Here is a 115,343-nt window from a genome sequence, read left to right as displayed (position 1 = left end):
TTAGAGAATCAGACTTCTTATAAAGCAGTCCAAAAAACAATTGAAGAGCTAAAAGATTATACCATTCAGGTAAATCCTCGTGAGATTAATTTATTTTATATTGAAGATAATCTTCGGGAAAGAATCATTTTTGAGAATGATAAATACATCGTTAACAATACTAAGATTTCATTTTCTAAAGAAGAAATTTTAAAACTACTGAATAATAATCCGGAGAAATTTAGTCCAAATGTAATTATGCGTCCTTTATATCAGGAAATTATACTTCCCAATTTATGTTATATTGGCGGAGGCGGAGAAATTGCATATTGGCTGGAATTGAAATCCTTCTTTGATGCCGTAAACATTACTTTCCCTATACTTTTAGTTCGTAATTCTGTTTTGTTAAGCACAGAAAAACAAGCTCAAAAAGCAGATAAATTAGGATTAAGCTGGCAGGATTTATTTACTAAACCCGCCAATTTAGTGAATGCTATTACACATAAATTATCCCCTTTCCCTATTGATTTAACACCGCAAAAAGAGATATTGGAAAAACAATTTGAATATCTTTACGAACTGGCGAATCAAACCGATAAATCATTTTCGGGAGCTGTAAAAGCGCAGGAAATAAAACAGAAAAAGGGTTTAGAAAATCTTGAAAAGCGATTACTAAAAGCTCAAAAAAGAAAACTAAGTGATCTGTTACAACGTGTAACAGATTTACAATGTGAATTGTTTCCGAACAATAGCTTACAAGAGCGTCAAAGCAATTTTTCTGAGTTTTATCTAGAGAAAGGCGATCAACTGGTTCCGCTTTTATTACAAAAGCTAAAACCTTTAGAAATGAATTTTAACATTATAACCATTTAAAAAAAATAAAAAATCAGCCACCAAATAGGTGGTAAAAAAAACGTAATAATTCTGAGAAACAAATAACCACCTTCTTCTCTCGATTTTTACAGATTAAACCAAATAGCGATTTTTATATTATTAACTAACCAATTTACCCAAAATCAATGGTAAAAGAACGCTTAATTTCGCTAGATGTCTTTCGTGGACTAACAATTTTATTAATGACTATTGTAAACAATCCGGGAGACTGGGGACATGTTTACGCACCTTTACTGCATTCCGAATGGCATGGCTGTACGCCAACCGATTTAGTTTTTCCATTTTTCATATTTATTATGGGTGTTGCAGTTCCACTCGCAATGCCGGATAAATTTTATGATGGCACTACTTTTAACAAAATTCTGGTACGTTCCTTACGAATGCTTTGTTTGGGGATTTTCTTCAACTTTTTCGGAAAAATTCAGTTATTTGGACTTGAAGGTATTCCACTTTTAATTGGTCGTTTAGCCATTACAATAATGGTTGGCTACGCATTAATGGGAAGTTTCAGTTCAAAAATCAAAAACATTCTGGCTTTTTCTATTTTACTTGTCTATCTCATTTTAGCTTATAGTGGCATCGAAGCTTATCATGATGTACGATTACCAGGCGTTTTACAACGAATCGCAGTTGTTTATTTTGTTGTTTCCCTACTTTATTTAAAGACCAGCCAAAGAACACAAATTCTTACCGGAATCTTTTTATTATTAGGATATTGGGCGATCATGACTTTAATTCCTGTTCCGGGATTTGGAGAGGCGAATCTGGACAAAGGAACCAATTTAGCTTCCTGGGTTGACAGCATTTTACTTAAAGGTCATATGTACCGCGAAACTCTAACATGGGACCCGGAAGGAATTTTAAGTACAATTCCATCAATAATAAATGGTATTATTGGTCTTTTAATTGGACAATTACTACAACTTAATACAACAAAAATTCAAAAAGCACAAAAAATGGGTATCGCAGGAACTCTACTAATCTTTTTTGGCTTAATGTGGGATATCGTTTTCCCAATAAACAAATCACTATGGACAAGTAGTTATGTATTGTATACGACAGGATTAGCAACAGTATTTTTAACGATATTATATTTCGTAATCGACATTGCAGATTACAAAAAAGGCTTCAAACCATTTTTAATCTGGGGAGTCAACCCAATGATTGTTTTCTTTAGTTCACAAATCATTCCGCAGGCCTTGGTAATGATACAATTTCAGAATCCACAAAATCCGGAAGAACAAACCAATCTTTTAGATTACTTATATCGTTTTTGGATTGCGCCATTTTTTACCAATCCAATGACAGCCTCACTTGCTGGCGCTTTAGTTTATGTGGGGATCTGGACATTTATTTTATGGATATTCTATAGAAATAAATTAATATTTAAAGTTTAATTGGTTTCATTATATATGGAGAGACGCACAACTGTGCGTCTTTTTTTTGTCATTATCATTTTCACTTTAATAACCTCTCTTTTATTACTAATACGGTATAATGACAAAATTTAATCAAAAACATTATTCCATTGTGTTTTAATTATGAATTTATTAAAATCAATTCATAAAAAAAGTATACTTTTGCACAAAATTAAAAATAAGCAATAAAATGGCAACAAATAGAACTTTTACAATGATTAAACCGGATGCAGTTGCAAACGGACACATCGGGAATATCCTAGCAATGATTACTAATGGAGGTTTCAAAATCGTTTCATTAAAATTAACTCAATTAACTGTAGCAGATGCTCAGGCATTTTATGCAGTACACGCTGAAAGACCTTTCTACGGAGAATTAGTTGAATTTATGTCTCGCGGACCAATTGTTGCTGCAATTTTAGAAAAAGACAACGCAGTAGAAGATTTCAGAACTTTAATTGGAGCTACAAACCCAGCTGAAGCTGCTGAAGGAACTATTCGTAAAGCATACGCAACTTCTATTGGAGAAAATGCAGTTCACGGATCTGACAGCGACGAAAACGCTGCAATCGAAGGTGCATTCCACTTTGCTGGAAGAGAGCAATTCTAATTTAAGACTTTCTTTAGATTGTTAGACTTTTTAGACTAACTTGGATTTCTTAGAATTACATAATAATAAAACCCGCTTCACATTATGAAGCGGGTTTTGTTTTTTATGAATATCCAGCAATCTAAAAATCTAAGTCAGTCTAAAAGTCTATCGTAAAACCACATCTGTAACCACTTCACGACCTAGTTCCTCATTAATCATTTTAACAATTTTAGATTTACCATGAGTTAATTCTTCTCTAAGAACCGAAGATCCGAGTTCTACATAAAGCGTACTTCCTTTCAAAACTACATTTTTGGTATAAGTATTCACACCGTTCCCCATCAATTGTCTCCACGCTTCTTTTACATCAATCTGATCCATTCCGGGTTGCAGTTTATTTACCTGAATAATCTGCTGCAAAACAGCGCCAATTGTACTTTGGTTATTTAGTCTCTTTGCCATCGTTTAAAATATTAACTGGTCCTGTTTTTTTATAATGATACTCTTTATTCTGGTCATTTTTTACCACAAATTCTTTATCCGAAATCGAAATCAACTCTTCACTCCACTTTGCATAATCCGTTTTATAATCCAGAAAAGCCTTTTCTCCGGCAAATCGAACCGAAACATTCTCAAAAGTATTTGTTGTCAAAAAAGTACCATCAAGTTGTGCCATTACTTTTGTTCTGGTTCCTTTAGTCCCTTTCATTTCAAAAAAATCAAAGTTCTCATTCATTCCATACGCCTTATCTTCCCCTTTATCAAAAACAACTTTTTCAATCTCCCAATAACCATTTAGTTTTGCAATATCTGCGGGCTTTATTTCTTGTTTGCAACCCACAAACAAAAGTGATAAAACCAAAATCATAAAAGTGTTCTTCATAATATATGTATTAAAGTCTATTAACTTCTCTCTAAATAAAGTTGAATAATAAGAAGCTATTCCTGCTGTCCGCTGTATCTTTTATGATCTCGTTAAAGAAACGAGACCATAAAAGGATGCCGCTCCCATCAGGGCTAGGGCTCCCGGTTTCAACAGAAATTTTAGCGAACTACAAAGTTAAACTTATAAATTTCAAAAGAAATAAAAAACTACAAATTGTATTAGAAAAGCAAGAAAATGATTGTAACCAGAATAGAAAATACCAGTGATACTACCAAACTTATCTTATCTGATTTTGATGTTTCTTTTTACCAAAGAAAACAAATGCTTTATACCAATAAAAGAAAAGCTTTTAAATAAAATGGTTTAAATCATTTCATTTAAAAGCTTTATAATTTTTTTTATATTTATTCAGATCAACTATCGTTTCGTTTTCATTCTTTTAAGTATTCCTGCAAAAAAGAAACCAATTCCAAGAACTAATAAAACATAGTAAAAAGAAAGACTATTATCTCGTAAAACATTGGCTAAAACAAAACAAACCACACTTGCAAAATAGAATGCTAATGGAGAAATATTTTTTAAAGAAGACAAACTCATTATAAAATTATTTAAAAAAACTATCAACGAATTCATATTTATTGAAGACTTGCAAATCTTCAATTCCTTCACCAACTCCAATATATTTTACCGGAATTTGAAATTGATCCGAAATACCAATAACAACTCCGCCTTTAGCAGTTCCGTCCAGTTTAGTTACAGCAAGCGAAGTTACTTCTGTTGCTGCAGTAAATTGTTTAGCCTGCTCAAAAGCATTCTGACCAGTTGAACCATCCAAAACCAAAAGTACATCGTGAGGAGCATCGGCAACAACCTTCTGCATTACACGTTTTACTTTTGTAAGTTCGTTCATTAAATTGATTTTATTATGTAAACGCCCTGCTGTATCAATAATAACAACATCGGCATTTTGAGCAACTGCAGATTGCAAAGTATCAAAAGCTACAGAAGCAGGATCACTTCCCATATTTTGTCTCACAATCGGCACACCTACTCTGTCAGCCCAAACTTGTAATTGGTCAATTGCTGCCGCGCGAAAAGTATCTGCAGCTCCAAGAACAACATTGTGACCCGCTTTTTTAAATTGATAAGCCAATTTACCAATTGTTGTTGTTTTTCCAACTCCGTTTACTCCAACAACCATTAAAACGTAAGGCTTTTTATCTTTCGGAATCTCAAATTCAGTAGCTTCACCTGTATTTGTTTCAGACAATAAAGCTCCAATTTCTTCGCGAAGAATTAAGTTCAATTCTTCAGTTCCTAAATATTTATCTTCGGCAACTCGCTTTTCTATTCTTGAAATTACTTTTAATGTTGTATTTACTCCAACATCTGAAGCTACAAGAATTTCTTCCAGATTATCTAAAACATCATCATCGACTTTAGATTTTCCGGCAACGGCTTTGCTTAACTTTGAGAAAAAAGTAGTTTTTGATTTTTCAAGACCTTTGTCTAAAGTCTCTTTTTTATCAGTAGAGAATAATTTTTTAAAAAAACTCATTTTTTTTATGTATTATTTGATTATCAGACTTCTAACTTCAGATTGTCAGAAATCCAAATCTTTAAAAAAGGCCAACTGCTTTAAATCTAGCCCCGATTGCAGCGAAAATCCTTTTATTTTGGTTTTCAAAATAAAAGATTGCAGCGAAAAGCGGGAATCCATATTTAAAAAAAGCGAATTGTGATGCTTCTTTAAAATTTTAGACAAATATAGGTAATAAAAAAGCTACTTCCGAATGAAAGTAGCTTTTCTATATAATGTAATTGTAATTATTTCTTTTTCAAGAATTCATCAACTTCTTCAGGAGCCATAATAGATTCTACGAATGTATATGCACCAGTTTTAGGAGATTTCACCATTTTGATGGCTTTTGATAATCTCTTAGAAGATGTTTGTAACGATGCTACGGTTTTCTTTGCCATGATTCAAATGTTATTGAACTTTTTATAAAACTCGAATGGCCAAACCATTTGAGATTTACAAAAATCTCTAATTATTACTTAATTTCTTTATGAACAGTTACACGTTTCAAGATTGGATTAAATTTTTTAATCTCTAATCTATCCGGAGTATTTTTTTTGTTCTTTGTTGTAATATATCTAGAAGTTCCTGCTACACCAGAAGTCTTGTGCTCAGTACATTCTAAAATTACTTGGATTCTATTACCTTTCTTTGCCATCTTGCTATATATTTATTTAGGAAAAGATTATTTGATAAATCCTTCTGACTGTGCTTTTTTCAAAACAGCAGTGATTCCATTTTTATTAATTGTTTTTATCGTAGATGCTGCTACTCTAAGAGTAATCCATCTATCTTCTTCTGGAAGATAAAAACGCTTTTTAACTAAGTTTACAGAAAACTTTCTCTTAGTTTTGTTCATAGCGTGAGAAACGTTATTTCCTACCATCGCTCTTTTACCTGTAAGGTCACAAACTCTTGACATTATACTTATCTTTTATCGTTATTCAAAATCAGGGTGCAAAGAAAAGAAAAATAAACCATTGTAGCAAAAAATTATCGCACAATTTTTAAAATTTCTTTCTGTAATATTTCTAAACTCTTAATAGTTGCTCTATCTATCACTTTTTCACGTGGTTGGCCAAAGTTAAATTCTTCAACAATTATATCATCCGGAGTAGCCAAAGCAATAAAAACTGTTCCAATTTCAGCATCTGAATCACCTTTTGAAGGACCTGCGTTACCAGTCGTCGCAATTGCATAGTCAGTTTTAAGCAGTTTTTTAACACTTAGCGCCATAGCCGATGCAACTTGCGCACTTACAACTGTATACTGATCTATTAAATCCTGCGAAACTCCCAAAACATTGACTTTAGCTTCGGTCGCATAAGAAACAATACTACCATTAAAATACTTTGAAGAACCTTGTACGGACGATATCAGTGACGCAATTTTTCCTCCGGTACAACTTTCGGCTGTCGAAATCGTTTTATTTTGCTTTGTGAGCAATTTTCCAATTACTGTTTCGATCGTTTCATTTTCGTCGTAACCAACTATTATATCATGAATTATAGCGTCTAAAGACGCAACATTATCTTCAATTGCTTTTTCCAACTCTTCTTTATTTGTTCCGCGGGCGGTTAAGCGCAAACGTACACGTCCGGGATTTGGCAAATAAGCAAGTTTAATAAAATCGGGCAAATTATTTTCCCAATCTTCTATACGCTCTGCAACTAAACTCTCGCCCTGCCCATAGGTAAGAATGGTTTTATGAATAATATAGGGGCGTTTATACTCGCGAACTATTTTTGGAATTATTTCTTCTTCTACCAAATATTTCATTTCGTACGGAACTCCCGGAAGCGAAACAAATACGGTATTCTCTTTTTTCATCCACATTCCAGGCGCAGTACCAACCTGATTATGCAATACTGTACAAGTTGAAGGCACCAAAGCCTGATCTTTATTTAATTGGGAAATGGGTCTTTTATAAAAACCCTCTATCAATTGCGTAACATGAGCCAAAACTTCGGGATTAACGACTAACTCATCATCAAAATACTCGCAAAACGTTTTTTTGGTTACATCGTCTTTTGTTGGCCCTAAACCTCCGGTTACAATTACGACATCAACTTTATTTTGTAATTGAGCAAAAGTATCTAAAATGTGTTTTTTATCATCACTTATCGAGATCATTTCTACAACCTCAACTCCAATTCGATCTAATGATTTAGCGATAAAGCCAGAATTTGTATCTACAATTTGACCTATTAAAATTTCATCGCCAATAGTTATGATAGTTGCTTTCATGCAAATGTATTTTTTCACTTACAATATTGTAAGTCATTATTAGAAAGTGTTATTTGTTTTTTCCGATTTAGCAAGATGCCGAAATTGAATAGTTTTGCAGTAAATAACTAATTCGTTTTTAAATCTTCCGGAACGAAGATTAGATTTATTTTGATTAAAAAAACGGATTGAATTCCTGCTTTGTAATAACACAACAAGAATTCAAACAGTTTTGGGTTTTACAAATCAAAATCTTTTTTGATTTCTTTTATCGCCTCTTTTACCTGTATCTTAATACTTTTAAAAGTTTCGATAATATCCTTTTTCTTGCCTTCTGCTTTTGTCCATGCTTCAACCTGAAGAATTTCTTCAAAAGCGACATTCAACCCCATTAAATCTAATGTTGGTTTTATTTTGTGCGCATACGAATAGGCATATTTATGATCCTTTTTCTTTATTCCTTCTTTGATTTGTTTCAAATCTTCAGGAACTTCAGTAACGAATAAATTTAAAATTTCGTTTACAAATTCAGGATCATTATCTGAAAGTGCATATACTTTCGAAAGGTTGTACTTTAAAGCCATTATTTTACTTGTATTCTGAATAATTTTTTATCTTCTAAAAAGCCTTCTAAAATGTCATTTGGTTTTACAGCCGCAACTCCTTCCGGTGTTCCTGTAAAAATAATATCGCCAATTTTTAATGTAAAATATTGCGATACATGAGAAATCAGTTCATCGATTTTCCAAAGCATCATACTTGAATTTCCTTTCTGAACTGTCTCTGAATTGTTCTTTAATTCAAAATTAAGATTTTCTACAGAAACAAAATCTGTTTTTGGTAAAAAATCACCAATCACAGCCGAACCGTCAAATGCTTTGGCTTTTTCCCAAGGAAGACCTTTTTCTTTTAATTTACTTTGCAAATCCCGCGCAGTAAAATCGATTCCCACACTTATTTCATCATAATATTTATGAGCAAATTTTGGCTCAATATATTTTCCGACTTTATTAATCTTTACGATTATTTCAATTTCGTGATGAACATCTACAGAAAACTCAGGAATTACAAACGGATGCTGTTTTAACAAAACCGCTGAATCCGGCTTCATAAAAACCACAGGTTCTGTTGGACGCTCGTTTTTTAATTCCTCTATATGATTGGCATAATTCCTGCCGACACAAATAATTTTCATTTTTTATATAGGTTCTAAGATTCTAAGCTACTAAGATTCTAAGAAAATTACGCCAGAAAAACTTAACATCTCAGAATCTTAGTATCTCAACACCTTACTTAGTATTTAATTTTCTTAATTTAATTGCTGTCAGGACTTTTTTCGTGTATAATGGAAAATCAGCGTTTTGAATCCAGCTGAAATAACCAGGTTCAGTTTCCAGAACCTTGTCAACCTTTGCTCCTTTGTGTTTTCCGAAAGTAAAGATTTCTTCATTATCCTTGTCAAATGCAATCATTCCTGCAAAATCAGCTATTTTTTTTCGGGTTGTGAATTCAGATAATGATTTCATATCATTTTCCAATTCAGGATAACGATCCAGCTGTGCTTTTAAAATCTCATAAGTTGCCATTGTATCTGCTTCTGCTGAATGCGCATTTTCAAGACTTTTTCCGCAATAGAACTTTAAAGCTGCACTTAAAGTACGCTCTTCCATTTTGTGAAAAATGGTCTGAACATCTACAGAAACTTTATTTTTCATGTCAAAATCAACTCCGGCACGAAGTAATTCTTCTGCCAAAAGCGGAATATCAAATCGATCTGAATTAAAACCACCCAAATCACTATCCTTAATCATATTATACACCTGTGGCGCAAGTTCTGTAAAGGTTGGCTCATTAGCTACTTTTTCATCAGTGATTCCGTGAACAGCCGTAGTTTGTGGAGGAATTGGAATTGTTGGATTAACCAACCAGGTTTTACTTTCTTTATTTCCGTTTGGAAAAACTTTGAATATCGAAATTTCTACAATTCGATCTTTACCAATATCAATTCCGGTAGTTTCAAGATCAAAAAAGCAAATTGGTTTGTTTAGTTTTAATTCCATTTTAATTTTTATAAGATTACAAATGTAAATTTTAAAGCCGAATTTCCCGCTCCTATTTGTATTTTTTTTGACCAAAATTTAGCTAAATTCTCGATTTTAACGCTCAAACAAGACTATTAGAAATTCATCTTAACCTTTTCTTACAAATAAAAAAACCCGAAAAACGATATTGTTTTTCGGGTTTTTGCTTTATTTATGTTTTAACTAGAAATCTCTGTCTACATCAAAAGCTTCCAGGTATTCTGCTACTCTTTTTACAAAACTTCCTCCTAATGCACCATCTACAACTCTGTGGTCGTAAGAGTGCGATAAGAACATTTTTTGACGAATTCCGATAAAATCTCCTTCAGGAGTTTCAATAACAGCCGGAACTTTACGAATTGCACCAAGTGCAAGAATTCCTACTTGAGGCTGATTAATAATTGGCGTTCCAAAAACACTACCAAAAGTTCCCACATTTGTAACTGTATAAGTTCCGCCTTGTGTATCGTCTGGTTTTAATTTTCCTGCTTTTGCACGATTTCCTAAATCGTTAACTGCTTTTGCCATTCCAACAAGATTTAACTGATCTGCATTTTTAATTACAGGAACAATTAAATTTCCGTTTGGTAAAGCCGCTGCCATTCCTAAATTAATATTTTTCTTTTTAATGATATAATCACCATCAACAGAAATATTCATTCCTGGGAAATCTTTCAACGCTTTTGCTACAGCTTCCATCATAATTGGAGTAAATGTCAGTTTTTCACCTTCTCTTTTCTCAAAAGCGGTTTTAACTTTATCTCTCCATTTTACAATATTTGTTACATCAACTTCAATAAACGATTGAACGTGAGCTGAAGTCTGAACAGATGCTACCATGTATCCTGAAATCAGTTTACGCATTCTGTCCATTTCTATAATTTCGTCACCTCCATTAACTGAAACAGGAACTGCTTGCTGACTTTTCTGAACAACTGGTTCCGCAACTTTCTGTGGTTGTACAACAGCTTTTGGAGCTTCTTCAACTACTTTTGGTGCTTGTACTATTCCAGATTTACGATCTTCAATATATTTTAAAATATCTTCTTTTGTTACGCGTCCGTCTTTTCCTGAACCCTGAATATTTTCAAGTTCAGCAACAGAAACACCTTCTTCTTTTGCAATATTTTTAACTAGCGGAGAAAAGAATTTTTCAGATCCGGAGAAATCTTGTGGCGCAGCTACAACATCTTTTACTGTTTCAATTGTTTTTTCAATTTCTACAGCTTCAACCGGAACCACAACCTCTGCCGCCGGACTTGCCTGAGGTGCATCGCCTTCTGTCTCGATAATTGCAATAGTCTGCCCTACCTGAACTAAATCATCTTTGCCAAATAATTGTTCAACCAAAACTCCTGACACTTCACTTGGCACTTCGCTGTCAACTTTATCAGTTGCAATTTCAAGCACAGCTTCATCAGCTTCAATTTTGTCTCCAACCTCTTTCAACCAGTTTGTAATAGTTGCTTCAGCGACACTTTCTCCCATTTTAGGAAGCTTTAATTCAAATCTTGCCATATTGTTAATCTAAAAGGTGATTTTGATTTTCATATTGCGAAATTACTGAAAAATTTAAATATAAATTACACTTAATATAATTTTTACTTGATTTTTATAATTTGCCCCCTGTCATTTCGTGAATTACTTCCAATTATATAATTGGTATTTTTGGGGAAAATCTTAAAAGTAATGTTCTTATCTTTAAGAGTTTCTATGATTTTGATACATTTTTTGAATGAAACATACTGATTATCCAAAATAATCTCTGTCTTTTTACCCTTTAAAATCAGGCACGAATTTACCATTTTTTCTTTTTTGAAATCTAAAAAGGCTACTTTATTTTTTAAAATTGCAGGTAGTTTTTCAGACAAAAACTTATTTTCCGAATAAAAAATATAACTTTCCGGTTGCATTTTTTGCTTCGTTTTACCCTGAAACATTTTTATAAATGAAAAAAATAAGCTCCCAATTTGGATAAAAAAACTAAAAAACAATGATTTCCTAAAATGCTTTTGATAGAAAAAATTCATAGCATCCTGAAAGCGTTTCATATACAGTTCATCTTTAATGGTGCTTTCGCCTTTATAATGTAGAACTGTCGTTTCATGAAAGTAATAATTATCTTTTTTTAATTGCAACGCACGATACGATAAATCAATATCATCAGCATACATAAAACAATCTTCATCAAAACCATTTAACTCAAGATATAAATCCTTTTTCATAAACATAAAAGCTCCTACCAAAATCTCTGCTTTTCCTGTTTGATTCTCGTTTAAATGCTGCGCATAATATTGATTAAATAATTTCGACTTTGGAAATACTTTATACAACCCAAAAATCTTTGTAAAAGCAACCCAGGGAGTTGGAATTCCACGTTTGCTTTCTGGAAGAAAACTCCCAGTACCGTCAATTAATTTGCAACCAATAATTCCAAGATCTTTTTTTTCTTCTGCGAAAGCTAAAATTTTCACGAAAGTATCTTCGGCGACAACTGCATCAGGATTTAAAATACAGATATATTTCCCTTTTGCTTCTGTTACTCCAATATTATTCCCTTTTGGAAATCCAAAATTCTCTTTGTTTTGAATGAGTTTCACAGAAGGAAACTTCTCTTTCATCATCAAACAGGAATCATCTGATGAATTATTATCAATCACAATAATTTCTGCATCAATCGCAGCAATTGCTTCCTGAACACTTAAAACACATTGTTCCAGAAAGTATCTTACATTATAATTGAGAATTATTACCGATAATTGCATGCAAATTTTGGGCTGATGATTTTTGGGGAAGTTAGAAATTTTCTGTTAATCCCAATCGTAAAGACCAATCGTTTTTACTTATTCCGTAATCCAGTGCCAAATTGCTGTTGTTTTTTTTGTTCCATTTAATTCGTATTCCGGTTCCAACTGCGGGATGCCATTTATCAAATTTATAAGTATCTAACTTTGAAACAGATGAAACATTGGTAAAAAAAACGGCTCCAAAAAAACCATTTCGCGTAATATCGGTACGATATTCCGTTTCAAAATAAATCAATGCATTACTTCTATATCTGTTTTTGGTAAAACCTCTTCCCGTTTTTCCGTCACGATCCCAGCCAATACTTGGCAAATCAAGATAATGGGGTTTACCGCCAAAAGTAGACCAATAAAAAGCCCTTGATGCCCAAACCCGATGTTTATATTTACTAAAAGAATGATATTTTCGGGCATCAAAATATAAAGACTGCCATTTATCGCCATTTACGCCGCTTGTGTTTATTCTTAAATCGGCTTCGACATATAATCCTTCCTCTGGATTTACAATATTTTTTCTGGAATCATACAAACCCTGCAAAGCAAACCCAAATGAAGTTTCATCTGAAAAATCTCCATTCATGTATTTTACGTAATCGGTTTCTTCATCAATATATGATTCTTCAGAAATATTGGTGTAATTATCAAAAAGAAAACCAACTCCCAATCGGTAATTGCCAACGACTTTCCGAGTAATAAATTGATAAAAACGCCATTGTTTATAATCTAAAGTCGACATTTCTTCTTTTGAATTATGATCTCCCAAACCATAAGTAAGCTGTGGATAAATTAAATAACGATAATCTCCAATAAAATTCCATTTATTATCTTTTGTATAAATATAAGACTGAATTGGAAATACATACTGATTACTAAAACTAAAATAAGGAGAAAAAGAAACCTGCGACATATTTGTTGTTTCGTGATCTTCGCCCAGATAAAAGGTGGTTAGAAATGAAACGACAAGTCCATTTGAATTATTTGCACCAACTGGGACTGGTAGTAAAGAGAAAGCTAGTTTTCTATCCTTTCGCTCATTAATGGTATCATTCTTTTTAAAGATTTTATGAATGACATCTAAAATATCCTTGCTTTCCACAGAAATACTATCATTTTGCGAATGACAAAATGGTGAAATAAAAAGTACAATTAAGATAAATTTTATTTTTAAACTATTCATTAAAAAGACTTTAAGAATGTATTCTCACAAATTTAAAATTTTATTGAGACAATAGCATCTTTTTAAAAAGAATTACAGAAAGAAAATTTAATACTGAGAAAAAGTATCTTTGAGAGAAATACTATTGATTTATTAAACCTATATTTAATTATGATTCGGCTGTTTTTTCTATCTATTGCAACTATCTTTTTAACTTCCAATCATAGTAACAAGCTTCCTTTAGAATCAATTGATCTTGTTAAATCAAATACTTGGTTTATTGCAGGACCAGTCAGAGAAAATCAGGAAACAATAAATACTGTTCGGCAAAAAGAAGGAATTGTTCGCGTGACTTCCAAGGATTTTCCAACGGGAGAAATTGAATTAAATGTTACTATAATCCCGTCAGAAACAAATGAAGGAATTCCGAAAAATTTATCTGATAATTCTGGTTTTGTGACTATTATTTACAAATCTACTCAGCTTATAAAATTACAAGCACGCGAAGGAAATGCAGAAGGAACGGGCTGCGTGCATGGAGGCTCTCACCCTATGGCAGATTTACCAGCATCTCCTAAAAGATTTATTACTTTAAAAATTCCATGGAAAAACTTCAGACAAGACGGATTATCAGACGTAAAACTTCTGAACATACATAATTTATGCAAATTCAATTTTGTGAACTACAAACCAATTTCGGGATCAATATTAGAAATCAAATCTGTTAAAATTCAAAATTAACTAATATGAAAACAAGACTTTTTCTTTTACTTTTTATTACTGCATCATTTTTCAATTTCGGCTATAGCCAAAATAAATCAACCTCTCAAAAAATTGATATTAATGGGGTTTGGGAAGATATTAATTCTGGTGTTCAAAATGCTGTTGCAATTATTTCAGAACATAATGGAAAAATAATTTTCTCTCATTATCTGGAATGGAAAGGCCAAAAATTTGTGGAAAGCGGAACGGGAAAAAGAACCGCAAATACGATTACTTATTCTGTAAACGTCACTTTACCTATTGAAGGCTGGGCAACTGCCGGAACACATACTTTGGTTTTATCTGAAGACGGAAATACGCTTGAAGGAACTTTTAAAGATAATAAAGGCAGAAATGGCCCGATAGCTTTTAGAAGGATTCGATAAGTTATTTGTTTCAGATTTCAAGTTTCAAGTTTTCTGCTAAGTGAACTTGAAACCTGAAACCTGAAACTTTTTTTTATAAATGCAATTGAATTTTATACTTATTGCAAATTTTCATTACTAACAACATTATGGTCGAAAAAACTAACGACCAAATAATTCCCGGAGTTCCTTCTCGGAAATAATCTGGAATAATATGAATATTAAAAGCCAAATTGAAGTAATAGATAACGCCCGGTAAAATATAAATCAATAACGGGTTTGCAGCTGCCGGCATAAAAAACTCACTCCATTTTGTTTGCTTTTTAATTTCCATTAACCAATACAAAAAGTAAAATAATACGGTACAAATAGCAGCAGAAAACATAGTCCAGGATGGTGTTCCTTTTATTTTTGAAATTCCGAAGTAAGGTCGAAGTATACAACCTACAGCAAAAAACAAAACTGCAAATCCAATTACAGGCCAATTAATCTTAGTTGCTGTTTTTCGGTCAAAAAATAATAATGAAATAATTACTCCTGCACTTACTAATGCAGCATGTGTTAAATGTCCGGCAATAAAATTGAATGCTGGAAGTTCATGAAGTACATTCCCTTCAATCAGGTTAATTGAATTTGCGGCAACACAAAAAACCAGAAAAGCAATCATTGCCCACAATTTTCCCGAAACCAACCAATAATATACCACTGTAAAAAAATAGGCCCAACCGATTAAGCCCAAAATGCCCCACCATTTTGGTGTCATTCCCCTTTCGCCGGTATCCTGAATATATACAAAATAAAGCAGTATCAAAACTAAAATAGCGCCGTACTGAAGTATCCATTTTAACCAAACCGGAAAATCTTTCGGATATTTATTCCAGATTGGTATTGGCATTGCATAAGCTAAAAGTCCCCAGAATGCAGGCGCAATCAGCATTTTTGAAGCATCATAACCATATTCTGCATTCACCATAAAAACTCCAATTATTACTAATGCTAATGCTCTTTTTAAAGTATGAGTCCAAATCGTTTTTGGACTATCTCCCTTTAACAATCTTGCATTAAAAGCAAATGGAATTGACATTCCAACGATAAATAAAAAAGAAGGAAAAACTAAATCTACAAAAGTCATCGCATCGGCATCAGCTGGCATATGTTTCATCCATTGCGGGACATTTTTAACACTAGCCAGTTCATTTACAAATATCATTACAAAAATGGTAATCCCGCGCAAAGCGTCAATCGAAATAATTCTTTTACTATATAAATTCTCTTTTATTTTCATAAATAATTGGATAAATGATAGCAACAAATATAAAATAATAGTTGAAACTCCATTTTTATTTCTAAAATAAATTTGACATTGACACGTTTGACTCTAAAACTTTTACAATCTATTCGTTATTTTTGCAAAATGTTATCATTTTTAAAATCAAAGCCATTCTTAAAAGATCTTCTGGGAGGAAATTATGTTGATATTCATTCACATTTAATCCCCGGAATAGATGACGGGGCACGAAATTTTTCTGACACCTTGAAACTTGTAAAGTCTTTAGAAAAAATAGGAGTTTCACAAATTACGACTACTCCACATATTAGTCATTATATATGGAATAATTCTCCTGAAATTATTATCGAAAAACAAAAAGAAACAAAACTTTTAATGGAAGATAATAATTGTAAAATTCCTTTTAGGGCAGCTGCTGAATATTTTATGGATGATTGGTTTGAAAATCATTTTAAAGATGAAAAATTACTAGCTCTAAAAGATAATTATGTGCTAGTTGAAATGTCTTATATGAATGCACCAATTCAACTATATAAAATTCTTTTTGAATTGCAGGTTGCAGGATATATTCCTGTTCTGGCACATCCTGAACGATATTTGTTTTATCACAAAAACTTTAATGAATATGACAAATTGAAAAAAGCAGGCTGTCTGTTTCAACTCAATCTGCTTGCTACAGTAGGATATTATGGTACCGAAATCACTAAAGTTGCAGAACAACTTCTAAAAAAAGGAATGTATAATTTTGTTGGAACAGATGTACATCATAATAATCACATTAATTCACTTCATCAAAAAGTAAAAATTGATAATGCAACTACTATAGTCTTAAAAGAAACTATATCAAATAATCAATTCTTTAAATTTTAATCTGTTAGAAGTTTCAGAAATAAAAAAACGGCTCAAATTGAACCGTTTTTCACTTAAATCAAACTCATTTATTTTGAGATAATCTTTTTATACCAAGGCTTTTCTGGTTCTTTTACACCATAACCATAGCCATGTCCTTTTGTACAATCAGTATCATTGAGAACGATACACATATTAGGTAATCTCTTCTCTTTATAATAAGTATTTGCAATAGACAGCATACGTTTTTCTAATACGTTTGCACGCATTACATATACAAAAGTATCAGCATTTTTAGCGATTATTAAAGTATCTGTAACCAAACTAATTGGTGATGTATCAACTATAATATAATCATATTCTTTTTTAAGATCTGTAAACAGTTCTTCGACTTTATTGCTCATTAATAGTTCTGCAGGATTTGGCGGAATTATACCTGATGGCAAAATATAGAAATTCTTGTACTCTTCATGCTTGATGATATAGTCTTGTATATTTTTATCTGTTGATGACAGATAATTAGTTAAACCTAAACTTGGCACATTGATATACTCGTCAAACTTTGGGTTTCTGATATCAGCACCTATTAACAATACTCTTTTTCCTGATAAGGCAAAAGTGGCGGCAAGATTTGTTGATACAAAAGTCTTTCCTTCTGAAGGAAAAGTTGATGTTATAAAAATAGTTTTGGCAATACCATCAGGAACTTTATTTAGCATAAATTCGAGATTGGTTCTAACAATGCGAATTGCTTCGGCAGAACTAGTTCGGCTTTCAGACTTAATTAATTCATTAATATTATTAGAAGTTGGCACATCACCAATAAAAGGAATTTGTGTTTTTCCTTCTAAATCTAATTTACTCTTAATCTTCGTATCGAGTAAATCATCTAAATATATAATTCCAAAAGGGACTAATAACCCCAATAACATTCCCGCTAAATAAATAATTTTCCCTTTTGGAGTAATTGGATTTTTTTCTGCTTTAGCAGTATCAATAACTCGGGCATTAGGTTCTGTTGCCGATAATGAAATAGCCGTTTCTTCTCTTTTTTGTAATAAATAAAGATATAATTCTTCTTTAACCTTTTGCTGTCTTGCAATCACTCTAAACTGGCGCTCCTGAACCGGAATTTTACCGATTTTATTACTCAAAACACGCTCCTGGCTTTTAATGTCACGACTCTGAATCTCCAAATTAGCCTGCATACGACTCAAACTTGCTCCAACATTTGATTTTAATGCCCCTATTTGCTGATCTAATTTTAATACAGCCGGATTTTCTTCTGTTGCCGATTTCAAAATCCTGTTGCGATCTAAAACTAACTGATTATAAGACGAAATTAATCCACCTGTATCTCCTTTATCCGCTATCATATTTGTAGGCAATAAATCAGAGTTGGTGCTTTTTTTTATAAAATCCAGTAGTGAATTAACTACATTCAACTGAATTTCTGTTTCTACTCCTTTTTTATCATATTCTGTTGAACCTTGTGTAAAAAGCTTAGCATCAGAATCAATATCTGTAAGTTGATTTGTTTTTTTAAAGCTTTCAGCATTTTGTTCTACACCATCAAGTTCCTGAGTAATTAATGATAATCGATTTGCAATAAATTTAGAAGTAGTTTCAGAAATAGAGTTTTTATCTTCTACAGCATTTTCATTGTAGATTTCAACCATATTATCTAAAAAAACTTCCGCTTTTTTAGCTACCGGATTTGATATTGAAATATTGACCACACTACTTGTTTTGTTTATGGGTTCTACTTTCATTCTTTTTCGAAAAGCGTCCGTAACATCATCTAATGGAGATATTTCGATAAGTATTGATTCAAATCGATCTGTATGATTTTTTTCATAAAATGCCGTTTTTTCAATAACTAATGTTCCAATCTTAGTTGGGATTCGCTCACCATATTTAAAATCTTTTTGCGAAGACAAAACAAAATTTTCTTTTTCTTCTCCTTCAATTTCTAATGAAAACGTAAGTGGAGTCAAAAGTTTGCAGTTTAAAGCAATTTTAGATTCTTTAAACAAAACCGATTTGTTTATAAAGGTCACTTTTATTGGACTCACTTCGTAAACATCATTATCTACAACATTTCCTTTAACAAATAAAGAAACATTAAAATTTAATTTTTCAATCGTACTCTCTGCTAAAGTTCTCGACTTTAATATTTCGATTTCATTATCAACATTTGTACTTATTCCTGCACCAAACCCTAAATCGGTAAAAGCAGATAATTCAGAAAGCATTCCTCCTTTTTTCTCATCCTTAACTAAAATAGATGTTGAGGCTTCATAGCTCGGTGTCGTACAATGTAAATACAAAAATGCCAAACCAATACCTATTGTCATAGCTATTAAAAACCAACGCCAATGAACTATATATTTATCTAATTGTTCTCTAATAGTAATCTCTTCGATTTCATCATCAATAACATCATTATAAAAATCTTGTTTTTTCATTTTTATTTTATTTAAAGATTAGAACAGAAAGCGACACTAAAATAGAAACCGCAGATATAATTACTGAAGTATTTGGCCCAACCGCCGAAGAATTTACTCTTGTTTTATTGGGTTCAACATAAACTACATCGTTTTGAGCTAAATAATAGAATGGTGAATTAATAAAATCTGATTTGGTGATATCTACTCTATTAAATGATTTCTCTCCATTGACTTCTCTAATAATCAAAATATTATTTCGTTTGCCATAAATCGTTAAATCTTTTGCCATACTTAAAGCTTCAACAAGTGTCACTCTTTCAGAATTAATTGAATAAGTCCCGGGCAAGTTAACTTCTCCTTGTAATGAAATTTTGAAATTTGTTATGCGAAGATTAATAATGGGACTTTTGACATAAACACCAATTTTAGTCTGCAATAATTGTAAAGCATTAGTACGGGTTAATCCTCCAATCTTTATTTTTCCCAATACTGGGAAATCAATCTCTCCATTTTGATCTACAAGATAAGACTGAACTGTTTCCTGACCGCGAGCAGCGTCTAATTTACTATTTGTCGAGGGACTATAAGTCTTGAGATTAAAAGGAGATGCAGCTTCTTGATCTTCTGCCGAAACAATAATCATTAACAAATCATCGGGCTGAATTTTAACTTCATAAGAATTTGTATTTTGACTATTTTTTAAAGTATCAATGTTTTGATAATAAACTACATTTTTTTTTGAAGCACAAGAAAAAAACATAAACATAAAAGCTAAAAAACATGATGCTTTTACATAAAAAGTAAAGTGGTATTTCATTGGAATTAAATTTTAAAGTTGAATGTATCCGTAAAAACAAAACGTTGTTTTACAGAATATTGAAAAATTGTAAAAGATTTTGATTACGAAAAAAGAAGAAAACTAGTAAGCATTTTTTTCTCCCTGAAAAATATTAAAGACTGTTTTAAAGATTATTTTGATATCTAATAGTAAACTCCAGTTTTCTATATACCAAATATCAAATTCTACCCTGTTCTCCATATCCATAAGTTTTTTGGTTTCGCCGCGATAACCATTAACCTGCGCCCAACCCGTAATACCTGGTTTTGCATAATGACGAACTAAATAACTATTGATTAGTTCTGTATATTCTTTGGTGTGGTATAACATATGCGGGCGTGGCCCTACTACCGACATGTTACCTAAAAACACATTAAAAAACTGTGGTAATTCGTCAATACTGGTTTTTCGCATAAAAGCACCAAATCTCGTTATACGGCTATCTCCTTTTTGCGCCTGAATACGATCTGAAGAATTATTTACATACATGCTTCTGAATTTATAACATGCGAATGCTTTATTATCTCTTCCCGATCTTTCTTGTTTAAAAAATACTGGTCCGGGTGATTCTATTTTTATAATTGCAATAATGATAGGAAATAGCCATGGGAATATTAAAAAGATAACCATTATAGAAAAACAAACATCAAAGAACTTTTTCAATAATCGATTTGCAGTATTCTCCAAAGGCTCTCTTATAGACATTAATACCGGTGTATTCTCATAAAAAGAAATCTCAACCTTGTTGGACTTTGTGTACAAATGAAAATCAGGAATAAACTTTATTCGAACCATATGATGTTCACATATGCGAATAAGCTTATTTATAATATCAACATTATCAATATGTAGGGCAACATACATTTCATCTACATGTTGAGTGCTGATAAAATTTTGAATATCATCAAATCCACCTAAAATATTTACGGAAACTGAATCTGATACATCTTGTTTCTCATCAAAGAAGCCTAAAAACCGATAACCGTATGTTAAGTTTTTAGCCAGTGTTTTACGCATACTTTTGCCTGTATCATTGGCTCCGACAATTATAATATTCCTAAAATTATATCCTTTAGTTCTGATATATTTTAAAGCAATCATCGAAAAAGAACGTGAGATCATCAGTAGTAAAAAGAAAAACAGATAAAAGTAAAATAACTGAAGTCTGGAAATATCTGAATACTTTAAAAAAACCACAAAAATTGCTACAATAGCTGCGTGAATGACAAATTTCTCCATCGTTCTTTTTAGAATCGATTCGATAGTCTCCACTCTTATGATCCTGTAAGAATCCTTATACAAAAGAAGACCTAGCCAGACTAAATTTGCTAATAAAGAAATCGTCTGTGTTTCTTTTAAAAAAAGTCTGTTAAGACTTTCAAACTTGAACAACACTGAGATAAGTATCGCTGTGTTTAGCAAAATCATATCCAGAAGAATAAATAGAATCTGGAAATATCGGGAAAAACTATAATCCGATAGTTTTTGTAAAATTTTCATAACAATTTTTAACTATTTTTTTATGTCATTAAAATGTCTTGCATATTGATCAATTATAATCTCCCAATCAAACACATTCAAAATTTTCTTTTTATTTTCAAATAACATCGACTGAAATTTACTATCCTCATAATTTAAAGAAACCAAGTGTTTTGCTACTTCGCTGTTGTCATTGAAATAAATAGCATCATTTTCTAAAACAGATCGATTGAAATCATTGTCGTTTGCACAAATCAAACTATTAGATGCCATAGCTTCAAGCAGTGACGGATTAGTACCTCCAACTGTATGTCCATGAAAATAAATATTAGAATAGTATCGTAGATTATTCAGAATATTAATATCGTAAATACTTCCCACAAACTGAATTTGTTTGCATTCCTTATATTTTTCGATTAAATAATTCCCGTAAGGTGTTTCACAATTTCCTATTACTAAAAATGGACGAGGAAGATTTGCTATCAGTACGCCATCTAAAATAATTTCTATACTATTTTCCGGTTCTAATCGTGCTATAAGCATATCGTACTTTTGAGATTCTAGCTTAAAGTCTTTCAATACACTGCTATCATGATTTTCAAAAACTGTTGCTCCATAAGCAATGTAAGTAGAGTCAACTTCATATTTATTTTTCAAATATTTCTGAATGCCTATGGAATCTGAAATAAGATAATCACTATATTTTACTCCAAGTGACTCTGCATAGCGAAGAAATTTTTTAACCCAGTTTGAATACTTTGTCCTTTTCCATTCCAATCCATCCATATTGGTTGTTACTATGGCTTTTTTAGGCATCAACCATCCCCAAACTGAGCTACTGGTATAACCTAATTGCAAAATGATATCACAATTACGTTTTCTAACATCTACAATACAATTTAGATCGTAAATAAACTGACCTACGGTTCCTAACTTATCTTCAGGATCATAACAGTGCACAATTTGAACACCGTTCCATTCTTTTTCTTTATAAGGATGATTATGAGAATTATAAACAATAACTTCAAAACCTCTTTTTACCAACCCTGCGGCAAGATATTCAGCACATTGTTCAAAACCTCCATAATTGTTAGGAATACCTCTTGTTCCTATAATTGCGATTTTCATTTTCATTTTCATTTTTTATTTTCTTCCAGAATCTTGAAGTAATCTTCGGATATCTTTTTCCAATTATACGCTAGTTGCACTTGTTCTTTTATAGTTTCAAATGGGTAATACTCATCATTCAGCGCCCTCATTAATTGCTCTTCCATTTCACCGTCTTCATGGGGATTAAAGAGGTATTTGAAAAACGAAAAATCAGACATTGACGTTAGGTTGGAACAAAGAACCTTGCAACCAGCCAGTGCTGCTTCTATTGGAGGTATCCCAAATCCTTCAGCGAAAGAGGGGAACACGAAACAAGTTGCTTCTTTATAAAAAGAGCTAAGTGTATTATGATCTAATCCTTCATAAAAGTGAATAAAACCTTTAACTTCTTGCGGAATCATTTCTATTACTTCATAGTAAGCTTCAATTTCAATCTGTTCTTTTTTACTGCCGATAAATACCAAGTCGAGTCCTTGTTCATACAGCTTTAAAGAAAGATAACAATTAAGTAAGCCTATATGATTTTTCCGCGGCTCAAAACGGCTTACAAAAAGAAGATAAGGTCTAATACCAAACTTGGTCTTAATCTCACTTGTAGTGATAGGTAAAGAATTTACGGCATTAGGTGTTACATGAATTAATGTTTCTTTAATTTTAAAATCATGTGCAATGTGTTTGCGAGAGTAATTGGACACAGTAAGAATGACATCAGACCGTTTGGCTGAAAACCGAAAAAAAATACCTCTAGACACGCGGTAACTCCACGGAAAAAAATCTTTAAACTTCAGAAACAGGACGTCGTGTATGGTATTAATAAAACGTGTATGTTTAAAAAAAGGAACTACATATTGAAAATGTGCATAATCATACTTTCCTTCCTTAATAAGTTTTGGATACTCAAATAAAAGACGTTTGTAAGATGAGCTCGATTTCAGCGAAACGAATTTAAAACGAGAATCCGTAAATATAGTCCGTAAATGGTTAATATTGTGTGCTGCCAACGTAATTTCAACATGTTCATTCTCAACAAGTGTGGTATAGAGCCCATGTATATAAGTTGCGGTACCCTGAAAGGAATGATCAAATATGTGTGCGTCTACTATGATTCTTATTTTCATGTTTTTTTAAAGTAATTGGGATAAAAATATTTACAGATATCAGGTTAGAATTATTTATTAATAGTTTCATTCAATGTAGTGATCTCAAATTCTTGTCTCGTTTTAACTTTTGAGACAAAAAAGCGAGAAAGAACTTCAACTTGTTTGCATTTTAATTACCCAAAATGAGATTAAAAAAAAGAAGCTATAATGATAAGATTTGGAATGTAGTCTGATACTTCAAAGTTTTAAAATAAATCCTTTCGATTGAAGTTGAGGATGTGAAATATAAATTAAATCATGTATTGCATATAAGTATTTTTGCTGCCAAAACATGAAACTGATCTTTGGGAAAAACAACATCCATAAATTACCCTTGGGTATTAATTCCGATTGACATTTTCTTTTTTCCTGAGATATCCCTTTCCATATTCATTTATAATTCTTAAATAAGTTATTCTCTTTTCATCTCTCAAAAAATGCTTAAATAGATTTGAGCCCAGTATTGCTAAATATGATTTAAATATTTTTTTTGAAACTTTGGTAATTGAAGTTGACTGATCAATAATTCTTTCTGAAATTCCTAATTCTCTGGCATATGATAAAACATAAACCATATTTAACTTTTCATTGATTTTATGAAGAATATTTTGTTTTGGGCTATAATACATTTTATACCCTAATTTAACAGCTCTATTTTGATAATCAATCTCCTCCCCTCCAGCAAGTTTTTTTCCATTTCTACCTAAAGCTGTATCATAGAAACCGATTTTTAGAGCTGCATTTCGTCGAATTGCAAAATTACCACCCATCAAATATTTTACCTCTTTCGGATCATTACCAAGATCATATACGCTGACTAAAAAATAATATTTTTGAGGTAACCATATGGGAACATTAACCTTATAAGGAATAACCTTGCCGCCACTTATCGAGATATGATCATTCAGGAATATTTCATCACAAAATGTAAAATAGTCATCCACAATTTCAATATCATCATCAAGATAAACCAAAATATTTCCTGAAGATTCCGTCATTCCTCTATTTCTGGAGTAAGAAAGTCCTTGTTGAGTCTCAAAAAAATATTTTACATTGCTATTTTTTGAATACTTTTCTTTTAAAGATGGTGTTTCATCTGATGAATTATTATCAATAATCAGTAATTCAAAATCACTACGCTCTTTTAAAACATCTAGAATAGAAGAAATAGTTTCGCTTAAAAAATTAAATCTGTTGTAACTACAAACTATAATACTATACTTAATCATGATCAAAATAAAATTGAAATGGAGCTATACCAGCTGCATTATTATATATCGCTTTATAATAAAACAACAACATACCTAAACAAATAATAATAGCTATTGGTTTTATTAATCTTTCCACAGTTTTCGAAGAAACTACAAAAACATAACACATTAAAAATGAAAGAATTACAACTCTAAAAAAAATAAAATAATCCGCAATTCTAGCTAAAATAAAATTATCTGCAAAAATTCTTGACAAGATTAATCCTATGAAATATAAATTGTAAAATTTAATAAAATTGTAATTCATAAATCTGTATTTCAATCTGTTATAAAAAATAATTATAAACAAATCAATAAAAAAGAAAAGAAATATGGACAAACCATCTCCGACTTTATTTTCATCAGTAATTTCCTTCATGTAATCCAGGTTTTCAATATAATAACCGTAACCTAATAGATTGATAATAGGTGATACATAATTCAGTAATACAGCAAAAAAAGTAGGTAGTACAAAAACTGATAAAAATAATAACCCAATTTGAATTTTTACACTCTTAAACCATTCAAAATTCAAAAATGGAAGTAAAATAAATACCATAATTGCAGTTTTATGGATAGATAAAGCAAAAAGAGCGATGAAAAATGTTTTGCAATATTTTTTTTCATAAAAAATTTGAATACAATATGCAAAAATTAGAAACGCCAAGGTTTGCCTCATCGCATTCATGCTAACAAAGAAAAATAAACTCGTAAAATAAAAATAAAAATACCACGAGCGTAATAAAGACAATCTTTTAAGAAATAATAAAAGAAAAAAAAATTGCAAAAAAGCAATGATTATAAATAGTGAATAGCTTTCGAATCCAAAATTTACAAGGAATTTATTTAGCCAAACAAAACCAAAATCATTATCTACAGGGAAATACCCAGTGCTTTTAAGCTCTTTGAACCATCTGGTATATCCCGAGTAATCGAACCCTACATTATATCTTAAACCAACAACTAAAGTATAAATTAGAATTAAAAAATATACATCAAATTGTGTAAAGACAATATCTGAATTATTATTAAACGTCTTTCTACCTGCTTTTAATTTATGGGAAAAAAAAACACAAAATAGAAGAAAAATCGTGTAAAATATGTAAGTATAAGTTTCTAACATTATTACCAAAATCTAAAAAGATTGAGAGTATCTATAATTAATCAAAATAATATCAATTAATTTTTGTATTCTTAAGTGACGTATAATGTGAAATTAATTTTTTTGAAATTATTTCGGTTGTAAAATTATTTGCCACAGCTGAATACCCATTAAGAGCCAGTTCTTCTGTGTAAGATTCATTCTCAATAAGTTTCTTTGTATTTTCTACAATTTCTTCCAAATTATATGGATCTACAAGTATGCCATTATAACCTGTTCTAATGATTTCTGGTCCTGAAGTCGCGCTAGTGTAAATTAATGCCTTTCCTCTAGCCATAACTTCTAATGGTGCCATACTAAAATTTTCAAACTGACTCGGAATAAGACAAAAAGCAGAGTCATCTATTGCTTTTACAACCTGCCCTCTATCCAGATAACCTGTAAATTTTACTCGATTTTGCAAACTAGGTTGTAGAAGTGATTTTGCCTTTTCAATTTCTCCACCACCAATTAACAATAGTTCCCAATCTAGGTATAAGTTACCAATAACATTAAACGCATTAATCACTTGAAATGCACCTTTTGTTTTAATTATTTTGCCGTAAAAAAGTATAGTTTTACTTCTTCTAATAAAATCTGGTTTTTCTTTTATCAACTTAAATTCAACGGGATTATGCACAACAGTGATTAATTTTTCAACTTGATTTAAATGATCGATAACAAATTGTTTTGAAAAGTCGCTTACTGCAGTTTGATTCTGGGTTCTGCCAAAATGTGCAATGTCATTTTTAAGTTGATTTTTTTTAATTGTCCCGCGGTTAATCCCTAAAAAAGAAACTGAACCGTGAATTCTTAAGGTCGTGGGAACTTTAAAATTTTTAAATCGTACTATTCCCTTAATTTCACTAAGTAAGTGAATGTAGTCAGGTAATTCAAAACATTCGATTTTTTCATTCTTGATAATTTTCTCTATAATGCCCTCCGTTTTAATAAAATCAAATTTGGCAATTTGGCTTAAAATAAAAGTTTTTCTAAAAACTGCTTTAACCAAACGATGCATAAGAGAAGGAAAAAAACGCAAAAATTTAAAATGAGTTAATCTATAAATTTTCACTCCATGATCTACAGAAAAATATGGCAATTTATTTCCATATTCATATGAACCAACAACAATAACGTTATGTCCTTTATTTACTAAATCTTCTGCTACAATTTTAGTTACACTACCAATTCCACCACTTCTCGCAGGAGGATATTCATCACAGTATATTAATAATGTCATTGTTATGAGTATTAAATTTATTATTTAAATTGAATCGCAATAATTAATTTATTCTACTTAATATATACTTTTCAATATCTTCAATTTTCCAGTCTACTTGTGGGCAAAACATATTAACATCTATCTGAATGTGAACCTCATCATCTGAATTCAAATAATTAAGCAATTCATTAAAATTGTATATTTTTTTACCTTTTGCTAATTCTTCATACTCAAAATACATCTCTCTACTATGAGCCTTATAATCCAACAAATCGAAAGGATAAAAAACAACTTCTTTTTTGAGAATATAATAGTCAATAAAAACAGAAGAATAATCTGTTAAAAGTGTAGTCGTATAAGGTAAAAGGGGGTAAATATCAATCTTATTACTTAACAAAATAACATTTGAATATTTAGATATTAAAAAATCTACATTTGAATTAGGATGCAATTTCATTATAAAAAGAATTCCTTTTTTTAAACAAATCTCATTTAATTCATCAATATCTTTAATTGCTTCTTTAATAAAATTAGGGTTATGTTCTCGCCATGTAGGCATATAAATCCAAACTTTAGAATATAATTTACAATGTTCAACAAAAGCTTTTAGTTCAGGAGATTCAAAGCGATCAATATGTTGATTTAGTTGTAATTCACTAAAATATAAAGGTAAAGTGCGTGGATAAGGAGCAAAACATAAATTAGATTCATCTTTTAAACCAAATGCTGTAATAAAAGATTTTTTAAAAAATTCAACAGGACATAAAACAGCATCTGATTCTATATATTTTAATACATTGCGTTTAACGAAAATTCGTTCTAATGAATTTTCAATCTTGTACATCTCGTGCAAATAATTATCTCTACCAATTTTTTTTAGCGGTGTTCCATGCCATAAATTAAAAAGGAATGCCCCACTAGACAAAGATAAATGTGTTACATCTCTAATATCTGACGAATAAATATACACTTTAGCACATAGTCCATAATAAATTCCAGATATTGAATTTCTATAAAAACATAAAAAACCTTTTACTTTTAAAAAATTCAATTCATCTTTTGATGAAGTAATCCATACATGTTTTATTCCATGTATGTTTGAGTTGGCATAAATAAATAAATGTTTACTATTGTCCACGAATTTTCCTTCAACTCCTCCATATAGCCATACTTTTCTATTTCGAGGTAATAAGCTAATAATTTTGTGAATTAATGCTTTAAAATAATAAAGCATTATTTTAATTATTATTTTCATCACTCAATATTCTTTTATAAACTCCTTTTAATCGAAGTCCCAAGACTAATAATTCTGTTAACATAACTAAACAAGCTACAGAATATACCGTAATGCCATTAAAAACAATCAATAAAGTCAATATTATTACATGAAAAACAGAGGCTATAATAACTGTAAAATTAGTATAACGAGTATGGCCAAATGCTCCTAAAAGAGGATAGCCTAATAAAATTGAAGGGACAGAAATCAAACAGACTCCTAAAAGAATTTTAAATATTTTTATGCTTTCAACGGCAACATTTTTATAAATTAAATGCATTATAAAATCAACTTGCCAAATACATATTGGCAAAGCAATACAATTAACAATTACAACAAATCCAAATACTTTTTTGAATACATCAATATTTCTATTTTTAACCATATAAGGATAAAGAGCATTATTTAAGGGGCCATACATACTTTGTATTGCCATATAAAGTTTTTCAGCCGCAGCATAATAGCCGACAGCAATATTACCAGCAACTAGCCCCAAAACAAAAGTGTTACTTACTGTATATAAAGAAACTGAAAGTCTAGATACAAAGAAGTTTGAACTATCTTTTAAACACTTTTTAATCCCTTTAAACGAAGCTTTTGCAAAACAAAAATTCACTTCAAAACGGGCTTTGGCTATATAAAGGGCAATAATTCCCGAGGCCACGGATCCTAATCCGTAAAAAAAAGGTACCAATAAATAATCTCCGTCAGATTTTACCAGAAAAAAAACAGGAATAATTGCCAGGGTTCTTGTTACAATATTAATTTTGGTTATATATTTCATTTGCTCCATTCCCTGAAAAAACCAAGTTGGTAAAAGTACTGTACCAAATACAGTGAGGTATGACAATAAATAAACCCATTTATCCTGATTAAACTTATCAAAAATAAAAAGCACTGAGAGTAATATGATTAAACCTAAAAAAAACAATAATAACTGAGAGATTATGACATTTACAAAAAATGTATCACGCAAATCTTTATTATCTCTATTTGCAGAAATAAACTGAACTCCAGATAAATTAAATCCAAAATCTGTTAAAATCACAAAATACTGTGCAAATGCTGAAGCAAAACTTATTAAACCAAATGTATCAACGCCTAAAGTTCGAAACAAAAAAGGAATCGTTAATAGTGGAAATATATAATTAGCTCCTTGCAACATTACCAAAGAGAAAAAATTAGATATTAAGGAAGATTTTAAATTTATCTTTTTTAAAAACATGATATTATTCTATAAATTAAGACATGACATATCCGCCATCTACAACAAGGATTTCTCCATTTATGTAACTGTTGTTAATTAAGAACCAATATGCATCTGCTAACTCTGATGGTTCGCAAAAACGCTCTAAGGCAATCTTTTTATTTATACTTATTTTTTGTTCTTTTGGCTTTGCTTTTTGCCATTCAGTATCTACAAATCCAGGCGCAACTGCATTTATTCTAATTTTTTGAGTAGAAAAGACCTTAACCAAATTTTTTACTAGCGCATGTACTGCAGCCTTTGTTACACCATAAGACAGTGATAAGGAATGTGGATGAAATCCCATCAATGAACCTGTAAAAGTAATGCTTGATTCATTTTTAAGCCTTGACATTATTTTTTGTAATAAAAAAGTTGGAAAATTTACGTTTACATCAAAAACACGTTGCCAATTTTCAACAGAAATTTCAGAAAAAACAGATCTGTCAGTCGCACCAGCATTAAACAGAATTGCATCTAAATAAATATTATTTTTAATAAGATAATTTTCAATGATATTTATCGAATTTAGATCTCCACAATCAATCCTTAAAACTTCAATTTTTGACTTTGGGTATAAAGATTGTAGATTGGTTTGTAAATCTTTTGCGATTTCTTCATCAGAAAAATAAGTTAGAATTATATCCCATTCCTCTTCCAGTAAACGTTTACCAACAGACTTACCGATACCTTTGGTTCCTCCTGTTATGAATGCTGTTTTCATTTTAATATAATTTCCGGATTTGAATGTTTATCACTCACATTCTTCAATTCTTTATATTTATGAAAAATCTCTTCTTTTAGCTTCGAAGAAGAAATACCATCTCCATAAGGGAAATAAAAAACTTCAATACCGAATTCTCTCAAATAATCATACTTTCCAACCCAGTCATCACCTACTACAAATGAATCAATATTAAGATTTTTTACTAATTCTGTATGATCCAATGATCTTTGCGGAATTACTATGTCAGGATATTTTAATGACTCTAAAATTGCCAGACGTTCTTCAAATGGAATAATTGGTGCTTTTTTATAAGAACAAACCAATTCATCGGTACTTACTCCAACAATTAATGTATCACCTAATCCTTTGGCATATTTAATCATTTTTAAATGATTAGAATGAAACATATCAAATGTTCCGGAAGTATAAATAATTTTTCTTTTTGACATTACAAATAAATTTTAACTGGAATAAATTTTAATGAGATTTAGGATTATGCTTCTATTCTTTTTTTTTTAAATCTTTATAAGAACTAAGTATTGCAATTGCTCAAACGCATATCGAAAAACTATATAAAGAGATTTTAAAATATAATTTTGACCTTGGTTATTTAGAATTACGGCTATCAAAACAACACCAGAAAACTCACTATACCTTTGCCAATTCTCTTACAACAACCTCTTTTCTTAAACCACTACTTGAAAAACGATGATCACGCTTATTAAAGCATAATTGGATTCCTTTTTCTTCGCAATAAAGACGTCCTGTAAAATTTTTGTTTTTATATTCTTCCCCAAGAATGCGTACATCAATTTTGTGCGATTTTAAGATATCTTCAAGATCAACTTCTGTTGCATAGGGAATAATTTCATCAACAAACTTGCAACCTTTAAGCTGAATATATCTTTCAACTACAGTTTGGGTCGGACTATTTTTTTCAGGTCTGTCTAATGCTGGATCAATTTGCAATCCAACAATTAAATAATCGCATTGCTGCTTTGCCTCTTCCAGCATTTTTATATGTCCGGCATGAAGCAAATCAAAAGCACTAAATGTTATTCCAATTTTCATATCTAAAAAAGTTAAATCGTAATATCTTGACACAGCTTCGCTGCTCCAACTCACAGTAGCCAGATCACAAAAACAAGTCTTAACAAATTAAAAACCAAATAGTTAAGCCGAAAACAAATTGATTAACTCTCGATTTTTTTTGCAAAAGTACCCCATCATATAACTTCTAAAAAGTCTAAAAATCAGAATTGTCCTATACTATCAGATTTTAACCGTATTGTTCCAGAGACAAAAAGCTAAAAAATTCGATCCTCATCCCTTATAAACAAAGGTTTTTTTACTTATTTTTATCTTTGAAAACTGCCAAAAATTCACAATGAAAAACATCATTTTTTTCTTATTAATATTTTCTTATTCTTACACTCAAACTAAGATCGACACCAATATTTATTCAGAAAATAATGCTCAAACAGAGAAGAAAAACAAGAAAATAAAACCTGACTATTCCTTTAAACTAAGCGATTCAATTAGAGAAACTTCAGGATTAATTGCATTTGACAATCTATTATGGACGCATAATGATGATCATGACAAAACAGTCTACGGATTAGACACTTTAGGAAAAATTAAAAAGAAAATCATTCTCACTCAGGCTATAAATCATGATTGGGAAGAAATAGCACAAGACAGTCTGTATCTATATATAGGTGACTTCGGAAATAACTATAGTGGAAACCGAACTGATCTTCATATTTTAAAAATTGAGAAAAAATCTTTCTTTGAAGAAAAACCTAAAATAGAAACCATCTCATTTACCTACTCCGATCAAATTGATTTTTCTGCTTCAAAACCTAACAAAACCAATTTTGACTGCGAAGCTTTTATAATTGCAAAAGACAGTATCTATCTTTTTACCAAACAATGGAAATCTTCTAAAACCAATATATATGTATTACCAAATCTGGTTGGAAATCATACAGCAAAATTTAAAAATACAATTGATACAAAAGGCTTAGTCACAGGTGCAACTTATCTGGAAGACAAAAAAATCATAACGTTATGTGGTTATTCAAAAACCGGAAAAACCTTTTTGTATCTGTTATATAATTTTAAAAACAATGATTTTTTATCCGGAAACAAATTAAGAATTGATTTAAAACTTCGTTTTCATCAAATAGAGGGCATCGCCACAAAAGATGGCTTACATTATTTTTTAACTAATGAAGCCTTGGTTAGAAAACCAATTTTAAATGTTCCTCAGCAAATTCATTATTTTGATTTAACATCCGCACTTGGTTCGTATCTCCACAAATAATTCGCAAATAGTAAGATAATAGTTTACTTTTGCAAAAAATTTTATTCTTGTGAATTACTTATCTGTAGAAAATATATCGAAGTCATTTGGTGAAAGAGTCCTTTTTGACAACATTTCTTTTGGAATCAACAAAGACCAGAAAATCGCTTTTATTGCTAAAAATGGCTCGGGAAAAACAACCATTATGAGCATTATTAATGGTTTGGATGAGCCGGACACAGGGCAAGTTGTATTGAGAAAAGGAATCAGAATGGCATTTCTTTCACAAGACAATAATTTACAAGATGAACTTACGATTGAAGAAAGTATTTTTGCTTCAGACAATGAGACGCTTAAAATAATTGAAGCTTATGAAAAAGCGCTTGAAAACCCAAATGACGAAGAAGCTTACCAAAAAGCTTTTGACGGAATGGATCAGCACAATGCGTGGGATTTTGAAACGCAATACAAGCAAATTTTATTTAAGCTGAAATTGGAAGATTTTAAACTTAAAGTAAAAAATCTTTCCGGAGGTCAGAAGAAACGTCTTTCATTGGCAATAATCCTAATCAATCGTCCAGACTTATTGATTCTGGATGAGCCAACCAACCATTTAGATCTTGAAATGATCGAATGGTTGGAAAGTTATTTTACCAAAGAAAATATTACGCTGTTTATGGTTACGCACGACCGTTTCTTTTTAGAAAGAGTGTGTAACGAAATTATAGAATTAGATAACGGAAAACTTTATCAATACAAAGGAAATTACTCTTATTATTTAGAGAAAAAAGAAGAGCGAATTACCTCAGAAAATGCAAGTGTTGACAAAGCCAAAAACTTATTTGTAAAAGAATTAGAATGGATGCGTCGTCAGCCAAAAGCGCGAACAACCAAATCTAAATCTCGTCAGGATGATTTTTATGTAATTAAAGAAAAAGCACAAAGCCGACGTAAAGAAAACAAAGTTGAGCTTGAAATTAATATGGAAAGAATGGGAAGCAAAATTATTGAGCTTCACAAACTTTCTAAAAAATTTAAAGACAAAGTTATTCTTGATAACTTTAGTTTTGATTTTCAGCGTGGAGAAAGAATAGGAATTATTGGTAAAAACGGAACCGGAAAATCGACTTTCTTAAACCTTCTTACAGGAACAATTCCACCAGACAGTGGTCGTGTTGTAAAAGGCGACACAATCAAAATTGGTTATTACACACAATCCGGGATTAATCCTAAACCGGGACAACGTGTTATTGATATTATAAAAGAATACGGAGAATATATTCCGCTTGCAAAAGGGAAAATTATTTCGGCTTCCCAATTATTAGAGCGCTTTCTTTTTGATGCTAAAAAACAATACGATTATGTCGAAAAATTAAGTGGTGGAGAATTAAAACGTTTGTATTTATGTACTGTTTTAATTCAGAACCCTAACTTTTTAATCCTCGATGAGCCAACAAACGACTTGGATATTGTGACATTGAACGTTTTAGAAAGTTTCCTTCTTGATTACCCTGGATGCTTATTGGTAGTATCACACGACCGATACTTTATGGATAAAATTGTCGATCATTTATTTGTTTTCAGAGGAGAAGGTGAAATAGAAAATTTCCCAGGAAACTATTCTGATTTCAGAGCTTATGAAGACAGTGCCGATGTTGCTCAAAAAGAAGAAAATAAAGCCGAAAAGAAAGACTGGAAACAAAACAATCCAACCGGAAACCTTAGCTTCAACGAACAAAAAGAATATCAAAAAATCGAAAAAGAAATTAAAGATTTAGAAATCGAAAAAACTAAAATCGAACAATTATTTTCTGATGGAAAAGTAGCAGATGCCGATATTGAGAAAAAAGCAAATGAACTCCAAAACATCATTAATAAAATTGATTCCAAAGAAGAACGCTGGTTCGAACTTTCGGCTAAAATCGAAGGATAATTTTTTTTAGAAATCGGCCTTGTTTTTTTAACCAAAAGTTAAATATATAAGACCGAGAACTAAATTTTTTATATTTGCGATTCTAAAATAATACCACATGAAATACATTTTAACTGCTGTAATAGCAATGACGCTTTTTATTTCTTGTTCCGGCAATGACAATCTTCAGGAACAAAAAACAGATTATACTAAGGAAAACGACAAAGAAATAGTTGATTATCTTGCTAAAAACAAACTAACAGCTCAAAAAACTGCTTCTGGTTTATATTATATTATAAACGAAGCTGGAACTGGAGCACAACCAACATCAAACTCAAGAGTTACAGTTACTTACAAAGGATATTACACAAGCGGAACTGTTTTTGATAAAAGAACTGAGCCTATTAGTTTTAACCTAAGCGAAGTAATTACAGGCTGGAAAGAAGGTATTCCATTTTTTAAAGAAGGTGGAAGCGGTGTTTTATTGGTACCATCACATTTAGGATACGGATCATATACACAAAGAGGTATTCCTGGAGGTTCTGTACTTGTTTTTGATATAAGCCTAATTTCTGTAGACAAATAATTCAGAAATTATATTTTAAGGTATAAATTGAGCGTAGACTAAAAACAAAACAATGTTCTTCCAAATAAAATCATACATCAAATTCCTCTGGAATTCTAAAAATGAACATGGAGTACATTCCCCTTTTGTTTTTAGTCTATTAACAAAATGTTTTTACGACAAAAAACCAAAATCTGCTTATATTGTTCTGAGTAATTATCGAAAATCCTTACTTTCTAATAAAAATTTTATTGAAGTAACCGATTTTGGAGCCGGCTCAAAAGTTTTTAAGTCCAATACGCGGCAAATTTCTAAAATCGCGGCAACAGCTGGTATATCTACAAAAAGAGCTGAATTATTATATCGCGTAACTTCATATTTTAAACCAAAAAACATACTTGAAATTGGCACATCTTTAGGATTAGCCACTTCTGCTCTGGCATTAGGTAATCCAAAAGCAAAAGTAATTACAATAGAAGGTTGTCCTCAAACTGCAAATATTGCTAAAGAGAATTTAGATCAATTTGATTGTGAGAATGTTGAAAATGTAATTTCAGAATTTGAATCTTTCCTTATTTCTGAAAACCTCCACAATACAATTTTTGATCTTATTTATTTTGACGGAAATCATTCAAAGAAAGCAACTTTAAAATATTTTGAAGTTTTACTACAAACAATCAACAATGATTCTGTTTGGATTTTTGATGATATTCATTGGTCAGAAGAAATGGAAGAAGCCTGGGAAATTATCAAAAATCATCCGAAAGTAAAAGTTACCATCGATACTTTTCAATGGGGATTTGTTTTCTTTAGATACGAACAGCCAAAAGAACATTTTGTGATTAGAGCATAAAGATGATATTTTATGAGATGTTTTTTTATCTTTGAAATTCAGACTTTTTAATACAGATAACCTTATCTTTGAAACTTCAGATAAACGACATTCATTATGGAACAGAAAATTCATCAGGGAAGAAATGTAAAACGCTTCAGAGAAATGCTTGGCATCAAACAAGAAGCACTGGCTTATGATTTGGGAGAAGACTGGAACCAGAAGAAAATTTCTATGCTGGAACAAAAAGAGGTAATTGAAGATAATCTGCTTAAACAAATCTCAAATTCTTTAAAAATTCCTGTTGAAGCTTTTCAAAATTTCGATCAGGAGCAGGCAATAAATGTTATTGCAAGTACATTCAATGCACATGATTACGCAACTGGATTAGTAATTAATAACTACAATCCGATTGAAAAGATTATTCAATTGCACGAAGAAAAGATTACATTATATGAGCGTATGCTAAAAGAGAAAGATGAAATGATGGCAAAGCTTGAAAAATTAATTAGCAAATAATTCTTTGTATCCACAAGTAAGATAGCTAACAAAAAACAAGAGAGATTTTTATAGATAAAGCATAAAAAAAAGACAATCATTTTCTGATTGTCTTTTTTGTTACTAATTCAAAACTCTAAACTTTATTTCTTAGCATCTTTATTTTCTTCTGCCTTTGCTCCCATTCTGTTTACGGTATACATAGGGGCAAATTTAACTTTCAAACCTGCAATTTTTCTATTGTCTTCAGCGGTCAAACCTTCTTTTTCAACCGTATTTTTTCGGCTGTCCAATGCTTCATACAATACTTTTATTTCATCCCAGTCTTCTCTTGAATAACGGTCTTTATTATTTTCAACTGTATGTACAAATTGTTGGTAAACACTGTGAATATTTTGAGCATTAACCCAGCTAAAACTCATATCATCTCCAATTTTTCCTTCTCCAAATAAAGCATTTCTTAATTGTTGTTTCGGACTTGGAGTTGGTGGGGCAAAAACGGCGGTCATTTCTTTTTTAAACTCCTCGTACTTTACTTTACTTGTATTTATTTTTTCGGTCGCAGCCGAATTATCTTTTATATCTGCCAAAGCCAATTCTGCTTCCTGAGCTTTTTTATCATATTCAGATTCCACTGTTTTCCAGTTCTCTTTTAAATCGGCAGCTGCCACATTTTTAACCGAATCGACGTAGGTTACATAAGAGTCGACAGTTCTTTGGGCCTTTTCTTGTTTTTCATCTTTACACGACGTAAAACTCAATGCGATTAAAGCCATTCCTGATAATAATGATATGTTTTTCATAATTCTGATTTTTAAGTTATTAAACAAAATTACTTAAACTCAAATGCTTAAAATTACATTATTACCACCTTTTTAAGAATTCAAACATATTAAATCTATAAAAAACAAAAAATAGCAACAATTAATCAACATCAATTAAAAACAACACAATTAATTCAAAACATGGTTTAGTACTATTCGAGTAAAACTGCAATCTACACGTGTTTTGTAACAAAAATCATTTCTCAACTACTAATGATTTTTATTGAAAAGTGTTTTGTACTTTTAAAACCAAAATTGTAAAACGAAATGGCAAATCCATTAATTAAGATAACTGACATAAAACGAAATTTTGTACTTGGAAATGAAATCGTTTATGTTTTAAAGGGAATTAATCTAGAAATCAACAAAGGAGAATACGTTGCTTTAATGGGGCCTTCAGGGTCAGGAAAATCTACTTTAATGAACTTATTGGGGTGTTTGGATACTCCAACTTCAGGAACTTATATTTTAAATGGAAAGGATGTCAGCCAAATGCGTGATGATGAATTAGCCGGAATTAGAAATAAAGAGATTGGTTTCGTTTTTCAGACTTTTAATCTTTTGCCAAGAACTACCGCTTTAGACAATGTTGCATTACCAATGATTTATGCCGGACATCCAAAATCGGAACGTATTATTCGCGCAACTGAAGTTCTAAAACAAGTAAATCTGGCCGACCGAATGGATCACCAGCCTAATCAGCTTTCTGGAGGACAAAGACAACGTGTTGCTATTGCCCGCGCATTAGTCAACAAACCTTCAATTATTTTAGCCGATGAACCAACCGGAAACTTAGACAGTAAAACTTCGGTAGAAATCATGAAATTGTTTGGAGACATTCATGCACAGGGAAACACTGTAATTCTGGTAACACATGAAGAAGATATTGCCGCTTATGCACATCGTGTAATTCGTTTAAGAGACGGATTAATAGAAAGCGACACTACTAAATAATTTTAAATTTCTGATTTTAGATTATTCAAAAAGAAAACTTACAATCTCAGAACCTTAAAAAAATGACCCATTTCATTAGATCTTTTTTATTCGTTTTTTTGTTTTTAGCATCTTGCAAAAAGACCTCAATAAAAAATAATGAAAATTCTAAATTAGTAACTCCAAAAATTGAGAATATAAAAATACATTGGTCACCTAGTAGTGACTTTTTAGTCAATATTGATACTCTTTTATCTTATGAAAAAGAATTTGAATGTGATTCTGTCATTGGGGTTAATTATATAGGTTTTGATGGATATGGTCATTCATTTTATCCAATAAATAAAAAAGGAGAATCTATCAACACAATAAAAACCAGTCAAAAACTTGAGTACAATCAAATTTTAAAATTAAATTTAATTCTTGGTGACAAAAAAACATTTGAAAATCCAAATTCAGCTGCTTGTTACAATCCAAGACTTGCATTTATTTATTTTAAGGACAATAAAGTAATTTGTCAAACACAAATTTGTTTAGAATGCTCTCAATTTCAGTCAACCGCCAAAACTGCGGGGATAAAAACTGATTCTTTTAATGACAAAGCTTATAAAGAATTAACAAAACTGAGTAATGAACTTGGCTTAAATAACTTATAAAATAAAAACTTAGAATCTCAGAACCTTAGCATCTTAAAAAAAATGAAAGTATATACAAAAACCGGCGATAAAGGAACCACAGCTCTTTTTGGAGGCACTCGAGTTCCTAAAGATGATATAAGAATTGACAGTTACGGAACTGTTGATGAATTAAATTCTTATATCGGATTAATACGTGATCAGGAAATGGATTCGCATTATAAAACCATTTTAATAGAAATTCAGGATCGCCTTTTTACTGTTGGTGCCATTTTGGCAACTCCACAGGAGAAAGAAGTTTTAAAAAATGGGGAATTACGTTTAAAAAACTTAGGAATAATTGATTCTGATATTGAATTATTAGAAAATGAAATAGATAAAATGGAGGAAAGCCTTCCGCCAATGACTCATTTTGTTTTACCAGGAGGTCACCCAACAGTGTCACATTGTCATATAACACGTTGTATTTGTCGTCGCGCAGAGCGTTTGGCAGTACATTTAAGCCATAATGAACACGTTCCCGAAATAGCAATCAAGTACTTAAACCGACTTTCTGACTACCTTTTTGTCTTGGCACGGAAGTTGTCGTCTGACTTAAAAGCGGAGGAAGTAAAATGGATTCCGAGGAAATAAATTTTCCTAAATTCCAATTTAAAAAACACCAAATTCCAACTAAAAATAAGCCCTTTTTTGGGATTTGGAATTTGATTTTTGTAATTTAACAAGAGACGTTCTTAAATTTTATTAAAATAAATCAAAATTTACTTGTCTTTTTCAGTAAAAAATTTATTTTTGCACAAACTAAACAGATAACAGATGTATTGGACATTAGAATTAGCATCTTATTTAAGTGATGCGCCATGGCCTGCTAACAAAGACGAACTTATTGACTACGCTATTAGAGCTGGTGCTCCATTAGAAGTAGTAGAAAACCTTCAGTCAATCGAGGATGAAGGCGAGATATATGAATCAATGGAAGAAATTTGGCCTGATTATCCAACAGACGAAGATTATCTTTGGAATGAGGATGAATATTAAAAAATAAACCAAAGGAAAAAGTCTCATCACCGAGACTTTTTTTTTGGTTCAAATACATATATATAATAAAGAAATACAATAAATCATGAGTTTCATAAACAGTATCATTAAAGTCTTTGTCGGTGATAAATCACAGAAAGATGTCAAAGCTTTACAACCTTATTTAAACAAAATTAAAACATTCGAAACTAGCTTAATGAGTTTGTCTCATGACGACTTAAGAGCAAGAACCGTATATTTTAAAGACAGAATAAAAGAAGCCAGAGCTGATAAAGATGCTAAAATTGCTTCGCTTAAAGCAGAAGTAGAAAACATCGAAGACATCGACAAAAGAGAAGATCTTTATGATGCTATAGATACTCTTGAAAAAGAGGCTTATGAAATCTCTGAAAAAACTTTATTGGAAATTCTTCCAGAAGCATTTTCTGTAGTAAAAGAAACGGCTCGCCGTTTTAAAGAAAACTCACATATTGAAGTTACCGCAACTCCAAAAGACCGTGAATTTTCTGCAACAAAAACATATATCACTATTGATGGTGAAAAAGCAGTTTGGGCTAACAAATGGAATGCTGCCGGAAAAGATATCACTTGGGACATGATTCACTATGATGTTCAGTTAATTGGTGGTATGGTTTTGCACGAAGGTAAAGTTGCCGAAATGCAAACGGGTGAAGGTAAAACTTTGGTTGCAACTCTTCCTCTTTACTTAAATGCTTTGACAGGAAACGGAGTTCACTTAGTAACTGTGAATGACTACTTAGCAAAACGTGATAGTACATGGAAAGCGCCATTATTCGAATTCCATGGTTTAACTGTTGATTGTATTGATAATCACCAACCAAGTACAGAACAAAGAAAGAAAGCTTACGATGCTGATATCACTTACGGAACCAACAATGAGTTTGGTTTTGACTACTTAAGAGATAACATGGCACATTCTCCAAGCGATTTAGTACAGAGAAAACACAATTATGCAATTGTCGATGAGGTCGATTCTGTATTAATTGATGATGCAAGAACACCACTTATTATTTCAGGTCCGGTTCCTCAGGGAGATCGTCATGAATTTAATGAATTGAAACCAAAAATCGAAAACTTAGTTGCACAACAACGTCAGTTAGCAAATGGTTTCTTAGCAGAAGCTAAAAAATTAATCAAAGAAGGAAATACTAAAGAAGGCGGATTCTTATTATTAAGAGCTTACAGAAGTTTACCTAAAAATAAAGCATTAATCAAATTTTTAAGTGAAGAAGGAATTAAACAATTACTTCAAAAAACTGAAAATCAATACATGCAGGATAACAATCGCGAAATGCATAAAGTGGATGAAGCTTTGTATTTTGTGATTGAAGAAAAAAACAATCAGGTTGAATTAACTGACAATGGTATTCAATACCTTTCAGGAGATACTGATTCTGATTTCTTCGTTTTACCAGATATCGGAACAGAAATTGCTGCAATCGAAAAACAAAAATTAGACAAAGACGCAGAAGCTGAAGCTAAAGAAAGATTATTTCAGGATTTTGGAGTAAAAAGCGAGCGTATTCATACTTTGACACAGCTTTTAAAAGCGTATGCTCTTTTTGAAAAAGATGTAGAATACGTGATCATGGACAACAAAATTATGATTGTCGATGAGCAAACTGGTCGTATCATGGACGGACGTCGTTATTCTGACGGTCTTCACCAGGCGATCGAAGCAAAAGAAAATGTAAAAATCGAAGCTGCAACTCAAACATTTGCTACAGTTACATTACAGAATTATTTCAGAATGTACAACAAATTGGGTGGTATGACTGGTACAGCGGTTACAGAAGCTGGCGAGTTATGGCAGATTTACAAATTGGATGTTGTTGAAATTCCAACAAACCGTGGAATTGCCAGAATTGACAAAGAAGATTATATCTACAAAACTACACGTGAAAAATTCAATGCAGTAATTGAAGATGTTACTGAATTATCTCAAGCTGGAAGACCAGTATTGATTGGAACAACTTCTGTTGAGATTTCAGAATTATTAAGCCGAATGTTAAAAATGAGAGGCGTTACGCATAACGTCTTGAATGCTAAAATGCACAAACAAGAGGCACAAATTGTAGAAGAAGCAGGTAAAGCCGGAGTTGTAACTATTGCAACAAACATGGCTGGTCGTGGTACCGATATTAAATTATCTCCAGAAGTAAAAGCTGCAGGAGGTTTAGCAATCGTGGGTACAGAGCGTCATGACTCTCGTCGTGTAGACAGACAGTTACGTGGTCGTGCAGGACGTCAGGGAGATCCGGGAAGTTCTCAATTCTATGTTTCTCTTGAAGATAACTTAATGCGTTTATTTGGTTCTGAAAGAGTTGCGAAAGTAATGGACAGAATGGGCTTACAAGAAGGTGAAGTGATTCAGCATTCTATGATGACGAAATCTATCGAACGTGCTCAGAAAAAAGTAGAAGAAAACAACTTTGGCGTTCGTAAACGTTTATTAGAATATGATGACGTTATGAACTCGCAACGTGAAGTAGTTTACAAACGTCGTCGTCACGCATTATTTGGAGAGCGTCTAAAATTAGATATTGCTAACATGCTTTATGACACTTGCGAATTAATCGTAAGTCAGACTAAAATTGCAAATGATTTCAAAGGTTTTGAATTTGATTTAATTCGTTATTTCGGAATCACATCTCCAATTTCTGAAGCAGATTTTGCAAAATTAACTGATATTGAAGTTACCGGAAAAGTATACAAAGAAGCTTTAGCATTCTATACTGAAAAAACAGAAAGAAGTGCAAGAGAAGCTTTCCCAATCATTAGAGGTGTTTTTGAAGAGCCAAACAATCATTTCGAAAGAATTGTAGTTCCTTTTACAGACGGAATCAAAACTTTGAATGTTGTTACAGATCTTAAAAAAGCTTACGAAACTGAAGGTGCTCAATTAATTGCTGATTTCGAGAAAAACATCACTTTATCAATTGTTGATGAAGCTTGGAAAAAACATTTACGTAAAATGGATGAATTGAAACAATCTGTTCAATTAGCCGTTCACGAACAAAAAGATCCATTGCTTATTTACAAATTAGAGGCTTTCAATTTGTTTAGAGGAATGCTGGACAACGTTAATAAAGAAGTTATTTCATTCTTATTCAAAGGTGATTTACCAGCTCAAAACGTAAGTTCTGAAATTCACGAAGCAAGAGAAGTTCGTCAAAAAGAAAATTTACAATTAAGTAAAGATGAAATTCCAAACAGCGAAAGCATGAACCGTGAGGCTGGAGAAACGCAACAACGTCAGGTTACAGAAACTATCGTTAGAGATATGCCAAAAATCAACAGAAATGATACTGTTGTAGTTCAGGAAGTTGCTACTGGTAAAACAGAAACAATGAAATACAAAAAAGCAGAAAGCTTAATAGCTGATGGAACCTGGGTTTTGATTAACTAATATTTTTATTTCATATTATAAGTAAGCCCGACAAGTTTTAAAAACCTGTCGGGTTTGTCTTATCTAAAAATCTCAATTACATTTATAATTGAGATTTTTTTTTGAAAATGATCACAATCATTGTTTTAAATAATTTTTAAAATGTATTTTTGCTCCCATAATCAACGAAACAGATTTTGAAACGACTTTTCGTCATATTTCTTTCCTGCATGCTATTAGTTCCCTCTTTTGGCAGTTTCTTTGTTTATACCTCATTCAAATTAAATCAGGAAGAGATTTCTAAAACAATCTGTGTACAACGAAAAATGGTTTTTAATAGCTGTAATGGTCGTTGTGAACTTCAAAAAAGTTTAAAAAAATACGCAGACAACGAAAAAAGAATGCAAAACAATCTGAAAGATAAATCAGAAGTAGTTTACATTCAGAATTCAACTTTAAACAATTTTAAATTAACAGCACTTATCGAATCAAAAGCAAAAATTTTCGCTTCATTCGATAAAAAACCTATTGCTGTATCTACCTCGACTTTTCGACCTCCATCCTATTTTATATAAATTTTAAAAGTATCGACTGTAAGACTTACAGTTCACAGCTTATGGTTTATAGCCTATAGCTTACAGCTTAATTTATATAATATAAAATGAAAAAAATATACTTTACCCTACTAGTTATAGGGCAATGTGTTTTTGCACAAAACAAAACAACGCAGGACACAACCAAATCACAGGAACTTGAAAACGTTTTTATTACAGCCAATCGTACCGCGACTTTAAGAAAAGAAACGCCAGTTGCCATAAGTAAATTAACCGCCAAAACGATTAACGAAACTAAAGCAACCGCAGTTTACGAAATCATCAATAAAACGCCTGGTGTATTAATGGTTAACTTAGGAAACGAACAACATATGATGTCTATTCGTCAGCCAATGACCACCAATGCTTACTATTTATATCTGGAAGATGGATTACCAATTCGCCCGATGGGAATTTTTAATCACAATGCATTACTGGAAATAAACCAATATAATTTGCAGAGTATTGAGGTTGTAAAGGGCCCCGTTTCTTCTTTATACGGCCCTGAAGCTGTTGGAGGAACAATTAATTTAATTTCATTAAAACCACCTGTTGATCCCGAATTTAAATTTGGAGTTCAGGCCGACAATTATGGTTACAGAAGATTTCAGGCTGCCGGCGGTGCAACAATTGGAAAAGTAGGTTTCCATATTGCCGGAATTTCAAGTTTGCAGGAGAACGGCTGGATGACGTATTCCGATTATAATAAAGACAATCTGAATGCGAGAATTGATTATAACATTTCCCCTTCTACCCGACTGATCAGCAATACAATGTACGGAAAATACTATTCTGATATGAGTGGTACAGTAAACGAAGAAGCTTTTAATAACAGAACTTACAAAAGCACTTCAAACTTTACGTATAGAAAATCGGATGCTTTAAGAACCCGCTTAACATTAGAACATGACTGGAACGGTAATTCAAGCAGTTACATAACAGCATATTTGCGTGATAATAAATTAGGACAAAATCCGTCTTACGGAATTAAATGGAGTCCAACTGTAAATCCGACAACCGCAAAAGGTGAAGTCAACTCAAACAACTTTAAAAGTTACGGAGCAATCGGACAACACACTCAAAAATTTGATTTCCTGAACACCAAGATTGTGGCAGGCGCTTTATATGATTATTCTCCTGTAACCTATTGGTCATATGTAATTGATTTAAAAGCCAATTTAAATCCGGGAGTACCAGGGAAACAAACGGTAGACTCATATGAAATCATCGCTGAACATCCAGACGCCAAACTGGCTGATTATACAGCGGACATCTTCAATACAGCTGGTTATGCTCAAATAAGTTTTAACCCAATCGAAAAATTAGTCGTTACACTTGGTGGTCGTTACGATAATATGAAAGTGAATTATGATAATGCCCTTGATCTTTCTTCAGGAAGCAAAGTTTATGACAAAGCCACTTTTAAGGTAGGCGCCAATTATAATCCTGCAGAATATGCCGGATTTTACGGTAATTATTCTCAGGGATTTGCACCTCCGGGCATTACATCAATCTTTAGAACCAAACCCGGAACTGGCGGTACAACAGGTGTTCCTGCTCAATTCTATTATAATCTTGAGCCTGCCACTTTTGATAATTATGAAGTTGGCGGATGGCTTTCTTTCTTAGAAAATAAACTAAACTTTGATTATGCTTTCTATTATATGGAAGGCAAAAATGAGTTGTTAAATATAAAACTTCCGGATAATTCAACAGATTATCGTTCTGCCGGAGAAACTCGTCATAAAGGAATCGAATTTGGTGGTTCATACCGACCTTCAAAACAATTCAACATGCGTGTTGGTGGTACTTATGCGCAACATACTTATATAGACTTTAAACTTTCTGACAAACCATCAGATCCTGTTCAGGACTTAAATGGTAAAGAAATGCCGGCGGCACCAAAATGGTCAGTAAATTCAGAAGTGAGTTATTATCCAAACTGGCTTCCTAATTTAAGAACATCCATAGAATGGCAGCTTGTTGGAAGTTATTATCAGGATCAGATTAATACCGTAAAATACGCAGGTTATAATTTGTTTAATGCGAGAATTGGTTACCAATGGAAGAAAATTGAGGTTTACGGAAACGTACTAAATCTTACTGATAAATTATACGCTTACAATGTTTCAAGAGCCAATACAGCCAACGCACAGCCAACATACACAGCAGCTGCGCCAAGAACGTATGTATTCGGAATTCAATATAATTTTTCATTAAAAAAATAATTATTAGAAGCTAATCCCGCTCTCCGCTATATCTTTTGTGGCGAACCCCGCCACAAAAGGATATCGCTGCGATCGGGGCTAAAAAGACAAACAATGAGTAAAGAAACAAACAAAAAATCTTCAAAGAAGAGAGATTCTAAATTCATCAAAAAAATCAAGCAACACATGTACAAATGGCATCGTGTTATTGGGTTAATTACAATTGTTCCTGTAATTTTCTGGACATTTTCTGGGTTGATGCATCCTTTTATGGCGCACTTTTTTAAACCTGAAATTGCTCATGATAAAATCGAACAGCCTGTTATAAACAAAAACCAACTGCATTATTCGATTCAGGAAGTTTTGCTGAAAAATGAAATAGCACAATTCAAAAATTTTAGAATTGTAACCTTTAATAACATGACCTATTATCAGGTAAAAACAATTCTGGGTGAATTATGGTATTTTGATGCTTCGACAGCTAAAAAACTCGAAAACGGAGATCAAAAATATGCTGAATGGCTTTCTCGTTATTTCTTAGACGATCAAAAAAGCGCTGTCAAAAACAGTGAAGTAGTTACCGAATTTACTTCGCAATACAAATACGTAAACCGTTATTTACCAGTTTACAAATTAAGTTTTGATCGCCCGGATGCCATGCAGGTTTATGTAGAAACCTCATCAAGCAAACTGGCAACCTACAATCCAACTTCCAGACAAGCTTTTATCTGGTTTTTTGATACCTTTCATAACTGGTCTTTTATAGATTCTATTTCTAATAATAGCGTTCGAATAATTACCATGATTTTCCTTTTATCTATAATTGGATTTTCTGCCTTGAGCGGAATATTGATTTATGGTTTGCTTTGGAAACAATTCAAAAAAACGGATAATTTACAGCCTAAAAAAGGACTTAGAAAATACCACCGCCAAATTGGAATCTGGGTTTCCTTTTTCACTTTGACTTTTGCTTTTAGCGGGGCATATCACGCGACTACAAAATGGGCGCCATACACTTTATCACAAATGGTTTATGAACCAACATTTGTAACGAAAGAAATTCCTGAAGCAAATAATAATCTAAATTTAGAATGGAATCGTTTTCAAAACATGAGTATTATTACCCTCAACGACTCTACTTATTATCGTTGTCAATTACTTGAAAAAGAAACCGGAAGATTCAAAAAACCAAAATCGGATTCGAAATGGAATAAAAAAGACAATCCGAAATCTGAAATTGTTTACATCAATGCAACGACAAATAAAATGGTCCCAAATATGGATTTGGAATATGCTGAATTTTTAGCCTATTATTTTACAGATGGAGCACCAAAAGCTTCCTGCTGCGAAATGGTTACTTCTTCTGAAGATGATGCTCAGCCTTCTCTTGAAAATGTAAAATTATTAGAATCAAAAGTTTTAACTGATTTTGAAAGCAGAGAATATGGTTTTGTCAATAAAAGACTTCCGGTTGTAAAACTGGCTTATGATACGCCTCAACAAACCACTTATTTTATTGAAACTTCAACGTCAAGATTGGCAGCTGTAATTAATAATTCGGATAAAGTCGAAGGTTATTCTTTTGCCATTTTACATAAATTTCTATTTATGGACTGGGCAGGAAAAAACATTCGTGACTTGGCAACGGTTTTAGCAGCATTGTCAATTTTAATTGTCAGTATTTTAGGTTTTATTCTTTTCCTCAAAAAGTAAAAAAAGGTACTAAGGTGCTAAGATGCTGAGATGCTAAGTTTTTTTTTTGCTTAGAACCTTAGTAGCTTAGCACCTTAGAACCTCTAAAAAATTTATCTTGGATTTTCTTCGTAATAACGCGCTTCAATTCTTTTAATATCTTTTATAGAATTTCTTGCCCACGCCAAACGTTTTTCTAAAATTTCTTCTTCAGATAATTGCCATTTGATATCGGAATTGCGTAATCTGTTTGTTAGATTTTGAATGATAATCGCAGCCGAAACAGAAATATTCAAACTCTCTGTAAAACCAACCATAGGAATTTTCAAGAAACCATCTGCTTTTTCTAATATTTCCTGAGAAAGTCCATCACGTTCCGTTCCGAAGAATAAAGCACTTGGTTTTGTAATATCAAAATCCTCCAGCAAACAATCATTTTCATGTGGTGTAGTTGCAATGATTTGGTAACCTTGATTCTTTAAAGTAGCAACACAATTTGTAATCGAATCATATTGATTGATGTCAACCCATTTTTGAGCTCCCATCGCAATTTCTTTATCAATACGTTTTCCGTAACGCTGTTCGATTACATTTAATTCCTGGATTCCAAAAACCTCACAGCTACGCATTACAGCACTTGTATTATGCATCTGAAAAACATCTTCTACAGCAATTGTAAAATACTTAGTGCGATTTGACAAAACAGTATAAAATCTTTCTTTTCGGTTGTCAGTTAATATATTTTCAAGAAAAGCGAGGTAATCTAAATCAATCATTTTATTTGTGTTTGCAACAAAAATACATCATAAATAAAATAGAAAAAAATTAGCCGCTATTTTCAACCAACTAAATCTTCAGTAAAACAAGCATTAAGTTTTTCATGTAGTTCAATAACTTTCTCAAGATCTACCGCTAAAACATCATCTTTATAGGAATCTCCAGTAAAAACATTTGTTCCGTTTTTTGAATGCTTTTTTAGACGATCATAAATTTGATCCAGCTCATTATTTGAATATTGAACAGCAATAAAAGATATAAATCTTTCCATTACATTTCTCATTCCCTCATTATAATTGAGCATTATTACATTTTTATCTGCCGCATTAAAATCTAAAAATCCCTGATAATATTTCTCTAACACCAAAGCTCCATATTGGCGAAAGCTTCTTTCCTCAATTTCTTTTGAAGTAATTCCAAAAATATCCGGAGATAATAAATTAGGCACCATATGCATTCCTGTCATTTTTTGATGCGATCTTAAAACTTCTGCCGGATTTCTATAAAGCAAAGCAAAAGGAATTTCCGGAAAAACGGATCGCAAATAAGGTGCATTAAAAATATGCCACGCATCGAGTTTTATAATTAAGTTCTTTTGTTCCGGGAATCGTTTTTGTCCTAATAAAGCAATTACCGATTTTAGCAGAACTGTCTTTTTTTCTAAATCAAAAGATTCACTTCTTAAAATCTGATCGATAATTGGTGCTTCAGAAATCATGATATTTTCAGCCGATGTTGCCAGACACTGACTCAACATAGTAGATCCGCATCGGGAAACATGAAAAACCAATGATTTTAATTCGACGGAAACCAATTCTTTAGACCAATCAATAAGATTATCTAAAGTACTCACCGTTTTAAACCAACTCGAGTTGTAAGGATGTTGTCTGGATCTTGCAATCGTTTCATCAAAAAAAGGTTCTTCATAATTAAAATCTCCCAGATAAATCCATTCAAAATAGATTTCATTATCCTTTTCAATTAACTTAATCGGAATCCAGTTTAAAAGTGAATGCGTTATATTTTCCATATTATGAATTTTAATTTGACTGCAGATCTGCAATAATTTTAGCATTAATTTCTGAAGGGTTTCTGGAAAGTTCTGCAATAATTTGCTGCCTTACTTCATCCGAAAACTGATTCGGTTCCGGAGAAAAATTCACATCAAAACCTATTTTCGAAAACAATTCATCCGACCATTCATTTCGTATACAATCAAGTGTAAGATGAATGCGGGATTCCTGACTTTTATTTTCAACACTATGCGGAAGCTGGAAATTGGCATACCAACACTCTCCCATTTTCATAGGAACCAATTTTTTATCAACATAAAAAAATACGTTATCATTTGTAATTATCGGCACATGAATCCTGAAAAATCCATCTTCATAAGAAGTATCATTATCAACATGTTCCTTGATTTCGCTATCCGGATCAAGTTTCAATAAACGTACCGCTTCTTTTTCGCATTGAAACCAATCGACAATTTCTTTAAAATAAGAACAACTCTCCAGTAAATTAGTATCCTTATAAGTTGCATTTGGAAATGCCAAAATATCATTAACCTTTCCTGATTGAGATCTTAAAGAAATACTTGTCCAGTTACCCTCATATCGATAAGTATTAAAATGAGGTGTCCACAAATTGGTTTCGCAAATTGCTAGATCTTTTTGCAACTTTTCAGTTGAAAATGAAATCGGAAGCTGACAGGAAGAAGGATTCATACTTTGAGTTTAACTTTATTTATAAATCAGATAAATTATTAACTATAAAATGATATAACTTTTGAGTTGAAACCGGTACTGTTTCAATATCTGTTTTTAATACCAAATCCACTTTTGATGGAGTTTCATAAACAGCACTTATTCCCGTGAAATTTTTAATTTTATTACTATCATCATCCGGCAGTAATGCTTTTTTATACAATCCTTTAGGATCTCTTTTTATTAGATTATCGATCGAGCAATCCACAAAAACAGTCCGAACAAATTTATACTGACCAATTTCTTGTCTTACCTCTTCATACGGATTTATAACCGACATTAAAACGATAATTTTAGACTGAACAAAATCCTGGCTTATAGTAAAAAGACGTCTGATATTCTCGCAGCGATCTTCTTTAGAAAAACCCAAATCTTTACAAACGGTTTGTCGGTATATATCTCCGTCAACAATTTTTACCTGATAACCATTATCTGCTAACATATTACTGACATTTTCTGCCAATGTAGTTTTTCCCGAACCTGATAATCCTGTAAACTGTATTAAAATCATTTCAAATTTCTTTTCGTTTTATCCCACATTAAAACTAAATAATTCCGCAAGTCCAGACAATACGTAGAAATACGCTTTATTTTTTAACTCAAACCGCTTTTAAAATCACTATTTTTATCCTTTAATTAAAACAGAATATGAAAAAGAAACTTGTTGTTTTAACCGGAGCCGGAATAAGTGCTGAAAGCGGAATTAAAACTTTTCGTGACAGTGATGGTTTATGGGAAGGACATGATGTTATGGAAGTAGCAACTCCGGAAGGCTGGCATAAAAATCAGGAATTGGTTCTTGATTTCTATAATAAAAGACGCCAGCAACTCAAAGAAGTTAAACCCAATTTGGGACATCTTATTCTGGCTGAATTAGAAAAAGATTTCGACGTACATATTATTACCCAAAATGTTGATGATTTGCACGAAAGAGCCGGAAGTTCAAAAGTTTTGCATTTGCATGGCGAATTATTAAAAGTAAGAAGTACAAAAAACCGCGACCTGATTTTAGACTGGACAGAAGATTTAATTACCGGAGATCTGGATAAAAACGGGCATCAGTTGCGACCACATATTGTTTGGTTTGGTGAAGATGTTCCAACGCTTGAAGAGGCAATTTCTATTGTTGAACAAGCAGATTATTTTGCTGTAATTGGCACTTCATTACAAGTTTATCCAGCCGCAGGATTAATTTCTTATACGTACAGTATTACACCTGTTTTTTATATTGATCCAAAACCAATTGCAATACCAAATATTGGTAATAAAGTAGAAACGATTGCAAAATTTGCTTCAGAAGGTGTGGCAGATTTAAGAGAACGTTTATTGACATTAGAAAAAGAACTATGATTTTTGAAAATTGGTTACAGCAATTAGCTCAATTTAATTTGCTTTCGCTCTCTGTTTTCTTTTTAATTGAAAATTTAGTTTTGGTCTATATTTCTGTTTTAATCGGAAAAATGATGGAACCCGAAAATACGAGATTAAAAAAAGCAGATCAAAAATGGGTTCTCTCTACTTTAATATGCAATACGTTTATCACGATCGTGGGTTTTGAATTGTACCGTTACGGAATAATGAAAGTCGATTTTTCGGCATCATTGCAAAATATATTCTTCGACACTTTATTATTAATACTCATAATGGATCTCCTGATGTTTGTTTTTCATTATCTGGTTCATCGCTTAAAATGGATGTATCCCATTCACAAACTTCATCATACACACATCGAAACCAATGTTTATAGCTTGTATGTATTGCATCCTATTGAAACTTTAGGCTTTGGTTTTATATGGTTATTTACAATTACCATTTTACAGTTTAATTATCTAAGTATTATTATCTATCTTATTTTAAATTTATCATACGGAATATTTGGCCATTTAAAGACGGATATATTTCCTGCTTTCTGGTATAAAAACTATTTTACAAAATGGATTTCGACAACCAAATTTCATAATGACCATCATAAAAATGAATCTCAGAATTTTGGTTTTTACTTTACCATTTGGGATAAAATATTCAAAACCATTATTTAAATTGCAAGTTTGGTCATAATAAAGCTTCAGTAACTTTCAGAAGTTTTAACAATCACTTATATTTGCACCTTTCGAAAAACAACATAACAATGACTACTCTAAACGAATTGAATGCTATTTCTCCAATTGACGGAAGATATAGAAATAAAACCCAAAATTTAGCGCCTTTCTTTTCTGAAGAAGCTTTAATAAAATACCGCGTATTGGTTGAAGTGGAATACTTTATCGCATTATGCGAAATTCCGTTACCACAATTAAAAGGTATTGATTCAGGTTTATTTGAAAGCCTAAGAAACATCTACAAAAACTTTTCGACTGAAGATGCTCTTTGGATTAAAGAAACAGAAAAAGTAACTAACCACGATGTAAAAGCGGTAGAATACTTTATAAAAGATGCTTTCGAAAAATTAGGTTTATCTCAACACAAAGAGTTCATTCACTTCGGATTAACATCTCAGGATATTAACAATACTGCTATCCCGCTTTCTACAAAAGAAGCTTTTGAGCAGGTTTATATGCCATCACTTATTACTTTAATATCTAAATTAAAAGAATTAAGTGTTGAATGGAAAGATATTCCAATGCTTGCACGTACACACGGACAACCAGCTTCTCCTACTCGTTTAGGAAAAGAAATTTTGGTTTTTGTAGAACGTCTTGAAGAGCAAATGCGTTTGTTATTTAATGTTCCGTTTGCTGCTAAATTTGGTGGTGCAACTGGAAACTTTAACGCACATCACGTGGCATATCCACAAATCGACTGGAAACAATTCGGAACTAAATTTGTTGAAACTCAATTAGGTTTACAACATTCATTCCCAACCACTCAAATTGAGCATTACGACCATTTTGCTGCCTTTTTTGATGGTTTAAAAAGAATCAACAATATCATTATCGATTTAGATCGTGATATCTGGACGTATGTTTCAATGGATTACTTTAAACAAAAAATCAAAGCCGGAGAAATTGGATCTTCTGCAATGCCACATAAAGTAAACCCAATTGACTTTGAAAATTCTGAAGGAAACTTAGGAATTGCAAATGCTATTTTCGAACATTTAGCAGCTAAATTGCCAATCTCAAGATTACAACGCGATTTAACAGATAGTACTGTTTTAAGAAATATTGGAGTTCCTGTAGGACATACCATTATCGCTTTTGAAGCGACTTTGAAAGGTTTGAACAAATTACTTTTAAATGAAAGTAAATTTGCTGAAGATTTAGAGAAAAACTGGGCAGTTGTTGCAGAAGCAATTCAGACTATTTTACGTCGTGAGGCATATCCAAATCCGTACGAAGCATTGAAAGGTCTAACAAGAACAAATGAAGCGATTGATAAAAATGCGATTCATAATTTTATTGCAACTTTAGAGGTTTCGGATGCTGTTAGAGCCGAATTAATGGCAATTACACCGAGTAATTACACAGGTATTTAATTCTATGAAATTTCATTTTTCAATCATTTTATTTTTAATTTTAAATGCATCGATTTATTCACAAATTAAAATCATAAATGGAATTGAGATAGAAATTCTAAAAGCTAAAAGACCGTCTGATTTTTCAACTTTGCTTTTAAGAGGAATAACATTCGATGAGACAAAGTATGAATATATTATGGTCAAATGCAAAGTGAAATCTATAGAAGGTAATCATGCCAGAATAAGTGCTTTTTCATTAGTAGATACGATAAATAAAATTAGATATCGTGTAGGAGATTATTTAGGTTATGCTGGTGTAGTTGGAAATCCAGAGAGGAATTATTTTAGAAAAACTAAATCTGAAAATAAAAATTACAGCTCTAATCTGCCTCAATATAACCCTATGGAAATAGATCAATTTCCTAAATTTAATTTGGAAGGATATAGCAATTCTGAAATGCCAGTGGAGTTCGGAACCAAAAAAAATCCAGATTCAAGTATTGTATATTTTGGTCAGACTAATTACAAAAATTTTAAAGCAGAACTATTTTTTATAGTCCCTATGGAATTAAAAATTTCAACATTTAATCTCTACTACAGAGACTCAAATCTTGGAACGGTTACAATAGAATAAATTAAAAATCCCTGTAATTACACAGGTATTTAAAAAAAACCTAAAATATTTTCCCAAAAAAAGCTATCTTTATCGAGATAGCTTTTTTTATTTAACCCGGAGCCTAGCCCAGATTACTTCACTTAACTTTTATTTTAATCGGAGTTCAGTGATTTCATTTGAAATGAAAAGCTGGATCAACTCCCGAAAAAAAATACCATTCTTTATATGATTTCCTTAAACGCCGCTGCAGAAACTACCCACCATTTACAACCTCTAATCAGCGACTTGGGATTAATTCTGATGACCGCCGGAATTGCTGTGCTTATTTTTAAAAAAATGAAACAGCCTTTGGTTTTAGGATATCTGATTGCAGGTTTTCTGGCTGGAAATCATTTTGACTTTTTCCCTTCTATCACCGATATGAAAAGTGTTGAAGTCTGGGCTGAAATTGGTGTCATCTTTTTACTTTTTAGTTTAGGTCTCGAATTTAGTTTTAAGAAATTAATGAAAGTAGGCGGAACATCCTCGATAACCGCCATAACCCAGATTATGTTTATGACCATAATAGGTTATTGTGTCGGTCAATGGATGGGTTGGGGAAAAATGGACAGTATTTTTCTCGGGGCAACGCTATCTATTTCGTCCACAACTATTATAATCCGGGCTTTTGATGAATTGGGAGTGAAAGGAAAAAAGTTCGTTGGGATTGTATTTGGAGCCCTCATAGTCGAAGATATTGTCGCTATTTTAATGCTTGTTTTATTATCGACAATTGCGGTTAGCGATCAGGTTTCCGGTGCAGCATTATTACAATCGGTTTTAAAACTGGTCTTCTTTTTAATTATATGGTTTTTAGGTGGAATCTTTATTATTCCAACCATTCTGAAAAAAGCGAAACACTTATTAAGTGATGAAATGTTGCTTATTATTTCGCTTGCCTTGTGTTTAATGATGGTAATGTTTGCCGCCAATGTTGGATTTTCACCAGCCTTAGGAGCTTTTATAATGGGGTCAATTATTGCAGAAACCACACAGGCTGAAAAAATAGAACATTTAATACAACCCGTAAAGGACTTATTTGGTGCCGTTTTCTTTGTATCGGTAGGAATGTTGATTAATCCGGTTACTTTGGTTGATTTTGCTCTTCCGGTAGTGATTATTACTTTGGTTACTGTTTTTGGAAAAGCGTTTAGTTCTGCATTTGGAGCTTTACTATCTGGTCAGCCATTAAAACAATCCGTACAAACAGGAATGAGTCTGGCGCAAATTGGGGAGTTCTCTTTTATTATTGCCACACTCGGAATGACGCTTAAAGTTACCAGCGATTTCTTGTATCCTATAATTGTGGCAGTCTCAGCAATTACAACATTTACAACTCCGTTTTTAATTAAGTATTCTGAAACTTTTGCCTTGTTTTTAGAATCAAAAATGCCAAAAAAATGGGTTAAAAACATTAACCGATACAGTGTGAATGCCCAAGCCATAAAATCGGTAAGCACCTGGCAAATTGTTTTGCGAGCTTCAATAACACAAATTATACTTCATACCATAATTATTACGGCAATTATCTTACTATCATCAAGATTTGTTGCCCCATTAGTTGCAGATACACGATTCGGGAACACATTGGCGGCATTAATTACCTTAGTTGTAATTGCTCCCTTTTTATGGGCATTATCATTACGCCGTATAAAAGTAGAAGAAGTAGATGCTTTATGGGAAGAGCGTAAATATCGTGGAGCACTTTTGATGTTGATTCTAATAAGAATGAGCCTTGGTTTATTTTTTATTGGATTTTTACTCAATATTTTCTTCTCTCCATTAGTCGCTTTTATTGCCCTGATTATTGCTATTGGAGTCTATCAAATTTTCCCTAAAAAATTAAATGAACAATATCATAAAATTGAAAACCACTTTCTAAAAAACCTGAACGATCGCGAAAACAAAAAGATTGACAGACGTTACGCCAATTTAATGCCTTGGGATGGTCACATGTCTATTTTTGTAATTGGAAAAGAATCTAATCTGGCAGGCAAAACTTTGGAAGAATTAAAAATCAGGGAACAATTAGGAATTAATATCGCTTACATCAGACGTGGGGAAGTTACTATTCCAATCCCAACCAAAAATGAACGTTTGTTTCCCGGCGATGAAATTTCTGTAATTGGTACCGATGCTCAAATTGCAGAGTTCACCAATTATTTGACTAAAAACGAAATCGAAGCGCCAAAATCGGTCGAAGAAACAGAAATTGTATTACGCCAATTAGAAGTTTCTCAGGAAGATTTTATTCAAAAAAGTATTGGTCAGTTTAGAGGAAAAACCGGTGGTTTAGTTGTTGGAATAGAAAGAAACGGAAACCGTATCTTAAATCCGGAATCCAATATCATATTAGAAAAAAATGATATTATCTGGGTGGTTGGAGACAAGAAAAAAATGACTAATCTGGTTAAGGCGGTATAAAAGGTGCTAAGGTGCTAAGGTACTGAGGTTTTATTATCATCTTAATCTTAAAAGCTTAGAACCTAAAAACCAAAGTGCTAAGTTTCTAAGAAAATGAGATTTTGTCTCATCACAATCTTAAAAACTTAGTATCTTAGAACCTTAGCACCTAAAAAAAAATCACTTATTAGGCTGCGGTGTCATACGCAAATAAGGTTTTATAGGTGTGTGTCCTTTTGGGAATTTTGCAGGAATATCACTATCCGGAACGGCTGGAGTAATTACTACATCTTCTCCATCTTTCCAGTTTGCCGGTGTTGCAACACTATAATTTGCTGTTAACTGTAAACTGTCAATTACACGAAGTAATTCGTCGAAATTTCTTCCTGTAGAAGCCGGATAAGTTAACGTTAGTTTAATTTTTTTATCGGCACCAATTACAAAAACAGAACGCACTGTAAATTTATCGCTTGCATTTGGGTGAAGCATATCATATAAAGTTGCTATCTTTTTATCTTCATCGGCAATAATCGGGAAATTAACGGTTGTATTCTGAGTTTCGTTAATATCCTTAATCCACTCCAAATGCGATTGTAAACCGTCTACACTCAAAGCTATAACCTTGGTATTTCTTTTAGTAAATTCAGGAAGGTAATTGGCAACGGTTCCTAATTCAGTTGTACAAACCGGGGTAAAATCTGATGGATGCGAAAATAAAACTCCCCAGGAATCACCTAACCATTCATGAAAATTGATTGGTCCTTCTGTTGTTTCTGCATGAAAATCCGGAGCTATATCGCCTAATCTTAATGTTGACATAATTATATTTTTTTAGTTCCTCTAAAATTAACTAAAAAATGGATAAGGAAAACATCGATTTTCTTAAAAAAAGTTAAAATTCTACTTTATCGATATAATTACTATTTTAAATCAAATAAAACCAACTATAAAGTACCAGATGGCAAGTGTTACGAACGAAATTGGAATTCCAAAACCGATCATCATACTGCTTAATTTTGGTTTTAAACCATACGTCGAAGCCAGAATTGCACCTGTAATCATGGGCGCCATTGCGATTTCGATAACAGTAATTTTTATAGCTTCGGAATGTTGGTTGAAAATAAAGACATATAAAACAAAAATGATAAGCGGCGTCATAATAAGCCTTACGAAAAGTCCCAGCCACAAAAATTTCCAGTGTCGGCTGTTTCGGTCAAAAGTCAATTGCAATCCTACTGAGAATAATGCTAAAGGCGTTACTAAACTTCCTAATTTCAATAAAGCTGACTGAATATTTAAAGCCAATTCGAAATTAAAAACATTCATTAAACAAGCTACAACAAATGTCAGGAAAGGTGGAAAAGAAATAATCTTTTTAAAAATACTAATCGCATCCGGACTTCCTTTAGAATAAAAAGCAGCAACAAAAACACCCAAAGTTGAAACTACAACAAAAGTTCCAGGCTGATCTACTAAAACTGCAGTTTCTAATCCCTTTTTTCCAAACAAAGCTTCAATAATCGGATATCCAAGAAATGAAGAATTACTTAATCCGGCTGTTAATACCAAACAACCTATAAGTTTATTGGACCAGCCTAATCTTCTTCCAAAAAAATGAAAAAATACAAAAGCCAGAAAAAAACTAATCCAGCCGGCTCCTATTGGAAACAGTAATTCATTGCACCATTTAATCTTCGGAATATGATATAAAGTAATTGCCGGAAGACAGATGTAAATGACAATTTTATTTAGGGTCTTGTAGATATGCGTTGGAAATTGCTTTACTCTTTGCAGCAGCAATCCTAAAAACAAAAAAAAGAAGATTATAATAAAGTTATTCATATCAAGGCTTACGCACAAAAATAGGAATTTATAAATTGCTGTGCCGAACAAATTATAGTGGTTCTTTTAGTTTTTTGTTACTTTTAATATATAATTCAAAAAAGTAATGCAGCAAATACGAGACAATTTCGAACGAATGGCAAAACTCTCTGATGAAGATTGGAATACCTTTTCGTCAAAACTCATTCGTGAGGAATTTTCAAAGAAAACAGCTATTCTTGAAACAGGACGTGTTGAAAATTATCTTTCCTTTATAGAAAAAGGAATTGTTAGATATTATGTTCCTTCAGAAAATAAAGATCTCACTTTTACTTTTGTATTTGATGGCGAATTTGCAAGCGGTTATGATTCTTTCATTACCCGATTACCCGTAAACTACACTATTGAAGCGCTTGCAGATACCATCCTTTGGCGCATCTCTTACAAGGATCTTCAGGACATTTATGCCGAAACTAAAATTGGAAACACGATTGGCCGACTGGCAAGCGAAGGATTATTTCTAAAAAAATCAAAGAGAGAACTGTCGTTGCTAAACGATTCTGCAGAACAGCGATATCTCAATTTATTTACAGAGCAACCTCAGCTAATTCAAAAAATTCCGCAAAAATACCTTGCCTCATATATTGGTATTACGCCACAAGCCTTAAGCCGAATCAGAAAGCGCATTTATTAACCCAGGTTCATTGTTTTAGGTTTCTTTCTTCTGCAACTTTGTACTATAAAACAAAAAGATATGGAAACCTTAATTGTACTCTTTGGAGCTTTTATCGCAACACTACTTATTATTTGGCTTACAACCAAACGTCTTGAAATCTCATTTTCCGGCAGAGTTGCTATGGCACTTATGCTCGTCTTTACGGCTATCGGTCATTTTGCCTTTACGAAAGGAATGGCAATGATGATTTCCTTTTTACCTTTCGCAAATGCCATTGTGCTCGCCACAGGAATTATAGAGTTAATTGCCGCAATTGGACTGCTTCTGCCAAATACCAAAGTGCTTACCGGAAAACTGCTTATTCTATTTTTTATCTTATTACTTCCCGCTAATATTTATGCGGCAAGCCAGAATATCAATTTAAAAACTGCCGACTATACCGGAAAAGGTCTGTCCTATTTATGGCTTAGAATACCTATGCAGCTTCTTTTTATACTCTGGGTATATTTTTCTTCGATCAGAAATCAATCAAAAATCAAAATAGTCAATCAGGAAAATGCACATCAATCTATTTAATGATGTGCATATTTTTTTTAATTTTACCTGATTATGTGCGTTTTAACTCCTTTAAATTAATTTTTAGTTAAAATTTTTTTTTTATTTCAAAAAACACTTTACATTTGTAACATATTTTATTACAGTATGATTTCAGGTAAGTTTGCCATAACGATTCACATTTTGACTTTGCTCACTAAATTTCCGAATGATTTTTTATCATCAGAATTTATTGCAGGAAGTATCAATCTGAATCCGGTATTGGTAAGAAAGGAAATTGCTAATTTAAAAGCACATCATATTGTAGAAAGTAAAGAAGGTAAAAATGGCGGAACAAAACTGGCTGTTGACCCTTCGAAAATTACATTAAAAGAAATATTTGAAATGACTTTTGAAAGCATCAATTTGGGTTATGCAAAAAATCAGCCCAATCCGGATTGCCCTGTTGGAAAAAAGATCAATCAGAATTTAAGTTCTTTATATGCTGATATGAATCAAAAAGTTAGTTTACAATTAGACGGAATTTCTCTTGAAGATTTCTCTAATCAATTCTAAAACTATTTTTTTACACTAAACTGTAACATTTTTTATTACTAAATAAATTTATATATTATGAAAATCGCAATTATTGGAGCAACTGGTTTTGTTGGCTCAGCAATCTTAAATGAATTAGCAGACAGAAAACATGAAATTACTGCTATCGCAAGAACTCCAAAAGATACTACAAATGCAACCTGGGTTTCTGCAGACGTTTATAATGCAGAATCTCTGGCAACAGTTTTAAAAGGACATGATGTAGTTGTAAACGCTTTTAATCCGGGTTGGACCAATCCAAATATTTACGAGGATTTTTTAGCTGGTTCAAAAGCAATTCAGGAAGCGGTAAAAAAGTCTGGCGTTAAACGCTTTATAACTATTGGTGGTGCTGGGAGTTTATTTGTTGCACCAGACTTACAAGCAGTTGATACTCCAGATTTTCCAAAAGAAATTTTCCCTGGTGCAAACGCTGCAAGACATTATTTAAATATCATTAAGGAAGAAAAAGATTTAGACTGGGCATTTTTTAGTCCGGCTTTTGAAATGCATCAGGGAACAAAAACAGGAAGAACAGGAAAATACCGTTTAGGTTTGGAAAACCCTGTTTTTAATGACGAACAAAGAAGCATTTTATCTGTAGAAGATTTGGCGGTTGTAATTGCTGATGAAATTGAAACTCCAAAACACCACCAGGTTCGTTTTACAGCGGGTTATTAATTCTTTTTTAAAGATACTGAGGTTCTAAGGGACTGAGGTTCTAAGTCTTTTTGCCACGAATTACACGAATTGCTTTTTTCAGTGTGTCTGAAAAAATTAGTGCAATTCGTGTAATTCGTGGCAAAACTAACTTTTTGAAACTGTTTTTGTTTTCTGTACTTTTACAGTACCAAAAAGTACATTTTGTCAAGTTCAAAAAAACAATCAGGCAGTTTACAGGAAAAAGCAGGAATTTCGCCTCCCGAAATTACCAATGTTTCTGCTATTCATCAAATTAAAAAAAACCGAAGACAACAACCTTCTTCATCTGAATTAATTGATGGAATTTTAAGTGGAAACAGAACGGCACTAAGCCGTGCCATAACTTTGGTTGAAAGTACAAATCCGGAACATGCTGCAAAAGCAAATGAAGTTATTAATGGTTGTTTAGCTCACGCCAATAAATCAATCCGAATTGGAATTACCGGTGTTCCCGGTGTTGGAAAAAGTACTTTTATTGAAGCTTTTGGTAGTTATCTGACTCAATTGGGCAAGAAAGTAGCTGTTTTGGCAGTTGATCCCAGCAGTTCGCTTTCTCATGGAAGTATTCTTGGTGACAAAACCCGTATGGAAGAATTGGTGAAAGATGAAAATGCTTTTATAAGACCAAGCGCTTCGGGTGATACTTTGGGCGGAGTTGCCCGCAAAACACGCGAATCTATTATTTTATGTGAAGCCGCAGGATTTGATACTATTATTATTGAAACTGTTGGTGTTGGTCAAAGTGAAACTGCTGTACATAGTATGGTTGACTTTTTTCTGTTACTAAAAATCTCTGGCGCAGGCGATGAGCTTCAGGGAATCAAACGCGGCATAATGGAAATGGCGGATGCAATTGTAATCAATAAAGCAGATGGCGATAATATAAAAAAGGCCAATCAGGCGAAATTGGAATTCAACAGGGCTTTACATTTATTCCCTCCCAAAAAATCAAACTGGCAGCCAAAAGTGACCACTTGCAGTGCTTATACCAAAGAAGGAATTCCTGAGGTATGGAATACTATTTCTGATTATGTGGAAATGACCAATGACACTGGTTTTTTTCAGGAAAAACGAAAAGACCAAAATCAGTTCTGGATGATGGAAACCATCAACGAACAGCTGAAACTGAATTTTTATAACCAACCCGATATTATTTCGCAATTAGAACAAAACAAAAAAGCAGTGCAAAATGATGAAATGTCACCTTTTGCAGCTGCTTCTAATTTGTTGAAAATATATTTTGAAAAAAGATTCTAAGATACTAAGATTCTAAGTTGCTAAGTTTTTTTCGCAAAACTTTACTTAGAATCTTAGTATCTTAGAACCTTAGTATCTTTATTTAGCTCTAAGCTTATACTTATTCTCTTTGTACAAATTCCCTGCTGTAATAACGTGTGCTAAAGCGTCTTTTGCCAGCTCTTCGTTTAATTTTACAGGAATTAAAGTCGTGTCATTTTTGATTTCGAATTGCAGTGGTTTCAAATTTGGCTGCATAATTACAACCTGATTTTCTACTCTAAATGCGTTAATGTCATTAAACTGCATAATCGATCTTCCTTGTACTTTCTGATCTAATTTCGTTAAGTTTCTACCTACCATTGGTGTTTCAAAAGGAATTCCTAAATAACCCAGTAATGTTGGCGGAATATCAATTTGACTTGCGAGTTTGTCGTAAGTTGCTCCTTTTGGAACTCCAGGCCCCATAATAAATGCCGGAATATGAAATTTGTTTATTGGAACCAAATTTTTACCATACGTTCTTGTATTGTGATCTGCAATTACAATGAAAATTGTATTCTTGAAATAAGGCTCTTTTTTAGCCATTTCAAAGAATTTCCCAATCGAGAAATCGGCATACTTCATCGCATTATTTACAGTTGCAGGTTTTTGATCGTATAGTTTAATTCTTCCTGCCGGATATTCAAAAGGTTCGTGATTTGAAGTCGAGAACATTAAAGAGAAGAAAGGCTTATCTCCTTTTGACTTGAAATAATTATTTGCTTTCGTTACCAAATCTTCATCTGAATACCCCCAGGTTCCTTTGAAAGCATATTTATTTCCATCAGATTCAAAATCTTCCTGATCGATGATATCGCTAAATCCGTTTCCGTTAAAAAAGGAAGCCATATTATCAAAATTGGCCATTCCACCATAAATAAAACTGGTATCATATCCTTTTTGCTTTAAAGCATCAGCAAGCGTAAAAAATCCTTGTTGTGAATTTCCTAGTTTTACCACACTTTCAGATGGCGAAGGCAGGAATCCTGTAACAACCGCTTCAATTCCGCGCACACTACGAGTTCCTGTACAATATAAATTAGTAAACAAGGTTCCTTCTTTAGATAATTTATCAAATTCCGGTGTTAATGGTTTTCCGCCTAAAATTCCAACATATTCAGCTCCTAAACTTTCCTGTAAAAATATCACCAAATTGTATGGCTTTTTCTGAACAGAATCTGGTTGTTGTACATGCAAAAACGGAATATCAGCATCTGTAAAGTCAGTTGGTCCGGCAATCATATATTTCTTTACACGAGCGATGGCTTCGGCTTCATCCATTTTACCGTACATTTTTGTGTTTCCTTCGTTTTTAATCGAATAAGCAGCAAAAGCAACGGTGTAAAATGAGTTTAAACCTAATGTATTAGTTAACTGATCTGTAGAAAAAACAGCATTACTGGCGTTAATTGGGCGTTTTGAAGTAAGACTTGAACGTGCTCCGAAAAACAATAAAAATGCAACTAATGGAAATACCATTAATTTGAATTTATATTCTGTACTTGTAGTATGAAAGAACTTTTTTCCTTTTTTGAAAGCAAAATACAATACAACTCCCAAAATAAGGAATGTCACGATTATAGAAGTCAGGTAACTTTTTAAAAGCATTCCGACAACTTCTTTTGGATAGATTAAGTAATCTAAGAAAATCTTATTCGGACGTGTATCGTATTGTTTTACAAAATCTGGCGATGCTAATTCTACAAAAAGTATTAGAAACAAAAACAAAAAGCTATAAATTACAAGAAAATTATTGGTGAATTTAAGCCATTTATTAGGTAAAAATGTAATTAAAAGCGCCGGTAAGAAAGACAAATAACAAAGTAATATTAAATCCATTCTAAGACCGATTGGAAAAATATACCAGAAATTTGGTGTCTCGACTACTCTATCTTTAAAAATAAAAAATAAAAACAGACGGCTTAAAGTTGTAATCAGTAACCCAATTGCTATAAAATTGAAAATGGGTTTTAAGTAACTTATATTTTTCATTTAAATTTGAATTCTTTAAAGAGGTTTAGCATTAATAGTTTTATTTGTAATCTTCTGGCAACACGCTAACAGTCAACAATTCTACACCATTTTTATCTTTATAATGATAATTTACTGTTACATTGTTATCCCTTGCAAATTTCATATCACTACTTGTCTTTACAAAGTTCTTAACCGTCGGAACCAAAAATTCTTTCAGTTTTTCGATTTGAACATCTTTCTTATCTAAATTGACAAGCGTATAATTATATTGAAAAATGTCTCCGGGCAATGCAACCGAATTGTCTAACCGTGTGTCTTTATCAACCATTATGGGGCAAGTTTTATTTAATTCACTCGCCGTTTGCATCAACTGGTTATTAAGCGAAGGCTGTTTAAAAAGAAACTGACTAGTAATGACATACATAACTCCAAATCCAACAATAAAACCCAAAGCTGTTTTAATATTGAAAGTCTTTTTATTTTCTGAAGCTTTTTTATCAGTTCTCTGCTCAGGCTGGTTATTCTCAACAGTAGAAATTTTATGCAATTGGTAACCACAAGCCGAACAATATTTTGAAGTATCATTATTTACTGCTTCACAGTTATCACATTTAATATCCATAATAGGGAAGAATTTAGACTTTAATTACTCTTCGTAACGGTTTATTTCACGGTCATAAAAATCATTAGCCTTAATAATAAGACCTTCCATTTCTGCATTTAATTCAGCTTCATCAAGATCTTCGGCTTCTTCCAAAAACTCTACCTCATCATCTTTTAAATTGATAATAAATCTTGGGTAATCAAGGTGAATGATGAAAATATCATCCGGAAAATCAGTATTGTCTCCAAGTAAAAATTTAGGTAATTCCATTTTGTTTAATTTTTATATTTATTATTATTTGCCCAATATTTCAATTTTTTTAAGATTTCTAAAACCCTGTTAATCTTTGAAATTTATGGCTGTATTTTTCTCAAATTTAATTATTTGACTCTGAATTAACGATTAATTTCTTTGTCAGGAAATGAAAGCGAATGTACAGAAAAATTGCTGCCGAAGTTAATCCTGCCAAAAGTCCGATCCATACTCCTTCTGCTTTCCATTCTGTATGTTCTCCTAAATAGTATGAAATTGGAAAACCAATAACCCAATAAGACACAAAAGTTATATACATAGGGATTTTAACATCCTGTAATCCGCGTAAAGCTCCAAGAACAACTACCTGAATTCCATCAGAAATTTGGAAAACGGCTGCTATTAAAAGTAATTTTGATGCAATAGCTATAACTTCTTCATTATCCATAATTTGTCCCGTATTCTCCATGTTCAGGAAAATATGAGGAAAATAATCATGAAAAACGATAAACAAAATCGCAAATACAGTTTCTAATATAATGGCAAGCAGAAAAATAGAACGAGCCACTACAACCAGATTTTTAAAATCATTTAGTCCTCTTTGATTACTTACCCTGACCATTGAAGTTACACTTAATCCCATCGCAAACATAAAAGTCATTGAAGAAAGACTTAAAGCAATTTGATTGGCAGCCTGACTGGTTTTTCCGATATTTCCGCAAAGCCAGATTGATGCTGTAAACAATACCACTTCAAAAAGCATTTGCATGGCAGAAGGAAATCCGATACTGATAATCTTTTTTATGGTTGCTTTTTTTATTTCATTAAAACTAAAACCTGCAAAAAAGCGCTTTAGATCCTCTCTTCTCGAAAGCATAATATGCATAAACATGACCAAAAATATTCTCGAAATTACGGTTCCTAAAGCCGCTCCTACAATTCCCATTTTTGGAAAAATCCATATACCATAGATTAAAACATAATTTATACCCACGTGAAGTACGTTGGCCATTACCATGGCATACATGGAGTATTTAGTTAACGACATTCCGTCTGCAAATTGCTTATATCCCTGATACATCACAAGCGGAATCAAAGAAAAAGCAACCCAGCCTAAATACGGCTTTGCCAATACAATAACATCTGCCGGCTGTTTTAATAATTCCATAATCGGTTTTGCAAACATGATTACGGTAAAAAGTACCAATCCTAAAATGGTGCATAAAAATAAACCATGATGAAAAGCTGACCTGATTTTAGTATCATTTTTCTCTGCATCGCCTTCTGCAACAATTGGAGTAATTGCAGTAGAAAAACCAATTCCTAATGACATAGCAATAAAAATCATACTATTTCCTAATGAAACTGCAGCCAGTTCGGTACTTCCTAATTTACCCACCATGATATTATCTACAATACCTATTAAGGTGTGCCCAACCATTCCTAAAATTATAGGATAGGCCAGTCTGAAATTATACGAAAACTCTTTGGTGTACTGCTTTAAATTCACTTTTATTCCTTTTAGTCGGCAAAGATAATCAGAAGCGACGAATTCTATCTCATTAATAAAAATATATACCAATTTTAAGACAAAAATAAGCACGCCCTAATATTATGTAACGATTTTTAAAAATTATATAACAAGGGCGCATCCCCTCCATTTTACTTTTACGGTATTAATAATTCAAAAATATTTGCCATGAAAAAATTACAAATGATCTACCTAGCTGCTTTCGCTTTTTTATACGCCAACACAACTTTTGCTCAGGATAGCGAAGTTAAAAACTATGATCAGGGTTTTAGATTAGGATTTGGTTTAAACGGAGGAATTCCAACAGATAACGACTACGACTGGTCGCTGGGTGGAGATGTTCGTTTACAATATGATTTATCTAAAAAAACATCTTTGACTTTAACTACAGGTTTTACAAACTTATTTATGGGAAAAGATGAGCTTGGAAATAATGTAAAAGATTTAGGTTTTATTCCTGCAAAAGCCGGATTTAAAGCCTTTGTATGGGAAGACCAGTTTTATGTTTTAGGAGAAGTGGGTGCCGGTTTTGCTGTAACAAACGGTTATGACAAAACAACTTTTTTATGGGCTCCGGGAATTGGATACGCTAATAAATATATTGATTTAAGCGTACGTTACGAAGATTATCACGATTTCAAAACCAATCAGGTAGCATTGCGTGTTGCTTATGGTTTTGACTTATAAAAATTAAGGTTTAATTTATTTTTTTGTTTTTGGTAACAAACCCGACAGATCTCATAATCTGTCGGGTTTTGTTTTTTTATACCATTGGTCAAAACAAAACTGCAATTAGTCAAATGATTTTTCAGGATCGGTTTAGAACGCGGTAATTCGCAGAAAAATTAATCGAATCATGAACAAAACAGTCATTTATTTATCGCAGCTTTTCCTTTTTTTACTGGTTACTATTGCTGCACAATCTCAATCGGGAATTTCGGGCGAATTTAAAGTTGATTATGTCCCTTTTTCTAAATATGTTCGCCCAATGGACAGTACCAAAACAAATGCCGAAAGTAATTTTAAAAGAGCACAAATCGCTTTTGAAGTTCCGCTTTCTTTAAAAATGGATCAATATAATCATCCAAAACTTTGGTCAGTATTTTTTAATGGAAGTTATGCCAAAATGGAAAACAGAAATTATGAAATTGAATCACTTCCTGTAGAATTTCAGGGCGGATTTCCTAATGAATTACTCAATACACAAATTGGGGTTAAGCATCTACGCTCTATTTCCCCATCCTGGTCTTTATTAATAATGGCTTCTGTTGGTGTTTATACAGACATGGTGGAGATTAATAAAGATGATGTCCTCTTGCAGGGTGGAGTTCTTTTTATCAAACAATTTAATCCTAAACTGGCTTTGGGTGTAGGGCCTGTATTAACCAATAGTTTTGGTGTACCAATGGTTCTTCCCGGAATTTATTTTAACTGGGAATCTACCGGAGCTTTGCATTTTAAAGTTACTTTTCCGGAAGGTGTAGAATTAGGCTACCGAATGTCTGATCGTTTTGATCTGAAAGCAGTAGCCGAATTAAGCGGAATGACAGCCGAAACCAAAATTGGAAACAAATCTACATTACTGGGATATCAGCAAATAATTGCAGGTTTAAGACCTCAGGTAAAACTTGGAGAACACTGGATTTTAGAACCAACCGGAGGAACTACTCTTCTAAGAAGTTTCTCCACAACTAACCGAAAAATTAAAGAAATTTTCAAAGAAAAAGATATTGCAGATCCAAAATTCACAACGACATTTTATGGAGCAATAGCGCTAAAATGGAAATTCTAGCGCTATCGGCTTAACTCTTTGATCGCTTGAAGAACAATATGTTCTTTTTAAACACAATTTATAAATATAGTCCAAGGTTTCAACCTTGGGGTGCAACGATAATCGCTTCTCTTTGTGTACCCAAGGTTGAAACCTTGGGCTATATGATTTAGAATCTCATTTATAAATTGTATAGAATAGCTGAGGAAATCAAAAATTGTTAACCCTCAATCTAAAATCGCAGAACTTAATGATATTTCCCAAACGGGTTACCTGCTTAATAAGTTTTTATAGACTACCTCTTTCAATAATACTTCTCTGCGGGTTCTGGAAATAGGTAGTTCTTGTCCTTTTATAAATAAACGACCGCCGGAAACAGAATCTATGTGCGTAACATTTACCAGAAATGATTTATGGATTCTGAAGAAAATTTCTGTAGGAAGTGTTTCTTCTAATGAAATCATCGTTTGATGAATAATCAGTACTTTATCTTTAAAATGAAGCTTAGCATAATTTTGCATTCCTTCGATATACAAAATATCTATCCAGGAAATTTTCTGAAATCCTTCTTCCTGACGCACATATAAAAAAGGATCTAATTGATTTTGTTTTGGAGAACTCATCATTTGATGCCATTGCTTTGCTTTTAACGAAGCCTGATAAAAGCGCTGAAAAGTAATTGGCTTAAGTAAATAATCTACTACCTGAAGTCGATATCCGTCTAAAGCATGTTCTGAATAAGCTGTTGTAAATATAACCAATGGTGGGTTTTCTAAAGATTCTAAAAACTCCAATCCGGATAAATAAGGCATGTTTATATCCAGAAATAATAAATCGATCTGTTTTTCCTGAAGATAGGAAGTAGCTTCCAGAGCCGAAGCGCAAGTACCAACAACTTCAAGAAAATCAATTTTGGAAACGAAATCTACAATTCCGTTTCTTGCTATAGGTTCATCATCGATAATAAGACATTTCATCGTAATATTTTTTTTGTTTCAGGTTTACTTTGTTTCAGGTTTAGTACTTATTTTTTTGTTTAATGCAGATTACTTTTTTAATCCTATTAATTTTATAATCTGTGGCAAAAAATTCATTTTAAATCTAAAACCACTGTAACAGTAAAGTCTGAATCGGTTTTATCTATATTTAATTTATATTTTTCAGGATATTGTATTGCGAGTCTTTTCTTGACATTCTCCAGACCTAATCCCTGATTTTTTGAAGGTACTTTATATTGCTCTGTATAGGAGTTTTCAATTTTAAAATCCAATTGATTGTTGCGCTGTTTGCAGGACAAATGCACGTATCCTTTCTGGTTTGGAAGTCTTGACACGTGTTTGAAAGCATTTTCTATCAGCGGGACTAAAAGTAAAGGCACAATCTGAAGCTGTCCGTCTTCAATATTCCATTTACTTTTTACCTCGAGTTCATTTCCCCATCGGGTTTCTTCAACGGCAATTAAATCTTTTAGGTATTTAATTTCAAGATGCAAAGGCACATATTCTTTATTACATTCGTATAACTGATAGCGCAAAATATCCGAAAACTGAACCAGTAAATCTGAAGCCAGTTTTACGTTACTTTGCATCAGAATATGAATATGATTTAAAATATTAAACATCAAATGCGGATTGATCTGATCTTGCAAAATCTTGATCTGTGCCTCTAAATGAACTTGTTTAAGTTGTGCATGGCTTTTTTCGATAACATTATGCTCCTGATAAAACCGAAGTCCGCAGGCGGTACCGTTTATCAAAATTGCCGCCGGGATACTACCATAAAATCGTGCCCATAAAAACTGTATTAAGGTTAAGCTGGTTTCATCAGGATATACCCTCGTTCTTGATTGTGGGTTTGAAAAAACGGTATAAATTACAGAAAGACAAAATGATAAAAGAAGGACCACTACAACACCTTGTATTGCAAACAAAGCCATTTTATTTTTCTTTAAAGCCCGAGGCAATAATACATCACTTAAAAAATGCGCCAAAGCAGTCGAACAAAACAAAATTAAAACAGCCTGAGAAGTAGCCGACAAAAAATTGTAATCTTCTATTAGTTGCCCCCAAATTGTAAAACCTAATAAACACCAGAAAAAAACTAAAAACATCCAGTGTCTGTCTTTATTTATTGCAATCATCTATAAATAATTTATTGAGAAAATTTAAATTCAAAAGTAGCCCTATATTTTTTAAAGAAACAGCAAAGAACCAAAAAGATTCCTTGCTGCTAATATAGATAAACGATAAAATGTCGTGTTATAAGAAAAAATAGCCAACACCAATATTAAACGAATTGGGTTTAGAATTAAAATTTTTACTCACATTATTTAGTCCGCCCTGATAGGTTAAATCAATTGTAAATTTCCAAAGCTCAACACCTGCTCCAACCTGATATCCAATATTAGATTTATCAAATTTGTTGTATGAGTTTTTTAACTGATTTAATGATGAAAAGTTTTCATCCAGAACATACGAATAAACTCCTCCTGCAAAAACCCTAACGTTTAGTGTAGAAAAATCAACCACTTTGTAACCGATAACCAATGGAACTTCAATGCTCTTCCATTTTGCATTTTTTGATACCGATGTTGATGTTTTTTCAATTTTAGAAGATTTCTCACTATAAAGGATTTCATTCTGAATATAAAATCGTTTATAATCAAATCGAGCCATAACACCGCCAAAATAGCCCACTGCATGCTTCGAGCTGAAACCGTCTGAAACTGGCAATTCAGAATAATTAGAACCGCCTTTTATTCCCAAATGGATTGGAAGCGGAGATTGTGCATTGATTTTAGGAGAAATTAATCCCAATAAGAAAATAGTAGCCAACAACAATAATTTGTACATGTTCATGATAATAGTTTTTATTAATTTGATGCAAAGGAGCACAAACCATAATGACTACTAAAATTAGTTTGATGAACTACATTTTTGTTTTGACCAACGGGATTTACAAAATTGTTTATGAAAAAAAAAATGGGTTTGAAAATAACGTAAAAGATCTTTTATATACAATAAAACCCAACAAGTCTTAAAAACCTGTCGGGTTCTAAAAATTATCTAATTTTCTAATTCGCTAATTTTCTAATTACATATCCGAGTACTTTTTATCCGTCAAAGCTTTCATAAAAGCTATTAATTGTTTTTTCTCGAGATCTGATAAATTCAGTTTGTCTTCCGGTAAAGTCTGGTTCGGAACATCAAATCCTTTGCCTAAACCTCCACCTTCATTATAAAAATCAATTACTTCTTCTAAAGTTTTATAAACACCATTATGCATATACGGACCAGTAAGTTCAATATTTCTAATTGTTGGCGTTTTAAAAGAATGCTTATGAATGGCTGCTTGCGTAATCACAAATTTCCCTAAATCTCCGTCAAGCTTTTTGTTTTTGTTTGGAACACCCAGAATTTCACTTTCAGATCTGTCAAAGTTTGGCGGAACAGTTCCGTTAGTTAATGGAATAAAATGGCAAGTCGCACATTTTCCTTTTCCTGCAAATAAATTAAATCCAGCTTTTTCATCAGCGGTAAACGTAGTTTTGTTTTGCATAAAGCGATCAAATTTAGAATCGTACTGACTTAACGAACGTATATAAGATGCCAAAGCATTTTTGATTGCAAACTCGTTTATTTCTCCTTTTGGAAAAGCTTTCTTAAATTCTTTTACATACTCAGCATTTTTCTGAATCGCCAAAGCTGATTTCTCCAGAGAGCCGTGCATTTCGTTTTCATTTTTAATAACTGCAACTGCCTGATCTTCTAAATAACTTACACGTGAATCTGCAAAAAATACACGCTGAAAAGCGATATTAGTAAGTGTTGGTGTATTGCGCTGAATCATCGATTTTCCGTCTAGTGCAACTGCTGTTTCTAAACCATCAGTAAAAGCCTTTTCGGCATGATGGCAAGAAGCGCATGAACGGGTGTTATTTCCAGATAAAACCGGATCATTGAATAACTTTTTCCCTAAAGCAATTTTTTCAGATGTCGTTTGATAATCCGGAAAACCAGAGAAAGCTTCAGGATCAAAAGCATCCTGATCAAATAAAGTTTGTGCTGTAACTTTTAAGCCTCTTTGCTCTTTCATTAACGGAATCCCTAATTCTGATTGCGTTTTAAAAAGTCCCTTACTTAACGGATTTAAAAATTTCTTAATAAAATAAGCGCGATCAAAAGCATTAAAATTGGTATTCGATTTTAAATATTTTTTTCCATTTTCTAAAATCTGAAGTACTTGTTTAGCATTCGAAACAGATTGATCCTGAAGATAAACCTGATAATATTTTTCGATCGTTTCTAAAGATGCCAGTGCTTCGGGAAGAGAATTGAGCACAACAGGCGAATCAAAACCGGTGATTCCTAAAGTGATAATTCTGTAAACTTCTAATCTCATGGCGTCAAAAACATGCGCATCGGTTAATTCATTTGTATTAGAAACTTTTTCTAACCGAATTAAATTGGCCGATAAAACTCCTAATTCCTGAATTAACTCTTTTTTATTCTTTTTGTCATACTTCGGAAAAACCAGTTCTTCAACAACCTGGAATCCTTCCGGGTCAACCGTTATTTTGTCATTTTCTTCAAACTCCGGTATTGCAGGTCCGTTGATAGATTTAGAAACTGAAGGCGAATAATACTCACTGATCATTTCGACCTTTTTGTAATTTTGATGTGCTTCCAGAAATTGCCTCTGAATTTGGGCTTCGGTTGAATCTTCCTGTACTGAATATTTTAATTTGGCCACTTTTTCAACAAGTGAAGTAATATCTGCCTGAAACATTTCATTTACTTCCTGATGTTTGTTTTTTTTCTGACACGCAATAAAAATGATCAAAAACAACAAACAATATATTTTTTTCATGATGTAATAACGATTAAAAGAGGAATATTTAGAAAAGCAGAAACCACTACCTCAAATTGAAATAGTGGATAACTGTTTTATAAGGACTTAAAAATTTTATCTTGGTAAACCTTTTAAAACTAAAATTTGACTTGCCTGATTTTCTTTAGGACGATTTGTACCTCCATCTGGGCTAAGGTATTTTGCACCCGTCCAGGTATGTGGCTGAACACTTAACATAAAAGTATCATCAATACCTAACTGTTCTGATACATCAATCAATGCTCCATATTCCCAGTCACCAAATTTAGAAGTGCCACCAACGTTGTATTTTGCAGCATCAGCTTCTGTACGACGGTGATCTAATTCTACAACAACTTTCAAATCCTTTGTAGCAATATTGTATTGATAAATATACCCATCGTGAGTTTCGTCACCGTAACCGTTTGCATCTTCCTGAACATAAACATAATTTTTAGTCACACAAATGTTATCCGGATTCTGGAATTTACCAGCAATTCCGCTACGATTATCTCCATCAAGAATAACCTCTAAAGTTCCTTTTAAAGGATCAGCAACATCAAGATTTAATCTGTAAACTCTACCATATTTTGTTCTTGAACCATCTGCATTTGTACCCGTTGTAGCCTGACCCGTTGCGTTAAAATACAATTCACGGTCAGCAGCGTCTCCGCCTTTACGGTAATCTAAATCTTCAACACGACCAAATTTAATCGCTTTTAAAGTATTTACAGCAGCATTAATCTGAGCACCTGTAAGTGTAGTGTGGTTTTCAATTTTTACGAAAGATACCGGATAAGTTTTGCTCACTTCCATATCTTTTTCTCTTTGGTTCTCGTCATTTCTTTTTAGCATGTATAAAGAACCTCCAGTTAAATCACCAACAGTATTAGATAGATACATAAAAACCTGTCCGCCATAAGTTCCGGAATCGTCATCGCCGATAACTACTACTGTTTTTCCTTTATAAGCGGTAGCACGTAATGGTAAAGCATTCTCAGCACTCAAACGTCCAAATCCTGATAACTCTTTAGATACAGATGCTCCGCCTGCACTTGCATAAGGATCTAAAGCATGCGTGCGTGATTCTTCACCAGATTCTCCACATGTTAAATAAACCGGCCCAAAACCATGTTCTGCCTGAGTTGCCATTGTAGCACCACACAATCTCCATGTTCCTCCGTTTGAGTTTAACAAATATTCTCCTTTTGTAGGTTTAAATGTTTTGTCGAATGTAATTCTAGAAACAGCAAAGTTGTCTTCATTGTTAACCAAAAAAGTAAACGTACCATCAGCATTTTTTAATAAACCTGAACCATCTGCAGATCCTCCGAAAACAAACTTTGGAGTTTCAATAAATACGTCATCAGAACTAAAAAGAGAATAAATTTTTAAATTTTCGAAACCTGGTTTTGCTTTTAGTAAACTTGGCGTAACAGAGTGGTCTTTTAAGATAACACTCGTGGTTACAGCATCATCTTTTGAGTCGTTATTACAAGATGTAACCAGCGAACCCAGCATAATTAAAGGTAAAATAATTCGTTTCATGTAGCTTAATATTGGTTTTTATTTTTTGACAAAGTAAACGCCATCATTTTAACTAAAAATGACTTGAGTATTATCAAAAAAACAAGACTTTTACCACGATTACTACAGAAAGCGCAAAAAAATTAACAATAAATTAGTAATACAAAATACTCATAAACTTACATTAACATTAGAGCAAAAAAAAGAGCCTTATTTAAGACTCCTTTGTTAATTGCTTTTTGTAGACCTCTATATTGGCTTTTACTTTATCATCCAGTTCGGGTTCTTTAATATCGGTATGTTTTTGCATTTCTTCCCAGATAATTTTGGCTACAATATAACGGGCCATTTCTTTATCATCGGCCGGGACAATATACCAGGGTGCATAATCAGTTGAAGTTTTATTAATTGCTTCCTCATAATAGTTTTGATATTCCTCCCAATGTTCACGTTCTTTCAAATCTCCCGGAGAAAATTTCCAATGGTGTTTCTCTTCTTCCAGACGACGCAGCAAACGCTCTCTTTGCTCCTCTTTGCTCAAATGCAAATAAAACTTTAGTACAATCGTTCCGTTTTGCGAAATATGCTTTTCAAAATTATTGATTTGCTCAATTCTGTTTTCCCAAAAAGCTGGCGTAATATCATCTACCGAATTTATTCCCGGCAAATTCTCTCCTAAAATATATTCAGGATGCACTCGTGTAACCAAAACATTCTCGTAATGCGTACGATTAAAAATCGCAAACTTTCCTTTTTCCGGCAATGCAATATAATGTCTCCACAAATAATCATGCTCCAGTTCTGTCGAATTTGGCGTTTTAAAACTGTGTACCACAACTCCACGCGGATTAAATTCTTTAAAAACTTCTCTAATCAGACTGTCTTTCCCTGAAGTATCCATTCCCTGCAAACAAATCAAAACGCCGTATTTATTGTGCGAATACATAACATCCTGCAAGTCGCTCAGCTTTGCCTGAACTTTATCCAGCTTAGCTTCCTTTTCGTCATCGTCTGCATCGATGTTTAATAAAGTTGGAATCTTCTTTAATTTAATTTTATCTGTAACCTTAAAATCATTCGGGTCTATTGACTTCATATTTTTAAATTTTGTAATATAAATATAGTAATTTTACGAATTACGATTGCTATTGGAGATGTTATTCATTACAATTGCTGTCAGAGTTAAACAATTACTTTGAAAGAAGATTTATATGTTCATCAAAAGATAAAGTTAAAATGAAAAATATATTTCTAGTGTTCTTTTTACTTTTCACACATGAGGTTTTCTGCCAAAATGAAGAATATACAAATCCGGAAAAAGCATTTGTTGAAGTATTTGGAAAATGCTATAAAGATTTAAAACCAATTGAAGAGATAATAAATTTTATCCCTGAAAAGAAAGATGTGAAATTTTGTTCGCTATACCAATGTGTCTCAAGAATTGAATATGTCGAAAAAGAAAAAAACATTGAAAGTGTAATTCTAAAAAGAGCCGTAGAAATAGCTATTAGACTTTATAATGAAGGAACTCCAATATATTTAACATACGGAATGAATAGTTCCGGTCAAGCCGATCGGGATAATCAAATTTTGACAGATGACAATCATTTAGTGTATGTAAGTATTGCGGAATGTATTGTTTCGCATCCTTTAATGAAAATAAGTAAAGTAGTAAATAAAACGACTATGGAATTAATTAATAATTCTAAATCAATAAAATATAATGATAAGTAAAATTACAGTTGTTATTTTCATTTTATTAGGTTTTAAAGGACATGCACAAACTAATCCCGAAATTACAATAGATGATCTAGTAAGTAATTATATTCAAGAGCTTCAATCCAGAAAAATAGACACAATATGTATTTATGAAAATTATTGTATCGGATGTGAGTTAACATATAATTCTTCTAAAATATATGATGAAGAAACTTGTACGGATGAATTACACCAAGAACCTGCCTATATTTTTTGGAAAGAAAAAAGTAAGACTTACTTTTCTAAAATTAATTATTGCTACGAATACTCAAAAATTATACTTGAAAACGATACTTTTTGGCAAATTTATTTCTCAAACAAAACTATAATTGAAAACGAACTTGTTAAGCCATTTGAATATATAACTACAGAAAAGTCAAAAAAAGCAAAATATACACTAGCCGTAAGTAATTCAAGTTTTCAAAACTTAAAATTTATTACAAACGGAAATATAACAGAAAAACAATTTGATAATTTTGATTTACAAAAAGAAGAAAGAAACTTTGTAAACATTAATTACAAAAACAACATTAATCTAAAAAGTAAATTAATCGTTGATATTCTCGAAAAAACAACATCAGGAGCAGAAAAAAACAATACATTAAAAAAAATAAAGTCAAGATAACATAGACTTTCAAAACAACATTTCATGGAAAAATTCACTTTAGAAATACTATTTCAAATTATCGGAATCGGTTCTGCTTCCGGATTATTTTATAATAATGATGCACTTTACGTAATTGGCGACAACAGCGGGTTTTTATATGAATACAATATGCAGAAGCAGCAATTAAATCAACATGCATTAATTGACAATCCGACACAAAACATTCCCAAAAACCTAAAACCTGATTTCGAATCTTTAACCCATCATAATGATACACTTTATGTTTTTGGTTCCGGTTCAACCGAAAACAGAAATAAAATGATAGAATTTGATCTTAAAAGTAAATCAATTCTTCAAAAAAACAATTTAGTCGATTTATATGGCGTCATGCAAAGTTTCGGTTCTATAAAACCTGAAGACTTCAATCTGGAAGGTGCTATTTTTGATGGCGAAAACTGGTATTTATTCAATCGCGGAAATGGCATTTCAAACAAAAACACCATTTTTACGATTCATGCTAAAAATCTGGGTGAAGAATTTGCTTTGGTGGCAACCAATTATAAACTGCCAAAAATAAAAGGTGTTCGTTCCAGTTTTACCGATGCAATTTTGGTTGAAGACAAAATCTATTTCCTTTCAACCGCCGAAGACACGAAATCAACTTATGACGATGGCGAAATCCTGGGAAGTTTCATTGGCCGAATCGATCTTAAAACCATGAAAATTGATTTCACTCAAAAAATAACCTCAACCAATAAATTTGAAGGTTTGACTTTCTACAAAAAAGAAAACAACAAAATCGAGTTTCTGCTTTGTGAAGATAATGATACTGAAGTTTTAGAAACTAAGATTTATAAATTGACATTGCCTGTTAAGTAAAAACAATTTCTATGAAAAAAACAATTCTTTCATTATTGATAGTTTCTATTGTTTTAACAGGTTCGTATTTATTTTATAATTTTAAAAAGAATAAAGCTAAAGAAGAATACTTCAAAACATGGTCTCCAAAAGATTTGAATCCGAAGTCTTTTATTGAACTTTTCACCGAAGCTCATAATAAAAAACCATTAAACTTTATAACAATGACAGGAGAGTTTCCAGCAAATTGGGTAAAACCGGGAGATGTTGAATATTTAATTTCAATTTTAGATTCTAAAAAAAAATGTTGCGGTTATATGAACATATTTTCTTCTACCCTATTAAATGAAGATGCTGATGTTGGGGGTTTTGCTATAATTTTTATGGATTCTTATATTTCAAAAACAAAAATCAACTTAGGCTTAAATTGCAATCCAAAAACTGATAGAGAATCGGTTAAGAGAATAAAAAACTGGTATAAAAACTCAGTAAATAAAAACGAACACGATAAATAGTTTTTTTTGTAAATCTCTGTTATAAAATTATGATGCAAAGATTTTACAAAGATTAACGCATTTTATGTCATTTCGACGTAAGGAGAAATCACAATCGAAAATCGACAAAGGATTGACGCTTTTCTTTGCGGAATCCCGAGTGTGATTTCTCCTTACGTCGAAATGACAAGATTGCGGATAATCTGGCGTTAGACGCACTGCAGTGCGCCTCTACGATAAAACCTTTGTAACTTTGCCCCTTTGAACCTGAAAAAAAAATTATTTTTTTTCACCCCCTTCCCAACCTTTTTATCTTTTTAGTACTCTTTATAATTAAAAGAACAAAATTGTGATAAACGAAACGCTAATTTCCAGCTGCAAAAAAATGAGCCGCGATGCCCAGCGTCAGGTTTATGAGGACATGGCTCCAAAATTGTATCGCGTTTGCAAACGATACCTCAAGAAAGAAGAAGAGATTGAAGAAGCTCTTGCTGATGCTTTCTATACCATATTTACAAAACTGGACCAACTCAAGGAAGAAAAAGCCTTTGAAGCCTGGGCCAGAAAAATTACTGTAAATCATTGTTTGGCAACCATCAGAAAAAGCACCAATTTCAATATGTACCTTGATGATGTAAAAGTGCTTTCTCAGCCTTTTACAGAAGAAATGAGCGCTCTGGAAGAAGAAGATTTACTCAATTTATTAAACCATATTCCGGATGGATGCAAAACGGTTTTTAACCTTTTTGTTATTGAAGGCTTTGGTCACAAAGAAATAGCAGCGATGCTTAATATTTCTGAAGGCACATCAAAATCACAATTAAATGCCGCCAAAACCAAACTAAAAGAACTGGTTAATAAATTGTATTATCAAAAAGCAAAATAGTCATGGACAATCAAGATAAAATATTCGATAAGTTTAAAGAAGCGGCAGAAAATGCAGCACCCAAAGATTTTCCGGGAATGGAAAGCGTCTGGTCACGCGTTGAACAAAAACTCGATAAAAAAGAAGACAAAAAAACCATTGCATTATGGAAAAAAATTGCAGTTGCAGCTTCACTTTTATTAGTAATTTCGTTGGGTTATCAATTCCTAAAAACAGATAAAACAGCTGCTACAGAAACTCAGGAAGTGGTTATTCAGGAAAAAGAAAAAGCAACACAACCGGTTTTAGATGAAAAAAATACAATTCCTTCTGCTGAATCGGGAATTGTTTCTAATGAAGAAGCGGTTAAAATTTTAGAAAATCACCAAAAAAATAAAGAAAGTGTAGCAATTCAGGAACCTGCTCTAAATATGCAGACAGAATCTTATGCACCCGTTAGCGTTGGAACTGAAGCTGTAGCAGAGCCTGTAAAAGAGGAATCTTTTGAGGAAGAAAGCGATAAAGTACTTTCAAAAAAAGAAGTTACTCCACAAATGGGTTACTCCAGTTATCCTGAAAGAGAATCGGCAAAAGTTGCATACGCAGCCGCAGCATCACAAAAAGCTAAAAAAAGCAGTCCGTTAGTTGTACTAAACGGAAACGCAATGGCACATAGTGATGATGTTAAAAGAGATAAAATGATGCAGGCAGAATTGTCTAATGTTCAGCCGGAAAATGTAGATTCTCTGGTAATCTTAGATGAACCTTTGTACATTATTGACGGGATTTATTACTCTGAAAATGATTTATTTGGTAAAAATCCAACAAGCCCGTATGCACCTTTAGACCAACAAGAAATTAAAACAATCACGATACTTCAGGATTTGGAAGCCACTTCTAAATATGGCGAAAAAGGAAAAAAAGGAGTTGTTATCATTACTACAAAAACAAGAAAACCGACACCGAAAAAATAGTCTCCATAACTTTGTCAAAGTTTTAAACTTTGACAAAGTTAAATCTCAACCTAAATTTTAAAACTTACTAATATGAAAAGTGTAAAACTTATTTCATTAGCCCTTACTATGCTTATAGGTTTCGTGTCAATCGCACAGGAAAAACCGATTTTAAAAGATACAATTCAAAAACAAAATTCTAATACGCAAATAATAGTTTGTGCACCATCAAGATCTTCTGTAAACGAACCTTTATATATAATTGATGGAAGAGTAACCGATTCGAAACAACTTTCTAAAATCAACCCAAATGATATTGAAGAGATGAAAGTCTTAAAAGGGAATGAAGCTAAATTGATTTATGGTGAAAAAGGTATAAATGGTGTCATTGTTATTACACTTAAAAAGTAAGTAAAATTACAGTTATCTATTAGTTCATCCGATACAATTAATAAAAATTATATTACATTTGAGCTTTATTCAAAAAACAAATTTATATACCCGTATGAACCCAATTTTAAGCCAAAATCTATTTTTAGTAAAAGAACATGTCGGAATGTTTAAAGCCTCAAACAATTACGATATTTATAATCCTGAGAACAATCAAATTATCATGAATTGTCGTGAAAACAATTTAGGTTTCTTTACCAAAATGTTACGTTTCACAGAATACAAAAGAGCAACTCCGTTTAATGTTGAAATCACGACCGCAGCCGGAGAAAAATTAATAACTGTAAAGAGAGGAATCGCCATATTCAGATCGACTGTTGAAGTTCTGGATGAAAAAGACAGACTAATTGGAACTTTCAAACAAAAATTCTTTTCTATTGGAGGAAAATTTGAAATTCTGGATAAAAATGAAAAACCAGTTGCAACATTACAAGGAAAATGGACGGGCTGGGATTTTAAATTCTCTCATGAAAATAAACAATTGGCTCAGGTAAGTAAAAAATGGGCAGGAATGGGTAAAGAACTTTTTACAAGTGCTGATAATTATGTGCTTCAGATTGAAGAAACCATAGCACCGGAAAACCCATTAAGACAATTAATTTTAGGAGCTGTAATGTGTATTGATATGGTCCTGAAAGAATAACAAAAAAGTTGTTAAACTTAGATTAAGAAAACATTCGAAAGCATCATTTTAGTTTACAAAAGCTTATTTTTGTAAGAATTAAAATGATGCTTTTTGCATTGCTAAAAACAAAGTCATGACCGATTTAAAAAATAAAAATGCCTTTATTACCGGCGCAGGAAAAGGTATAGGAAAAGCTATTGCGATTGCCCTGGCAAAAGAAGGAGTTAACCTGATTTTAGTATCAAGAACTCAAAAAGATATTGAACAACTGGCGGATGAAGCTTCAAATTTGGGTGTAAAAGCTCTGGCTATTGCAGCTGATGTTTCTGACATAAATTCTATAAATGCTGCGGCAGAAAAAGCTTTGGCAGAATTCAAACATATCGATATTTTGATTAATAGTGCCGGAATAGCTTCTTTTGGAAAATTCCTGGAATTAGAACCGGAAGCATGGGAAAGAATTATTCAGGTGAATTTAATGGGAACCTACTATACAACCCGTGCCATTATTCCGAATATGATCGAAAGACAGACAGGAGACATTATTAATATTTCGTCTACTGCAGGATTAAACGGAAATGCTTTGACAAGTGCTTACAGCGCCTCTAAATTTGCCGTTTTAGGTTTAACTGATTCTTTGATGCAGGAAATGAGAAAACACAACATACGTGTTACTGCTTTAACGCCAAGTACGGTTGCTACAGATATGGCTAAAGATTTAAATTTAACTGATGGAAATCCCGAGAAAGTTATGCAGTCTGAAGATATGGCAGAACTAATTATTTCTCAGTTAAAATTAAACCGAAGAGTATTTGTAAAAAACAGCAGTATCTGGTCTACGAATCCTTAACAAAATAAATTCCAATACTAAAATTCCAAATTCCAAATACTTTCCATTTGGAATTTGGAATTTGTCCCGAGACTTCGGGATTGGAATTTTTAAATTTACTATGATGGAACAATATTTAAGACAATTAGTCGAAATAGAATTTACGGATAAAAAGCAAATTTTTACCGGGTTTCTTATTGACTATTCTGATGACTGGATCTTATTGCGAAATAATCCGGTTGATTATATTTTAGATGGTTTTGTAATTTTAAAAAACAAAAATATCCTGGCAGTTAATCGTGACCAGGATTTAGCTTTTACAGAAAAAGTAATTCGTTTAAAAGGTTTAAAAATCAATTCTGAAGACATTATTCCTATAAGAGATTTAAACACGATTTTGAATTTTGTAAATGACAAATATGGTGTTTTTCAAATTGCTAAAAAATCGGCTAAATCAGCTTATTTAGGAAAATTAATTTCACTAACAGAAGAAGAACTCTTAATTGATTTTCTGGACATAAGAGGTCAGTTTGGCGGAGAATTAAGTTTTAATCCAGAAAAAATAAGAGTTATTGAATTTGATACTGATTATATCAATTCTTTGAAACTTGTGGTTGCAGAGAATCAGAAATAATAAAAACAGAAAATCCTCTTTTAAAAAGAGGATTTTCTGTTTTTTGTCATTCTGAGGAACGAAGAATCACACTAGCAGTTCCGCATGCTGTGATTGTCAATCTTTGTAGAGTTTCGAGTGTGATTCTTCGTTCCTCAGAATGACAATACTTTATGTATATTTTTATTCTTCAACTTTGACAAAGCTATAAAGATCTAAATTTTAAGCTTCTGCCAATTTATTCAAAAACTCTAAACGAACACTTCCGTCTTCGTCGATTTTTGTCAAGTTGATTTCTTTCAAAGTATTTACCAATTCCGGATTCCATGGCGTTTTTACTTTTACGTAATTTTCAGTAAACCCATGAATGTAGCCTTCTTTATTTTCACTTTCGAATAAAACGGTTCTATTAGTTCCTAATTGACTTTCGTAAAAAGCACGACGTTTTTTTACCGATAATCCACGTAGCATTTTACTGCGTTTTGCTCTCACATTTGCAGGAACTACGCCATCCATATCAACCGCTTCGGTATTATCTCTTTCAGAATAGGTAAATACGTGCAGATACGAAATATCCATTTCGTTTAAGAAATGATAAGTTTCTAAAAAGTGCTCATCCGTTTCTCCCGGAAAACCAACGATAACATCAACACCTATACAAGCGTGTGGCATAACTTCGCGAATTTTATTTACACGATCGGTATAAACTTCGCGTAAGTAACGACGTTTCATTAATTTTAATATATCATTACTTCCCGATTGTAACGGAATATGAAAATGCGGTACAAAAGTGCGGCTTGTAGAAACAAATTCTATAGTTTCATTCTTCAATAAATTGGGTTCTATCGAAGAAATTCTTAAACGCTCAATACCTTCAACTTTATCTAAAGCCTGAACCAGATCAAGAAAAGTATGTTCGTGTTTTTTATTTCCGAATTCACCTTTTCCGTAATCTCCAATATTAACACCCGTTAAAACAATTTCACGGATATTCTGAGCCGAAATATCTTTGGCATTTTTAAGTACATTCTCTAAAGCATCACTTCTGGAAATTCCTCTTGCCAACGGAATAGTACAATAAGTACATTTATAGTCACAACCATCCTGAACTTTCAGGAATGCACGAGTTCTGTCTCCGATGGAATAACTTCCGACATAGAAATCAGCTTCAGCAATTTCGCATGAATGAACTTCACCCATGTCGTTTTTGCTTAAATCGTGAATATAATCTGTGATTTTAAATTTTTCTGTAGCTCCTAAAACCAAATCAACGCCATCAACAGCTGCCAATTCTTCCGGTTTTAATTGTGCATAACATCCAACAGCAGCCACAAAAGCTTTTTCGTTGAGTTTCATCGCCTTTTTTACAACCTGCTTAAATTGTTTATCAGCATTATCTGTAACAGAACAGGTATTAATAACATAAATATCGGCTACTTCTTCAAAATCTACGCGATCAAAACCTTCATCATTAAAGTTTCGTGCGATCGTAGAAGTTTCTGAAAAGTTCAGTTTGCAGCCAAGCGTATAAAAGGCAACTTTTTTTCTATTTTCCATAATTTGTCTTAAATTAATGAAATCGTTGTCAAAAAATTTAAGGGTGCAAATTTACAAACAATATTCGTAAAAGAAAATCAATAAGCCACTTCGTTTCAACATTTTGCCTATTAACTTAATTATCAAAAGCAAAAACAGGCTCAAAAATTGCATTTATTTTTAAAATTATTTTCTTCTTTAAATTTTATCTGAATCAAATCAATAAGAATTAAATGACAAACGATCGACAAAAAACACATTTCATCGATTAAATACATTTTTTTATGATTTAAATTGAAATTTTCTTACATTTATACTTGATTTAGAATTTTTAAAAAATCTAAATTTGAGATTGAAAAAATAGTAATAAAAAAATATTCATTTTTACTAACAAAATAGCCACAACAATTTTGAATTTCCCTCGTTATGTTGTTGCTTTGTTATAATAAAAGATGGGCAAGCCGAAACCCATAATTGTAGGCAAAAAATTAAAATTATAAACTCCAAATGAAATTATTTCTACCCGCGATCTGCCTAATGTTCTTAACCGCTTTCAGCTCACAGGCTCAAACTGCCGCTCCGGCAACTAATCCTTTCCCATCTATTAGTACTTTAACAAACTGGGCTAGTTTAAATTCGCAGTCACAATTTGATATTGCTATACGTGCTGTTGGTTTTAAATTTGAAGTAAAAGAACCAGGTGCAGAATCTACTGCTTACACTTATATTCGTAAGGTAACTGTAAACGAAGTAAATTATACTGACAGAATTGTATACAGAATTACAAACAATAATTCGGCAAGTATTATTTCGTTAGTAACTGCTTCTACAGATTTAGTTAGTTTATACACTCCTCAGTTAGCAACTTTTAAAAACAACAACTGTAAAACTGAAATGTCTAAAGACAAAAACACAACTTGCAGCTGTTATGAAAGTGCAAATTTTGCAATCGATCTTTGCGACGAGCGTGTAAAATTAACAATGGGTGATGGAAATAAATATTTCGTTTCTGTAGCAAAAAAATAATATCAAATACTTCAAATTATCATTTAAGTATTTCAACTTGGAGCTGTTTTCCAAATCTTTGTAAATTTTCAAATGAGATAAGTTTACAAAGATTTGGAACGCATTTCTTAGGTTCTACAAGTTTGGATTCTTTAGTTCGTACCAAACTTCCATTTCTTCTTCATATTCAAAATTGTTTACATATTTTAAACCCAATTTTTCGAGAATTTTTCTTGAATTATCATTTCCAGCATCTGCATAAGCATAAAGTGCGTCTGCTTTTAATTCATTAAATGCATAATCTACAAAAGCTTTCCCTGCTTCAGTTGCATATCCTTTTCCCCAATGTTTTTCATTGAAACGGTAACCAATTTCATAAAAATCTTTATGATTATTGATTTCATTAGTAATAAATTTTATTCCTGACCAACCAATAAACTCATTCGTTTCTTTCAATATTACTGCCCATCTTCCTGTTCCGTGATCTTTATATTGTTGTTGAATAAACTGAATGTATTCAAACGCCTGATCTATTCGCTTTAAAGGTTTTTTACCCACAAAAACATGCACATTTGGATTAGACTCCATCTCAAATAGCTTTTCTACATCAGATTCAAGGAATTCTCTTAAAAACAAACGCTCTGTTTCTATTGGCTTTTTCATAAAATTTTAATTCAATAAATATTTTTGCACTACTTCGGCAACTCCGTCATTGTTATTTGAAGCTACAATTAAATCAGCTTTATCACGTAATTCTGGCGTTACATTATCAACCCAAACTCCTAAACCGGCATATTCAATCATTGTTAAATCGTTTCCGGCATTTCCAACCGCAATAATCTCTTCCTGAAGGATATTTAGCTTTTTTGCCAAAAACTTCAAACTCGCCGCTTTATCAATTCCGTTTTGAGCTACTTCCAAAAAGAAAGGCTTTGACATTGAAACGCTTAAATGTGGCATTGTTGCTTTTAAATCACTTTCTAATTCTTTCAAATAAGAAGGTTCTTCCAGTAATATACATTTTACTGTTGGTTTGTTTATAGTATCTTTAAAACTGGCAACTTTAAGATGTGCCATACCGGTAATCTCTTTCTCAATTTCAATAAATTCCGAATCTGTTTCACTTATAATTTCATCATCCAAATAAGTTATTATGTGTGTTTTCTTTTTCACACTATAATCGTATAAATCATGAATTTGTTCTACAGTTAGTTTTTGTTCAAATAAAACAAGATCGTCTTTTACTCTGCTGACAATTGCTCCATTAAACGAAATCATATAAGAATCATTTATATCCAGTTCCAGCTCTTTTGCGTAAGCGGTCATTGCTGTAGTTGGTCGGCCAGAAGCCAAAACCACATAAACTCCTTTTGCCTGTGCTTCTAATAATACTTTTTTATTTAAATCAGAAATTCTGTGGTCATCTGTCAACAAGGTATCATCCATGTCGAGCACTATCATTTTATATTGCATTTTTTATATTTTCAGTTTTAGTGAATGTACTTTCAGAATTAATCTAAAAAAACTACTAAATACTAATTGACATTAAAATCAAAATCCCAATTTTCATCTTCTTAAGACCAAAAATTGGGATTGATTATTTATTTTAAAGACTCATTCTGAAATCTTCAATAACCGGATTTGCTTTTGCAAACTCCGTTTCCTGAATAAAAACCTCAACCGCTAAATCTGTACCGCCAAAACCGCCTAATCTTGCAGATTGAATATTATCTTTTTTTACTGTTTCTACTCCGGCTTCTTCTAATCTTTCTTGTAAAGCTATTGCTAAAACTTCACTTCCTGAGAACACTTTCATTAATCCCATAATCCTTATATTTTATTTTTAACGTAATATTACTTTTAAATCTTCCTGAAAACTTTCATTTTCATTCATTCCAATATGTCCTTGTCCTTTTAAAGGATAAAAATGCCCATTATCACCCATTATTTTCTTTAATCGAATTGAATTTTCAATCGGAATTAACTGATCGTCTATTCCATGAAAAATATAAATAGGCGCTTTTACTTTTGGTAGATATTGGTAGGTTTCTAAATGAAACTTCTTCATAAAATCAGGAAAAAACCGAACTCTGGTTCCTGACAATTCTGTAAAACTAAAATAAGGCGACTGCAATACTAAAGCTTTTGGTTTATTTTCTGAAGCTAGAATCGCTGCCAATCCGGAACCAATTGAATAACCGGCAATAATAATTTTATTCTCAGAATATTTTTGACATAACTTTTTATAAGCAACCGCGACATCTTTGTTGAGCTGTTCTTCATTTTCTATTTCACCTTCACTTTTCCCAAAACTTCTATAATCCAGAATAAAAATATCATATCCTAAATTAGTATAGGTTTTGGCAATCTTGCCCCAGGTTTCGAGTGTTCCTGCATTCCCATGAAGATAAAACACAAGCCCTTTTGTATTTTCAGACTTAAACAACAAACCATTTAAGTTTATGCCATCAAAAGATTTAATGTTTAATTCTTCGAACTTACTTTGATAATCAAATTGATATCCTTTTTCAAGAGCTGTACTCTGAAAAACCATTCCAACCTGATTAAAATAAACATAAGAAACGACTAGTACATAAATAACAACAAAAAACGTCAGTAACGCAATCGTCAAAAATTTAAGTGTTTTTATCATTTCCTAAAATAAATTAAACCTGATTATTCTTCTTCAACGTCGTCTTCCTCTTCATCAAGTTCTTCTTCACCTTCTTCATCCATATCAAAGAAATAAGGCTCAAGAAGCATTTTTTCTGCTAGAATATCGATTCTTTCCGTTAATGTCTCAGCAAAAATAATGCGTTGCGTTTTTGCGATACTGTTTGAAATACGCATAATCTTAGTTTCATGACGTAATTTCAGAATTGGATCTGCATCATCAAGGATAAACATTTTCAGGCGGTTTACATTATAACCGGCTGTAGAAAACATATCACTCAATTTAGTTGGAGTTCCAATTAGAACATCGATTCCTGTAGAAACATAATTCTTATCATAATCCATATCTCCTTTATCGTGAACTCCATAAACTTCCAGATTAGTATATTTTCCATACTTCTCAAAAAGTTCTTCCATTTCCAATACTTTTGCTTTGTCTTCCACAATAATCAAAGCGCGTGGAGATTCCTCTGTCTGTCCAGCCAATTGCTGAATTACATTCAAAACAATTGTCGTTGTTTTTCCACTTCCTGCCGGAGAAATAATCATACAATCTGCACCACTTTTTATGGTCGAAAAAGTTTCCATCTGCAAAACATTTGCTTCCGTCAAACCATTTTCAATTAAAGCGTCCTGTAATTTTTCGTTTATTTTTTTTAGTTTCATTTTTTTTATGCTTTAAGCTTTAAGCTATACGCTATAAGCAAAAATTATTTATATTTTCAATACCTTAAGCTTTAAGCAGTAGGCTCTTTAAAGACTTATAGCTTACTGCTTAAAGCCTAAAGCGCGAAGCATTCTATTTGCTTGCGAACATTTTTACATCTCCTTCTGAAATTTCATTTCCTCCTAAAATGATTAATCTTTCGATCACATTACGAAGCTCGCGAATATTTCCTGTCCAGTCGTATTCCTGTAATAATTTTATCGCCTGAATCGAAAATACTTTAACCGCATTTCCTTGTTCTAAAGCAATTTTTTGAGCAAAATGCAAAATCAAAGCCGGAATATCATCACGTCTTTCATTCAACGGCGGAACTTTAATTAAAATTACAGCCAGACGATGGTATAAATCTTCACGGAAACGGCCTTCGGCAATTTCTGTTTTTAAATCTTTATTCGTCGCCGCAACAACACGAACATCAACTTTAATGTCTTTGTCAGCCCCCACTCTTGTAATCATACTTTCTTGTAAAGCACGTAAAACTTTGGCTTGCGCCGAAAGACTCATATCACCAATTTCATCCAGAAAAATAGTTCCTTTGTCAGCTGCTTCAAACTTTCCTGCACGATCTTTCACTGCCGATGTAAAAGCACCTTTTACGTGTCCGAATAGTTCGCTTTCAATCAATTCACTCGGAATCGCCGCACAGTTTACTTCGATTAAAGGAAAACCGGAACGTTCACTTTTTTCATGCAATTGATGCGCTACCAATTCTTTTCCGGTTCCGTTTGGTCCCGTAATCAAAACTCTCGCTTCAGTTGGCGCCACTTTATCAATCATCACTTTAATGTGATTAATAGATTCGCTGTCGCCTATCATTTCGTAGTTTTTGCTAACTTTTTTCTTTAGAATTTTATTTTCAACTACTAATTGTTTTTTATCTAAAGCATTACGAACCGTATTCAACAAACGATTCAAATCTGGCGGTTTTGAAATATAATCAAAAGCTCCCAAACGCATGGTATGAATTGCCGTTTCCATATCACCGTGACCGGAAATCATCACCATCGGAATTTCAGGTTTTATCTTTTTCGCTTCTTCCAAAACCTCAACACCATCCATTTTTGGCATTTTGATATCACACAAAACCAAATCGTAGTCGTTGTTTTTTATTTTTTCAAGTCCGGCAACTCCATCTTCAGCTTCTTCAACCTGATACGAATCATTTTCTTCTGATAAGATTTTTACCAAAACTCTTCTGATCGCTGCTTCGTCTTCTATAATTAGTATTTTACTCATTTTTTTTTAAAGGTTCTGAGGTTCTAAGGTACTAAGGTTCTGAGGCTTTTTCAAGAGAAGCCTTAGCATCTCAGCACCTTAGAACCTTAGCACCTTAAAAAATTAATATTTAAGCCACTTATACAATTCTTTCCAGGTTGGTTTTTTGCCGTACATTAAAATACCTACGCGGTAGATTTTTGCAGCGAACCACACAACAAGGAAAAATGTAGCAAACAATAATGATACCGAAATTGCAATTTGCCACCACGGCACACCAAACGGAATACGCATTAGCATCACAATTGGCGATGTAAGCGGAATCATTGAAAATGCAACCGCAACTGTTCCGTGCGGATCATTTACTACTGTAAAAAATCCGATGTAAACACTTAAAATAAGCGGCATTAAAATTGGCAACAAAAATTGCTGAGAATCAGTTTGATTGTCAACGGCTGCTCCAATTGCTGCGTAAAATGAACTATACAGAAAATACCCTCCAATAAAATAAACTACAAAACCAATAATAATACTGGCAATTGGCAGATTCCATAATTCGGCAATATACATTTGCGCAGATCCCGAAAGTTCATGTTGCGCAGATTGCATTAATTCTGGTGATATCCTGGCTGTTGGACCAACATTAACTCCAAAAAATGCCGAAGCTGCAAACATTAATCCTAAACCAATAATAGCCCAAATCATGAATTGTAAAATTCCCGCTAACGAAGTTCCAACAATTTTACCAATCATTAACTGAAATGGTTTTACCGATGAAATAATGATTTCGATAATTCGGTTTGTTTTCTCTTCGATTACACTACGCATTACCATATTTCCGTAAATGATAATAAACATCATAATCAGATAACCAAAAGCGCCACCAATCGCAATTTTAATTTCATTTAAACCTTTCAGACTTTCTTCGCCCGAAGCTTTCACTAAATGAATATTAACCGCTGATTGTGCTTTCTGAATAGCCAGAGTATCTAATTTGGCGCTCTCCAGATTCAGCTTTGTAATTTTTGCTCCAATAATATCCTGTGTATTTTCAACAAAAGAAATACTCGGGCTGTTATTTGAAATAAATTCGATTTTACTTTCTAAATCTTTTGCTGAATTTGTTTTTGGAATAACAATTAAACCACTGAAATTTTCTTTTGTAATACTATCCTTTAAAGCTTTTACGTCTATTTCAGATAAATTATAATATTTAAATTCTGAACCTTTTTTATTTTCTTTTAAAAAATCGGCCGCAAAAAGTCCGGTTTCATCATGAATGGCAATACGTTTGGTTTCGGCTTTCATTGAACTTAAATAGCCAATAAAAACGGCTATCGCTACAAACAAAAGCGGACTCAAAAAAGTCATGACAACAAAAGATTTATTGCGGACTTTGGCAATAAATTCTCTTTTTATAATCAACGAGATGATACTCATAAATAATTAATTTTCAAATTTCAAATCCCAAATTCCAATTTTACAGGCTTGGATTTTGGAATTTCTATATTGGAATTTTTAAACTTTGTTTTCAGTTACCGTTTGAATAAAAATATCGTTTACACTCGGAATTTTTTCAACGAAATGCGTTACTTGTCCGCGTTGCGTCAATATATTCAATAATTCATTTGGTGTTGCATCTCCAATTTGAATATTTAATTTTAAATCATCGTTTAAGGATTTAAAATTAGCCGGAGAAACAGTGAATTTTTGTGTAATATCATACATCAAACCTTCAACATTGCTTGTCAGGATTCCAACTTCAAAACTATTGGTTTTAAACTGGCGTTTTACATCACCAACTTTTCCCTCAATCAATTTATTTGATTTGTGAATTAACGCGATGTGGTCACAAAGTTCTTCAACGCTTTCCATTCGGTGAGTAGAGAAAATAATAGTTGAGCCTTGTTCTTTTAATGCCAGAATTTCATCTTTAATCACATTGGCATTTACGGGATCAAAACCCGAAAATGGTTCGTCAAAAATTAGCAGTTTCGGTTTATGCAAAACACAAACTACAAACTGAATTTTTTGCGCCATTCCTTTAGAAAGTTCCTGAATTTTCTTGTTCCACCAACCTTGGATTCCTAAACGATCGAACCAGTAATCCAATTGTTTTTTGGCTTCGGCTTTAGAAAGACCTTTCATTTGTGCCAGATACAAACATTGCTCGCCTACTTTCATCGAACTGTACAAACCACGTTCTTCCGGAAGATATCCAATTGTCTGCACGTGTTTTGGCTGCAATCTTTCTCCATCCAAAATTACTTCACCACTGTCTGGCATTGTAATTTGATTTATAATTCTGATAAGGGAAGTTTTTCCTGCTCCATTAGGACCCAAAAGTCCATATATACTGCCTTTTGGCACATTTAATGAAACTTCGTTAAGCGCTACATAATCGCCATATTGTTTTACGACTTTATGTACTTCAAGTAAGTTGCTCATTTTGTTTTTTAGATTTTCTCTGTCACTTTACCCATTGTGGCTCAGCGAGTGTAAAAGTAAATAATTCGAAGCGAAATTGCGTTGTTTTACGCAAAAAACCCATTCTAATTTGCACTAGAATGGGTTTTTATATTTATCTGAACATCTTAGAAAAAGTTTCGATTATGAAAACATATCTTTTACTTTCTCAAAAAACGATTTCTCTGATTTCTCCGGACTTGGAACAAAGTGTTCGTCGGTTAAAGCATTTTCAAAGAATTGTTTTTGTTCTTTATTTAATGTTTTTGGAGTCCAAACATTTACGTGAACTAGTAAATCACCACTTCCGTAACCATTTAAACTTGGAATTCCTTTTCCTTTTAATCTTAAGATTTTTCCAGACTGAATTCCTTCTTCTAATTTAATACGAACTTTTCCGTTGATTGCTTCAATATCTTTTGAAGCTCCCAAAACTGCTTCAGGGAAACTGATGTATAAATCATAATGAACGTTTTCACCTTCACGTTTCAGGAATTCATGCTCAACTTCTTCAATTGCAACGATTAAATCACCAGGAATACTATTTCCGGGAGCATCGTTACCTTTGTTAGAAACTTTCAACTGCATTCCGTCAACAACTCCCGCAGGAATTTTGATTGATACTGTTTCATCTTCCTGAACCATTCCTTGTGCATCTGCCTCAGAAGGTTTTTTATCTAAAATCTGACCAGAACCTCCACAAGTAGGACAAGTAGATGCAGATTGCATTCTTCCTAAAATAGTGTTGGTTACACGCATAACCTGACCCTGACCATTACAAGTGGTACAAGTTTTATAGGTTACACCTTTGGCCTGAACTTTACGTTTTACTTTAACTTTTTTCTCAACTCCATTTGCAATTTCTTCTAAAGTCAATTTAACTTTAATTCGAAGATTGCTTCCTTTAGCGCGACGAGGACCTCCGCCTCCGCCTCCGAAACCGCCAAATCCACCACCAAAAATATCACCAAACTGGCTGAAAATGTCATCCATATTCATACCGCCATGACCTCCGCCAAAACCGCCAGAGCCATCAAAAGCCTGATGACCATATTGATCATACTTCGCTTTTTTGTTCGGATCACTTAAAACTTCATAAGCTTCTGCAGCTAATTTAAAGTTTTCTTCTGCCTCTTTGTCGCCTGGATTTTTATCCGGGTGATATTTTAAAGCACTTTTTCGGTATGCTTTTTTAATTTCAGCAGCATCAGCACTTTTTGAAATGCCTAGTATTTCGTAAAAATCTTTTTTCATAATTTAGGTTAAATTCCAATACTTAAAAAATTCTACATTCCAATTTAAAAAACTGTCCTACAGAACCTTACTTGCATTTTAGTTTCCAACAACAACTTTAGGGAAACGAATAATTTTGTCTCCTAATTTGTATCCTTTTTCAATAACATCAACAATTTTTCCTTTCAGTTTGTCAGATGGAGCCGGGATTTGCGTGATTGCTTCTGCAACATCAGCATTAAAAGCATCCCCTGCCTGAATTTCAACTTGCTCTAAACCTTTAGAAACTAAAGTGCTTTTCAGTTTTTCATGAATTAACTCTACTCCTTTTTTAAGGTTTTCATCGTCAGATTTGTTGATTTCTACTGCAGCTCTGTCAAAATCATCTAAAACTGGAAGCATTGCCAATAAAACTTCTTGGTTTGCTGTTTTAAATAATTCAAGACGCTCTTTTGAAGTTCTTTTTTTGTAATTTTCAAATTCAGCAAATAATCTCAAAAACTTATCTTTTTCGTGCGCCAAGTCTTTAGCTAATTGCTCCTCAACACTTAATTCTTCAACAATTAACTGCTCACCGTTGGCATTGTTCTCTAACGTTACATCGTCTAATTCCTGATCGAATTCTGTATTTTCCGTAGTCATATTACTTTTATTTTTAAAAATATTCTTAAACTTCATTTTTATTCCTTTTTGTGATTGCAAAAGTACTGCCAAATCTTATAAAATGTCAAATTGTCACTTTATTAATTATTAGACCTTTAAAAAGCAAACCTAGTCAATAAAAATTTATTATAATTTTAAGACTATTACGTTTTAGTTGTTGTACATTTGAGAGGCAAATTATTACCTATCAAAGTTGAATTTAAGGGTTGGCTTAGGCCTTATAAATAATTATTAATTCAAATTTACCTTATATTAAAAAAAGCTTCGCCTATAGAGACGAAGCTTTTTTTTATGCTTATACTATTTTAATTGCACGGGCGGAGGGATTCGAACCCCCATCAACGGTTTTGGAGACCGCTATTCTACCCTTGAACTACGCCCGTAACTCAAGGCCGCAAATTAAAAGCTTTTTTTCTTTACTGGCAATTTATTTCTTATCGATTTACAAAGATTTTAAGAGATAAAAACCAATCTATTTAAGAATCAAAACTATAACTCTTAAAACTTTTATATAATTTTAAAGCAAAGCGTTTTTCAATCCGTCAAAATCAACAGAAACCTGTTCTCCTGTCACTAAATTTTTAAGTGTATACGAGTTTGAAGCCATTTCCTGATCTCCGGCAATTACCGCAAACGGAATTAAGCGCTTATCTGCATATTGAAATTGTTTCCCCATTTTTACATTATCAGGATACAATTCTACTTTTATATTTTCTTTTCTTAATTGCTGAATTGCTTTTGAAGCATACAAAGCTTCTGCATCTCCAGAATTGATAAACATAGCTTTTGATGTTGCAGAAACAGTTTCAGGAAACAATTGCAATTCTTCTAAAACTAAATAAATTCGATCTAATCCAAAAGAAATCCCAACGCCGCTCATATTTTTCAAACCAAAAATACCAGTCAAATCGTCGTATCTTCCGCCACCACCAATAGAACCCATTGCAACCGTTTTTGGTGCTGCAACTTCAAAAATAGCTCCGGTATAATAATTTAAACCACGCGCCAAAGTCACATCAAGATCTAAAGTTGCTGTAGATAATCCTAAAGACGCCACATTGTCACAAATAAATTTAAGCTCTTCAACTCCTTTCATTCCTTCTTCTGAAGTTGACAATAAATCTGAAAGCTGATTAATTTTATCTGAAAATGTTCCTGTAAAACTAAAAAGCGGCTGCACTTTTACCAAAGCTTCCTCAGAAACACCTTTTTCGATCATTTCTTTTTTAACCCCGTCTTCACCAATCTTATCTAGTTTATCAAGAGCAACTGTAAAATCGATTAATTTATCTGAAGCGCCAATTACCTCGGCAATTCCAGATAAAATTTTTCTGTTATTGATTTTGATTGTCACACCTTCTAAACCTAAAGAAGTAAAAACAGTATCGTACAATTGAACTAATTCTACTTCCTGCCATAATGATTTTGAACCTACTACATCGGCATCGCACTGAAAAAACTCTCTAAAACGCCCTTTTTGCGGATTATCTGCTCTCCAAACGGGTTGAATTTGATATCTTTTGAAAGGAAATTCAATTTCGCTTTGGTGCTGCACTACATATCTTGCAAACGGAACTGTTAAATCGTAACGTAAAGCTTTTTCAGAAATTTTTCCTGTGAATTTATTCAACTCAATTCTTTGCTCTAAAGTTATTTTTTCAGCAGAATTTAGCTGTAATTCTTCAATTGATTCCGGCAATTCGATCTTACTTTTATTGTAGAAAAAATTACCTGAATTTAATATTTTAAAAATTAGACGATCCCCTTCTTCACCATATTTTCCCATCAAAGTATCTGAATTTTCAAACGAAGGTGTTTCGATTGGCTGAAAACCAAATTTCTCGAAATTAGCTTTTATAGTCTGAATAATATATTGACGTTTTGACACCTCTGCTGGTGAAAAATCTCTGGTTCCTTTTGGAATACTTGGTTTTGAAGCCATCTCTTTTATTTTAGATTGTTGATTTTAGATTTTAGATTTCTTTGAAACTAAAATACAAAACCTTTAAAATTAATTTATTTTTAGATTTTTTTGATTGTTGGTTCTTGCGCTTTCGACTTTATGACTTTCCAACTTTCGACTTAATTTAAATCGTCTGCAAATATCTTACTTTTTAAAATAAATAATAACACTTCGAAAACAAACTTGTAACAAAAACCGTATTTTCGTGACAAATTGGTCATGATGCTAAAATTATTTAAAGAAAATATCCGAATTGCTTTTGGTTCTATCAAAACACAATTACTGCGAACCATTCTTACTGTTTTAATTATTGCTATCGGGATTACTGCTTTGGTAGGAATTCTAACCGTTGTAACCGCACTTGAAAACACGGTTTCTACCAATTTTGCCTCAATGGGCGCAAATACTTTTAACATCAATCAATACGAAAATACGGTAAGAAATCGTGGCGGAAAGGAACGTGAAGTCATCAATCCGATAATTTCTTATCCGGAAGCTGTTGCTTTCAAAAACAAATACAAATATCCTTTTACCGAAACTTCACTTTCTTTTACTGCAACATCAAAAGCTGAAGTAAAATATTTAGATCAAAAAACAGATCCGGAAATTACTGTAGTTGGTGTCGACGAACATTTTATAAGCAATTCTGGTTTAGAAATAAATCTTGGCAGAAGTTTTAATCAGTTTGATATTGACAACAATACTTATTCCTGCGTTGTTGGATCTGATTTTGAGAAAGGTTTATTAAAAGATGTTAATCCAATTGATAAAATAATCTCTATTCGCGGTGCGCGATTTAAAGTTATTGGCGTTTTAAAAGAAAAAGGATCCACTTTTGGAAACAGTCAGGATTTAAGGGTTTTAATCCCTATTCAGGTTGCACGCTCTTTATTTACGGCTCCAAATATAAATTACACCATAAGTGTTATGGTTTCTAAAAAAGAACTTCTGGACGAAGCGGCTGACAATGCGACAAGCACCATGCGCAGAGTTCGTAAACTGAGCCCGGTTCGCGATAATAATTTTGGTATTGGCCGAAGCGATGATTTAATCAATAGAATTCTGGGAATTACAAAATACCTGGGATGGGCTTCCTGGATTATAAGTATCATCACCATTTTAGGCTCTTCAATTGCCTTAATGAATATTATGATTGTGTCTGTTACAGAACGAACAAGAGAAATTGGTGTTCGTAAAGCTCTGGGCGCAACAAAAGTAACCATTTCGGTTCAGTTTTTTATCGAAACTTTATTAATTGGACAAATTGGCGGTTTAGTAGGAATCGTATTGGGAATTTTAATTGGATTTGCTTTTGCAGGCATAATGAATTTTGCATTCGTAATTCCGTGGATGGCAATTTTTGCTGCCTTTGCGACCAGTTTTATGGTTGCTATAGTTTCCGGGTTATATCCGGCAATTAAAGCTTCAAAATTAGATCCTATCGAAGCTTTACGTTATGAATAAGTCCTCAATCACAGTTTATTCTAAAAAAAACTTTGACTGAAAATTAAAGCTAAATATTTGATTTAATCATACGATCATTATCGTAAATATCTTTTCGGAGTTCTGTGTTTTTGAAATCCATTTTCTCCAGCATTTCTTTAGTTTCAGATCCTAAATATTGATTAATTTCAAAATAAAGCTGTCCGTTTTCTAAAAGATTTTTCTTAGCTAATTCTGCAATTTTTTTATAGAAAATTAAGGCATTATTATCTTCCACAAAAAGAGCCAAATGCGGTTCATAATCCAGAACATTCTTTTTGATTTCTACTTTTTCTAAATTGCGAACGTAAGGAGGATTTGAAACAATAATATCATAATCAGACTTTAAAACTTCTAATTGCAATACATCTTTAAGCATAAAAGTTACTTCAACCTTATTATTTATCGCATTAAGCTTTGCTGTTTCTAATGCTTTTTTAGAAACATCAATTGCATAAACTTTTGCATTCGGAAGATTTTTAGCCAGTGAAATTGCGATACAACCACTTCCCGTTCCTATATCTAAAATCTTAATTTCTTTAGATTTATCAATCCCTTTATTTTCATTAATGATCCAGTCAACCAATTCTTCTGTTTCCGGTCTTGGAATTAAAACATTCTCATTTACTTCAAAATCCAAACCATAAAAACTTGTTTTCCCTAATAGATATTGAATCGGAACTTCCTTTTTTAGCTGAGCTAATAGTGAATTCCAAACTACAAAATCATTTTCGGCAAAATTTAATTCATGATTAAGCGCTAGATCAATCTGCCTTAACTTATGTTTATCTTCTAATATTAAATAGAAAAAACTCTCCGCTTCGTACGCATCGTAAAAAGGCGATAATTCTTTTATAAATTGTGTGCGGTATTGTTTAATTTTCATCTCGGTATTTGAGTATTATTTTTCAGCAAAGCCGATTTCCTTCTAAATAAGTCCGTTAAAATCAAATTTGTTACAACAGATCTTACAAAACTTTCAACATCCAAACCGGGCAAGAACTGTGCCCAGTATTTCCTAACGGAGCATTTAAATATTCAAAACCTGATTTTTTATATAATTTTTGAGCAGCCAGCATAAAAGGCATTGTCTCTATATAACATTTTTCAAATCCAAAACTTCTTGCCTGTTCCAGACATTTTTCCATCATCTGACTTCCAATTCCTAATCCGCGGGTTTCCGGTAAAAAATACATTTTTTGCAGCTCACAAATTTCTGCGGCACCATTCTCTAAAGGAGCAATTCCGCAACAACCCAAAATCTGCCCTTCCTTTTCTACCACAAAATATACAGATCTTGGTTTATTGTACTCTTCATACATTAAATCTAAATAAGGATCTGCATATGCTGTACCTACTTTTGGAATTTCCATTTCGTCAAAAACTGATCGTATTAATTTGGCAACTGCCTGATTATCTTCTTTCTTAATTGGTCTTATGTTCCAATTTTCCATATTCCTTTATTAATGTAATATAACTACAAAAGTAAAAATACTTTTTCGATAGAGTCTTATCAATCCTTATAACTATGAAGATTAATCACAAAATAACTATTTTTGTACCGTGAATATACATGAGAAATACATAAAGCGCTGTATCGAACTTGCTCAAAACGGTTTTGGAACTACTTATCCGAATCCGATGGTTGGAAGCGTAATTGTTTATGACAATAAAATAATTGGGGAAGGCTGGCATAAAAAAGCAGGAGAACCACATGCCGAAGTAAATGCGGTTCGTTCTGTAAAAGATAAATCGTTATTAAAAAAGGCTACTATATATGTAAGCTTAGAGCCCTGCAGTCATTTTGGAAAAACACCGCCATGTTGTGATTTAATTATTACTCATGAAATTCCTAACGTAGTTGTTGGAACTGTTGATCCAAATGAAAAAGTAGCCGGCAACGGAATTAAAAAATTAATTGCAGCGGGAGTAAATGTTACGGTTGGCATTCTAGAAAATGAATGTAACGAACTCAACAAACGCTTTTTTACTTTTCATCAAAAAAAGAGACCATATATCATTTTAAAATGGGCCGAAAGTGAAGATGGTTTTCTCGCACCCGAAAAACAAATTGATCAGGAGCGTAAACCTGTCTGGATTACGAATACTTATTCGAGACAATTAGTTCATAAATGGCGTAGTGAAGAGCAAGCCATTTTGGTTGGTACTCAGACCGTGATTGATGATAACCCAAAATTAAATACCAGAGACTGGGCAGGAAACAATCCTGTGCGAGTTGTTTTAGACCAAAACAATCGCATTTCAAAAGAGAGTTTTATTTTTGATGATACTGTAAAAACGCTTGTATTTACAAAATCGTCAAATAACCTATCCACAGAAAACACTACCTTTGTAGTAATTGATTTTAGTAAAAATATAATTCCTCAAATCATTGCGGTTTTATATCAAAACCAAATTCAGTCTATTATTATTGAAGGTGGTTTGCAAACTTTACAAACTTTTATCAACGAAGGTATTGGGGATGAAGCCCGCATCTTTATTGGTAAAACTACTTTTAATAAAGGAACAAAAGCACCAGTTATTCAAAAGCGAACTAAAACCAAAAGTTTTATTCAAAACGACGAATTAATATACCTTAGAAATCATGATTGATACTATAATTTTTGACTTCGGAGATATTTTTATCAATTTAGATAAACAGGCCACTATTTCGGGATTACAGAAATTAGGCTTAACGGAGTGGACTTCTGAATTGGACCGCCTGAATATCTTGTTTGAAACCGGAGACATTTCACATGATGATTTTCTTTCGGGCTTTCAAAAAGAACTTCCAAATGCTTCAATCGAAGAAATTCTAAAAGCATGGAATGCAATTTTGGCAGACTTTCCTCTCTATCGTTTAGAGTTTTTACAAATGCTGACTAAAAAATATCGTCTATTTTTATTAAGTAATACCGACTCTATTCATATTGAAACTTTTGAAAATGTAAGCGGAGTTTCGTTTTACAGTGATTTCTATCAATGTTTTGAAAAAGTCTACTTTTCATTTGAAATTGGAATGAGAAAACCAAACGCTGATGTTTTTCAATATTTAATCAATAAGCATGAACTATCCCCAAAGCGAACTTTGTTTATTGATGACAAAAAAGAAAACACAGATTCGGCTGCTGCTTTAGGATTCAATGTTTGGAATTTACAAGTAGGAGAAGAAGATGTTGTAGATTTATTTGATAAAAAAATACTATAACTTAAGAATATTTTACCGCAGATTAAAATGTTTTTTTTTAAATTCTTGGCGTATTTTAACCGCAAAGAGCGCTAAGTTTTACGCAAAGTTTCCAAAGGTTTGAGTTCATAAGAATACAAAGTTCGCAAAGCTTTATCATAATTATTACTAAAATAATTTGTGTAGATTCGTGCAATTCGCGGCAAAAAAAAAAACATTAAATACAATTTAGAAATTTACCTTTTGGAATTTAACGATACGTATCAAACTATTGCTTTTGAATCTGAAGAAGTGCTTTTTAAAGAAAAAGGCAGTAAATTCTTTGGTTATGCTTTTCCTATTGAAAGCGAAGAAGAAGTAAAACCAATTATTGAAGACTTAAAAAAGCTTCATCCGCATGCTGTACATTATTGTTACGCTTATCAATTAGGAACCGCGCCTAAAATATCGTACCGGGCTAATGATGACGGGGAACCAAGCAACACGGCAGGCGCTCCCATTTATGGTCAAATACAATCATTTGGACTTACCAATATATTGGTAGTTGTAGTTCGTATTTTTGGCGGTGTAAAATTAGGCGTTGGCGGACTAATCACCGCTTATAAAACAACCGCACAAATGACTCTTGATGTTTGTGAAATTGTAGAAAAGACCATTGACGTCCATTTTTTAATCTCTTTTGATTATAAAAACATGAATAAAGTAATGCGTGTTATCAAAGAAAAGAAACTGGAAATCACCTCTCAAGAAATGGAATTTGATGAAGTTTCCGGACTACCAATTGGCAAAATAACGACAAAAACACGAAAAAAAAATGCCGAATCAGTATTCGACATTTTTGATTTAATGTTTGAAATCGATATTAAAATTATATAAATTAACATTAAAACGCAGTTCGTTTTAACAATTATACTAGTGTTTTAAATAATTCTAAAATGTAATCTGGAGGGGCAGTTGGGCGACCTGTTTTTAACGAAATAAATACTAAAATAAACACTGCCGTTGTTAATAACTCATTCGCTTCATTATAGATCTCGCAATCAAATTCAATCTTAACAGACGACTGACTTTTGAAAGTGGTATGAATTGTTAAGAGCTCATCATAACGCGCTGATTTTTTATAATTAATTTGCATTGAAACAATCGGCAATCCAATACCGCTTTCTTCCATGCTTGCATACGAAATCCCTTTATTTCTAAGCCATTCCACGCGTCCGATCTCAAAATACGGTACATAATTTCCGTGATAAACGACGCCCATTTGGTCGGTTTCTGAGTAACGAACACGCACTTGCGTTTGATGATTTTTCATTATTTATAGATTAAAAAAAATTAAATTTTTAAAGTTCACTTACAACATTTTTTTATAAAATTAGAGTCCAAAATATTTTTTTTTACAGAAATTTGTTCACATATTTGTTATCCCGAAATACGGAAAAAATTTACTCCTTTTTTATTAGGAGAATCTTTATCAATAATAAAAAACTTATCTGAATCTATGACTAAAACTGCTCAATCGGTATGGGAAAACTGTTTGTCCTTTATAAAAGACAATATTCAAGATCAAGCATATAAAACTTGGTTTGAACCAATCAAATCAGTTGAGCTAACCGACAACGCATTATATATTCAGGTACCTAGTAAATTCTTCTACGAATGGCTGGAAGAACATTACGTTAAATTATTGAAAGTTGCGCTTACCAAAGAACTGGGAAAAAACGCAAAGTTACTCTATAAAATTAAAATGGAAAACACTTATGGAAACAAACAGCCGTTTACCGAACAGCTGCCAAGTTCCAACAGAGTGCCTATGAAACCGCAAGAGGTTGATGCTCCGTTTAAAAACTTAAATCCAGAGCTTAAAAATCCTTTTGTAATTCCGGGAATCAGAAACCTGAAAATTGAATCACAACTAAACCCTAACTACAGTTTTGACAATTTCCTGGAAGGAGATTCAAACCGTTTAGCCCGTTCTGCAGGTATGGCTGTTGCCAACAAACCTGGAGGAACTTCTTTTAATCCATTATTAATTTTTGGAGGAGTTGGTTTAGGAAAAACACACTTAGCACACGCTATTGGTGTTGAAGTAAAAGATAAATACCCTGAAAAAACGGTTTTATATATTTCTGCCGAAATTTTCACACAACAATATATTGACTCTGTAAAAAAGAATAATCGTAATGATTTCATTCATTTTTATCAGCTGATTGATGTTTTAATTATTGACGATGTTCAGTTTTTATCTGGTAAATCAGGAACTCAGGACGTTTTCTTCCATATTTTTAATTACCTGCACCAAAACGGAAAACAGGTAATTTTAACTTCAGATAAAGCTCCTGTTGATATGCAGGACATTGAACAACGTTTATTGTCTCGTTTTAAATGGGGATTGTCTGCAGAATTGCATCAGCCTGATTACGAAACACGTATTTCAATCTTAAAGAACATTCTTTATCGCGATGGTGTTGAAATGCCAGAAGATATATTAGAATATGTTGCTCGCAATATCAAATCTAACGTTAGAGAACTTGAAGGCGCAATTATTTCGTTAATCGCTCAGTCTTCTTTCAACAAAAAAGAAGTTACGATTGAACTTGCGAAAAGCGTTGTAGAGAAATTTGTTAAAAACGTAAAGAGAGAAATCTCTATCGATTATATTCAAAAAATTGTATCTGATTATTTCCAATTAGATATTGAAACACTTCAATCTAAAACCAGAAAGAGGCATGTTGTACAAGCGAGACAATTGGCCATGTTTTTTGCAAAGAAATTCACTAAGGCTTCTTTAGCAAATATTGGTTCACAAATTGGAGACCGCGATCACGCTACCGTTTTACATGCTTGTAAAACAGTTGACAATTTAGTTTCTACAGACAAACAATTCAAAAAATTTGTCGAAGATATCAACAAAAAACTAACGCTATAAACGCGAATCATGCCAGTAAAAATTTTAATGGTTTGTCTTGGTAATATTTGCAGATCTCCTTTAGCCGAAGGAATTTTAGCATCAAAGTTACCTCAGGATAAATTTATTGTAGATTCTGCCGGAACCGGATCCTGGCATGTAGGCCATGCACCCGACAAAAGATCTATAGCCGTTGCCCAAAAAAATGGTTTATGCATCGACAATCAAAAAGGCAGGCAATTTAAAACTTCTGATTTTGATGAATTTGATTATATCTACGTCATGGATAATTCAAATTACCGCGATGTCACTCAACTTGCTAAAACACCGGAGCACAAGAATAAAGTTCATTTGATTTTAAATGAATTATTTCCAGATGAAAATGTTGATGTTCCTGATCCTTACTTTGGAGCCGTTAATGGTTTTGACAATGTCTACGAAATGCTGAACGAAGTAGCAGACATTATTGCACAAAAACTGATCAAAAAACATTCATAAATTCTCAATGTATTTTAATTATTAAAAGTAATAATTGAAATACATTTTCTTTTTAAACACTAAAATACTATCAAATGAAACTTCCAGGAAAATTATATTTAATTCCAACAACTATGGGCGAAAGTGATCCTATGGATGTTTTACCACAAACAGTAAGAAGAAGTATAGAATTAATAGATCATTATATTGTAGAAAACGACAAAACGGCCCGAAAATCAATAAGAGCAGTTTATCCCGAGAAAAAACAATCTGAACTGGTTCTTTTTACCCTTAACAAACGTACAGAGCCAAGCGAGCATTTAGATTTCATCAAACCTTTATTAGAAGGAAAAAATATGGGTTTAATGAGCGAAGCCGGATGTCCGGGTGTTGCAGATCCAGGTGCTGTAATTGTAAAACTAGCACATGAAAAAGGAATTCAGGTTGTACCGTTAGTTGGTCCTTCTTCTATCCTATTAGCTATGATGGCTTCTGGAATGAATGGTCAGAGTTTTACTTTTAATGGTTATTTACCTATTGATAAAGACGAGAAAAAATTGGCAATTCGTCATTTCGAGAAATTATCCTCTGATAAAAACCAGTCGCAATTATTCATTGAAACTCCATACAGAAACAATAAACTTATTGAAGATCTTTTGCAGATTTTAAATCCGTCAACTCATCTTTGTATTGCGACAGATATTACTTTGCCAACAGAATTTATCAAAACTTTGAAAGTTGCCGATTGGAAAAAGTTAAAAATTGATTTACATAATCGACCAACGATTTTTATTATTCATAAAATGTAATTAATCTAAGAGAATGAAAAAGATTTTGATGTTAATTTTGATTTTGATCTGTTTCACACAATGTAATTCTTCTACAAAAACTAAAATTTCAAAAGAAGATCAAACAGAACAGAAAATTGCTAAAGAAAATAACTTTGACGAATCTCTCAATAAAGTTGAAAAATCTATTAATAATAATGAAGTTCAAATAAAAAAAGACTCCACAATATACGATATTGATTCAATTGATGTAAAACCTGATTTTGAGGGAGGAATAGAGAGATTTCAGAAATTTATTAGATATAATTTCAAATATTACGAAGAAGAAATTCCGGTAAAAGGAATAGTTGAAGTAAATTTCGTAGTAGAAAAAGATGGCACTTTGAGTACTATAAAAGTAACTAAAGACGTCGGTTATAACACAGGAAACGAAGCAATTCGTGTATTAAAAAAAGCCCCTAAATGGATTCCTGGAACTAATAATGACAGACTTGTCAGGGTACTTTATCACTTATCGATCCCTATGGATAATTCATATAATTATCAAGATTAAGCCTTATATTCGATTCAACCAACAGCTTCATTCTAATTTTATTTTATCATGAGCAAACTTCCAAATGTCACCACAAGCATCTTTACGGTAATGTCAAAAATGGCAACTGAATATAATGCTATAAATCTTTCGCAGGGATTTCCAAATTTTCCTGTTGACGAAAGACTGACCGATATTGTGGCAAGATTAGCAAAAGAAAATGTGCACCAATATACACCAATGGCAGGTTATCCGCCGTTGATGAATCAAATTTCAAAATTAATTCAGAGTTCTTACAACAGAATTATCCATCCTGAATTAGAGCTTTTGGTTACAGCTGGAGCGACGCAGGGAATTTTTACCACTATTTTGGCTTTGGTAAAAGAAAATGATGAAGTAATTATTCTGGATCCAAGTTATGATTCTTATGAATCTCCGGTACTACTTTGCAAGGCAAAACCAGTTCGTGTACCTTTAAACAATGATTATACGCCAAACTGGGAAACTATCGAAAAGTCCTGTTCCGATAAAACCAGAATGATTATCATCAATAATCCACATAATCCGACAGGAAAGATTTTAACAGAAACTGATTTTCTTCAGCTAAATATCCTTTTAGAAAAATATCCTGATATTATTGTTCTGTCTGATGAAGTTTACGAATATATTACTTTTGAAGAAAAACATATTTCGGCACACACAAAAAGTTTCCTTATCGATCGATGCGTAATGGTTTCCTCTTTCGGGAAATCATTTCATATTACGGGATGGAAAATTGGTTATACAATTGCTCCGGAATATTTAATGAAAGAAATAAAAAAAGTACATCAGTTTTTAGTTTTCAGCGTTAACAGTATTTCTCAATTTGCCATTAGCGAATATCTAGACGTTGTCGATGTAAACTTACTTGGGAAATTCTATCAGGAAAAACGAGATTATTTTCAAAAACTTCTTCAAAACAGTCGCTTTGAACTTAAACCTTGTGAAGGAACTTATTTTCAGGTTGCTTCTTATGCCAATATTTCAAACGAGGATGATGTAACTTTCTGTAAAAAACTAATTACAGATCATGGTGTTGCCGCCATTCCAATTTCAACTTTTTATTCTGATCATAAGGACCAGAAATTAATTCGTTTTTGCTTTGCCAAAGACAATTTCACTTTAGAGAGTGCCGCAAAAAAACTGTGCGAAATATAAAGTTTATTAAAATTTTATAACAATATTATGCGTGCATCCTATTTTTTTAATTAATATTGTAAAAAAAGAAAAGTATGAGCTATACAGATAAAATGTTACGTGATGATGCTTTAAAAGGCAAAGTTATTGTTGTTACAGGTGGCGGAAGCGGATTAGGCAAAGCTATGACTAAATATTTCCTGGAATTAGGAGCTCAGGTAGCGATAACTTCAAGAGATTTAGAAAAATTAAAAGCAACTGCTACAGAACTTGAAAATGAGACTGGCGGAAAATGTTTACCTCTTCAATGTGACGTTCGTCATTATGAAGAAGTAGAAAATATGCTTCAGGAAACTTTAAAAGTTTTTGGTAAAGTAGATGTTTTATTAAACAATGCAGCTGGAAACTTTATTTCTCCAACTGAAAGATTGTCTGCCAATGCTTTTGATACTGTTATTGATATTGTATTGAAAGGTTCTAAAAACTGTACACTTGCTTTTGGAAAACACTGGATCGACACTAAACAAACATCGGCTACGATTTTAAATATTGTAACTACTTACGCCTGGACAGGTTCGGCTTATGTAGTACCAAGTGCTACTGCAAAAGCAGGAGTTTTGGCCATGACAAGAAGTCTTGCTGTAGAATGGGCAAAATACGGAATTCGTTCTAATGCGATTGCTCCGGGACCATTCCCTACAAAAGGCGCATGGGACAGATTATTACCGGGAGATCTTGCTGAAAAGTTTGATATGGCAAAAAAAGTTCCATTAAAACGTGTTGGTGACCATCAGGAATTAGCCAATTTGGCGGCTTATTTAGTTTCTGATTTCTCTGCTTATGTAAACGGAGATGTAATTACAATTGATGGAGGCGAATGGTTAAAAGGTGCCGGACAATTCAATCTATTAGAAGCAATTCCTGAAGAGCTTTGGGATCAGCTAGAAATGATGATAAAAGCAAAAAAGAATAAATAATTACAAGTGCTTACTAAACTCAGAATATTTTATTAAAACTATACTGATTGCACAAAATCCCGAGAGTTAAGCTTTCGGGATTTTTTTATGACAAAATCAATGTTTTTAACCATTTAAGTGATATAAGTTCAGTTAAGGAATGTTTTACTTAAAAAATTTTCTACTAATTTTTACATATACAACTTATATGGTTTAAATAAATAATATGTTAATACAAATCACTTAAATTATTATTTTTGTCAAATAATTATATAACATCAAATTTATGCTCATTATTGGACTTGCAGGAGGAACAGGAAGTGGAAAAACAACAGTAGTACACCAAATCATGAACGAATTACCAGACACTGAAGTTGGCGTAATTTCTCAGGATTCGTATTATAAAGAGACAACCAATTTGTCTTTTGACGAAAGAGCATTAATTAATTTTGATCACCCGCGTGCTATTGATTTTGAATTGTTAGTAAAACATTTAAAAGCGCTAAAAGCCGGAGAAACAATTGATCAGCCCGTATATTCTTTTATACAACACAACAGAACTGATGATACCGTTTCAACTCATCCTAGAAAAGTAATGATCGTTGAAGGAATTTTAATCTTAACAAATCCGGAATTACGTGAAATGTTCGACATTAAAATATTTGTTCATGCAGATTCAGACGAAAGATTAATACGTCGTTTAAAAAGAGATATTTCAGAACGCGGACGTGATATTGATGAAGTTTTAAACCGTTATCAGAACACATTAAAACCTATGCATGAGCAATTTATCGAGCCATCAAAAGCTTTTGCTGACATTATCATTCCAAATGACAAATACAACACAGTAGCAATTGACGTGGTTCGTGCTGTAATTAATCAGCGAATTTTATAATTTTTATCGTAAATTTAAACCATAATAATTAGGAGCTGAGTGCTTTGCCAATTCGTTTCACTCGTGTCCCGCTTTCGCCTTTATCTTTTTATGTCGGCCGCGGCTGACATAAAAAGGATACCGGCTTTATCGGGGCTAAAAAAAAACAATCAAATTCAAAAGAAATATTCGTTTAAAAATGAAATTAAAAAATCCGTATAAAGGCAAAAAATGGTACAAATACCTTGGCAATAAGTATGTTTGGGTTTTGCTGTTTTTTATTGTCTGGATGCTATTTTTAGACAACTACTCTTATTTTGATCATCGATTTCTTGATGGTCAGATAAATGAATTACAGGATAATAAAAAATATTATCAGCAAGAAATAAAAAAAGATCAGGAACAGATAAAGCAACTCAAAAATCCTGAACAAATAGAAAAATATGCTCGCGAAAAGTACTTTATGAAAAAAGACAGCGAAGATATTTATATCATACAATTTGAAGGAGATACCATTCAAGATAAAGAATAATTAGAAAAAACACTCAATGGCCACTACCCTGTTCAACGATTTCAATCCGATTTCATCCAAACAATGGAAACAAAAAATTCAGTTTGAACTGGATGGAGCTGATTATAACGAAACGGTTATCTGGAATTCTCCCGAAGATATTCAGGTAAAACCTTTTTATCACTGCGATGAGTTTACTGGTGCTTCATCTGCAGAAACTCAGGTCTCAAATTTTACTATCTGTCAAAATATATTTGTTCATGATGTCGAGAAATCGATTCACAGGGCCATAAATACTATCGAAAGAGGTGCTGAAAGTTTACGTTTTTCAATAGAAAATGAAAATATTGATATTCAAAAACTACTTGAAACTCTTCCTTTAGAAAACAGAATCGTTTACTTTAATTTGAGTTTTATTTCAATCGATTTCGTAAAAAAACTGGATTCAATTGCAATACAAAAAAAAGCTACTTTTTTCTGTAATATTGATCCAATTGGTCATTTTGCCAGAGAAGGAAACTGGTTTACCACATCGGATAAAAATAATTTTGAAACACTCGAAAACATTTCAAAAGCGACAACTAATATTTCACTATTAAGTATTGATTTAGGTTTGTACCAAAATGCCGGAGCCAATATTACACAGCAAATTGCTTACAGCTTAGCACATGCAAACGAATATTTAAATCGTTTACCCAATATTGTAACTCCAATTGTTTTTCAGGTATCGATTGGAACGAATTATTTCTTTGAAATTGCAAAACTTCGCGCTTTACGAATGCTTTTCAAATTAATTGCTGCGGAATACAATCCAAATATAAAATGTCATATTCTCGCAACACCAACGAAACGTAATAAGACTATTTACGATTACAATGTTAATATGCTTCGTACTACAACTGAATGCATGTCGGCAATTTTAGGAGGTGCAGATTCTATTGCCAATTTGCCTTATGATGCATTATACCATAAAGACAATGAATTTGGAGATCGTATTGCCCGGAATCAATTGCTAGTTCTTAAACACGAAAGTTATTTTGACAAAGTAAATAATCCGGCTGATGGCAGTTATTATATCGAAAGTTTAACCACACAACTGGCAGAAAAAAGTCTTACTTTATTTAAAGATATTGAAGCCAATGGAGGATTCTTAAAACTGCTGAACGACGGAACGATTAAAAAGAAAATTCAGGAAAGCGCTAATAAAGAACAGGATTTATTCGATTCTAAAAAAGAAGTTCTATTAGGAACGAATAAATACCCCAATAAAGAAGACAAGATGAAACACGATTTAGAATTGTTTCCTTTTGTAAAAATTAAACCAAGAAAAACATTAATTACACCGATAATAGAAAAAAGATTAGCCGAGAAACTAGAACAAGAACGTTTAGAACTTGAATAAAAATTATCGAATCGCCAAATTGAATATAAATTAAAGTAATTATGGAAGCAATAAGACAAATTATAACAGTTAAAAATCATTCTGTAACTGTTATTCTACCTGATGATTTTATAGCAGACGAAGTAGAAGTAATTATTTTACCTATTCAACGTGACGAATATAAAACCCCTCAATGGCAAATTGACCTAGTTAGGGAAAGAACAGAAAACTATTTAAAAAATCCAAAAAACGCTTCAGCTATTGATGATTTTTTAAAAGAAATTGAAAATGAATTATAAAATAATAATTATTCCAGAAGCAAAAGCTGATTATAAAAAATCTTTACTCTGGTATAAAGTTATTAATTCAAATTTAGCTCGAAAGTTTAATGATTCGTTCAAGGAAAGTTTAACAAGACTTAAAAATGATCCACTACTGTTTCAAATAAAATACGACAATACCAGAATCATATTTTTTAAAATATTCCCGTACGCAATTCATTATTCTATTTATCAAGATAAAATCGTAATAAAATCCATTTTTCACACGTCCAGAGATAGTGATTTGAATTTATTCTAAAATTTGTTACAATTGAGAAAAGACCTTAAACATATAAAATTCGAAGTTAAACGTGAAACATTGGAAGTTAATTCAACTTCTGATAACTTCACCACTGCAGAAGGAATTGAAATCAAAAAAAACTATTCAGAAAAAGATCTGGAAGATTTAGAATTTCTTGATTTCGGAGCTGGCTTTGCTCCAAACTTACGTGGGCCTTATGCAACAATGTACGTTAGACGTCCATGGACAATTCGTCAATATGCCGGATTTTCAACCGCAGAAGAAAGTAATGCTTTTTACAGAAGAAACCTTGCTGCCGGACAAAAAGGATTATCTATTGCTTTTGATTTACCAACGCACCGAGGTTACGATTCAGATCATGAAAGAGTCGTTGGTGATGTTGGAAAAGCCGGAGTTGCGATTGATTCTGTTGAAGATATGAAAGTATTATTCGATCAGATTCCATTAGATGAAATGTCAGTATCAATGACTATGAATGGTGCTGTTCTGCCTATTATGGCCTTTTATATTGTTGCAGCCGAAGAACAAGGCGTCTCCCTGAATAAACTGTCAGGAACAATTCAAAATGACATTTTGAAGGAATTTATGGTGCGTAATACTTATATCTATCCGCCAACACCTTCTATGAAAATCATCGCTGATATTTTTGAGTTTACCAGCAAAAAAATGCCAAAATTCAATTCTATTTCGATTTCAGGTTATCATATGCAGGAAGCCGGTGCAACTGCAGATATCGAATTGGCGTATACACTAGCAGATGGTTTAGAATACATTAGAACCGGATTATCCACGGGAATGTCAATTGATGAATTTGCCCCTCGCCTTTCTTTCTTTTGGGCTATTGGAATGAATCATTTCATGGAAATCGCTAAAATGAGAGCCGGTCGAATGATCTGGGCAAAATTAATTCAGCAATTTAATCCAAAAAGCGATAAATCCTTAGCTCTTAGAACCCATTGCCAAACTAGTGGATGGAGTTTAACAGAGCAAGATCCTTTTAACAATGTAGCAAGAACTTGTATTGAGGCTACTGCAGCTGCATTTGGAGGAACGCAATCATTGCATACTAATGCACTTGATGAAGCAATTGCACTTCCAACTGACTTCTCAGCCAGAATTGCCCGTAATACTCAAATATTTTTACAGGAAGAAACTAAAATTACCAAAACAGTTGATCCTTGGGGAGGAAGTTATTACGTTGAATCATTGACTAATGAAATCCTAAAAAATACCTGGAAACTAATCGAAGAAGTTGAAGAATTAGGTGGTATGACAAAAGCTATCGAAGCGGGAATTCCTAAACTTAGAATCGAAGAAGCTGCTGCAAGAAAGCAAGCAAAGATTGATAGCGGCCAGGATATTATTGTTGGAGTCAACCAATTTAGATTAGAAAAAGAAGATCCGTTACATATTTTAGATGTCGACAACCAAATGGTTCGTAAACAGCAAATTGAACGACTTACTGAAATAAAAGCAAAAAGAAATACTGAAAAAGTAAATCAATCACTGGAAAAATTAATTCATTGTGCCGAAACCGGAGAAGGAAACTTACTGGAAATTGCTACCGAAGCTGCACGCGAAAAAGCAACATTAGGAGAAATTAGCGATGCTCTTGAAAGTGTTTTCGGCAGATTTAAAGCACAAATTAAATCCTTTAGCGGTGTGTATAGTGCAGCAATAAAAAATGACGAAAATTTTGAAAAGGCTAAGCAATTAGCAGATGCTTTTGCAAAACAAGAAGGAAGGCGTCCAAGAATTATGATTGCCAAAATGGGACAGGATGGACATGACCGAGGTGCAAAAGTTGTGGCAACAGGTTATGCCGATGTAGGTTTTGATGTAGATATAGGTCCGCTTTTTCAAACTCCTGCCGAAGCTGCAAAACAAGCAGTTGAAAATGACGTTCACATTTTAGGAGTTTCTTCTTTAGCTGCGGGGCATAAAACATTAGTACCGCAGGTAATTGAAGAACTTAAAAAACATGGTCGTGAAGATATTATGGTGATTGTGGGTGGCGTAATTCCGGCACAGGACTATCAATATTTATTTGATGCTGGTGCAGTAGCCGTTTTTGGTCCCGGGACTAAAATTAGTGAAGCAGCCATTCAAATTTTAGAAATCTTAATTGACTAATAGGAATAAAAAAATCCCGAATATTTCGGGATTTTTTTATTTTCTTTTCATTCTTAATCGTTTACTGTGGCATTACTATCTGCCTCAATATACGAAAGATCATATCCTCCAAAAGCTTTTAAATAACTCTTTAAAGAAGTTCCGTAGGCATCTCTAAAATGTCTGTTTCCTTTGTTCTTAAAAAAGTTTTTTACTGAACCAGCGCCTCCAAGATGTGCAGCGGCCAAGATACCAGATTCGGTAATTTCAATACCGCTAATAATTTGCCCTTCATACTTTTGAATTTCATTACGTAAAATCCATTTGTTTTTGGATAGCAATGCAATAAAAGCTTTTTCTTGTAAAGCCGGATCTTTTAAAAAGTTTTTGTTGTTTTTAATACCAATAGCCCTTAAAGCTTCTGCTCCAAATTGATATTTCCCCATATAACCAAGTGAATTTACCAAACGGTATTTTCCTTGTGATTCTTTAAAAGCAACTGCCTCTTTAAAGCCGATTAAATGGTTTCCTGTGTATGGGAAGTTTAAATTAGGATAATCATCCTTTTCTTGTGATGGGAACATGTATTCTGTTCCATCTGTTTTTTCTGTTAGAAACCAAGGCTTGGCTTCAATGTTGAAGGGTTTAAAACCCAAACTTAAAAATGTAATAATAACGATCAAACTCGCATAAAAATACCATTTCTTTATCATAAATTGTTTTTCTTCAAAACGCTGTCACCCTTTTGAAATTTCTACGATGCAAAGATAACAAATACAAAACAACCCTATAAATCAACACTTTACGAATTTTAACGAATTTAAAAATTCTCCTAAACCCCTTTAGTAATGCACTTTTAGGGCGATTTGACAACAATCAAAAAGTTCGAAAATACCACCAAAAAATAAATCCAAAAAACATCATTTTTATCAATTTTTTACCAAATTAGTTAAAATCATAAGACAAAACTTATAATATTTACCGATTTCCTAACATAAATTTAATCGCTGTTTTAAAAATTTAGATAAATTTTACAAGATAAAACCTATAATTTTACTCATTTTTTCATTTTTCAGTCTAAAAAAACACTTTTTAATCATCAAAATTCTTTGATAAACGACTTTAAATATACGAAAAACACTACTTAATAAAGTACTTTTTTATCCCTATTGAGACAAAAATCACAGACTTATTTTCTCTCATAAATCTAAATTGAGTTATCCTGAAAAAGGTTGACTGAATTAATAATATAAAATTAATTAAATCGGAACAGAATTGCTTTTGTTCCGATTTATTTTTTTCCATGTTTTCAATTTTACTTGATTTTGTAAATGAGCTTGATTTGGAGTCAGCATATTGATTGATAAATGCACTCTAATTTGATTATAAAAAAAGATAGATTCCTGGACTTGCTTTTTTAAGTTCTCAAAATCTTCAAAGATTTCAGACAATGCGA

The 115,343-nt window shown here is 32.5% G+C and carries 121 protein-coding genes and 1 tRNA gene (1 of these 122 running past the window's edge); 59 read left to right on the top strand and 63 right to left on the bottom strand.

The annotated features are described in order from the left end of the window. From bshC to KHA98_RS10580, 3 genes are all read left to right on the top strand, one after another. Positions 1-852, top strand: partial view of a bacillithiol biosynthesis cysteine-adding enzyme BshC gene (gene bshC / locus KHA98_RS10590; protein ID WP_213257900.1) — the 3' portion only. It extends 738 nt beyond the left edge of the window; the window shows 852 of its 1,590 coding nt (coding positions 739-1,590); its start codon lies beyond the left edge, outside the window; its stop codon occupies positions 850-852. A gap of 146 nt (positions 853-998) precedes the next feature. Continuing rightward, positions 999-2,270, top strand: a complete 1,272-nt coding sequence (locus tag KHA98_RS10585; protein ID WP_213257899.1) for an acyltransferase family protein — start codon at positions 999-1,001, stop codon at positions 2,268-2,270. 211 nt (positions 2,271-2,481) lie between these two features. Next, a complete protein-coding gene (locus tag KHA98_RS10580; protein ID WP_129052660.1) occupies positions 2,482-2,901 on the top strand; it encodes a nucleoside-diphosphate kinase in 420 nt (139 codons plus the stop codon). Between the two features lie 147 nt (positions 2,902-3,048). Here the strand turns inward: KHA98_RS10580 and KHA98_RS10575 are convergent, their stop codons facing one another. After that, a complete protein-coding gene (locus KHA98_RS10575; protein WP_213257898.1) occupies positions 3,049-3,345 on the bottom strand; it encodes a DUF721 domain-containing protein in 297 nt (98 codons plus the stop codon). Next, positions 3,326-3,766, bottom strand: coding sequence for a hypothetical protein (locus KHA98_RS10570; RefSeq protein WP_213257897.1), 441 nt, complete (start codon positions 3,764-3,766; stop codon positions 3,326-3,328). Before KHA98_RS10570 ends, KHA98_RS10575 begins: the two co-directional genes overlap by 20 nt. Before the next feature lie 237 nt (positions 3,767-4,003). Between KHA98_RS10570 and KHA98_RS23010 the strand changes: the two genes are divergently transcribed. Beyond that, on the top strand, positions 4,004-4,126 hold the full coding sequence (locus KHA98_RS23010) for a hypothetical protein (RefSeq protein WP_262898990.1): 123 nt from the start codon (positions 4,004-4,006) through the stop codon (positions 4,124-4,126). A gap of 60 nt (positions 4,127-4,186) precedes the next feature. On the opposite strand, the gene KHA98_RS10565 is transcribed toward KHA98_RS23010, so the two are convergent. The 12 genes from KHA98_RS10565 to KHA98_RS10510 form a co-directional block, all read right to left on the bottom strand. Then, entirely contained in the window at positions 4,187-4,366 is a 180-nt protein-coding gene (locus KHA98_RS10565; RefSeq protein WP_213257896.1) for a hypothetical protein, read from the bottom strand. Between the two features lie 7 nt (positions 4,367-4,373). Beyond that, entirely contained in the window at positions 4,374-5,327 is a 954-nt protein-coding gene (gene ftsY / locus KHA98_RS10560) for a signal recognition particle-docking protein FtsY (protein WP_213257895.1), read from the bottom strand. Between the two features lie 269 nt (positions 5,328-5,596). Further along, positions 5,597-5,749, bottom strand: a complete 153-nt coding sequence (locus tag KHA98_RS10555; RefSeq protein WP_008468081.1) for a DUF4295 domain-containing protein — start codon at positions 5,747-5,749, stop codon at positions 5,597-5,599. Positions 5,750-5,823: 74 nt separating this feature from the next. After that, positions 5,824-6,006, bottom strand: coding sequence for a 50S ribosomal protein L33 (gene rpmG, locus KHA98_RS10550; RefSeq protein ID WP_017495179.1), 183 nt, complete (start codon positions 6,004-6,006; stop codon positions 5,824-5,826). Positions 6,007-6,033: 27 nt separating this feature from the next. Continuing rightward, positions 6,034-6,270, bottom strand: coding sequence for a 50S ribosomal protein L28 (rpmB, locus tag KHA98_RS10545; RefSeq protein ID WP_008468080.1), 237 nt, complete (start codon positions 6,268-6,270; stop codon positions 6,034-6,036). Between the two features lie 71 nt (positions 6,271-6,341). Continuing rightward, entirely contained in the window at positions 6,342-7,595 is a 1,254-nt protein-coding gene (locus tag KHA98_RS10540) for a competence/damage-inducible protein A (RefSeq protein WP_213257894.1), read from the bottom strand. Positions 7,596-7,813: 218 nt separating this feature from the next. Beyond that, positions 7,814-8,158 (bottom strand): Hpt domain-containing protein, encoded by a 345-nt coding sequence (locus tag KHA98_RS10535; protein ID WP_057116875.1) that lies wholly within the window; start codon positions 8,156-8,158, stop codon positions 7,814-7,816. Continuing rightward, entirely contained in the window at positions 8,158-8,769 is a 612-nt protein-coding gene (locus KHA98_RS10530) for a fumarylacetoacetate hydrolase family protein (protein ID WP_213257893.1), read from the bottom strand. Before KHA98_RS10530 ends, KHA98_RS10535 begins: the two co-directional genes overlap by 1 nt. 94 nt (positions 8,770-8,863) lie before the next feature. Beyond that, positions 8,864-9,634, bottom strand: coding sequence for a 3'-5' exonuclease (locus KHA98_RS10525; protein ID WP_213257892.1), 771 nt, complete (start codon positions 9,632-9,634; stop codon positions 8,864-8,866). A gap of 204 nt (positions 9,635-9,838) precedes the next feature. Continuing rightward, the gene (locus KHA98_RS10520; RefSeq protein WP_213257891.1) at positions 9,839-11,173 is read right to left on the bottom strand and encodes a dihydrolipoamide acetyltransferase family protein; all 1,335 of its coding nucleotides are present in this window, start codon (positions 11,171-11,173) and stop codon (positions 9,839-9,841) included. An 83-nt stretch (positions 11,174-11,256) separates the two neighbouring features. Then, positions 11,257-12,420 carry a glycosyltransferase family 2 protein gene (locus KHA98_RS10515; RefSeq protein WP_213257890.1) on the bottom strand — a complete coding sequence of 388 codons (1,164 nt, stop codon included), beginning with the start codon at positions 12,418-12,420 and terminating at the stop codon, positions 11,257-11,259. 31 nt (positions 12,421-12,451) lie between these two features. Beyond that, positions 12,452-13,636, bottom strand: a complete 1,185-nt coding sequence (locus tag KHA98_RS10510; protein ID WP_246522289.1) for a BamA/TamA family outer membrane protein — start codon at positions 13,634-13,636, stop codon at positions 12,452-12,454. A 150-nt stretch (positions 13,637-13,786) separates the two neighbouring features. Here KHA98_RS10510 and KHA98_RS10505 point away from each other — a divergent pair, with 150 nt between their 5' ends. After that, a complete protein-coding gene (locus KHA98_RS10505) occupies positions 13,787-14,356 on the top strand; it encodes a hypothetical protein (RefSeq protein ID WP_246522288.1) in 570 nt (189 codons plus the stop codon). Between the two features lie 5 nt (positions 14,357-14,361). Beyond that, entirely contained in the window at positions 14,362-14,763 is a 402-nt protein-coding gene (locus tag KHA98_RS10500) for a hypothetical protein (protein ID WP_213257889.1), read from the top strand. A gap of 73 nt (positions 14,764-14,836) precedes the next feature. On the opposite strand, the gene KHA98_RS10495 is transcribed toward KHA98_RS10500, so the two are convergent. Next, positions 14,837-16,027 (bottom strand): DUF5009 domain-containing protein, encoded by a 1,191-nt coding sequence (locus KHA98_RS10495; RefSeq protein ID WP_213257888.1) that lies wholly within the window; start codon positions 16,025-16,027, stop codon positions 14,837-14,839. 129 nt (positions 16,028-16,156) lie between these two features. Between KHA98_RS10495 and KHA98_RS10490 the strand changes: the two genes are divergently transcribed. Beyond that, positions 16,157-16,900, top strand: coding sequence for a tyrosine-protein phosphatase (locus tag KHA98_RS10490; protein ID WP_213257887.1), 744 nt, complete (start codon positions 16,157-16,159; stop codon positions 16,898-16,900). 68 nt (positions 16,901-16,968) lie between these two features. Here KHA98_RS10490 and KHA98_RS10485 read toward each other — a convergent pair whose 3' ends face one another. The 13 genes from KHA98_RS10485 to KHA98_RS10425 all read right to left on the bottom strand — a co-directional run bounded on the left by KHA98_RS10485 (position 16,969) and on the right by KHA98_RS10425 (position 31,831). Beyond that, positions 16,969-19,347 (bottom strand): GumC family protein, encoded by a 2,379-nt coding sequence (locus KHA98_RS10485; protein WP_213257886.1) that lies wholly within the window; start codon positions 19,345-19,347, stop codon positions 16,969-16,971. 7 nt (positions 19,348-19,354) lie between these two features. Next, entirely contained in the window at positions 19,355-20,146 is a 792-nt protein-coding gene (locus KHA98_RS10480; RefSeq protein ID WP_379731735.1) for a polysaccharide biosynthesis/export family protein, read from the bottom strand. Positions 20,147-20,248: 102 nt separating this feature from the next. Further along, positions 20,249-21,667 carry an undecaprenyl-phosphate glucose phosphotransferase gene (locus tag KHA98_RS10475; protein ID WP_213257885.1) on the bottom strand — a complete coding sequence of 473 codons (1,419 nt, stop codon included), beginning with the start codon at positions 21,665-21,667 and terminating at the stop codon, positions 20,249-20,251. 12 nt (positions 21,668-21,679) lie between these two features. Further along, positions 21,680-22,780, bottom strand: a complete 1,101-nt coding sequence (locus KHA98_RS10470; protein ID WP_317192575.1) for a DUF1972 domain-containing protein — start codon at positions 22,778-22,780, stop codon at positions 21,680-21,682. A 2-nt stretch (positions 22,781-22,782) separates the two neighbouring features. Then, positions 22,783-23,874, bottom strand: a complete 1,092-nt coding sequence (locus KHA98_RS10465) for a glycosyltransferase family 4 protein (RefSeq protein WP_213257884.1) — start codon at positions 23,872-23,874, stop codon at positions 22,783-22,785. A gap of 362 nt (positions 23,875-24,236) precedes the next feature. Further along, positions 24,237-25,124 carry a glycosyltransferase family 2 protein gene (locus KHA98_RS10460; RefSeq protein ID WP_213257883.1) on the bottom strand — a complete coding sequence of 296 codons (888 nt, stop codon included), beginning with the start codon at positions 25,122-25,124 and terminating at the stop codon, positions 24,237-24,239. Further along, positions 25,117-26,268: an EpsG family protein gene (locus KHA98_RS10455; protein ID WP_213257882.1), complete on the bottom strand. Its 1,152-nt coding sequence runs from the start codon at positions 26,266-26,268 to the stop codon at positions 25,117-25,119. The genes KHA98_RS10460 and KHA98_RS10455 overlap by 8 nt, the downstream gene beginning before the upstream one ends. A 52-nt stretch (positions 26,269-26,320) precedes the next feature. Then, the gene (locus KHA98_RS10450; protein WP_213257881.1) at positions 26,321-27,529 is read right to left on the bottom strand and encodes a glycosyltransferase family 4 protein; all 1,209 of its coding nucleotides are present in this window, start codon (positions 27,527-27,529) and stop codon (positions 26,321-26,323) included. A gap of 43 nt (positions 27,530-27,572) precedes the next feature. Further along, complete coding sequence (locus KHA98_RS10445; protein WP_213257880.1) at positions 27,573-28,766, bottom strand: CDP-glycerol glycerophosphotransferase family protein; 1,194 nt, start codon at positions 28,764-28,766, stop codon at positions 27,573-27,575. Next, positions 28,750-30,012 carry an oligosaccharide flippase family protein gene (locus KHA98_RS10440; RefSeq protein ID WP_213257879.1) on the bottom strand — a complete coding sequence of 421 codons (1,263 nt, stop codon included), beginning with the start codon at positions 30,010-30,012 and terminating at the stop codon, positions 28,750-28,752. Before KHA98_RS10440 ends, KHA98_RS10445 begins: the two co-directional genes overlap by 17 nt. Before the next feature lie 16 nt (positions 30,013-30,028). After that, on the bottom strand, positions 30,029-30,757 hold the full coding sequence (locus tag KHA98_RS10435; RefSeq protein WP_213257878.1) for an SDR family NAD(P)-dependent oxidoreductase: 729 nt from the start codon (positions 30,755-30,757) through the stop codon (positions 30,029-30,031). Continuing rightward, on the bottom strand, positions 30,754-31,209 hold the full coding sequence (locus KHA98_RS10430) for an adenylyltransferase/cytidyltransferase family protein (RefSeq protein ID WP_213257877.1): 456 nt from the start codon (positions 31,207-31,209) through the stop codon (positions 30,754-30,756). The genes KHA98_RS10435 and KHA98_RS10430 overlap by 4 nt, the downstream gene beginning before the upstream one ends. Before the next feature lie 199 nt (positions 31,210-31,408). Next, positions 31,409-31,831: an adenylyltransferase/cytidyltransferase family protein gene (locus KHA98_RS10425; RefSeq protein WP_213257876.1), complete on the bottom strand. Its 423-nt coding sequence runs from the start codon at positions 31,829-31,831 to the stop codon at positions 31,409-31,411. Between the two features lie 316 nt (positions 31,832-32,147). On the opposite strand from KHA98_RS10425, the gene KHA98_RS10420 reads away from it, so the two are divergent. From KHA98_RS10420 to KHA98_RS10400, 5 genes are all read left to right on the top strand, one after another. Beyond that, the gene (locus KHA98_RS10420) at positions 32,148-33,086 is read left to right on the top strand and encodes a T9SS C-terminal target domain-containing protein (protein ID WP_213257875.1); all 939 of its coding nucleotides are present in this window, start codon (positions 32,148-32,150) and stop codon (positions 33,084-33,086) included. Positions 33,087-33,135: 49 nt separating this feature from the next. Continuing rightward, entirely contained in the window at positions 33,136-34,998 is a 1,863-nt protein-coding gene (locus tag KHA98_RS10415; protein ID WP_213257874.1) for an ABC-F family ATP-binding cassette domain-containing protein, read from the top strand. Positions 34,999-35,095: 97 nt separating this feature from the next. Continuing rightward, complete coding sequence (locus tag KHA98_RS10410) at positions 35,096-35,563, top strand: FKBP-type peptidyl-prolyl cis-trans isomerase (protein ID WP_213257873.1); 468 nt, start codon at positions 35,096-35,098, stop codon at positions 35,561-35,563. Positions 35,564-35,615: 52 nt separating this feature from the next. Beyond that, positions 35,616-36,395: an O-methyltransferase gene (locus KHA98_RS10405; RefSeq protein WP_213257872.1), complete on the top strand. Its 780-nt coding sequence runs from the start codon at positions 35,616-35,618 to the stop codon at positions 36,393-36,395. 96 nt (positions 36,396-36,491) lie between these two features. Beyond that, entirely contained in the window at positions 36,492-36,893 is a 402-nt protein-coding gene (locus tag KHA98_RS10400; protein WP_213257871.1) for a helix-turn-helix domain-containing protein, read from the top strand. Between the two features lie 122 nt (positions 36,894-37,015). On the opposite strand, the gene KHA98_RS10395 is transcribed toward KHA98_RS10400, so the two are convergent. Next, a complete protein-coding gene (locus KHA98_RS10395) occupies positions 37,016-37,675 on the bottom strand; it encodes a DUF6565 domain-containing protein (RefSeq protein ID WP_213257870.1) in 660 nt (219 codons plus the stop codon). Positions 37,676-37,963: 288 nt separating this feature from the next. Between KHA98_RS10395 and KHA98_RS10390 the strand changes: the two genes are divergently transcribed. The 8 genes from KHA98_RS10390 (at position 37,964) to KHA98_RS10355 (ending at position 48,224) form a co-directional block, all read left to right on the top strand. Next, on the top strand, positions 37,964-38,650 hold the full coding sequence (locus KHA98_RS10390; protein WP_213257869.1) for an ABC transporter ATP-binding protein: 687 nt from the start codon (positions 37,964-37,966) through the stop codon (positions 38,648-38,650). A 62-nt stretch (positions 38,651-38,712) separates the two neighbouring features. Continuing rightward, positions 38,713-39,285 (top strand): hypothetical protein, encoded by a 573-nt coding sequence (locus tag KHA98_RS10385; protein ID WP_213257868.1) that lies wholly within the window; start codon positions 38,713-38,715, stop codon positions 39,283-39,285. Positions 39,286-39,327: 42 nt separating this feature from the next. Beyond that, complete coding sequence (locus KHA98_RS10380) at positions 39,328-39,897, top strand: cob(I)yrinic acid a,c-diamide adenosyltransferase (protein WP_213257867.1); 570 nt, start codon at positions 39,328-39,330, stop codon at positions 39,895-39,897. Positions 39,898-40,080: 183 nt separating this feature from the next. Continuing rightward, the gene (locus tag KHA98_RS10375; RefSeq protein ID WP_007138072.1) at positions 40,081-40,302 is read left to right on the top strand and encodes a DUF2795 domain-containing protein; all 222 of its coding nucleotides are present in this window, start codon (positions 40,081-40,083) and stop codon (positions 40,300-40,302) included. An 85-nt stretch (positions 40,303-40,387) separates the two neighbouring features. Then, on the top strand, positions 40,388-43,732 hold the full coding sequence (gene secA, locus KHA98_RS10370) for a preprotein translocase subunit SecA (RefSeq protein WP_213257866.1): 3,345 nt from the start codon (positions 40,388-40,390) through the stop codon (positions 43,730-43,732). A gap of 209 nt (positions 43,733-43,941) precedes the next feature. Beyond that, a complete protein-coding gene (locus tag KHA98_RS10365) occupies positions 43,942-44,286 on the top strand; it encodes a hypothetical protein (RefSeq protein WP_213257865.1) in 345 nt (114 codons plus the stop codon). A gap of 86 nt (positions 44,287-44,372) precedes the next feature. Then, entirely contained in the window at positions 44,373-46,532 is a 2,160-nt protein-coding gene (locus KHA98_RS10360) for a TonB-dependent receptor (protein ID WP_213257864.1), read from the top strand. A 93-nt stretch (positions 46,533-46,625) separates the two neighbouring features. Then, the gene (locus tag KHA98_RS10355; RefSeq protein WP_213257863.1) at positions 46,626-48,224 is read left to right on the top strand and encodes a PepSY-associated TM helix domain-containing protein; all 1,599 of its coding nucleotides are present in this window, start codon (positions 46,626-46,628) and stop codon (positions 48,222-48,224) included. Positions 48,225-48,316: 92 nt separating this feature from the next. Here the strand turns inward: KHA98_RS10355 and KHA98_RS10350 are convergent, their stop codons facing one another. The 4 genes from KHA98_RS10350 to cysC form a co-directional block, all read right to left on the bottom strand. Then, a complete protein-coding gene (locus KHA98_RS10350; RefSeq protein ID WP_213257862.1) occupies positions 48,317-48,979 on the bottom strand; it encodes a TrmH family RNA methyltransferase in 663 nt (220 codons plus the stop codon). A gap of 62 nt (positions 48,980-49,041) precedes the next feature. After that, on the bottom strand, positions 49,042-50,010 hold the full coding sequence (locus KHA98_RS10345; RefSeq protein WP_213257861.1) for a sulfotransferase family protein: 969 nt from the start codon (positions 50,008-50,010) through the stop codon (positions 49,042-49,044). 10 nt (positions 50,011-50,020) lie between these two features. Next, positions 50,021-50,704, bottom strand: a complete 684-nt coding sequence (locus KHA98_RS10340) for an aspartyl/asparaginyl beta-hydroxylase domain-containing protein (RefSeq protein ID WP_213257860.1) — start codon at positions 50,702-50,704, stop codon at positions 50,021-50,023. 19 nt (positions 50,705-50,723) lie between these two features. Further along, positions 50,724-51,254, bottom strand: coding sequence for an adenylyl-sulfate kinase (gene cysC, locus KHA98_RS10335; protein ID WP_213257859.1), 531 nt, complete (start codon positions 51,252-51,254; stop codon positions 50,724-50,726). Between the two features lie 137 nt (positions 51,255-51,391). Here cysC and KHA98_RS10330 point away from each other — a divergent pair, with 137 nt between their 5' ends. From KHA98_RS10330 to KHA98_RS10310, 5 genes are all read left to right on the top strand, one after another. After that, on the top strand, positions 51,392-52,093 hold the full coding sequence (locus KHA98_RS10330; protein ID WP_213257858.1) for an SIR2 family NAD-dependent protein deacylase: 702 nt from the start codon (positions 51,392-51,394) through the stop codon (positions 52,091-52,093). Beyond that, a complete protein-coding gene (locus KHA98_RS10325; protein ID WP_213257857.1) occupies positions 52,090-52,782 on the top strand; it encodes a sterol desaturase family protein in 693 nt (230 codons plus the stop codon). The genes KHA98_RS10330 and KHA98_RS10325 overlap by 4 nt, the downstream gene beginning before the upstream one ends. 89 nt (positions 52,783-52,871) lie before the next feature. After that, a complete protein-coding gene (gene purB / locus KHA98_RS10320; RefSeq protein ID WP_213257856.1) occupies positions 52,872-54,218 on the top strand; it encodes an adenylosuccinate lyase in 1,347 nt (448 codons plus the stop codon). A gap of 4 nt (positions 54,219-54,222) precedes the next feature. Further along, on the top strand, positions 54,223-54,834 hold the full coding sequence (locus KHA98_RS10315; RefSeq protein WP_213257855.1) for a hypothetical protein: 612 nt from the start codon (positions 54,223-54,225) through the stop codon (positions 54,832-54,834). A gap of 207 nt (positions 54,835-55,041) precedes the next feature. Further along, positions 55,042-57,279, top strand: coding sequence for a cation:proton antiporter domain-containing protein (locus tag KHA98_RS10310; protein WP_213257854.1), 2,238 nt, complete (start codon positions 55,042-55,044; stop codon positions 57,277-57,279). Between the two features lie 159 nt (positions 57,280-57,438). Here KHA98_RS10310 and KHA98_RS10305 read toward each other — a convergent pair whose 3' ends face one another. Together KHA98_RS10305 and KHA98_RS10300 are read right to left on the bottom strand one after the other, a co-directional pair. Then, entirely contained in the window at positions 57,439-58,077 is a 639-nt protein-coding gene (locus KHA98_RS10305; RefSeq protein ID WP_213257853.1) for a peroxiredoxin, read from the bottom strand. Positions 58,078-58,188: 111 nt separating this feature from the next. Beyond that, entirely contained in the window at positions 58,189-59,100 is a 912-nt protein-coding gene (locus tag KHA98_RS10300) for an AEC family transporter (RefSeq protein WP_213257852.1), read from the bottom strand. Positions 59,101-59,206: 106 nt separating this feature from the next. Between KHA98_RS10300 and KHA98_RS10295 the strand changes: the two genes are divergently transcribed. The 5 genes from KHA98_RS10295 (at position 59,207) to meaB (ending at position 62,842) form a co-directional block, all read left to right on the top strand. Then, positions 59,207-59,773 carry a Crp/Fnr family transcriptional regulator gene (locus KHA98_RS10295; RefSeq protein WP_213257851.1) on the top strand — a complete coding sequence of 189 codons (567 nt, stop codon included), beginning with the start codon at positions 59,207-59,209 and terminating at the stop codon, positions 59,771-59,773. Between the two features lie 60 nt (positions 59,774-59,833). Beyond that, positions 59,834-60,331 carry a DoxX family protein gene (locus KHA98_RS10290; protein ID WP_213257850.1) on the top strand — a complete coding sequence of 166 codons (498 nt, stop codon included), beginning with the start codon at positions 59,834-59,836 and terminating at the stop codon, positions 60,329-60,331. A gap of 126 nt (positions 60,332-60,457) precedes the next feature. Then, positions 60,458-60,865 carry an Rrf2 family transcriptional regulator gene (locus KHA98_RS10285; protein ID WP_213257849.1) on the top strand — a complete coding sequence of 136 codons (408 nt, stop codon included), beginning with the start codon at positions 60,458-60,460 and terminating at the stop codon, positions 60,863-60,865. A 57-nt stretch (positions 60,866-60,922) separates the two neighbouring features. Next, a complete protein-coding gene (locus KHA98_RS10280) occupies positions 60,923-61,564 on the top strand; it encodes an NAD(P)-dependent oxidoreductase (RefSeq protein WP_213257848.1) in 642 nt (213 codons plus the stop codon). Positions 61,565-61,747: 183 nt separating this feature from the next. Beyond that, on the top strand, positions 61,748-62,842 hold the full coding sequence (gene meaB, locus KHA98_RS10275; protein WP_213257847.1) for a methylmalonyl Co-A mutase-associated GTPase MeaB: 1,095 nt from the start codon (positions 61,748-61,750) through the stop codon (positions 62,840-62,842). 78 nt (positions 62,843-62,920) lie between these two features. On the opposite strand, the gene KHA98_RS10270 is transcribed toward meaB, so the two are convergent. From KHA98_RS10270 to KHA98_RS10255, 4 genes are all read right to left on the bottom strand, one after another. Then, complete coding sequence (locus KHA98_RS10270; protein WP_213257846.1) at positions 62,921-64,855, bottom strand: LTA synthase family protein; 1,935 nt, start codon at positions 64,853-64,855, stop codon at positions 62,921-62,923. Between the two features lie 40 nt (positions 64,856-64,895). Further along, entirely contained in the window at positions 64,896-65,459 is a 564-nt protein-coding gene (locus tag KHA98_RS10265; RefSeq protein ID WP_213257845.1) for a hypothetical protein, read from the bottom strand. A gap of 24 nt (positions 65,460-65,483) precedes the next feature. Beyond that, the gene (locus KHA98_RS10260; RefSeq protein WP_213257844.1) at positions 65,484-65,711 is read right to left on the bottom strand and encodes a hypothetical protein; all 228 of its coding nucleotides are present in this window, start codon (positions 65,709-65,711) and stop codon (positions 65,484-65,486) included. A 106-nt stretch (positions 65,712-65,817) separates the two neighbouring features. Then, positions 65,818-67,203: an MATE family efflux transporter gene (locus KHA98_RS10255; protein ID WP_213257843.1), complete on the bottom strand. Its 1,386-nt coding sequence runs from the start codon at positions 67,201-67,203 to the stop codon at positions 65,818-65,820. Positions 67,204-67,392: 189 nt separating this feature from the next. Between KHA98_RS10255 and KHA98_RS10250 the strand changes: the two genes are divergently transcribed. Both KHA98_RS10250 and KHA98_RS10245 read left to right on the top strand, forming a co-directional pair. Next, positions 67,393-67,911 carry a hypothetical protein gene (locus KHA98_RS10250; protein ID WP_213257842.1) on the top strand — a complete coding sequence of 173 codons (519 nt, stop codon included), beginning with the start codon at positions 67,393-67,395 and terminating at the stop codon, positions 67,909-67,911. Between the two features lie 169 nt (positions 67,912-68,080). Continuing rightward, on the top strand, positions 68,081-69,016 hold the full coding sequence (locus tag KHA98_RS10245) for a DUF6268 family outer membrane beta-barrel protein (RefSeq protein WP_213257841.1): 936 nt from the start codon (positions 68,081-68,083) through the stop codon (positions 69,014-69,016). 248 nt (positions 69,017-69,264) lie between these two features. Here the strand turns inward: KHA98_RS10245 and KHA98_RS10240 are convergent, their stop codons facing one another. The 6 genes from KHA98_RS10240 to KHA98_RS10215 all read right to left on the bottom strand — a co-directional run bounded on the left by KHA98_RS10240 (position 69,265) and on the right by KHA98_RS10215 (position 76,487). After that, positions 69,265-69,972: a LytR/AlgR family response regulator transcription factor gene (locus tag KHA98_RS10240; RefSeq protein ID WP_213257840.1), complete on the bottom strand. Its 708-nt coding sequence runs from the start codon at positions 69,970-69,972 to the stop codon at positions 69,265-69,267. 113 nt (positions 69,973-70,085) lie between these two features. Further along, the gene (locus KHA98_RS10235) at positions 70,086-71,135 is read right to left on the bottom strand and encodes a sensor histidine kinase (RefSeq protein ID WP_213257839.1); all 1,050 of its coding nucleotides are present in this window, start codon (positions 71,133-71,135) and stop codon (positions 70,086-70,088) included. 118 nt (positions 71,136-71,253) lie between these two features. Then, complete coding sequence (locus tag KHA98_RS10230; protein WP_246522285.1) at positions 71,254-71,853, bottom strand: porin family protein; 600 nt, start codon at positions 71,851-71,853, stop codon at positions 71,254-71,256. A 235-nt stretch (positions 71,854-72,088) separates the two neighbouring features. Further along, entirely contained in the window at positions 72,089-73,864 is a 1,776-nt protein-coding gene (locus KHA98_RS10225; RefSeq protein ID WP_213257838.1) for a cytochrome-c peroxidase, read from the bottom strand. A 96-nt stretch (positions 73,865-73,960) separates the two neighbouring features. After that, a complete protein-coding gene (locus KHA98_RS10220; protein WP_213257837.1) occupies positions 73,961-75,412 on the bottom strand; it encodes a PhoX family protein in 1,452 nt (483 codons plus the stop codon). Positions 75,413-75,605: 193 nt separating this feature from the next. After that, positions 75,606-76,487, bottom strand: a complete 882-nt coding sequence (locus KHA98_RS10215; RefSeq protein WP_213257836.1) for a PPK2 family polyphosphate kinase — start codon at positions 76,485-76,487, stop codon at positions 75,606-75,608. 140 nt (positions 76,488-76,627) lie between these two features. Here KHA98_RS10215 and KHA98_RS10210 point away from each other — a divergent pair, with 140 nt between their 5' ends. The 10 genes from KHA98_RS10210 (at position 76,628) to KHA98_RS10165 (ending at position 83,464) form a co-directional block, all read left to right on the top strand. Beyond that, positions 76,628-77,125 carry a hypothetical protein gene (locus tag KHA98_RS10210; protein ID WP_213257835.1) on the top strand — a complete coding sequence of 166 codons (498 nt, stop codon included), beginning with the start codon at positions 76,628-76,630 and terminating at the stop codon, positions 77,123-77,125. Beyond that, on the top strand, positions 77,115-77,774 hold the full coding sequence (locus KHA98_RS10205) for a hypothetical protein (protein ID WP_213257834.1): 660 nt from the start codon (positions 77,115-77,117) through the stop codon (positions 77,772-77,774). Before KHA98_RS10210 ends, KHA98_RS10205 begins: the two co-directional genes overlap by 11 nt. A gap of 24 nt (positions 77,775-77,798) precedes the next feature. Next, positions 77,799-78,635: a DUF6929 family protein gene (locus KHA98_RS10200; protein WP_213257833.1), complete on the top strand. Its 837-nt coding sequence runs from the start codon at positions 77,799-77,801 to the stop codon at positions 78,633-78,635. An 11-nt stretch (positions 78,636-78,646) separates the two neighbouring features. Then, the gene (locus tag KHA98_RS10195; protein WP_213257832.1) at positions 78,647-79,129 is read left to right on the top strand and encodes a hypothetical protein; all 483 of its coding nucleotides are present in this window, start codon (positions 78,647-78,649) and stop codon (positions 79,127-79,129) included. Between the two features lie 364 nt (positions 79,130-79,493). After that, positions 79,494-79,994 (top strand): RNA polymerase sigma factor, encoded by a 501-nt coding sequence (locus tag KHA98_RS10190; protein WP_213257831.1) that lies wholly within the window; start codon positions 79,494-79,496, stop codon positions 79,992-79,994. A 2-nt stretch (positions 79,995-79,996) separates the two neighbouring features. Next, positions 79,997-80,947, top strand: coding sequence for a hypothetical protein (locus tag KHA98_RS10185; RefSeq protein ID WP_213257830.1), 951 nt, complete (start codon positions 79,997-79,999; stop codon positions 80,945-80,947). Positions 80,948-81,019: 72 nt separating this feature from the next. Then, entirely contained in the window at positions 81,020-81,337 is a 318-nt protein-coding gene (locus KHA98_RS10180) for a TonB-dependent receptor plug domain-containing protein (RefSeq protein ID WP_213257829.1), read from the top strand. 94 nt (positions 81,338-81,431) lie between these two features. Further along, positions 81,432-82,019 carry an LURP-one-related/scramblase family protein gene (locus KHA98_RS10175; RefSeq protein WP_213257828.1) on the top strand — a complete coding sequence of 196 codons (588 nt, stop codon included), beginning with the start codon at positions 81,432-81,434 and terminating at the stop codon, positions 82,017-82,019. A gap of 115 nt (positions 82,020-82,134) precedes the next feature. Then, positions 82,135-82,851 (top strand): 3-ketoacyl-ACP reductase, encoded by a 717-nt coding sequence (locus KHA98_RS10170; RefSeq protein WP_213257827.1) that lies wholly within the window; start codon positions 82,135-82,137, stop codon positions 82,849-82,851. A gap of 103 nt (positions 82,852-82,954) precedes the next feature. Beyond that, the gene (locus tag KHA98_RS10165) at positions 82,955-83,464 is read left to right on the top strand and encodes a hypothetical protein (RefSeq protein WP_213257826.1); all 510 of its coding nucleotides are present in this window, start codon (positions 82,955-82,957) and stop codon (positions 83,462-83,464) included. Positions 83,465-83,665: 201 nt separating this feature from the next. Here the strand turns inward: KHA98_RS10165 and mtaB are convergent, their stop codons facing one another. Then, a complete protein-coding gene (mtaB, locus tag KHA98_RS10160; protein WP_213257825.1) occupies positions 83,666-85,000 on the bottom strand; it encodes a tRNA (N(6)-L-threonylcarbamoyladenosine(37)-C(2))-methylthiotransferase MtaB in 1,335 nt (444 codons plus the stop codon). Positions 85,001-85,486: 486 nt separating this feature from the next. Here mtaB and KHA98_RS10155 point away from each other — a divergent pair, with 486 nt between their 5' ends. Further along, the gene (locus KHA98_RS10155; RefSeq protein ID WP_213257824.1) at positions 85,487-86,005 is read left to right on the top strand and encodes a hypothetical protein; all 519 of its coding nucleotides are present in this window, start codon (positions 85,487-85,489) and stop codon (positions 86,003-86,005) included. Between the two features lie 114 nt (positions 86,006-86,119). Here KHA98_RS10155 and KHA98_RS10150 read toward each other — a convergent pair whose 3' ends face one another. The 12 genes from KHA98_RS10150 to hisS all read right to left on the bottom strand — a co-directional run bounded on the left by KHA98_RS10150 (position 86,120) and on the right by hisS (position 96,903). Next, positions 86,120-86,647, bottom strand: coding sequence for a GNAT family N-acetyltransferase (locus KHA98_RS10150; protein ID WP_213257823.1), 528 nt, complete (start codon positions 86,645-86,647; stop codon positions 86,120-86,122). Between the two features lie 6 nt (positions 86,648-86,653). Beyond that, positions 86,654-87,445 (bottom strand): Cof-type HAD-IIB family hydrolase, encoded by a 792-nt coding sequence (locus KHA98_RS10145; RefSeq protein WP_246522283.1) that lies wholly within the window; start codon positions 87,443-87,445, stop codon positions 86,654-86,656. A 145-nt stretch (positions 87,446-87,590) separates the two neighbouring features. After that, on the bottom strand, positions 87,591-87,809 hold the full coding sequence (locus KHA98_RS10140) for a putative signal transducing protein (RefSeq protein WP_213257820.1): 219 nt from the start codon (positions 87,807-87,809) through the stop codon (positions 87,591-87,593). Positions 87,810-87,827: 18 nt separating this feature from the next. Further along, entirely contained in the window at positions 87,828-88,637 is an 810-nt protein-coding gene (locus tag KHA98_RS10135) for an alpha/beta hydrolase (RefSeq protein ID WP_213257818.1), read from the bottom strand. Between the two features lie 23 nt (positions 88,638-88,660). Continuing rightward, positions 88,661-89,323 (bottom strand): DEAD/DEAH box helicase, encoded by a 663-nt coding sequence (locus tag KHA98_RS10130; RefSeq protein WP_213257816.1) that lies wholly within the window; start codon positions 89,321-89,323, stop codon positions 88,661-88,663. 133 nt (positions 89,324-89,456) lie between these two features. After that, positions 89,457-90,620 (bottom strand): sigma-54-dependent transcriptional regulator, encoded by a 1,164-nt coding sequence (locus KHA98_RS10125; protein WP_213257815.1) that lies wholly within the window; start codon positions 90,618-90,620, stop codon positions 89,457-89,459. A 102-nt stretch (positions 90,621-90,722) separates the two neighbouring features. Beyond that, on the bottom strand, positions 90,723-92,039 hold the full coding sequence (locus tag KHA98_RS10120; RefSeq protein ID WP_213257813.1) for an ABC transporter permease: 1,317 nt from the start codon (positions 92,037-92,039) through the stop codon (positions 90,723-90,725). Between the two features lie 78 nt (positions 92,040-92,117). Continuing rightward, on the bottom strand, positions 92,118-93,047 hold the full coding sequence (locus KHA98_RS10115) for an ABC transporter ATP-binding protein (RefSeq protein WP_213257811.1): 930 nt from the start codon (positions 93,045-93,047) through the stop codon (positions 92,118-92,120). A 162-nt stretch (positions 93,048-93,209) separates the two neighbouring features. Continuing rightward, positions 93,210-94,319 (bottom strand): molecular chaperone DnaJ, encoded by a 1,110-nt coding sequence (gene dnaJ, locus KHA98_RS10110; RefSeq protein WP_213257809.1) that lies wholly within the window; start codon positions 94,317-94,319, stop codon positions 93,210-93,212. A 78-nt stretch (positions 94,320-94,397) separates the two neighbouring features. Beyond that, complete coding sequence (locus KHA98_RS10105) at positions 94,398-94,976, bottom strand: nucleotide exchange factor GrpE (RefSeq protein ID WP_213257807.1); 579 nt, start codon at positions 94,974-94,976, stop codon at positions 94,398-94,400. Positions 94,977-95,273: 297 nt separating this feature from the next. Next, a tRNA-Trp gene (locus KHA98_RS10100) sits at positions 95,274-95,344 on the bottom strand. A gap of 134 nt (positions 95,345-95,478) precedes the next feature. Further along, a complete protein-coding gene (gene hisS / locus KHA98_RS10095; RefSeq protein WP_213257805.1) occupies positions 95,479-96,903 on the bottom strand; it encodes a histidine--tRNA ligase in 1,425 nt (474 codons plus the stop codon). Between the two features lie 240 nt (positions 96,904-97,143). Between hisS and KHA98_RS10090 the strand changes: the two genes are divergently transcribed. Further along, positions 97,144-98,388: an ABC transporter permease gene (locus KHA98_RS10090; RefSeq protein ID WP_213257803.1), complete on the top strand. Its 1,245-nt coding sequence runs from the start codon at positions 97,144-97,146 to the stop codon at positions 98,386-98,388. 49 nt (positions 98,389-98,437) lie between these two features. On the opposite strand, the gene prmC is transcribed toward KHA98_RS10090, so the two are convergent. Both prmC and KHA98_RS10080 read right to left on the bottom strand, forming a co-directional pair. Next, complete coding sequence (gene prmC, locus KHA98_RS10085) at positions 98,438-99,292, bottom strand: peptide chain release factor N(5)-glutamine methyltransferase (protein ID WP_213257801.1); 855 nt, start codon at positions 99,290-99,292, stop codon at positions 98,438-98,440. 82 nt (positions 99,293-99,374) lie between these two features. Continuing rightward, on the bottom strand, positions 99,375-99,860 hold the full coding sequence (locus KHA98_RS10080) for a GNAT family N-acetyltransferase (protein WP_213257798.1): 486 nt from the start codon (positions 99,858-99,860) through the stop codon (positions 99,375-99,377). A gap of 109 nt (positions 99,861-99,969) precedes the next feature. Between KHA98_RS10080 and ribD the strand changes: the two genes are divergently transcribed. The 3 genes from ribD to KHA98_RS10065 all read left to right on the top strand — a co-directional run bounded on the left by ribD (position 99,970) and on the right by KHA98_RS10065 (position 102,469). Next, the gene (gene ribD, locus KHA98_RS10075; RefSeq protein WP_213257797.1) at positions 99,970-101,019 is read left to right on the top strand and encodes a bifunctional diaminohydroxyphosphoribosylaminopyrimidine deaminase/5-amino-6-(5-phosphoribosylamino)uracil reductase RibD; all 1,050 of its coding nucleotides are present in this window, start codon (positions 99,970-99,972) and stop codon (positions 101,017-101,019) included. Continuing rightward, positions 101,012-101,614 (top strand): HAD family hydrolase, encoded by a 603-nt coding sequence (locus tag KHA98_RS10070; protein WP_213257795.1) that lies wholly within the window; start codon positions 101,012-101,014, stop codon positions 101,612-101,614. The genes ribD and KHA98_RS10070 overlap by 8 nt, the downstream gene beginning before the upstream one ends. Before the next feature lie 222 nt (positions 101,615-101,836). Next, positions 101,837-102,469 carry an IMPACT family protein gene (locus KHA98_RS10065; protein ID WP_213257793.1) on the top strand — a complete coding sequence of 211 codons (633 nt, stop codon included), beginning with the start codon at positions 101,837-101,839 and terminating at the stop codon, positions 102,467-102,469. A 31-nt stretch (positions 102,470-102,500) separates the two neighbouring features. On the opposite strand, the gene KHA98_RS10060 is transcribed toward KHA98_RS10065, so the two are convergent. After that, complete coding sequence (locus KHA98_RS10060; RefSeq protein ID WP_213257791.1) at positions 102,501-102,905, bottom strand: acyl-CoA thioesterase; 405 nt, start codon at positions 102,903-102,905, stop codon at positions 102,501-102,503. A gap of 186 nt (positions 102,906-103,091) precedes the next feature. Between KHA98_RS10060 and dnaA the strand changes: the two genes are divergently transcribed. The 12 genes from dnaA to scpA all read left to right on the top strand — a co-directional run bounded on the left by dnaA (position 103,092) and on the right by scpA (position 113,908). Further along, entirely contained in the window at positions 103,092-104,519 is a 1,428-nt protein-coding gene (gene dnaA, locus KHA98_RS10055) for a chromosomal replication initiator protein DnaA (RefSeq protein ID WP_091492283.1), read from the top strand. Between the two features lie 9 nt (positions 104,520-104,528). Then, positions 104,529-104,996, top strand: coding sequence for a low molecular weight protein-tyrosine-phosphatase (locus KHA98_RS10050; protein ID WP_213257789.1), 468 nt, complete (start codon positions 104,529-104,531; stop codon positions 104,994-104,996). Positions 104,997-105,070: 74 nt separating this feature from the next. Continuing rightward, positions 105,071-105,784, top strand: a complete 714-nt coding sequence (locus KHA98_RS10045) for an SAM-dependent methyltransferase (protein ID WP_213257787.1) — start codon at positions 105,071-105,073, stop codon at positions 105,782-105,784. Positions 105,785-105,797: 13 nt separating this feature from the next. Next, positions 105,798-106,316, top strand: coding sequence for an energy transducer TonB (locus tag KHA98_RS10040; protein WP_213257785.1), 519 nt, complete (start codon positions 105,798-105,800; stop codon positions 106,314-106,316). A 48-nt stretch (positions 106,317-106,364) separates the two neighbouring features. Further along, positions 106,365-107,492: a methionine aminotransferase gene (locus KHA98_RS10035; RefSeq protein ID WP_213257783.1), complete on the top strand. Its 1,128-nt coding sequence runs from the start codon at positions 106,365-106,367 to the stop codon at positions 107,490-107,492. Positions 107,493-107,566: 74 nt separating this feature from the next. Further along, positions 107,567-108,448, top strand: a complete 882-nt coding sequence (locus KHA98_RS10030) for an SDR family oxidoreductase (protein ID WP_213257782.1) — start codon at positions 107,567-107,569, stop codon at positions 108,446-108,448. 265 nt (positions 108,449-108,713) lie between these two features. Beyond that, entirely contained in the window at positions 108,714-109,322 is a 609-nt protein-coding gene (udk, locus tag KHA98_RS10025; protein WP_213257780.1) for a uridine kinase, read from the top strand. A gap of 178 nt (positions 109,323-109,500) precedes the next feature. Further along, a complete protein-coding gene (locus tag KHA98_RS10020) occupies positions 109,501-109,833 on the top strand; it encodes an FtsB family cell division protein (protein ID WP_213257779.1) in 333 nt (110 codons plus the stop codon). A 16-nt stretch (positions 109,834-109,849) separates the two neighbouring features. Next, complete coding sequence (locus tag KHA98_RS10015) at positions 109,850-111,214, top strand: methylmalonyl-CoA mutase subunit beta (protein ID WP_213257778.1); 1,365 nt, start codon at positions 109,850-109,852, stop codon at positions 111,212-111,214. A 41-nt stretch (positions 111,215-111,255) separates the two neighbouring features. After that, positions 111,256-111,492 (top strand): hypothetical protein, encoded by a 237-nt coding sequence (locus tag KHA98_RS10010; protein ID WP_213257777.1) that lies wholly within the window; start codon positions 111,256-111,258, stop codon positions 111,490-111,492. Next, complete coding sequence (locus KHA98_RS23075) at positions 111,482-111,772, top strand: type II toxin-antitoxin system RelE/ParE family toxin (RefSeq protein WP_213257776.1); 291 nt, start codon at positions 111,482-111,484, stop codon at positions 111,770-111,772. Before KHA98_RS10010 ends, KHA98_RS23075 begins: the two co-directional genes overlap by 11 nt. A 12-nt stretch (positions 111,773-111,784) precedes the next feature. Further along, positions 111,785-113,908, top strand: coding sequence for a methylmalonyl-CoA mutase (scpA, locus tag KHA98_RS10000; protein WP_213257775.1), 2,124 nt, complete (start codon positions 111,785-111,787; stop codon positions 113,906-113,908). Positions 113,909-113,961: 53 nt separating this feature from the next. Here scpA and KHA98_RS09995 read toward each other — a convergent pair whose 3' ends face one another. Both KHA98_RS09995 and KHA98_RS09990 read right to left on the bottom strand, forming a co-directional pair. After that, positions 113,962-114,600 carry a peptidoglycan-binding protein LysM gene (locus tag KHA98_RS09995; RefSeq protein WP_213257774.1) on the bottom strand — a complete coding sequence of 213 codons (639 nt, stop codon included), beginning with the start codon at positions 114,598-114,600 and terminating at the stop codon, positions 113,962-113,964. 546 nt (positions 114,601-115,146) lie between these two features. Continuing rightward, positions 115,147-115,343 (bottom strand): IS3 family transposase (locus KHA98_RS09990; protein WP_213256670.1); only part of this gene is annotated, 197 nt, incomplete at its 5' end.

Origin of the sequence: Flavobacterium branchiicola (assembly GCF_018383905.1) — a bacterium.
GTDB lineage: Bacteria > Bacteroidota > Bacteroidia > Flavobacteriales > Flavobacteriaceae > Flavobacterium > Flavobacterium branchiicola.
The sequence above is the reverse complement of the archived record's forward strand: the minus strand, read 5'-3'. Positions and strand labels throughout refer to the sequence as shown.

What these genes read in the sequence shown, in the direction of transcription:
- KHA98_RS10535 (WP_057116875.1), bottom strand. Translation starts at nt 8,158, where the DNA reads ATGGCTTTAAAGTACAACCTTTCGAAAGTATATGCACTTTCAGATAAT.
- purB (WP_213257856.1), top strand. Translation starts at nt 52,872, where the DNA reads ATGACTACTCTAAACGAATTGAATGCTATTTCTCCAATTGACGGAAGA.
- KHA98_RS10300 (WP_213257852.1), bottom strand. Translation starts at nt 59,100, where the DNA reads ATGAATAACTTTATTATAATCTTCTTTTTTTTGTTTTTAGGATTGCTG.
- KHA98_RS09995 (WP_213257774.1), bottom strand. Translation starts at nt 114,600, where the DNA reads ATGATAAAGAAATGGTATTTTTATGCGAGTTTGATCGTTATTATTACA.
- KHA98_RS10210 (WP_213257835.1), top strand. Translation starts at nt 76,628, where the DNA reads ATGAAAAATATATTTCTAGTGTTCTTTTTACTTTTCACACATGAGGTT.
- KHA98_RS10420 (WP_213257875.1), top strand. Translation starts at nt 32,148, where the DNA reads ATGAAAAACATCATTTTTTTCTTATTAATATTTTCTTATTCTTACACT.
- KHA98_RS10430 (WP_213257877.1), bottom strand. Translation starts at nt 31,209, where the DNA reads ATGTCAAAAAGAAAAATTATTTATACTTCCGGAACATTTGATATGTTT.
- KHA98_RS10475 (WP_213257885.1), bottom strand. Translation starts at nt 21,667, where the DNA reads ATGAAAATTTTACAAAAACTATCGGATTATAGTTTTTCCCGATATTTC.
- KHA98_RS10230 (WP_246522285.1), bottom strand. Translation starts at nt 71,853, where the DNA reads ATGAACATGTACAAATTATTGTTGTTGGCTACTATTTTCTTATTGGGA.
- KHA98_RS10050 (WP_213257789.1), top strand. Translation starts at nt 104,529, where the DNA reads ATGCCAGTAAAAATTTTAATGGTTTGTCTTGGTAATATTTGCAGATCT.
- KHA98_RS10570 (WP_213257897.1), bottom strand. Translation starts at nt 3,766, where the DNA reads ATGAAGAACACTTTTATGATTTTGGTTTTATCACTTTTGTTTGTGGGT.
- KHA98_RS10340 (WP_213257860.1), bottom strand. Translation starts at nt 50,704, where the DNA reads ATGAATCCTTCTTCCTGTCAGCTTCCGATTTCATTTTCAACTGAAAAG.
- KHA98_RS10165 (WP_213257826.1), top strand. Translation starts at nt 82,955, where the DNA reads ATGGAACAATATTTAAGACAATTAGTCGAAATAGAATTTACGGATAAA.
- KHA98_RS10585 (WP_213257899.1), top strand. Translation starts at nt 999, where the DNA reads ATGGTAAAAGAACGCTTAATTTCGCTAGATGTCTTTCGTGGACTAACA.
- KHA98_RS10375 (WP_007138072.1), top strand. Translation starts at nt 40,081, where the DNA reads ATGTATTGGACATTAGAATTAGCATCTTATTTAAGTGATGCGCCATGG.
- KHA98_RS10575 (WP_213257898.1), bottom strand. Translation starts at nt 3,345, where the DNA reads ATGGCAAAGAGACTAAATAACCAAAGTACAATTGGCGCTGTTTTGCAG.
- KHA98_RS10120 (WP_213257813.1), bottom strand. Translation starts at nt 92,039, where the DNA reads ATGAGTATCATCTCGTTGATTATAAAAAGAGAATTTATTGCCAAAGTC.
- KHA98_RS10145 (WP_246522283.1), bottom strand. Translation starts at nt 87,445, where the DNA reads ATGATAGTGCTCGACATGGATGATACCTTGTTGACAGATGACCACAGA.
- KHA98_RS10515 (WP_213257890.1), bottom strand. Translation starts at nt 12,420, where the DNA reads ATGCAATTATCGGTAATAATTCTCAATTATAATGTAAGATACTTTCTG.
- KHA98_RS10390 (WP_213257869.1), top strand. Translation starts at nt 37,964, where the DNA reads ATGGCAAATCCATTAATTAAGATAACTGACATAAAACGAAATTTTGTA.
- KHA98_RS10470 (WP_317192575.1), bottom strand. Translation starts at nt 22,780, where the DNA reads ATGAAAATGAAAATCGCAATTATAGGAACAAGAGGTATTCCTAACAAT.
- KHA98_RS10460 (WP_213257883.1), bottom strand. Translation starts at nt 25,124, where the DNA reads ATGATTAAGTATAGTATTATAGTTTGTAGTTACAACAGATTTAATTTT.
- KHA98_RS10290 (WP_213257850.1), top strand. Translation starts at nt 59,834, where the DNA reads ATGGAAACCTTAATTGTACTCTTTGGAGCTTTTATCGCAACACTACTT.
- ftsY (WP_213257895.1), bottom strand. Translation starts at nt 5,327, where the DNA reads ATGAGTTTTTTTAAAAAATTATTCTCTACTGATAAAAAAGAGACTTTA.
- KHA98_RS10105 (WP_213257807.1), bottom strand. Translation starts at nt 94,976, where the DNA reads ATGAAGTTTAAGAATATTTTTAAAAATAAAAGTAATATGACTACGGAA.
- cysC (WP_213257859.1), bottom strand. Translation starts at nt 51,254, where the DNA reads ATGATTTTAATACAGTTTACAGGATTATCAGGTTCGGGAAAAACTACA.
- KHA98_RS10530 (WP_213257893.1), bottom strand. Translation starts at nt 8,769, where the DNA reads ATGAAAATTATTTGTGTCGGCAGGAATTATGCCAATCATATAGAGGAA.
- dnaA (WP_091492283.1), top strand. Translation starts at nt 103,092, where the DNA reads ATGACTAAAACTGCTCAATCGGTATGGGAAAACTGTTTGTCCTTTATA.
- KHA98_RS10180 (WP_213257829.1), top strand. Translation starts at nt 81,020, where the DNA reads ATGAAAAGTGTAAAACTTATTTCATTAGCCCTTACTATGCTTATAGGT.
- KHA98_RS10130 (WP_213257816.1), bottom strand. Translation starts at nt 89,323, where the DNA reads ATGAAACTAAAAAAAATAAACGAAAAATTACAGGACGCTTTAATTGAA.
- KHA98_RS10030 (WP_213257782.1), top strand. Translation starts at nt 107,567, where the DNA reads ATGAGCTATACAGATAAAATGTTACGTGATGATGCTTTAAAAGGCAAA.
- KHA98_RS10505 (WP_246522288.1), top strand. Translation starts at nt 13,787, where the DNA reads ATGATTCGGCTGTTTTTTCTATCTATTGCAACTATCTTTTTAACTTCC.
- KHA98_RS10555 (WP_008468081.1), bottom strand. Translation starts at nt 5,749, where the DNA reads ATGGCAAAGAAAACCGTAGCATCGTTACAAACATCTTCTAAGAGATTA.
- KHA98_RS10405 (WP_213257872.1), top strand. Translation starts at nt 35,616, where the DNA reads ATGTTCTTCCAAATAAAATCATACATCAAATTCCTCTGGAATTCTAAA.
- KHA98_RS10260 (WP_213257844.1), bottom strand. Translation starts at nt 65,711, where the DNA reads ATGGAATTACCTAAATTTTTACTTGGAGACAATACTGATTTTCCGGAT.
- KHA98_RS10350 (WP_213257862.1), bottom strand. Translation starts at nt 48,979, where the DNA reads ATGATTGATTTAGATTACCTCGCTTTTCTTGAAAATATATTAACTGAC.
- KHA98_RS10305 (WP_213257853.1), bottom strand. Translation starts at nt 58,077, where the DNA reads ATGTCAACATTAAGATTAGGCGATATAGCTCCGGATTTTCATGCAGAA.
- KHA98_RS10190 (WP_213257831.1), top strand. Translation starts at nt 79,494, where the DNA reads ATGAGCCGCGATGCCCAGCGTCAGGTTTATGAGGACATGGCTCCAAAA.
- KHA98_RS10315 (WP_213257855.1), top strand. Translation starts at nt 54,223, where the DNA reads ATGAAATTTCATTTTTCAATCATTTTATTTTTAATTTTAAATGCATCG.
- KHA98_RS10525 (WP_213257892.1), bottom strand. Translation starts at nt 9,634, where the DNA reads ATGGAATTAAAACTAAACAAACCAATTTGCTTTTTTGATCTTGAAACT.
- KHA98_RS10400 (WP_213257871.1), top strand. Translation starts at nt 36,492, where the DNA reads ATGGAACAGAAAATTCATCAGGGAAGAAATGTAAAACGCTTCAGAGAA.
- KHA98_RS10365 (WP_213257865.1), top strand. Translation starts at nt 43,942, where the DNA reads ATGCTATTAGTTCCCTCTTTTGGCAGTTTCTTTGTTTATACCTCATTC.
- KHA98_RS10485 (WP_213257886.1), bottom strand. Translation starts at nt 19,347, where the DNA reads ATGAAAAAACAAGATTTTTATAATGATGTTATTGATGATGAAATCGAA.
- KHA98_RS10200 (WP_213257833.1), top strand. Translation starts at nt 77,799, where the DNA reads ATGGAAAAATTCACTTTAGAAATACTATTTCAAATTATCGGAATCGGT.
- KHA98_RS10015 (WP_213257778.1), top strand. Translation starts at nt 109,850, where the DNA reads ATGGCCACTACCCTGTTCAACGATTTCAATCCGATTTCATCCAAACAA.
- KHA98_RS10150 (WP_213257823.1), bottom strand. Translation starts at nt 86,647, where the DNA reads ATGAAAAAGCCAATAGAAACAGAGCGTTTGTTTTTAAGAGAATTCCTT.
- KHA98_RS10070 (WP_213257795.1), top strand. Translation starts at nt 101,012, where the DNA reads ATGATTGATACTATAATTTTTGACTTCGGAGATATTTTTATCAATTTA.
- KHA98_RS10510 (WP_246522289.1), bottom strand. Translation starts at nt 13,636, where the DNA reads ATGAATAGTTTAAAAATAAAATTTATCTTAATTGTACTTTTTATTTCA.
- KHA98_RS10325 (WP_213257857.1), top strand. Translation starts at nt 52,090, where the DNA reads ATGATTTTTGAAAATTGGTTACAGCAATTAGCTCAATTTAATTTGCTT.
- KHA98_RS10135 (WP_213257818.1), bottom strand. Translation starts at nt 88,637, where the DNA reads ATGATAAAAACACTTAAATTTTTGACGATTGCGTTACTGACGTTTTTT.
- dnaJ (WP_213257809.1), bottom strand. Translation starts at nt 94,319, where the DNA reads ATGAAAAAAGATTTTTACGAAATACTAGGCATTTCAAAAAGTGCTGAT.
- KHA98_RS10495 (WP_213257888.1), bottom strand. Translation starts at nt 16,027, where the DNA reads ATGAAAATAAAAGAGAATTTATATAGTAAAAGAATTATTTCGATTGAC.
- KHA98_RS10450 (WP_213257881.1), bottom strand. Translation starts at nt 27,529, where the DNA reads ATGACATTATTAATATACTGTGATGAATATCCTCCTGCGAGAAGTGGT.
- KHA98_RS10035 (WP_213257783.1), top strand. Translation starts at nt 106,365, where the DNA reads ATGAGCAAACTTCCAAATGTCACCACAAGCATCTTTACGGTAATGTCA.
- KHA98_RS10215 (WP_213257836.1), bottom strand. Translation starts at nt 76,487, where the DNA reads ATGAAGTCAATAGACCCGAATGATTTTAAGGTTACAGATAAAATTAAA.
- KHA98_RS10090 (WP_213257803.1), top strand. Translation starts at nt 97,144, where the DNA reads ATGATGCTAAAATTATTTAAAGAAAATATCCGAATTGCTTTTGGTTCT.
- KHA98_RS10355 (WP_213257863.1), top strand. Translation starts at nt 46,626, where the DNA reads ATGAGTAAAGAAACAAACAAAAAATCTTCAAAGAAGAGAGATTCTAAA.
- KHA98_RS10270 (WP_213257846.1), bottom strand. Translation starts at nt 64,855, where the DNA reads ATGAAAAATATAAGTTACTTAAAACCCATTTTCAATTTTATAGCAATT.
- KHA98_RS10435 (WP_213257878.1), bottom strand. Translation starts at nt 30,757, where the DNA reads ATGAAAACAGCATTCATAACAGGAGGAACCAAAGGTATCGGTAAGTCT.
- KHA98_RS10380 (WP_213257867.1), top strand. Translation starts at nt 39,328, where the DNA reads ATGAAAGTATATACAAAAACCGGCGATAAAGGAACCACAGCTCTTTTT.
- KHA98_RS10010 (WP_213257777.1), top strand. Translation starts at nt 111,256, where the DNA reads ATGGAAGCAATAAGACAAATTATAACAGTTAAAAATCATTCTGTAACT.
- KHA98_RS10565 (WP_213257896.1), bottom strand. Translation starts at nt 4,366, where the DNA reads ATGAGTTTGTCTTCTTTAAAAAATATTTCTCCATTAGCATTCTATTTT.
- KHA98_RS10490 (WP_213257887.1), top strand. Translation starts at nt 16,157, where the DNA reads ATGTTATCATTTTTAAAATCAAAGCCATTCTTAAAAGATCTTCTGGGA.
- KHA98_RS10310 (WP_213257854.1), top strand. Translation starts at nt 55,042, where the DNA reads ATGATTTCCTTAAACGCCGCTGCAGAAACTACCCACCATTTACAACCT.
- rpmG (WP_017495179.1), bottom strand. Translation starts at nt 6,006, where the DNA reads ATGGCAAAGAAAGGTAATAGAATCCAAGTAATTTTAGAATGTACTGAG.
- KHA98_RS10280 (WP_213257848.1), top strand. Translation starts at nt 60,923, where the DNA reads ATGAAAATCGCAATTATTGGAGCAACTGGTTTTGTTGGCTCAGCAATC.
- KHA98_RS10265 (WP_213257845.1), bottom strand. Translation starts at nt 65,459, where the DNA reads ATGGATATTAAATGTGATAACTGTGAAGCAGTAAATAATGATACTTCA.
- KHA98_RS10225 (WP_213257838.1), bottom strand. Translation starts at nt 73,864, where the DNA reads ATGAAAAAAATATATTGTTTGTTGTTTTTGATCATTTTTATTGCGTGT.
- KHA98_RS10480 (WP_379731735.1), bottom strand. Translation starts at nt 20,146, where the DNA reads ATGAAATACCACTTTACTTTTTATGTAAAAGCATCATGTTTTTTAGCT.
- KHA98_RS10360 (WP_213257864.1), top strand. Translation starts at nt 44,373, where the DNA reads ATGAAAAAAATATACTTTACCCTACTAGTTATAGGGCAATGTGTTTTT.
- KHA98_RS10425 (WP_213257876.1), bottom strand. Translation starts at nt 31,831, where the DNA reads ATGAAAATTGGAATAACATTTAGTGCTTTTGATTTGCTTCATGCCGGA.
- KHA98_RS10185 (WP_213257830.1), top strand. Translation starts at nt 79,997, where the DNA reads ATGGACAATCAAGATAAAATATTCGATAAGTTTAAAGAAGCGGCAGAA.
- KHA98_RS10060 (WP_213257791.1), bottom strand. Translation starts at nt 102,905, where the DNA reads ATGAAAAATCATCAAACGCAAGTGCGTGTTCGTTACTCAGAAACCGAC.
- rpmB (WP_008468080.1), bottom strand. Translation starts at nt 6,270, where the DNA reads ATGTCAAGAGTTTGTGACCTTACAGGTAAAAGAGCGATGGTAGGAAAT.
- KHA98_RS10175 (WP_213257828.1), top strand. Translation starts at nt 81,432, where the DNA reads ATGAACCCAATTTTAAGCCAAAATCTATTTTTAGTAAAAGAACATGTC.
- KHA98_RS10500 (WP_213257889.1), top strand. Translation starts at nt 14,362, where the DNA reads ATGAAAACAAGACTTTTTCTTTTACTTTTTATTACTGCATCATTTTTC.
- prmC (WP_213257801.1), bottom strand. Translation starts at nt 99,292, where the DNA reads ATGAAAATTAAACAATACCGCACACAATTTATAAAAGAATTATCGCCT.
- KHA98_RS10540 (WP_213257894.1), bottom strand. Translation starts at nt 7,595, where the DNA reads ATGAAAGCAACTATCATAACTATTGGCGATGAAATTTTAATAGGTCAA.
- hisS (WP_213257805.1), bottom strand. Translation starts at nt 96,903, where the DNA reads ATGGCTTCAAAACCAAGTATTCCAAAAGGAACCAGAGATTTTTCACCA.
- KHA98_RS10580 (WP_129052660.1), top strand. Translation starts at nt 2,482, where the DNA reads ATGGCAACAAATAGAACTTTTACAATGATTAAACCGGATGCAGTTGCA.
- KHA98_RS10125 (WP_213257815.1), bottom strand. Translation starts at nt 90,620, where the DNA reads ATGAGTAAAATACTAATTATAGAAGACGAAGCAGCGATCAGAAGAGTT.
- KHA98_RS10235 (WP_213257839.1), bottom strand. Translation starts at nt 71,135, where the DNA reads ATGATTGCAATAAATAAAGACAGACACTGGATGTTTTTAGTTTTTTTC.
- secA (WP_213257866.1), top strand. Translation starts at nt 40,388, where the DNA reads ATGAGTTTCATAAACAGTATCATTAAAGTCTTTGTCGGTGATAAATCA.
- KHA98_RS10250 (WP_213257842.1), top strand. Translation starts at nt 67,393, where the DNA reads ATGAAAAAATTACAAATGATCTACCTAGCTGCTTTCGCTTTTTTATAC.
- KHA98_RS10445 (WP_213257880.1), bottom strand. Translation starts at nt 28,766, where the DNA reads ATGAAAATAATAATTAAAATAATGCTTTATTATTTTAAAGCATTAATT.
- KHA98_RS10465 (WP_213257884.1), bottom strand. Translation starts at nt 23,874, where the DNA reads ATGAAAATAAGAATCATAGTAGACGCACACATATTTGATCATTCCTTT.
- KHA98_RS10045 (WP_213257787.1), top strand. Translation starts at nt 105,071, where the DNA reads ATGAAACTTCCAGGAAAATTATATTTAATTCCAACAACTATGGGCGAA.
- KHA98_RS10285 (WP_213257849.1), top strand. Translation starts at nt 60,458, where the DNA reads ATGATTTCAGGTAAGTTTGCCATAACGATTCACATTTTGACTTTGCTC.
- KHA98_RS10155 (WP_213257824.1), top strand. Translation starts at nt 85,487, where the DNA reads ATGAAATTATTTCTACCCGCGATCTGCCTAATGTTCTTAACCGCTTTC.
- KHA98_RS10520 (WP_213257891.1), bottom strand. Translation starts at nt 11,173, where the DNA reads ATGGCAAGATTTGAATTAAAGCTTCCTAAAATGGGAGAAAGTGTCGCT.
- KHA98_RS23010 (WP_262898990.1), top strand. Translation starts at nt 4,004, where the DNA reads ATGATTGTAACCAGAATAGAAAATACCAGTGATACTACCAAACTTATC.
- KHA98_RS10170 (WP_213257827.1), top strand. Translation starts at nt 82,135, where the DNA reads ATGACCGATTTAAAAAATAAAAATGCCTTTATTACCGGCGCAGGAAAA.
- KHA98_RS10080 (WP_213257798.1), bottom strand. Translation starts at nt 99,860, where the DNA reads ATGGAAAATTGGAACATAAGACCAATTAAGAAAGAAGATAATCAGGCA.
- KHA98_RS10140 (WP_213257820.1), bottom strand. Translation starts at nt 87,809, where the DNA reads ATGGGATTAATGAAAGTGTTCTCAGGAAGTGAAGTTTTAGCAATAGCT.
- KHA98_RS10395 (WP_213257870.1), bottom strand. Translation starts at nt 37,675, where the DNA reads ATGAAAAACATATCATTATTATCAGGAATGGCTTTAATCGCATTGAGT.
- KHA98_RS10245 (WP_213257841.1), top strand. Translation starts at nt 68,081, where the DNA reads ATGAACAAAACAGTCATTTATTTATCGCAGCTTTTCCTTTTTTTACTG.
- mtaB (WP_213257825.1), bottom strand. Translation starts at nt 85,000, where the DNA reads ATGGAAAATAGAAAAAAAGTTGCCTTTTATACGCTTGGCTGCAAACTG.
- udk (WP_213257780.1), top strand. Translation starts at nt 108,714, where the DNA reads ATGCTCATTATTGGACTTGCAGGAGGAACAGGAAGTGGAAAAACAACA.
- KHA98_RS10440 (WP_213257879.1), bottom strand. Translation starts at nt 30,012, where the DNA reads ATGTTTTTAAAAAAGATAAATTTAAAATCTTCCTTAATATCTAATTTT.
- KHA98_RS10115 (WP_213257811.1), bottom strand. Translation starts at nt 93,047, where the DNA reads ATGAGCAACTTACTTGAAGTACATAAAGTCGTAAAACAATATGGCGAT.
- KHA98_RS10455 (WP_213257882.1), bottom strand. Translation starts at nt 26,268, where the DNA reads ATGTTAGAAACTTATACTTACATATTTTACACGATTTTTCTTCTATTT.
- KHA98_RS10195 (WP_213257832.1), top strand. Translation starts at nt 78,647, where the DNA reads ATGAAAAAAACAATTCTTTCATTATTGATAGTTTCTATTGTTTTAACA.
- KHA98_RS10330 (WP_213257858.1), top strand. Translation starts at nt 51,392, where the DNA reads ATGAAAAAGAAACTTGTTGTTTTAACCGGAGCCGGAATAAGTGCTGAA.
- KHA98_RS10410 (WP_213257873.1), top strand. Translation starts at nt 35,096, where the DNA reads ATGAAATACATTTTAACTGCTGTAATAGCAATGACGCTTTTTATTTCT.
- KHA98_RS10240 (WP_213257840.1), bottom strand. Translation starts at nt 69,972, where the DNA reads ATGAAATGTCTTATTATCGATGATGAACCTATAGCAAGAAACGGAATT.
- KHA98_RS10020 (WP_213257779.1), top strand. Translation starts at nt 109,501, where the DNA reads ATGAAATTAAAAAATCCGTATAAAGGCAAAAAATGGTACAAATACCTT.
- KHA98_RS10220 (WP_213257837.1), bottom strand. Translation starts at nt 75,412, where the DNA reads ATGAAACGAATTATTTTACCTTTAATTATGCTGGGTTCGCTGGTTACA.
- KHA98_RS10385 (WP_213257868.1), top strand. Translation starts at nt 38,713, where the DNA reads ATGACCCATTTCATTAGATCTTTTTTATTCGTTTTTTTGTTTTTAGCA.
- KHA98_RS10040 (WP_213257785.1), top strand. Translation starts at nt 105,798, where the DNA reads ATGAAAAAGATTTTGATGTTAATTTTGATTTTGATCTGTTTCACACAA.
- KHA98_RS10295 (WP_213257851.1), top strand. Translation starts at nt 59,207, where the DNA reads ATGCAGCAAATACGAGACAATTTCGAACGAATGGCAAAACTCTCTGAT.
- KHA98_RS10205 (WP_213257834.1), top strand. Translation starts at nt 77,115, where the DNA reads ATGATAAGTAAAATTACAGTTGTTATTTTCATTTTATTAGGTTTTAAA.
- KHA98_RS23075 (WP_213257776.1), top strand. Translation starts at nt 111,482, where the DNA reads ATGAATTATAAAATAATAATTATTCCAGAAGCAAAAGCTGATTATAAA.
- KHA98_RS10345 (WP_213257861.1), bottom strand. Translation starts at nt 50,010, where the DNA reads ATGGAAAATATAACGCATTCACTTTTAAACTGGATTCCGATTAAGTTA.